75 protein-coding genes, 3 tRNA genes, 1 other RNA gene and 1 pseudogene are annotated in these 85307 nt (G+C 66.5%); 47 read left to right on the plus strand and 33 right to left on the minus strand.

Annotation, left to right across the window (positions count from 1 at the left end; translation table 11 throughout):
• Window positions 1–140 precede the first annotated feature (140 nt).
• On the plus strand, window positions 141–626 hold the full coding sequence (locus tag G5V65_RS16285) for a GNAT family N-acetyltransferase (protein ID WP_165052128.1): 486 nt from the start codon (window positions 141–143) through the stop codon (window positions 624–626).
• A 57-nt stretch (window positions 627–683) separates the two neighbouring features.
• Complete coding sequence (locus G5V65_RS16290; RefSeq protein ID WP_449301104.1) at window positions 684–1451, plus strand: EcsC family protein; 768 nt, start codon at window positions 684–686, stop codon at window positions 1449–1451.
• 153 nt (window positions 1452–1604) lie between these two features.
• On the opposite strand, the gene ptsP is transcribed toward G5V65_RS16290, so the two are convergent.
• The 5 genes from ptsP to G5V65_RS16315 all read right to left on the minus strand — a co-directional run bounded on the left by ptsP (window position 1605) and on the right by G5V65_RS16315 (window position 8133).
• A complete protein-coding gene (ptsP, locus tag G5V65_RS16295) occupies window positions 1605–3848 on the minus strand; it encodes a phosphoenolpyruvate--protein phosphotransferase (RefSeq protein WP_165052132.1) in 2244 nt (747 codons plus the stop codon).
• 65 nt (window positions 3849–3913) lie between these two features.
• On the minus strand, window positions 3914–4825 hold the full coding sequence (locus G5V65_RS16300; RefSeq protein WP_165052134.1) for a DMT family transporter: 912 nt from the start codon (window positions 4823–4825) through the stop codon (window positions 3914–3916).
• A gap of 286 nt (window positions 4826–5111) precedes the next feature.
• Complete coding sequence (locus G5V65_RS16305) at window positions 5112–6371, minus strand: aspartate kinase (protein WP_165052137.1); 1260 nt, start codon at window positions 6369–6371, stop codon at window positions 5112–5114.
• A gap of 248 nt (window positions 6372–6619) precedes the next feature.
• The gene (bmt, locus tag G5V65_RS16310; RefSeq protein ID WP_165052139.1) at window positions 6620–7636 is read right to left on the minus strand and encodes a betaine--homocysteine S-methyltransferase; all 1017 of its coding nucleotides are present in this window, start codon (window positions 7634–7636) and stop codon (window positions 6620–6622) included.
• Between the two features lie 182 nt (window positions 7637–7818).
• On the minus strand, window positions 7819–8133 hold the full coding sequence (locus G5V65_RS16315) for a DUF1476 domain-containing protein (RefSeq protein WP_165052141.1): 315 nt from the start codon (window positions 8131–8133) through the stop codon (window positions 7819–7821).
• Window positions 8134–8305: 172 nt separating this feature from the next.
• On the opposite strand from G5V65_RS16315, the gene G5V65_RS16320 reads away from it, so the two are divergent.
• From G5V65_RS16320 to G5V65_RS16335, 4 genes are all read left to right on the plus strand, one after another.
• Complete coding sequence (locus tag G5V65_RS16320) at window positions 8306–9073, plus strand: phosphoribosylaminoimidazolesuccinocarboxamide synthase (RefSeq protein WP_165052143.1); 768 nt, start codon at window positions 8306–8308, stop codon at window positions 9071–9073.
• An 80-nt stretch (window positions 9074–9153) separates the two neighbouring features.
• Entirely contained in the window at window positions 9154–9393 is a 240-nt protein-coding gene (gene purS, locus G5V65_RS16325; protein ID WP_165052145.1) for a phosphoribosylformylglycinamidine synthase subunit PurS, read from the plus strand.
• Between the two features lie 90 nt (window positions 9394–9483).
• Entirely contained in the window at window positions 9484–10521 is a 1038-nt protein-coding gene (locus tag G5V65_RS16330) for an alcohol dehydrogenase catalytic domain-containing protein (RefSeq protein WP_165052147.1), read from the plus strand.
• 81 nt (window positions 10522–10602) lie between these two features.
• Window positions 10603–10678 (plus strand) — tRNA-Thr (locus G5V65_RS16335).
• A gap of 129 nt (window positions 10679–10807) precedes the next feature.
• On the opposite strand, the gene G5V65_RS16340 is transcribed toward G5V65_RS16335, so the two are convergent.
• Together G5V65_RS16340 and G5V65_RS16345 are read right to left on the minus strand one after the other, a co-directional pair.
• Window positions 10808–12607 carry an NAD(P)/FAD-dependent oxidoreductase gene (locus G5V65_RS16340; protein WP_165052149.1) on the minus strand — a complete coding sequence of 600 codons (1800 nt, stop codon included), beginning with the start codon at window positions 12605–12607 and terminating at the stop codon, window positions 10808–10810.
• A 138-nt stretch (window positions 12608–12745) separates the two neighbouring features.
• Window positions 12746–14521: a sigma-54-dependent Fis family transcriptional regulator gene (locus tag G5V65_RS16345; RefSeq protein ID WP_165052151.1), complete on the minus strand. Its 1776-nt coding sequence runs from the start codon at window positions 14519–14521 to the stop codon at window positions 12746–12748.
• Window positions 14522–14696: 175 nt separating this feature from the next.
• Between G5V65_RS16345 and G5V65_RS16350 the strand changes: the two genes are divergently transcribed.
• Window positions 14697–15230 carry a TrmO family methyltransferase domain-containing protein gene (locus G5V65_RS16350; protein WP_206526841.1) on the plus strand — a complete coding sequence of 178 codons (534 nt, stop codon included), beginning with the start codon at window positions 14697–14699 and terminating at the stop codon, window positions 15228–15230.
• Here G5V65_RS16350 and G5V65_RS16355 read toward each other — a convergent pair.
• Genes G5V65_RS16355 through G5V65_RS16375 form a run of 5 tightly spaced genes read right to left on the minus strand, consistent with a single transcriptional unit; the run spans window position 15227 to window position 18760 of the window.
• Window positions 15227–16243: a LacI family DNA-binding transcriptional regulator gene (locus G5V65_RS16355; RefSeq protein WP_165052152.1), complete on the minus strand. Its 1017-nt coding sequence runs from the start codon at window positions 16241–16243 to the stop codon at window positions 15227–15229. The two genes, G5V65_RS16350 and G5V65_RS16355, sit on opposite strands and share 4 nt — an antisense overlap.
• Before the next feature lie 51 nt (window positions 16244–16294).
• A complete protein-coding gene (locus tag G5V65_RS16360) occupies window positions 16295–16630 on the minus strand; it encodes a hypothetical protein (protein ID WP_165052154.1) in 336 nt (111 codons plus the stop codon).
• On the minus strand, window positions 16627–17514 hold the full coding sequence (locus tag G5V65_RS16365; RefSeq protein WP_165052156.1) for an NAD(P)-dependent oxidoreductase: 888 nt from the start codon (window positions 17512–17514) through the stop codon (window positions 16627–16629). Before G5V65_RS16365 ends, G5V65_RS16360 begins: the two co-directional genes overlap by 4 nt.
• Window positions 17511–18008, minus strand: a complete 498-nt coding sequence (locus tag G5V65_RS16370) for a gluconokinase (protein ID WP_206526842.1) — start codon at window positions 18006–18008, stop codon at window positions 17511–17513. The genes G5V65_RS16365 and G5V65_RS16370 overlap by 4 nt, the downstream gene beginning before the upstream one ends.
• On the minus strand, window positions 18005–18760 hold the full coding sequence (locus G5V65_RS16375; RefSeq protein ID WP_165052158.1) for an SDR family oxidoreductase: 756 nt from the start codon (window positions 18758–18760) through the stop codon (window positions 18005–18007). The genes G5V65_RS16370 and G5V65_RS16375 overlap by 4 nt, the downstream gene beginning before the upstream one ends.
• A gap of 94 nt (window positions 18761–18854) precedes the next feature.
• On the opposite strand from G5V65_RS16375, the gene G5V65_RS16380 reads away from it, so the two are divergent.
• The gene (locus G5V65_RS16380; RefSeq protein WP_165052160.1) at window positions 18855–19802 is read left to right on the plus strand and encodes a 2-hydroxyacid dehydrogenase; all 948 of its coding nucleotides are present in this window, start codon (window positions 18855–18857) and stop codon (window positions 19800–19802) included.
• A gap of 1 nt (window position 19803) precedes the next feature.
• On the plus strand, window positions 19804–20832 hold the full coding sequence (locus G5V65_RS16385; protein ID WP_165052162.1) for an L-idonate 5-dehydrogenase: 1029 nt from the start codon (window positions 19804–19806) through the stop codon (window positions 20830–20832).
• Here G5V65_RS16385 and G5V65_RS16390 read toward each other — a convergent pair.
• A complete protein-coding gene (locus G5V65_RS16390; protein WP_165052164.1) occupies window positions 20829–21251 on the minus strand; it encodes a GlcG/HbpS family heme-binding protein in 423 nt (140 codons plus the stop codon). The two genes, G5V65_RS16385 and G5V65_RS16390, sit on opposite strands and share 4 nt — an antisense overlap.
• Window positions 21252–21318: 67 nt before the next feature.
• Here G5V65_RS16390 and G5V65_RS16395 point away from each other — a divergent pair, with 67 nt between their 5' ends.
• Together G5V65_RS16395 and G5V65_RS16400 are read left to right on the plus strand one after the other, a co-directional pair.
• The gene (locus G5V65_RS16395) at window positions 21319–22209 is read left to right on the plus strand and encodes an SMP-30/gluconolactonase/LRE family protein (protein WP_165052167.1); all 891 of its coding nucleotides are present in this window, start codon (window positions 21319–21321) and stop codon (window positions 22207–22209) included.
• A 37-nt stretch (window positions 22210–22246) separates the two neighbouring features.
• Entirely contained in the window at window positions 22247–23260 is a 1014-nt protein-coding gene (locus tag G5V65_RS16400) for a substrate-binding domain-containing protein (RefSeq protein WP_165052169.1), read from the plus strand.
• Here G5V65_RS16400 and G5V65_RS16405 read toward each other — a convergent pair.
• Window positions 23257–24252, minus strand: a complete 996-nt coding sequence (locus tag G5V65_RS16405; RefSeq protein WP_165052171.1) for a LacI family DNA-binding transcriptional regulator — start codon at window positions 24250–24252, stop codon at window positions 23257–23259. The genes G5V65_RS16400 and G5V65_RS16405 overlap by 4 nt on opposite strands.
• 159 nt (window positions 24253–24411) lie before the next feature.
• Between G5V65_RS16405 and G5V65_RS16410 the strand changes: the two genes are divergently transcribed.
• The 3 genes from G5V65_RS16410 to G5V65_RS16420 are packed head-to-tail and all read left to right on the plus strand — an operon-like array spanning window position 24412 to window position 28048.
• Complete coding sequence (locus G5V65_RS16410; protein ID WP_165052173.1) at window positions 24412–25905, plus strand: sugar ABC transporter ATP-binding protein; 1494 nt, start codon at window positions 24412–24414, stop codon at window positions 25903–25905.
• 7 nt (window positions 25906–25912) lie between these two features.
• On the plus strand, window positions 25913–26935 hold the full coding sequence (locus G5V65_RS16415) for an ABC transporter permease (RefSeq protein WP_165052175.1): 1023 nt from the start codon (window positions 25913–25915) through the stop codon (window positions 26933–26935).
• A gap of 24 nt (window positions 26936–26959) precedes the next feature.
• Window positions 26960–28048 carry a substrate-binding domain-containing protein gene (locus tag G5V65_RS16420; protein ID WP_165052178.1) on the plus strand — a complete coding sequence of 363 codons (1089 nt, stop codon included), beginning with the start codon at window positions 26960–26962 and terminating at the stop codon, window positions 28046–28048.
• 138 nt (window positions 28049–28186) lie between these two features.
• Here G5V65_RS16420 and G5V65_RS16425 read toward each other — a convergent pair.
• Window positions 28187–28261, minus strand: a tRNA-Glu gene (locus G5V65_RS16425).
• Between the two features lie 189 nt (window positions 28262–28450).
• On the opposite strand from G5V65_RS16425, the gene G5V65_RS16430 reads away from it, so the two are divergent.
• Genes G5V65_RS16430 through G5V65_RS16445 form a run of 4 tightly spaced genes read left to right on the plus strand, consistent with a single transcriptional unit; the run spans window position 28451 to window position 32156 of the window.
• Entirely contained in the window at window positions 28451–29218 is a 768-nt protein-coding gene (locus G5V65_RS16430; RefSeq protein WP_206526843.1) for a LamB/YcsF family protein, read from the plus strand.
• A gap of 3 nt (window positions 29219–29221) precedes the next feature.
• On the plus strand, window positions 29222–29902 hold the full coding sequence (gene pxpB / locus G5V65_RS16435; protein WP_343162858.1) for a 5-oxoprolinase subunit PxpB: 681 nt from the start codon (window positions 29222–29224) through the stop codon (window positions 29900–29902).
• Entirely contained in the window at window positions 29899–30861 is a 963-nt protein-coding gene (locus tag G5V65_RS16440) for a biotin-dependent carboxyltransferase family protein (protein ID WP_206526844.1), read from the plus strand. Before pxpB ends, G5V65_RS16440 begins: the two co-directional genes overlap by 4 nt.
• Window positions 30858–32156, plus strand: coding sequence for a glycerate kinase type-2 family protein (locus tag G5V65_RS16445; protein WP_165052180.1), 1299 nt, complete (start codon window positions 30858–30860; stop codon window positions 32154–32156). Before G5V65_RS16440 ends, G5V65_RS16445 begins: the two co-directional genes overlap by 4 nt.
• Here G5V65_RS16445 and G5V65_RS16450 read toward each other — a convergent pair whose 3' ends face one another.
• Window positions 32157–33737, minus strand: a complete 1581-nt coding sequence (locus G5V65_RS16450; RefSeq protein ID WP_165052181.1) for a phospholipase D family protein — start codon at window positions 33735–33737, stop codon at window positions 32157–32159.
• A complete protein-coding gene (locus tag G5V65_RS16455) occupies window positions 33737–34465 on the minus strand; it encodes an endonuclease/exonuclease/phosphatase family protein (protein WP_165052183.1) in 729 nt (242 codons plus the stop codon). The genes G5V65_RS16450 and G5V65_RS16455 overlap by 1 nt, the downstream gene beginning before the upstream one ends.
• Window positions 34466–34624: 159 nt before the next feature.
• Between G5V65_RS16455 and G5V65_RS16460 the strand changes: the two genes are divergently transcribed.
• Window positions 34625–36943, plus strand: coding sequence for a Tex family protein (locus G5V65_RS16460; protein ID WP_165052186.1), 2319 nt, complete (start codon window positions 34625–34627; stop codon window positions 36941–36943).
• Window positions 36944–37321: 378 nt separating this feature from the next.
• Here the strand turns inward: G5V65_RS16460 and tldD are convergent, their stop codons facing one another.
• A complete protein-coding gene (gene tldD / locus G5V65_RS16465; RefSeq protein WP_165052188.1) occupies window positions 37322–38743 on the minus strand; it encodes a metalloprotease TldD in 1422 nt (473 codons plus the stop codon).
• 184 nt (window positions 38744–38927) lie between these two features.
• On the opposite strand from tldD, the gene coxB reads away from it, so the two are divergent.
• The 11 genes from coxB (at window position 38928) to G5V65_RS16520 (ending at window position 48924) form a co-directional block, all read left to right on the plus strand.
• Window positions 38928–39821 carry a cytochrome c oxidase subunit II gene (gene coxB / locus G5V65_RS16470; protein WP_165052190.1) on the plus strand — a complete coding sequence of 298 codons (894 nt, stop codon included), beginning with the start codon at window positions 38928–38930 and terminating at the stop codon, window positions 39819–39821.
• A gap of 74 nt (window positions 39822–39895) precedes the next feature.
• Window positions 39896–40828 carry a heme o synthase gene (cyoE, locus tag G5V65_RS16475; RefSeq protein WP_165052192.1) on the plus strand — a complete coding sequence of 311 codons (933 nt, stop codon included), beginning with the start codon at window positions 39896–39898 and terminating at the stop codon, window positions 40826–40828.
• A complete protein-coding gene (locus tag G5V65_RS16480) occupies window positions 40828–41019 on the plus strand; it encodes a hypothetical protein (protein WP_165052194.1) in 192 nt (63 codons plus the stop codon). The genes cyoE and G5V65_RS16480 overlap by 1 nt, the downstream gene beginning before the upstream one ends.
• A complete protein-coding gene (locus G5V65_RS16485) occupies window positions 41016–41585 on the plus strand; it encodes a cytochrome c oxidase assembly protein (protein WP_165052197.1) in 570 nt (189 codons plus the stop codon). The genes G5V65_RS16480 and G5V65_RS16485 overlap by 4 nt, the downstream gene beginning before the upstream one ends.
• 22 nt (window positions 41586–41607) lie before the next feature.
• On the plus strand, window positions 41608–42408 hold the full coding sequence (locus G5V65_RS16490) for a cytochrome c oxidase subunit 3 (protein ID WP_165052199.1): 801 nt from the start codon (window positions 41608–41610) through the stop codon (window positions 42406–42408).
• Between the two features lie 106 nt (window positions 42409–42514).
• On the plus strand, window positions 42515–43186 hold the full coding sequence (locus tag G5V65_RS16495; RefSeq protein WP_165052201.1) for an SURF1 family protein: 672 nt from the start codon (window positions 42515–42517) through the stop codon (window positions 43184–43186).
• A 10-nt stretch (window positions 43187–43196) separates the two neighbouring features.
• Window positions 43197–44582 (plus strand): threonine synthase, encoded by a 1386-nt coding sequence (gene thrC, locus G5V65_RS16500; protein ID WP_165052203.1) that lies wholly within the window; start codon window positions 43197–43199, stop codon window positions 44580–44582.
• Window positions 44579–45838: a M16 family metallopeptidase gene (locus G5V65_RS16505; RefSeq protein WP_165052206.1), complete on the plus strand. Its 1260-nt coding sequence runs from the start codon at window positions 44579–44581 to the stop codon at window positions 45836–45838. Before thrC ends, G5V65_RS16505 begins: the two co-directional genes overlap by 4 nt.
• Window positions 45838–46422, plus strand: coding sequence for a GNAT family N-acetyltransferase (locus G5V65_RS16510; RefSeq protein ID WP_165052208.1), 585 nt, complete (start codon window positions 45838–45840; stop codon window positions 46420–46422). The genes G5V65_RS16505 and G5V65_RS16510 overlap by 1 nt, the downstream gene beginning before the upstream one ends.
• Before the next feature lie 234 nt (window positions 46423–46656).
• Window positions 46657–47448, plus strand: coding sequence for an MBL fold metallo-hydrolase (locus tag G5V65_RS16515; protein ID WP_165052279.1), 792 nt, complete (start codon window positions 46657–46659; stop codon window positions 47446–47448).
• Between the two features lie 54 nt (window positions 47449–47502).
• Complete coding sequence (locus tag G5V65_RS16520; RefSeq protein ID WP_165052210.1) at window positions 47503–48924, plus strand: FAD-binding oxidoreductase; 1422 nt, start codon at window positions 47503–47505, stop codon at window positions 48922–48924.
• 136 nt (window positions 48925–49060) lie between these two features.
• On the opposite strand, the gene ssrA is transcribed toward G5V65_RS16520, so the two are convergent.
• Together ssrA and G5V65_RS16530 are read right to left on the minus strand one after the other, a co-directional pair.
• Window positions 49061–49416, minus strand: a transfer-messenger RNA (tmRNA) gene (gene ssrA / locus G5V65_RS16525).
• 65 nt (window positions 49417–49481) lie between these two features.
• Window positions 49482–50534, minus strand: a complete 1053-nt coding sequence (locus tag G5V65_RS16530; RefSeq protein WP_165052211.1) for an ABC transporter substrate-binding protein — start codon at window positions 50532–50534, stop codon at window positions 49482–49484.
• 219 nt (window positions 50535–50753) lie between these two features.
• Between G5V65_RS16530 and G5V65_RS16535 the strand changes: the two genes are divergently transcribed.
• From G5V65_RS16535 to G5V65_RS16560, 6 genes are all read left to right on the plus strand, one after another.
• Window positions 50754–51743 (plus strand): MDR family oxidoreductase, encoded by a 990-nt coding sequence (locus G5V65_RS16535; RefSeq protein ID WP_165052214.1) that lies wholly within the window; start codon window positions 50754–50756, stop codon window positions 51741–51743.
• A gap of 201 nt (window positions 51744–51944) precedes the next feature.
• Complete coding sequence (locus tag G5V65_RS16540) at window positions 51945–53174, plus strand: aminotransferase class V-fold PLP-dependent enzyme (protein WP_165052216.1); 1230 nt, start codon at window positions 51945–51947, stop codon at window positions 53172–53174.
• Window positions 53175–53241: 67 nt separating this feature from the next.
• Complete coding sequence (locus tag G5V65_RS16545) at window positions 53242–54660, plus strand: cryptochrome/photolyase family protein (RefSeq protein WP_165052218.1); 1419 nt, start codon at window positions 53242–53244, stop codon at window positions 54658–54660.
• A 116-nt stretch (window positions 54661–54776) separates the two neighbouring features.
• The gene (locus G5V65_RS16550; protein ID WP_165052221.1) at window positions 54777–55991 is read left to right on the plus strand and encodes an SAM-dependent methyltransferase; all 1215 of its coding nucleotides are present in this window, start codon (window positions 54777–54779) and stop codon (window positions 55989–55991) included.
• 9 nt (window positions 55992–56000) lie between these two features.
• Complete coding sequence (locus G5V65_RS16555) at window positions 56001–56441, plus strand: TrgA family protein (protein WP_165052223.1); 441 nt, start codon at window positions 56001–56003, stop codon at window positions 56439–56441.
• Between the two features lie 32 nt (window positions 56442–56473).
• Window positions 56474–57607 carry an NUDIX domain-containing protein gene (locus G5V65_RS16560; RefSeq protein ID WP_165052225.1) on the plus strand — a complete coding sequence of 378 codons (1134 nt, stop codon included), beginning with the start codon at window positions 56474–56476 and terminating at the stop codon, window positions 57605–57607.
• 21 nt (window positions 57608–57628) lie between these two features.
• Here G5V65_RS16560 and G5V65_RS16565 read toward each other — a convergent pair whose 3' ends face one another.
• Entirely contained in the window at window positions 57629–58804 is a 1176-nt protein-coding gene (locus G5V65_RS16565) for a Gfo/Idh/MocA family protein (protein WP_165052228.1), read from the minus strand.
• A 79-nt stretch (window positions 58805–58883) separates the two neighbouring features.
• Window positions 58884–59939: a sugar phosphate isomerase/epimerase family protein gene (locus G5V65_RS16570; protein WP_165052230.1), complete on the minus strand. Its 1056-nt coding sequence runs from the start codon at window positions 59937–59939 to the stop codon at window positions 58884–58886.
• Between the two features lie 193 nt (window positions 59940–60132).
• Here G5V65_RS16570 and G5V65_RS16575 point away from each other — a divergent pair, with 193 nt between their 5' ends.
• From G5V65_RS16575 to G5V65_RS16595, 5 genes are all read left to right on the plus strand, one after another.
• Window positions 60133–60795, plus strand: coding sequence for a GntR family transcriptional regulator (locus tag G5V65_RS16575; RefSeq protein WP_165052232.1), 663 nt, complete (start codon window positions 60133–60135; stop codon window positions 60793–60795).
• A gap of 190 nt (window positions 60796–60985) precedes the next feature.
• Complete coding sequence (locus G5V65_RS16580) at window positions 60986–62386, plus strand: aspartate aminotransferase family protein (RefSeq protein ID WP_165052235.1); 1401 nt, start codon at window positions 60986–60988, stop codon at window positions 62384–62386.
• A gap of 232 nt (window positions 62387–62618) precedes the next feature.
• The gene (locus G5V65_RS16585) at window positions 62619–63110 is read left to right on the plus strand and encodes a hypothetical protein (RefSeq protein ID WP_165052237.1); all 492 of its coding nucleotides are present in this window, start codon (window positions 62619–62621) and stop codon (window positions 63108–63110) included.
• A gap of 79 nt (window positions 63111–63189) precedes the next feature.
• On the plus strand, window positions 63190–63672 hold the full coding sequence (locus G5V65_RS16590; protein ID WP_165052239.1) for a hypothetical protein: 483 nt from the start codon (window positions 63190–63192) through the stop codon (window positions 63670–63672).
• Window positions 63669–64253: a helix-turn-helix transcriptional regulator gene (locus G5V65_RS16595; protein ID WP_206526845.1), complete on the plus strand. Its 585-nt coding sequence runs from the start codon at window positions 63669–63671 to the stop codon at window positions 64251–64253. Before G5V65_RS16590 ends, G5V65_RS16595 begins: the two co-directional genes overlap by 4 nt.
• Before the next feature lie 37 nt (window positions 64254–64290).
• On the opposite strand, the gene G5V65_RS16600 is transcribed toward G5V65_RS16595, so the two are convergent.
• Window positions 64291–65778 (minus strand): nucleobase:cation symporter-2 family protein, encoded by a 1488-nt coding sequence (locus G5V65_RS16600; RefSeq protein WP_165052242.1) that lies wholly within the window; start codon window positions 65776–65778, stop codon window positions 64291–64293.
• A 293-nt stretch (window positions 65779–66071) separates the two neighbouring features.
• Here G5V65_RS16600 and G5V65_RS16605 point away from each other — a divergent pair, with 293 nt between their 5' ends.
• From G5V65_RS16605 to G5V65_RS16620, 4 genes are all read left to right on the plus strand, one after another.
• Window positions 66072–67106 carry a cysteine synthase A gene (locus tag G5V65_RS16605; protein ID WP_165052244.1) on the plus strand — a complete coding sequence of 345 codons (1035 nt, stop codon included), beginning with the start codon at window positions 66072–66074 and terminating at the stop codon, window positions 67104–67106.
• A gap of 29 nt (window positions 67107–67135) precedes the next feature.
• Window positions 67136–69724, plus strand: coding sequence for a DUF3772 domain-containing protein (locus G5V65_RS16610; protein WP_165052246.1), 2589 nt, complete (start codon window positions 67136–67138; stop codon window positions 69722–69724).
• Window positions 69721–70440, plus strand: a complete 720-nt coding sequence (locus G5V65_RS16615) for an alanyl-tRNA editing protein (protein WP_165052248.1) — start codon at window positions 69721–69723, stop codon at window positions 70438–70440. Before G5V65_RS16610 ends, G5V65_RS16615 begins: the two co-directional genes overlap by 4 nt.
• A 50-nt stretch (window positions 70441–70490) precedes the next feature.
• Window positions 70491–70580: transfer RNA gene (locus G5V65_RS16620), tRNA-Ser, on the plus strand.
• Window positions 70581–70849: 269 nt separating this feature from the next.
• Here G5V65_RS16620 and G5V65_RS16625 read toward each other — a convergent pair.
• From G5V65_RS16625 to G5V65_RS16670, 10 genes are read right to left on the minus strand one after another with little or no spacing between them, the layout of a single operon-like run.
• Window positions 70850–71809, minus strand: coding sequence for a GIY-YIG nuclease family protein (locus tag G5V65_RS16625; protein ID WP_343162859.1), 960 nt, complete (start codon window positions 71807–71809; stop codon window positions 70850–70852).
• A 6-nt stretch (window positions 71810–71815) separates the two neighbouring features.
• Complete coding sequence (locus tag G5V65_RS16630; protein ID WP_241250615.1) at window positions 71816–74821, minus strand: type I restriction endonuclease subunit R; 3006 nt, start codon at window positions 74819–74821, stop codon at window positions 71816–71818.
• 50 nt (window positions 74822–74871) lie between these two features.
• Window positions 74872–75501 (minus strand): retron system putative HNH endonuclease, encoded by a 630-nt coding sequence (locus G5V65_RS16635; protein ID WP_206526846.1) that lies wholly within the window; start codon window positions 75499–75501, stop codon window positions 74872–74874.
• A complete protein-coding gene (locus G5V65_RS16640) occupies window positions 75498–76748 on the minus strand; it encodes an AAA family ATPase (protein WP_165052253.1) in 1251 nt (416 codons plus the stop codon). The genes G5V65_RS16635 and G5V65_RS16640 overlap by 4 nt, the downstream gene beginning before the upstream one ends.
• On the minus strand, window positions 76745–77971 hold the full coding sequence (locus G5V65_RS16645; protein ID WP_165052255.1) for a restriction endonuclease subunit S: 1227 nt from the start codon (window positions 77969–77971) through the stop codon (window positions 76745–76747). Before G5V65_RS16645 ends, G5V65_RS16640 begins: the two co-directional genes overlap by 4 nt.
• Window positions 77968–79971 carry a type I restriction-modification system subunit M gene (locus G5V65_RS16650; RefSeq protein ID WP_165052257.1) on the minus strand — a complete coding sequence of 668 codons (2004 nt, stop codon included), beginning with the start codon at window positions 79969–79971 and terminating at the stop codon, window positions 77968–77970. Before G5V65_RS16650 ends, G5V65_RS16645 begins: the two co-directional genes overlap by 4 nt.
• 45 nt (window positions 79972–80016) lie before the next feature.
• The gene (locus G5V65_RS16655; protein ID WP_036732765.1) at window positions 80017–80220 is read right to left on the minus strand and encodes a type II toxin-antitoxin system Phd/YefM family antitoxin; all 204 of its coding nucleotides are present in this window, start codon (window positions 80218–80220) and stop codon (window positions 80017–80019) included.
• A 59-nt stretch (window positions 80221–80279) separates the two neighbouring features.
• A complete protein-coding gene (locus G5V65_RS16660) occupies window positions 80280–80681 on the minus strand; it encodes a hypothetical protein (protein WP_165052259.1) in 402 nt (133 codons plus the stop codon).
• Complete coding sequence (locus G5V65_RS16665; RefSeq protein WP_165052261.1) at window positions 80678–82003, minus strand: recombinase family protein; 1326 nt, start codon at window positions 82001–82003, stop codon at window positions 80678–80680. Before G5V65_RS16665 ends, G5V65_RS16660 begins: the two co-directional genes overlap by 4 nt.
• On the minus strand, window positions 82000–82455 hold the full coding sequence (locus G5V65_RS16670) for a DUF2924 domain-containing protein (RefSeq protein WP_165052263.1): 456 nt from the start codon (window positions 82453–82455) through the stop codon (window positions 82000–82002). Before G5V65_RS16670 ends, G5V65_RS16665 begins: the two co-directional genes overlap by 4 nt.
• A gap of 392 nt (window positions 82456–82847) precedes the next feature.
• On the opposite strand from G5V65_RS16670, the gene G5V65_RS16675 reads away from it, so the two are divergent.
• Both G5V65_RS16675 and G5V65_RS16680 read left to right on the plus strand, forming a co-directional pair.
• Window positions 82848–85043: a hypothetical protein gene (locus tag G5V65_RS16675; RefSeq protein ID WP_165052265.1), complete on the plus strand. Its 2196-nt coding sequence runs from the start codon at window positions 82848–82850 to the stop codon at window positions 85041–85043.
• An 82-nt stretch (window positions 85044–85125) separates the two neighbouring features.
• A pseudogene (locus G5V65_RS16680) lies at window positions 85126–85307 on the plus strand (hypothetical protein); the annotation flags it as partial.

Raw genomic sequence — 85307 nt, forward strand, 5'->3', positions numbered from 1 at the left:
CATATCGGGGAGCAGCCACCCTGCTAGTCTTGATGGGGCTTAGGAGGCCGAGGACCCGCGATTACCCCATGTCTGATCTGCGGTTTGATCCTGACCTATTCGCATGTTACGGGCCTTGCCAGAAGATTCGGAGGCCCCGCTTGTATCGCCTGGAAGAGGAAACCGAGGACGACTGGTGGGAGGTGGAGGCGCTTTACGACCTCTGCTTTGCGCCGGGTCGGACGGCGCTTTCCTCCTACCGGCTGCGCGACGGGGTGCCCACGGTGGCGGCGCTCTGCCTTGTGCTGCGGGATGATGACGGGATCCTGGCCGCCGCGATCCGCTATTGGCCGGTCGAGGTGGGGGGGCAGGATGCGCTGCTCCTTGGCCCGGTGGCGGTGCATCCGACGCGGCAGGGCGAGGGGTTGGGCGGGCTTCTGATCAATGAAAGCCTGGCCGAGGCGCGGCGGCTGGGCTGGGAGCGGGTGATGCTGGTGGGCGATGCGCCCTATTATGCGCGCTTCGGCTTTCACCGGCTGGACGGGGTGGAGATGCCGCCCCCCACGAACCCGGACCGGGTACTGGGGCTGGCGCTGAAGGCGGGGGCCTGGGACGGGGTGCGGGGCCCAGTGACGAAGGCCACGTGACGAAGGCCACATGACGAAGGCGACCTGAGCCTTGCAGTGCCGCCCGCGCTGCCCCACATTCAGCGCATGGACAACCTGCCCGCCATCGCCGCGCCTGACCGAACTGCCGAGATCCGGGCGCTGGCGCGGCGCTATCGGCGGGCCAACGGGCCGGTGATGTCGCTGGTGAACCGGCTGGGCGGGCGGGTCGAGGATCGGCTGGCGGCCCTGCCCGAGGGGCTGCGGGGGCAGATCGGGGCCGCGACGGAGCGGGCGCTGATGGCGGCGCATGGGCTGGCCGGGGCGGGCGACCGGATGCCGGATCTGGGGCGCCGGGGGCCGGTGGCGGCGGCGATGCTGACGGGGGCGGTCGGCGGGGCGGGGGGGATTGCCACCTCGGTGGCGGAACTGCCGGTGACGATCACGGTGATCCTGCATGCCATCCGCCGCGCGGCGCGGGAGGCGGGCTATGATCCCGACGACCCGGCGATCCGGGCGGAATGCCTGCGGGTGTTCTCGGCCGGCGGGCCCTTGGCGGCGGATGACGGGATCAACACATCCTTCCTGTCGGCGCGGATGACGGTGACGGGGCCCGCGCTGGCGCAGCTGGTGCGCGGCGTGGCGCCGCGCCTGGCGGCGGCGCTGGGCCAGAAGCTGGCGGCGCAGGCGGTGCCGGTGATGGGGGCGGTGGCGGGGGCCGCGCTGAACGCGGCCTTCCTGAGCTATTACCGCGAGATGGCCGAGATCCGCTTTGCCCTGCTGCGGCTGGCCGAACAGCACGGCGCCGAGCCGATCCTTGCGGCCTTTGCCGAGGCGGCGACCCCGCCCAAGGTGACCCGCCTCTGATCCCCTGGCCTGCGGCGGGGAAAAATTCTTCACTGAAGAATTTTTGCGCCCCCTTGCAGGGGGCGTTGCGACGGGTCTGTTGGCGACCAGGGGCGCTGGGCGCCCCTGCGAAAATTCTTCGGAGGAAGAATTTTCGTCCCCGGTCGGGGAGGGTTACTCTGGCTGGTTCGACAGCCAGTCCACCAGCGCCGGGCGCACGCTTTCGGCGCCTTCGGCGATGGCACGGTCGATCACGGCGCGCGCCTCGGCCAGATCGACCCGGCGCAGCAGGGCCTTGACCGGACCGATGGAGGCCGGGCGCATGGACAGGCCGCGCAGGCCGAGGGCGGCGAAGGCCAGCGCCTCGATCGGGCGGCCGGCATCTTCGCCACAGAAGGAAAGCGGCGTCGCCGTTTCATCGCAGCGCGCGATGATCTGCGACAGGAAGTTCAGGAAGGACACGTTCAGCGTATCATAGCGGCGGCGGACGCGTTCATTCTCGCGGTCGGCGGCGAAGAAGAACTGCTTCAGGTCATTGCCGCCGATGGACACGAAATCCGTCAGCTCGAAAAAGGCGCGGGGGGCGAAGGCAAGGCTTGGCGTTTCCAGCATCGCGCCGATTTCCACCCGCGTGGGCACGGGGTGGCCCAGGCTTTTCTCGCGGTGCAATTCCTTCATCACCTGCGCGCGGGCGGTCTGGAATTCCGACAGTTCGGTGATGAAGGGGAACATCACCGTGAGCGGCCGCCCCTTGGACGCGCGGATCAGCGCCTGCAACTGCATCCGAAGGACGCCGGGCTTGTCGAGCCCCACGCGGATCGCGCGCCAGCCCATCGCGGGGTTGGGTTCATCCTGCGGCTTCATGTAGGGCAGCACCTTGTCCGACCCGATATCCAGCGTGCGGAAGGCCACGCGCTTGCCATGGGCGGCATCCATGACGCGGGCATAGAGGGCGGCGAGTTCGGCGCGCTGGGGCATCTTGTTGCGGACGAGGAATTGCAGTTCGGTCCGGAAAAGGCCCACCCCTTCGGCCCCCGACCCATCGAGGCTGGGCAGGTCGGCCATGAGGCCTGCATTCATCATCAGCGTGGTGATCGTGCCGCATTTCGACTGGGCGGGCAGGCCGCGCAGCGAGGCGTAGCGTTGCTGGGCGGCGGCCTGCATCGCGATCTTGTCTCGGAAGGCACGGGCGACCGTTTCCTCTGGCCGCAGGTGGACGATGCCCTGGTCGCCATCGACAAGGATCTGGTCGCCGTTCAGCGCCTCGGTCACGATACGGTCGGCGTGGATCACCAGCGGGATGGCCAGCGCGCGGGCGACGATGGCGGCATGGGAGCCGACGGAGCCTTCTTCCAGCACCACGCCCTTCAGCTTGCGCCCGTAGTCGAGCAGTTCGGCGGGGCCGATGTTGCGCGCCACCAGCACCGGGTTTTCCGGCATTTCCGCGCCGGTATCGGTGCCCTGGCCCGTGAGGATCCGCAGGAGGCGGTTCGACAGGTCGTCCAGATCGTGCAGCCGTTCGCGCAGGTAGGCGTCGGGCACCTGTTCCAGGCGGGCGCGGGCGGCGGATTGTTCCTTTTCCACCGCGGCCTCGGCGGAGAGGCCGCGCTGGATGTCTTCCTCCATCCGGCGCAGCCAGCCGCGCGAATTGGCGAACATGCGGTAGGCTTCCAGCACCGCCTTCTGTTCCTTGTCGAGGCTTTCGGCAGAGAGGAGGTCATCGACTGAGACGCGCAGCTTGCCCACGGCTTCGCGGATGCGGTCGATCTCGGTCAGGGGGTCGTCGGCGACCGGGTTCGTCACCACGACGCGCGGTTCATGCAGCCAGACGCGGCCTTCGGCCGCCCCTTCCTGCCCGGTGCCGCCCCGGATCATCACCGATTGCTTGTGAAGCGCGCGCAGCCCGTCGCCATCGCCGTTGAAGACGCCGAGTTCCGTCATTTCGGCCAGAACCATGGCGACGACTTCGAGGGCGTAGATCTCGTCCTCGGAGAATTCGCGTTCGATGCGCGACTGCACGACCAGGACGCCAAGCTTTTCGCCGACCCGCTGGATGGGCACGCCGAGGAAGGAGGAATAGATCTCTTCCCCGGTTTCGGGCATGTAGCGAAAGCCCTTTTCGCCCGGGGCATTGGCGGTGTTGACGGGAAGGCCCGTGCGCGCCACGCGGCCCACGAGACCTTCGCCCAGTTTCATGCGCGTCTGGTGGACGGCCTCGGCCTTGAGCCCTTCGGTGGCGCAGAGTTCGAGGGTTTCGGGATCGCGGAAGAGATAGATCGAGCAGACCTCGGTTCCCATGGAATCGGCGATCAGATGGGTGATGCGATCAAGCCTGTCCTGCCCGCCCCCGGTGGTGGCGAGCGTGTCGCGCAGCCTGCGCAGGAGTTTGCGGCTTTCGCTTTCGGTCCGTTCCGGCATGGCGGTCGTTCTGTCCCTGTCGCGATCCTTAGACCACAGGATTCCGGCTTGCGGAACCCCTGTCTTCAGGGCTGCGGGCGGGGTGGGCGGACGGGGGCGGCGGCAAGGGTGACGCCGGCAAGGGTGACCGCCGTGCCGATCAGCATGAGGGGGGAGAGCGGTTCGTCAAAGGCGAGATGGGCCACGGCCATGGTCACCGGCGGGGAAAGGTAGAGGACGGCGGTGACGCGGGCCGCGGGATAGCGCGAGAGGCAGAGGTAATAGGTGCCATAGCCACCGAAGGTGGCAAGCAGGACAAGCCAGCCGATGCCCAAGGCGAATTCGGGCGTGGCGGGCGGGGCGATACCGCCGAAGGGCAGCGAGGTCAGGCCAAACAGCGCCGCCGCGGTCAGGCATTGCAGGCAGAGCGACTGATGAACCGCGACCGAGGCGGGGCGCAGGCGGCGCTGCAGCACCGCCGACAGGGCAAAGGCCATCGTCCCCGCGACCGGCAGGAGGAGCGCCCAGAGCGGGACATCCCCCAGCCGCAGCCCTTCGGACGAGACGAGCGCCACGCCCGCCACGCCCGTGCCCATGCCCAGCCACTGGCGGGGCGTGAGGCGCTGGTTCAGGATCGGCCCTGCCAGCAGGGCCACGCCCATGGGCAGCATGTCGGTGATCAGCGCGACAAGGCCCGTGGGCACGCCCTGCCCGATGGCGAGGGAGAAGCCGCCGAGATAGAGGAACATGCTGAAGGTGCCGAAGCCTGCCTGTTCCAGCACCGCGCGGGCATCGAGCCGGGGGCCGAGCGTCAGCGCGAAGGGCAGGAGGATCAGCCCCGACATCAGGCTGCGCCAGAAGAGGATGGTGAGGATGGGCGTGCTGTCTGACAGGCCGCGCACGCCAAGGAACCCCGTCGACCAGGCAAGGACGAGCAGCGCGGAAAGCAGCGGGAAGGCAAGGTCGATGCGCGGGCGCGGGGCGGTGCTGTCGGTCATGTCCCTTGGGGTTCCGGTTTCCTGTCGCGGTGACTGTGGCGGACAGGCGGGGGCCGGGGCGCGAAGGGATGCGACGCGGGCAGGGCGGAAGGCGACGCCGGGGCAAGGCGCGGGGATCGGGCCGTGCAGGCCCGCCCGTGGCGGACCCGGGTCCGGGGTTCAGGAAAAGCCCGGACCGGGCGGCCCGGGGCGCAGGGGGCTTGCCCGGGGAAATCCGCAGGGTCGCCTGCGCGCCCCCCGTCGGCCATCCGTCAGACCCCTGTCAGGCCCCCGTCAGGCCAAGGTCTCATGCCTTGTCGAGTTCGAAGACGTCGTGCAGGGCCTGGACGGCCAGTTCCATGTACTTGCGGTCGATCAGGACCGAGATCTTGATCTCGGAGGTGGAGATCACCTTGATGTTCACGTTTTCCTTGGAAAGCGCCTCGAACATGCGCGCGGCCACGCCCGTATGGGACCGCATCCCGATCCCGACGACGGAGACCTTGGCGACATCGGTGTCGATGATCAGTTCGTCATACTTGATCTTGCCCGCGGCCTTGGCATCTTCCATCGCCTTCTTCGCGCGGTCCACCTGGTTGATGGGGCAGGAGAAGGTCATGTCCGTCACGGCGCCCGGATGGGCATCGTCATAGTCTTTCTCGCTGATGTTCTGGACGATCATGTCGACATTCACGCCCGCATCGGCCAGGGGGCCGAAGATGGCCGAGGCGACGCCGGGGCGATCCTCGATCGTGAAGAGGGTGATCTTCGCTTCCTCGCGCGAGAAGGCGACGCCAGAGACGACTTTCGATTCCATGATTTCCTCCTCGTCGCACACAAGGGTGCCGGACGTTTCATCGGTATCCTCGAACGATGACAGCACGCGCAGGCGCACCTTGTAGCGCATGGCCAGTTCGACCGAGCGGGTCTGCAGGACCTTGGCGCCGAGGGAGGCGAGTTCCAGCATCTCCTCGAACGCGATCTTGTCGAGCTTGCGCGCCTTGCTGCTGACGCGCGGGTCGGTGGTGTAGACGCCATCGACATCGGTGTAGATGTCGCAGCGTTCCGCGCCGAAGGCGGCGGCGAAGGCGACGGCGGTGGTGTCGCTGCCGCCGCGGCCCAGCGTGGTGATGCGGCCCTCGGGCGAGAGGCCCTGGAAGCCCGCGACGACCGCGACCTTGAAGCCTTCGGCGAATTTCGCGTCGATATTGGCGCGGGGGATATCCACGAAGCGGGCCGAGCCGTGCTGCGCCGTGGTCTGGATCGGCACCTGCCAGCCCTGCCAGGACCGGGCGGGGATGCCCATCTCCTGCAGGCGCAGCGCCATGAGGCCCGCGGTCACATTCTCGCCCGAGGCGACGACGGCATCGTATTCGCGGGCATCGTAAAGCTTGGAGGTGCCTTCGACATAGCCCACCAGGCGGTTGGTTTCGCCCGACATGGCGCTGACGATGACGATGACGTCATAGCCGCGCTCGACCTCGCGCTGGACCTTCTTCGCGGCATTTTTGATGCGCGCGAGATCGGCCACGGACGTGCCGCCGAATTTCATCACGAGAAGCGGCATGGTTTCCCCCGCAAGGCCCGAATTCCGCGCGCTTCTTATGCGGGGCGGGGGCAGGGTGCAAGGCCTGTCAGGGGGGGGAAGGGGGGGGTGCGGGGGGGCGGATGCCCCCCCGTGTGCCGAGGATGGGGGGGGCGGGGGGGGCGGATGCCCCCCGTGTGCCGAGGATGGGGGTGCGGGGGGGCGGATGCCCCCCCGTGTGCCGAGGATGGGGGGTGCGGGGGGGCGGATGCCCCCCCGCGCGCTGCGGATCAGCCGCGACGGCCGCCGCGGCGTTCGCGGCGGGGGCCGCCGGCATCGTCGCCGGTGCCATCCGAGGCCGAGGAGAAACCGCCCAGCGTGTCGCTGATCGTCTCGAGCGTGGGGCGCGGCCCCTTGGGGCGGCTTTCCAGCGCGGCGCGCATCGCGCGCAGATGTTCGGGCATGGTGCCGCAGCAGCCGCCGATGATGCGCACGCCCGCATCGCGGGCCAGCACGGCATATTCGGCCATCAGTTCAGGCGTGCCGTCATAGTGGATATGGCCGTCGTGATACTTCGGGATGCCCGCATTGCCCTTGGCGATGATCGGCCGCTCCGTCCCGGTGGAGGCAAAGCCCAGCACCGTGCGCATCAGGTCCGACGCGCCCACGCCGCAATTGGCGCCAAAGGCGATGGGCGGGTTGGGCAGCTTTTCCACCAGATCCGCCAGCGCGGCAGAGGTCACGCCCATCATGGTGCGGCCTGCCGTGTCAAAGCTCATGGTGCCGCACCAGGGCAGGCCTGCGAGCTTCGCGGCCTCGGCCGCGGCCCTGTATTCCTCGGGGGCGGAGATGGTTTCGATCCAGAGGACATCGACACCGCCCTCCTTCATGCCTTCCATCTGTTCGTGGAAGATTTCCACCGCGTCCTTGTGCGTCAGGGTGCCCATCGGTTCGAAGATCTCGCCCGTCGGTCCCACGGATCCCGCCACCACCACCTTGCGGCCCGAGGCATCGGCGATCTCGCGCCCCAGTTCCACGCCCGCGCGGTTCAACTCGCGCACGCGGCCCTGGGCATTGTGCAGCTTCAGCCGTGCGGCATTGCCGCCGAAGGTGTTGGTGAGGAAGATGTCGGACCCCGCCTCGACCGCGCCGCGATAGAGTTTGCGGATGTTGTCGGGCTGATCCACGTTCCACAGTTCCGGCGGCTCGCCCGAGGAGAGCCCCATGTTGAACAGGTTCGTCCCCGTGGCGCCATCGGCCATCAGCCAGTCGCGGGTGGAGAGAAGCTCGGTCAGCGCGTCGGCCATGGGGCACCTTTATACGAGGGATCTTGGGATCGGTCTGCCATGCGGAAGGCAATCAGGCAATTCGATATTCCGCATGATGATCTTGAAGCGGAAGCCGGGATCGCGGCCCCGTCATGCAAAAGGCACCCCGCGGGGGTGCCTTCCGGGGTAAAAGAGGGGCAGGGCGCCCCTCTGGCATGCGATCAGAGTTCGTCCATCAGCTGCTGCTTGGCGACGGGCAGCAGTTCGGCCATCTTGGCGCGCACCTCGTCGGCGCTGGCCTTGCCCGCCAGATCGGCGGCGACCTTGCGGACCACATCCTCGATCCCGGCTTCCTCGAAATCGGCGCTGACCACGCTCATGGCATAGTCGGCGGCGGCGTCGCCGGACTTGCCCAGAAGTCCCGCGGCCCAGAGACCGACCAGCTTGTTGCGGCGGGCCTCGGCGCGGAACTGCATGTCGGCGTCATGGGCGAATTTGGCTTCGAAGGCGTTTTCGCGATCGTCGAAGGTGGTCATGTCGGGCCCCTTGATGCTGGTTTGGCTTGCCTTCCATATGCCCGCAGGGCGCGGCCACCGCAAGGGGGCGGGCCTGCAACCTTGCGGGGGCGGGCGGCTTGCCGTATAGCGCCGGGAAGCGGGCGGGGAACCATGGGGTAACCCCGCCATCGGCATTTCCGGCGGAGACTTCATGGCGCGACGCAAGAAGGTATACGAGGGCAAGGCGAAGATCCTGTATGAAGGGCCGGAGCCGGGCACTCTGATCCAGTATTTCAAGGATGATAGCGCGCCCACAGCGTCGATCCCCGCCCCGGCGGCGGTGGAGGGCAAGGGGGTGCTGAACAACCGCCTGTCCGAATTCTTCATGACCGGGCTGAATGCCATCGGGGTGCCCACGCATTTCATCCGGCGTCTGAACATGCGCGAGCAACTGGTGCGGATGGCCGAGATCATCCCGCTGGAAGTGGTGGTGCGGAACTTTGCCGCAGGGGAATTGTCCAGCCGGCTGGGCATTCCGGAAGGCACGCCGCTGCCGCGGCCGATCGTCGAGTATTATTACAAGGACGACCGGCTGGGCACGCCGATGGTGAGCGAGGAACATGTCATCGCCTTCAACTGGGCGACGCAGCAGGACCTGGATGACATCGTGGCGCTGGCGCTGCGGGTGAACGATTTCCTGTCGGGCGTGATGATGGGCGTGGGCATCCGGCTGGCCGATTTCCGCATCGAGGTGGGCCGGATCTGGGAAGGCGATTACATGCGCCTGATCGTGGCCGACGAGATCAGCCCGGATTCCTGCCGCCTGTGGGATGTGCGCACCGCCTCCGAGGCGATGGAGCGCGACGGTGTTACGCGCGAGCCGGGGCCGATGGCGGATGTCTATACCGAACTGGCGCGGCGGCTGGGGGTTCTGCCGACCAACGTCACCCATACGCCCAAGCCCAGCCTGATCAACTGACTGACACCCGCATCTGACGCCTTGCCCCCGTCCGGGCAGGGCGCTAGAGGACGACAAGCCAATCTGCCCCGGGGGACGATATGAAAGCGCGCGTGACCGTCATGCTGAAGACCGGCGTTCTGGATCCGCAGGGCGAGGCCGTGCGCCACGCGCTGGGGGGCCTTGGCTTTGCCGGCGTGAACGGGGTGCGTCAGGGCAAGGTGATCGAGCTGGATCTGGCCGAGACGGACAAGGCCCGGGCCGAGGCCGAGGTCAAGGCCATGTGCGAGAAGCTTCTGGCCAATACGGTGATCGAAAGCTATCGGGTCGAGATCCTCTGATCCGTGAAAGCCGACAGGCGGTGTCGGGTTCGGCCTAGACCTGCGGGCCGGGCTGGCCTTCCCTTGGGGTGAGCCACTGGGGGGAATGCGATGCGCGCGGCGATACTGAAAGCCTATAACAGCGATCTGGTGATCGAGACGGTGGCCGATCCCCTCTGCGAGGCCGATGGCGTGGTGCTGCGCGTGCTGGCCTGCGGCATCTGCCGGAGCGACTGGCATGGCTGGGTGGGCGAACATCCCAAGGTGAAGCCGGGCGCGATTCCGGGGCATGAATATTGCGGCGAGGTGGTGGAGGCCGGGCCGCTGGCGAAATGGCGCAAGGGCGACCGGGTGATCGCGCCCTTCATCCTGGCCTGCGGGCAATGCCCGGATTGCCAGGCGGGGCTGTCGAACATCTGCAAGAGCCAGCGCGTGCCGGGCTTCGGCGAGCCGGGGGCCTATGCCGAATATATCTCGGTGCCGCATGCCCATAACCTTGCCCGGCTGCCCGAGGCGATCAGCCCGGTTCTGGCAGCGGGCCTTGGCTGCCGGGTCACGACGGCCTGGCATGCGCTGACGGGGCGGGCCGAGTTGCGCGCGGGCGAATGGCTGGCGGTGCATGGGACGGGGGGGATCGGGCTTTCGGCGCTGATCCTGGGCCGGGCGCTGGGGGCGCGGGTTGTGGTGGTGGATGTGGTGCCGGAGAAGCTTTCCCATGCGCTGGCGCTGGGGGCAGAGGCGGCGGTGGATGCCCGGGCTGGGGATGTGGCGGCGCGGATCGTCGAGGTGACGGGGGGCGGGGCGCATGTGTCGATCGAGGCGCTGGGGATCGAGGCCACGGCCAATGCCTCCATCGACTGTCTGCGCACGCTGGGGCGGCATGTGCAGGTGGGCCTGCCCGTGGGCCACACGGCGCGGATGGAGATCAACATGAACGGCGTCTACATGAAGCAGCTGGCGCTGTTCGGGACGCGCGGGATGCCCGCTTGGAAATACCCCTCGCTGCTGGACCTGATCACGCGGGGCGTGGTGGACATGACGCCCCTGATCGCGCGGCGGGTGCCCTTGTCGGGCGCATCGGCGGAGTTGCGGGCCTTCAACGGCCCGATGCCGCCGGGGGTGGCGGTGATCGACGATTTCGCCGCGTGACGGGATTTTGCGGGCGCGTGCATTTTTCTGCCGAAGGGGGCTACACAGCGCCAAAGAGGGGTGCTAATAGCCCGCCACCAAGCCGCTGTAGCTCAGCTGGTAGAGCACGTCATTCGTAATGATGGGGTCGGGGGTTCGAGTCCCTTCAGCGGCACCACTTTCCTTCCGGACAGGTGAAGAACGACGCGGAAACCCTTGCCGGGCAAGGGTGATCGCGCAGTGACCTGTGCCGGGCGCGGTTGCCCGGGGAGGGGCACGGCGCCGAAGCGCCGTGCCGGGGGCCGGATCAGCCCAGATGGTGGGTTTCCGGGATGGCATAGACCGGCGTGGCGATCCCTTCCATCCGCGCCTTGAGTTGCAGGGCAAGGAACTGGCTGTAGTGGCGCGACTGGTGCAGGTTGCCGCCGTGGAACCAGAGCGCCTCTTGTCGGGTGGGTTTCCACATGTTGCGCTGTTCGCCGACCCAGGGCCCCGGATCCTTGGGCGTGTCCGACCCGAGGCCCCAGCATTTGCCGACCTTGTCGGCCACGTCCTTGCCGATCAGATCCGCCGCCCAGCCGTTCATGGAGCCATAGCCCGTGGCATAGACGATCACATCGGCCTCCAGTTTCGTGCCGTCTTCCAGCACGACACCATCGGGGACGATCTCCTTCACATTGCCATGGGCGAGCTTGATCTTGCCGTCGATGATCAGCTGGCTTGCGCCGATGTCGATGTAATAGCCCGAGCCGCGGCGCAGGTATTTCATGAACAGGCCCGAGCCATCGGCCCCCCAGTCCAGCCAGAAGCCCGCCTTTTCGAGGCCCGCATAGAAATCGGCATCCACCTCGCGCATCCTGTCGTAGAGTGGGATCTGGAATTCGTGCAGGATCCGGTAGGGCAGGGAGGCGAAGATCAGGTCGGCCTTTTCGGTGGTCATGCCCGATTGCACCGCCTGTTCCGAGTAAAGCGCGCCGAGGCCGATATCCATGAGCGTGTCGGAGCGCACGATATGGGTGGAGGAGCGCTGCACCATCGTCACGTCCACGTCGTTTTCCCAGAGCGCGGCGCAGATGTCATGGGCGGAGTTGTTGGAGCCGATCACCACGGCCTTCTTGCCCTTGTAGGCATCGGGGCCCGGATGGCGCGAGGAGTGGTGCTGATCGCCCTTGAAGCTGTCCATCCCCGGATAGTTGGGCATGTTGGCCTTGCCCGACATGCCGGTGGCGAGGACGAGTTGCTTGGGGCGCAGGGTGACCTCTGCCCCGTCGCGATCAACGATCACCGTCCATTCGCCAGTCTTTTCATCGTATTGCGCCGATTTGCAGGTGGTTCTGGCCCAGTAGTTCAGTTCCATCACCTTGGTATACATCTCGAGCCAGTCGCCGATCTTGTCCTTGGGGGCGAAGACGGGCCAGTTTTCGGGGAACTTGATGTAGGGCAGGTGATCGTACCAGACCGGGTCATGCAGGCAGAGCGACTTGTAGCGGTTGCGCCAGCTGTCGCCGGGGCGTTCGTTCCTTTCGACGATGATCGCGGGCACGCCCAGTTGGCGCAGGCGCGCGCCAAGGGCGATGCCGCCCTGTCCACCGCCGATGATCAGGACATAGGGCTGGCGGGTATAGCCCAGTTCGCGCGCCTCGGCCTCGCGGTCTTCTTTCCATGTCGGGCGGTGCTTGTCGGCGCCGTGGCGGGCGCCCAGCGGGCGGGCGAAGCCCTTGGGTTCCTCATGGCCCTTGAGTTCCACCATGGTGGTGAGCAGGGTCCAGATCTTGCCGCCCTTGAGGCGGATCAGCCCGTAGCCGCGCGCGACGGCGGTTTCGAATTCGATCCAGGCGGTGGTGATGCCGCCGTCTTCGGTGGCGGTCTCGCCGCGGGCGATTGTCCAGCCGGTGGGTTTCGTGGTGGCAAGCTGGGCCGAGAGCATGGCGGCGATGCCGGACTTGCCTTCGCTGGTATGGAGGTTCCAGGTGAAGGTGACGAGGTCGCGCCAATAGCAATCGTCCTGGAAATGCGCGGTGGCGGCGGCGATGTCGCCCTGTTCCAGTGCCGCGCCGAAACTGTCGAGCAGGGCCTGAACCTCGGCCTGTGTGGTGGTGTCGAGCATGTATTCCTCCCTTTCATGCCTGTGCCGGAGAAGGGTGGGCCGTGGCGGGCGCGCGGTCACCGGAAAATCGGGGGGAGGGGCGCGTGGCGGGCGATTTCCGGGCCGGGGCGTTGCAGGCGCAACGGGGCGTGCAACGGATCAGCCGTCAAGCAGCCCCTCGCGCCGGGCGCGGCGCAGGATGGTGGAGCGGTTGACGCCCATCCGTCGCGCGGCCAGCGCCATGTTGCCATCGCAGGCGGCAAGGATATCGGCGAGGGTTTCGGTCCGGTCGACGGGGGCGAGGGGGGCGGGCGGCAGATCGGGCAGGTCGATCACCGCAGCGTCGGCGAGGGCGATGGCCACTTCCAGCGTGTTGGCCAGTTCGCGCAGGTTGCCCGGCCAGTCGCGCGCCTTGAGTTCGGCGCGGGCGGCGGGCGAGATGCGCAGGGACTGCGGGCAGAGATGGCCGAACTGGCGCAGCAGCCGGTCGATCAGCCAGTCGAAATCCTGGCGCAGGCGGAGGGGCGGCAGGGAGAGGGTGACCGGGGCAAGCAGGAAGAACAGGTCGGCGCGGAAGGCCCCGGCCCGCACGAGGGAAGCGAGATCGGTGGTGCTGGCGGTGATCAGGCGGGGCCTGCGGCGGAGGGGCAGGCTGTCGAGGCCCGCCAGCACCCGATGCAGCCGCCCCTGATCGGCGGGGGAGAGTTCCCCCGGGCCATCGAGGAAGAGGGTGCCGCCGGCGGCGGCCTCAACCAGGGTTTCGGGATCGGGCAGGGGGGCGGCGCAGGACAGCGTGACGAAGGGGCGGTTGCCGGGCTGGCTGGTATGGATGGCGCGGGCGAGGCGTTCCTTGCCGGTGCCGGTTTCCCCCGACAGGAGAAGGGCGATGCCCGTGGGGGCAAGGCGGGCGGCATCGGCCTGCAGGCGGCGGATGGCGGGATCGGAACCGCCGATGGTCTGCAGCGGGCCGGTTTCGCCGGGGGAATGCGCGGGCGGGCGGCGCTCGGTCTGGGGGGCGATGGCATGGCCGAACATGCCCTGCCCGTCGCGCAGCTGGATCAGGCGATCCTCGGTCGGGCGGCCGCGCATCAGATCGGGCAGGCTGTCGATGCCGAGGTCGAAGAAGCGGTCGATCCTTTCGCCGATGGCCGCGCCGTCCATCCGGCCGTCCATCTGGCGGGCGAGGACGCGTTCGGCGCCATGGGTCATGCCGATGATGCGCCCCGATCCATCGAGCGCGACGGCGGCTTCGGGATCGACATCGAGGAATTCGGGGCTGGTGGAGAAGCGCAGCACCCAGTCGCCCCGGTTCATCGCCATGAGGTTGGCCATTTCCACCCGGCGGGCGCTGGCCTTGACGAGGTTCAGGGCAAGGCTCTGGCTGATCTTGGGCTGGGGCGAGCGCAGGAGCGAGATGTCGAGGACCGCCGTCAGGTTGCCCCGCGTGTCGAAGATGGGGGCGGCGGTGCAGGAGAGGGGGGTATGGGTCAGATCGAAGTGATCGGACTGGTGGATGGTGATCGCCTCGCGCGTGATGATGCAGGAGCCGACGCCGCAGGTGCCCGCCAGTTCCTCGGACCAGTCGGAGCCGAGGAAGAGCCCGGCCTGGCGCAGTTCCTCTTCGAATTTCGGGTCGCCGAAGTAATCGACGGTGACGCCCTTGGCATCGGCCAGAAGCAGGACGTATTTCTGCCCGGCGATCTGGCGGAAGAGCGCCTCGAGCCCGCTGCGGGCGATGGCGATCAGGCGTTCGGATTGTTCGCGATGTTCGCGCAGGCGGGCCTCGGTGACGATATGGGCCGGGCTGGGGCGGGCCGGATCCATGCCGTATTCCTCGACGCAGCGGCGCCAGGATTGTTCGACCAGCGCGTCGCGGCCCATGCCGCGACCGGACAGGACCTGATCAATCTCGCGCAGATGCGACAGGTTGGACATGGGCGGGTGCGGCCACCTCTGGGCTGGAATGGCGTTCAGTATGACGCATCATCGGCGCGGGGCAATGCGCCCTTGGTCGGATAGGCGGGCGCGGGGAGGCGATGCCCGGTTGAAGGCAGCGGGCGCGTCGTGCAGGCTGCGGGGAGTGGCGGGGCGCGAGGCGCGGGAGGCGGGAGTGGAGAGGGAAACTGGGCGGGAAGGGGAGCTGTTCCTGCCCTTTGATCCGGGACAGGCGGGGGATGCGACGCTTGCCTTCATCGGCCATCTCGAGACGCCCTGGCGCAAGGGCGACTGCCCCAGGAACCTGACCGAGGCGCGGGCGCGGGGCGGCCGCTTCGTGGTGCATCTCGATCCGGCCTATCGGGCCGGGCTGGAGGGGCTGTCGGCGGGCATGGCGGTCATCCTGATCTACTGGATGGCCGCGGCGCGGCGGGATCTGATCCGGCTGCATCCGCCGCATCGGGCAGAGGGCGCGGGCAGTTTCGCGCTGCGCGCACCGGCGCGGCCCAATCCGCTTGCCCTTGGCGTGGTGCGGGTGCTGGCGGTGGAGCCCGCGGCGAGATGGCTGGTGGTCGATGCCTGCGATGCCCATGACGGCACGCCGCTTGTGGACATCAAGCCCTGGCTGGCACAGGTGGATATCCCGCCCGACGGGCCGGGGGAGGCGGCGGCGGCGGTCGCCCGGCGGGACGATCCGGCGCGCGGCTAGCGCGAGGAGGCGCGGATCAGGAGTTCGGGGCGGATCTCGACCCGGGCGGGCGTGGTCTGCCGGCCATCGAGGACATCGAGGATGAGGCCCGCCGCGCGGCTGCCGATCTCGCGCGGGAAGGGGTTGAGGGTGGTCAGGGCGGGGACGGCGACCTCGGCGATTTCGTAATCGCCGAAGCCCGCGATCGAGATCCGGCCGGGCACGGCGACGCCGCGGCGCTGGCATTCGGTCAGCGCCCCGAAGGCGGAAAGGTCCGAGACCGCGATCACCGCTTCGGTATCGGGCAGGGTATCGAGCAGGCGGCCCATGGCCGCGGCCCCTTCGCGCATCGAGATGGGCGGGGCCCCGGCGGCGATCAGGCGCGTCGCATCGAGCCCATGCGCCCGCATCGCCGCGATGAAGCCTTCGCGGCGGTCGGTGCCGCGGGTGTCGCGGTCGGCATCGCCGCCGATGAAGGCGATGCGGGTGAGGCCCCGGGCGACGAAATGATCGACCATGCCGCGCACGGCGGCGGCGTTGGAGAAGCCCACGACATGGCCGATGGGGGCATCGGGCAGATCCCATGTCTCGATCACCGGGATGGCTGCGTTTTCCAGCAGGCGGCGGGTGCGGGCGGTGTGCCGGCCGCCGGTGACGACGATCGCCTCGGGGCGGCGGCGCAGCAGCTGTTCGACGAGGCGTTCCTCTTCGGCGATGTCATAGTCGGTATAGCCCAGCAGGATCTGCAACCCGCGATCCTTCAGCCCGTCGGACAGGCCGCGCAGGGTTTCGGCGAAGTTGGCGTTGTTGATCGAGGGGATGGTGACGGCGACGAAATCGGTCTTTTGCGAGCGAAGGTTCGAGGCGGTGCTGTCGAAGACATAGCCGATGCTGTCGGCGGCCTGAAGGATCGCCTCGCGCGTGGTTTCGCTGACGGAACTGTCGCGCTTGAAGGCGCGGCTGACCGTCATGGGCGAGACGCCCGCGAGGCGGGCGACATCGGCCATGGTGGGGGCTTTGCGCGCGGTGGACATGGCCCTTGGTATCGTTACCGGGCGGGCGAATCCAGCCCCCGGACGCGGGGATCAGGCAAGTTCGTGATCATGCGCCGTGGTGACGTGGTGATGGATGCGCCCGGTGAAGAACCGCGCGAGGACGGCATCGGTCGCGGCCTTGGCCGCCGTGCGGGCGGGGCTGGCCAGGGCGGTTTCGACGCTGGTGAGATCGGGATAGCTGATCGCCAGGATCATGGGATATTCCGGCGCGCCGTCATCGCGGCTTTCGGCAAAGCTGACACGGACGGAAAGCGCGCCGGGAAAGGCCTTCCAGCGGGGCAGCACCTCGTCCAGGACGGCGGCACGGAAGGCTTCGGACTGGCCGGGATGGATGCGGCCTTCGAAAAGCGCGTAGCGGGTGATCATGCGAACTGTTCCTTTTGCGGACCCTTGAAGAATTCCATCAGCGCGGCCTGATCTTCGCCCCCCAGACCGGCCGCGGTGAGCATCCGGTGGATTTCGGCGCAGAGCGAGGTGAGCGGCATCGCGGTTCCCGTCTGACGGGCGAGATCGGCGGCCCCGTCGAGATCCTTGACCATGTTGTCGATGCGGCCGGTGCGACGGTAGTCGCGCGCGGCGAAGCGCGGCATGTATTCCTGCAGGATGGCGCTGTCGGCGCGGCCGCCCTGCAGGGCGCGGGGGATCATGGCGGCATCGACCCCGGCGGCCTGGGCGAGGGCGGTCGCCTCGGCCACGGCGAGGAAGCCGAGGCCGCAGAGGACCTGATTGATCAGCTTGGTGGTCTGCCCGGCGCCGGGACCGCCCATCCGTGTCTGGTTGGCGGCGACGCGGGCGAGGATCCCTTGTGCTTCGGCCACGTCGGCTTCGGCCCCGCCCTGCATCAGGGTCAGTTCGCCCGTGGCGGCCTTGGGAATGCCGCCGGACAGCGGGCTGTCGACCCAGCGCAGGCCGCGTTCGGCGGCCTCGGCGGCGAGGGCGGTGGTGGCTTCGGGGCTGATCGAGGACATGTCGATGATCAGCGTGCCGGGGCGTGCGCCTTCGGCCACGCCGCCGGGGCCGAAGACGGCGGCGCGCACAATCCGGGGGGCGTTGAGGGACAGGATCACGGCCCCCGACCGCGCGGCGGCGGCGGCGGCGCTGGGCGCGGCGCTGGCCCCGAGTGCCACGAGGGCCGCGACCTTGGCGGGATCGGGATCGAAGACGGAGAGCGCGGTGCCGGTCGCGACAAGGCGCGCGCCGATGGCGCCGCCCATGGCTCCGGCGCCGAGGAGGGCGATGGACTGGGTCATGGCGTGGCTCCTTCGAGGCTGCGCAGGATGCTGTCGATCAGGGTGGGAAGCGGCTGGTCGATGTCGACGGTGAGGGCCTCGTCCGGGCCGGGCGGTTCCAGCGTGGCAAACTGGCTGTCGAGCAGGGAGAGTGGCATGTAATGGCCGGCGCGGGTGGCCATGCGGGCGGCGATGAGATCGCGTTGCCCGGACAGGTGGACAAAGCGGACAGGGCCGCCTGCGCCGCTGCGGATCCGGTCGCGATAGGCGCGGCGCAGGGCGGAACAGCCGATGATGACCGGGGCCTCGTCCTTCAGCACGGCGGCGACGCGATCGAGCCAGGGCCAGCGGTCGGCATCGCCGAGCGGTTGGCCTGCGCGCATCTTTGCGACATTGGCTGCAGGATGCAGATCGTCGCCATCGCGATAGGCAAGGCCGAGCCGGGCGGCCAGCGCCGCGCCCACCGTGGATTTGCCGCAGCCCGAGACGCCCATGATGACCAGCCGGAGGATCATAGCGAGGCCGTGATGCCGCCATCGACATAGAGGATATGGCCGTTGACGAAACTGGCCGCATCCGAGGCGAGGAAGATGCAGGCGCCCTGCAATTCCTCGACCTTGCCCCAGCGGCCGGCGGGGGTGCGCTTTTCCAGCCAGGCGGAGAAGGCAGGGTCGGCGACAAGGGCGGCGTTGAGCGGCGTGTCGAAATAGCCCGGTGCGATGGCGTTGCAGTTCAGCCCGTGGCGGGCCCAGTCGGTGGCCATGCCCTTGGTGAGGTTGCCCACCGCCCCCTTTGTGGCGGTATAGGGCGCGATGGAGGGCCGGGCGAGGGCAGTCTGGACCGAGGCGATGTTGATGATCTTGCCGCGGCCGCGCGCGATCATGTGGCGGGCGACGGCCTGACCGACATGGAAGACGCTGGCGATATTGGTCTGCAGCAGGCGTTCGAAGGCCTCGGCCGGGAAATCCTCGAGCGGGGCGCGATGCTGGATGCCTGCATTGTTCACGAGGATGTCGATGGGCCGACCGGAGGCTTCGAAACCGTCGATGGCGGCGCGGACGGCGGCATGGTCGGTGGCGTCGAAGGCCAGGGTTTCCGCCCCCGGCAGGCCGGCCGCGGCCGTGGCGAGCCGGGCCGCATCGCGGCCGTTCAGCACCACCTGCGCGCCCGCGGCGGCAAGGCCATGGGCAAGGGCAAGGCCGATCCCCTGCGACGATCCGGTGATCAGCGCGCGCCGTCCTGTCAGATCGAAGAGCCGGTAGTCCACATCGCATTCCTTCTTCAGTTCGCTCTCGACAAGCGCGGGTGACCCTGTTTATGTTATCGTTAACAATCGAAGTCAAGCCGGGAACGGAACGACCATGACAAAGCCCCATATCCTGCAAGTCGGCCCCTATCCCGAATGGGATCAGGGCCCCCTCGACGACGCCTTTCACGCCCATCGCTATTTCGAGGCGGCGGACAAGGCGGCCTTTCTGGCCGAGGTGGGGCCACAGATCCGGGGCATCGCGACCCGGGGGGAACTGGGCGCGGATGCGGCGATGATCGCGGCCTGTCCGAAGCTGGAGATCATCAGCGTCTATGGCGTGGGATTCGACGCGGTGGATCTGGGCGCGGCGCGGGCGCGGGGGATCCGGGTGACGAACACGCCCGATGTCCTGACCAATGATGTGGCGGATCTGGGGGTGGCGATGATGCTGGTGCAGTCGCGCGGCATGATCGGGGCCGAGACCTGGGTGCGCGACGGATCCTGGGCTGCGAAGGGGCTTTATCCGCTGCAGCGCCGGGTCTGGGGCAAGCGGGCGGGTGTGCTGGGCCTTGGGCGGATCGGCTTTGAGGTGGCCAAGCGGCTGGCCGGGTTCGACATGGAGATCGCCTATTCGGATGTGGCGGCCAAGGACCATGGCGCGCAATGGGAGTATATCGCCGATCCGGTTGCCCTGGCGGCGCGGTCGGATTTCCTGTTCGTGACGCTGGCGGCCTCGGCCGCGACGCGGCATATCGTGGGCGCGCAGGTGATCGAGGCGCTGGGGCCGGAGGGGATGCTGATCAATATCAGCCGGGCCTCCAATATCGACGAGGAGGCGCTGCTGGCGGCGCTGGAGACGGGGCGGCTGGGTTCGGCGGCGCTGGATGTGTTCGAGGGCGAGCCGAAGCTGAACCCACGCTTCCTGAAGCTGCCGAATGTGCTGGTCCAGCCGCATCATGCAAGCGGCACCTTCGAGACGCGCAAGGCCATGGGCCAGCTGGTCCGCGACAATCTGGCGGCGCATTTCGCGGGCCGTCCGCTGCTGACGCCGGTGCTTTAGGATGCGGGCGATCGTCATTCATGCCGCGCGGGACCTGCGCATCGAGGACCGCCCCGACGAGGTGCCCGGCCCCGGGCAGTTGCGCCTGCGCCTGGCGGTGGGCGGGGTCTGCGGATCGGACCTGCATTATTACAATCATGGCGGGTTCGGCGCGATCCGCCTGCGCGAGCCGATGATCCTGGGGCATGAGGTTTCGGCCTGGGTCGAGGATCCGGGCGACAGCGGGTTCCGCGTCGGCCAGCTTGTGGCCGTCTCGCCGAGCCGGCCCTGCGGGCAGTGCCGGTTCTGCCGGGAGGGGTTGGCGAACCAGTGCCTGAACATGCGGTTCTATGGCAGTGCCATGCCGTTTCCCCATATCCAGGGCGCGTTTCGTGAAAGCCTTGTCGCGGATGCGGCGCAATGCGTGGATGCGACCGGGCTGACCGCCGGAGAGGCGGCGATGGCCGAGCCGCTGGCGGTGACGTTGCATGCGACGGGCCGGGCCGGGGGGATGCTGGGCAAGCGCGTGCTGGTCACGGGCTGCGGGCCTATCGGCGTGCTGTCGATCCTGGCCGCGCGGCGGGCGGGGGCGGCCGAGATCGTGGCGACGGACCTGTCGGATTTCACCCTGTCGCTGGCGCGGATCGCCGGGGCGGACCGGGTGATCAATTCCGCGCGCGAGCCGGAGGCCCTTTCCGCCTATGGGGCGGAGAAGGGGCATTTCGACGTCCTTTACGAATGCACGGGTGTGGCGGCGGCGCTGGCCGGTGGCATCGCCGCGCTGCGGCCGCGCGGCGTGATCCTGCAACTGGGCCTGGGTGGCGACATGAGCCTGCCGATGATGGCGATCACGGCAAAGGAACTGGAGCTGCGCGGATCCTTCCGCTTTCACGCCGAATTCGCGCTGGGGGTGGAGTTGATGCAGAAGGGGCTGGTCGACGTGAAGCCGCTGATCACCCACACGGTCGCGCTGGACGAGGCGGAGGCGGCTTTCCGGCTGGCCAGCGACAGGTCGCAGGCGATGAAGGCGCAGATCGTCTTCGGATCCTAGGGGGCGGGGGTGGCCCCGATGGCGGCGAGGGCGGCCTCGGCCACCTCGACATCCTGGGCGCCGCTGCCCGATCCGATGCCGATGCCGCCCAGCAGCACGCCGCCCCGCCAGATGGGCAGGCCGCCGGGCAGGCCCGTCATGGCCCCCTCGGTGGCGGCGGCGATGGCGCCGCGGACCGCTTCGGGAAGCAGCGCGGAGGGGCGGCCGGTCGAGGCGGCGGTCTGCGCCTTGGCCCGCGCCGAGCGCAAGGACAGGACCCGCGCACCCGACATCCGCAGCACCGCCAGATCGACAGCCGAGGGATCGACGATCACGATGCATTGCGGCTGACCCATGGCGCGGGCCTTGTCGGCGGCGGCCTGGAGCATCGCCAGAAGGGCGGCATCGGTGAGCTGCTCGGTCGGTCGGGTGAACTGCATGGCGGGCCTTCCGGTTTGACCTGGGTCTGTGGTATCGATAACAGGACGCTAGCAGGGGGAGGCTGTCATGTCATTCTTCGAAATCGTGGATCCGGCCTTTGGCGCCTTTGTCATGGGCAATGCGCCGGTGAAGCGGCTGGCCACGGGATTTGACTGGGTGGAGGGGCCGGTCTGGTTTGGCGATCAGGGCTGCCTGCTGTTCTCGGACATTCCGAACAACCGCATCCTGCGCTGGACGGAGGAGGGTGTCACGACCTTTCGCAGCCCGTCTAACTTTGCCAATGGCCATACGCGCGACCGGCAGGGGCGGCTGATCAGTTGCGAACATGGCACGCGGCGGGTGACGCGGACGGAATGGGACGGGTCGATCACGGTGATTGCCGACGGCTATCGCGGCAAGCGGCTGAACAGCCCCAATGACGTGGTGGTGGCGCGGGATGGCGCGATCTGGTTCACGGATCCGCATTACGGGATCATGACCGACTACGAAGGCTTCCGGTCGGAACAGGAATTGCCCTGTGCCGTCTATCGGGTGGATCCCGATGGCACGATCGAGGCGGTGATCACCGATATGGCCTGTCCGAACGGGCTGGCCTTCAATGCGGATGAAAGCCTGCTTTACGTGGCCGATACGGGGCGGATGTTCAGCGACGATCCGCAGCACATCATGGTCTTCGCGATGCGGGACGGGCGGCCCGGGGAAGGGCGGCTGTTCCACCGGATCGCCACGGGCTGCGCCGATGGCATCCGGCTGGACAGCGCGGGGAACCTGTGGTCCTCGGCCGGGGACGGGGTGCATTGCATCGCGCCGGACGGGCATCTGATGGGGCGGATCCTGGTGCCGGAGACGGTGTCGAACATCTGCTTTGGCGGGCGGGCGAAGCATCGGCTGTTCATCACGGCGACGACGAGCCTTTATTCGGTGGTGCTGAACCGGGTGGGGCTGCAATGGCCCTGAGGCGGGGCAAGGGGCCGGGCTGCACGGGGAGGGGGGCGTGAAGTCGCGTCCGCGCCCGATCTCGCAGGGGGATGTCGCCGCGGCCTGCGGGCTTTCGGAGATGACGGTAAGCCGTGTCCTGCGCGGGCAGCGTGGCGTGTCGCCTGCGACCATCGCCAGCGTGCAGGCGGCGGCGCGCGACCTGGGCTATGTGCCCAACCGCATTGCCGGGGCGCTGGCCGGGGCGCGGGTGCCGCTGGTGGCGGTGATCGTGCCGGGCCTTTCCAACATGGTCTTTCCCGAGGTTCTGATGGGCCTTGCCGAGGGGCTGGAGGGAAGCGGGCTGCAACCCGTTCTGGGCCTTGGCAATTACGACAGCGCGACCGAGGAGCGGGTGCTGGCGGAGCTTTTGGCCTGGCGGCCTTCGGCGGTGGTGCTGACGGGGCTGGAACATGGCGCGCGGACGCGCGAGATGCTGGTCCGGGCGGCCGTGCCGGTGGTGGAGATCATGGACTGCGACGGCCCGGGCATCGACTGCGTCGTGGGCCTGTCGCAGCGCGCCGCGGGACAGGATATGGGCCGCGCCGTGCTGGAGGCGGGATATCGCAACGCGGTTCTGCTGCAATCGGGGCAGCAGGGCGACCGGCGGCAGGAAAGCCGCCTGGCGGGATTCGCCGAGGTGCTGGAAGGCGCCGGGGTGCCGATCCTGGGACGGCTGGCCTATGACGGGCCGAGTTCGGTGCCGAAAGGGCGGGCGCTGGCGGAAGCGGCGATCACGCGCTGGCCGGAGGCGGAGTTTCTTTACTGCACCAATGACATGATTGCCGCGGGGGCATTGTTCGCGCTTCAGGCGGCCGGACGGGCGGTGCCGGGGCAGACCGGGCTGGCCGGGTTTTCCGGGCTGGAAATCCTGGCCGGGCTGGCCCCGCGCATCGCCACGACCGACACGCGGCGGTTCGAGATCGGGCGCAAGGCCGGGGAGGTGATCCTCGCCCGGCTGGAGGGCGCGGCACCGGGCCTGCGCCACGAGATTGCGCCGCGCCTCGACCCGGGCGAGACCCTGCGCCGCTAGCCGGTTTCGCCCGGCACGAGGCGGGTTGCCACGACGGTGACATCCTGGCCCTTTTCCCCCTTGAGCCGCGCGACCAGCGCCTCGGCCGCGGCCTTGCCGATCATGGTGGTGGGGACGATCGTGGTGGTGAGGCGGCGCGGCAGGATCGAGGCCGCCTCCATCCCGCCCCAGCCCGCGATGCCAAGGTCATCCGGCACGCGGATGCCGCGCGCCTGGGCATAGGCCAGACCGCCGATGGCCATTTCATCGTTGTGAAAATAGACGACATCCAGATCGGCGCGGCGGCTGAGCAGGGTTTCCAGCCCGTAATAGCCGGCATAGAAGCCCGGCGCGTCCTGCAGGATCTCGCTGTCGATCAGGGGATGCCCGGCGCGGGCGAGGGCGGATTCGAAGCCTTCGCGGCGGGCCGCCCCCATGACATCGGCCCGGGCCAGCGCGCCCACATAGCCCGCCCGCCTGCGCCCGCGCCGCAGCAGGAACTGCCCCATCTCGACCCCGCAGTCGAAATGCGAGAAGCCCACCGACATGTCGATGGGGCTGGTCGTGAGATCCCAGATCTCGACCACCGGCAGGGCGGCGTTGCGCAGCAGATCCACGGTGCCGGGGCTGTGGTGGCGGCCCGAGAGAATCAGCCCGGCCGGACGCCAGGTGATGACCTGGCGGATCCAGCCTTCCTCTTCTTCCGGGGAATGGTTGTTGGCCCCGATCATTAGCTGGTATCCCAGCCGGCCAAGCGCGCGATCCACCCCGTCGAGGACATGGCCGAACAGGCCCGAGGTGAGCCGTGGCACGCACATGCCGACGAGCGTTCCGGCCTGGTCGGCCCCGAAGGCCGCGGCCAGGCGGTTGGGCACATAGCCCAGCCTTTCCGCCACGCCCAGCACGCGGTCGCGGGTTTCCTGCGAAAAGCCGGAACCGCCGCGCAGGACGCGGCTGACCGTCATCTTGGACACGCCGGAGGCGCGCGCGATGTCTTCCAGATTGGCCTTCATGCGCTGGGTCCGGGGGGGTGGGGCAGGGCGGAACGGGGAGGCATGTTATCGATAACTTTATTCTTGACAGAGGCGGGGTCAGATCGCAGTCTAGGCTACGTTACCGGTAAACCTGACGCAAGATCGGGGTGGTGACGCAAAAGGGGAGGATCCGTGGCCATGCAACCGTCCGCTGACGGGCTTTTCTTCGACCGTGTCGTGAAGTCCTTCGGGGGCACGCAGGCCCTGCGCGGGGTTTCGCTGAAGGTCGGGCGCGGCGAGATCGTCGCGCTGCTGGGCGAGAATGGCGCGGGCAAATCGACGCTGATCAAGACGCTTGGCGGGATTCACCGCCCCGATGAGGGCGGCGTGCTGATCGACGGGCAACCCTATCAGCACGAGGCCGGGCGCGCGGGGGGGCAGAAGGTGGCCTTCATCCATCAGGACCTGGGCCTGATCGAGTGGATGAGCGTGGCCGAGAACATCGCGCTGGCGCTGGGCTATGTGCGCAGGGGGCGGCGGATCGACTGGCCCGCGACAGAGGCGCGCGCGGACGCTGCGCTGCGACTGGTGGAGGCGGAGTTTCCGGCGACGGCGCGGGTGTCCAGCCTGACGCGCACGCAGAAATCGCTGGTGGCCATTGCGCGGGCCTTGGCGGCGGATTGCGATTTCCTGGTGCTGGACGAACCCACGGCCAGCCTGCCCGCCGACGAGGTGGAGCGGCTGTTCGCGGCGCTGCGGCCGCTGAAATCGAAGGGCGTGGGGATGATCTATGTCAGCCACCGGCTGGACGAGATCTTTCGCATCGCGGATCGCGTGGCCGTGCTGCGCGACGGGCAGATGGTGGGGCTGCGGCCCATCGAGCATACCACGCCCGAGGAACTGGTCTCGCTGATCGTCGGGCGCAAGGCGCGCGAGATCGCGCGCCCGCCCGTGCAGGAGGGGCCGGCCATCCTGAGCATCCGCGACCTGGCGACCCCGGCGGTGGGGCCGGTCAGCCTTGAGGTGCGGCGTGGCGAATTGCTGGGTCTGGCGGGGCTGCGCGGGGCCGGGCACGAGGATATCGGGCGGGCGCTGTTCGGGGTGATCCCGCATGCGGGGACGGTGATGCTGGAAGGCGCGCGGCCGGATCTGCGCTCGGCCCAGGCGGCGATGCGATCGGGGATCGGGCTGGTGGCGCGCGACCGGGTGGGCGAAAGCGTGGCACCTGGTCTGGCGATCCGCGAGAATGCCTTCCTGAACCCTTCGGCCACCGGGCGCGGGCTTTTCTCGCTGCTGTCACCGCGCCGGGAAGAGGGGATGGCTCAGGCGATGGGGCGGCGCGTCGGCCTTTCGCCGAATGATCCGACGCTGGCCATCGAGGCCCTGTCGGGGGGCAACCAGCAGAAGGTCGTCGTCGGGCGCTGGCTGGATTCGGGGCGCAGGCTTCTGATCACCGAGGATCCGACGGCGGGGGTGGATGTCGGCGCGAAGGCGGAGATCTATCACCTTCTCTATCAGGCGCTGGGATCGGGGATGGGGGTGCTGGTCGTCTCGACCGATTTAGAGGAGATCGCCAGCATCTGCCATCGCGCCATCGTCTTTTCCCGTGGCCTGCCTGTCGCCGAGCTGACGGGTGTCGAACTTTCCACCGAATCCCTGATCCAGGCCGCATCGGCCGGTGAAGCTGCCTGAGGATCCCATGCCAGGAATTGAATCGAACGCCGTCGAACCCACCAAGGACGAGTTGCAGGGGCTGAGCGCGCCGCAGAAGGCGATGCGGCTGGTGCCGACCTATGGGCTGGTGATCCTGATGTTCGGGCTGATCGCCGCCTTCTCGATCCTGTTGCCGCAGACCTTTCCGACGATGCTGAACGTGCGGGCGATCCTTTCGGACAAGGCGATCATCGCGCTTCTGTCGCTGGCGGCGATGATCCCGATGGTGGCGGGGCGGATCGACCTGACCGTCGGATACGGGATCGTGCTGTGGCATATCCTGGCGATCAGCCTGCAGACGATGTACGGCCTGCCCTGGCCGCTGGCGGTGGGGATCGTGCTGATCCTTGGCGTGGCGACGGGGGCGCTGAACGGGCTGCTGGTGGAGGTGGCGCGGATCGACAGCTTCATCGCGACGCTGGGGACGGGCACGATCCTTTATGCGCTTGCGCTGTGGCATACGGGCGGGCGGCAGATGGTGGGGGCCCTGCCGGATGCCTTTTATGCGATCAACGGAACCTTTGTCCTGGGTCTGCCGATCACGGCCTTCTATGTGCTGGCGATCACCCTGATCCTGTGGGTCGTGCTGGAATACACGCCCATCGGGCGATACCTTTACGCCATCGGCGCGAACCAGCGCGCGGCCGAGCTGAACGGCATTCCCACACGGAAATTCGTGATCGGCGCCTTTGTCACCTCGGGCGCGCTGACGGCGGTGGCGGGGGTGCTGCTGGCCTCGAAGCTGCGCATCGGGCAGGCCTCGGTGGGGCTGGAATTCCTGCTGCCGGCGCTGGTGGGGGCGTTTCTGGGATCGACCACGATCAAGCCGGGGCGGGTGAATGTCTGGGGAACCATCGTCGGGGTGATGATCCTGGCCGTGGGAATCTCGGGCATCCAGCAATTCGGCGGCAGTTTCTGGGTAGAGCCGCTGTTCAACGGCACGACGCTTCTGATCGCCATCGGCATTGCCGGTTACGCGCAGCGCCGCAAGGGCGCGAAATCCAAGTAAGACAGCATTCCAGGGAGGAAAACCATGCTGAGAAGAACCTTTGCCGCTTCGTTGCTGGCCTTGGGCGCGGCGCTGCCCGCCTTTGCCGATGCGATTTCGGATGCAATGGCGGATGTGCAGAAATATGCAGGCCAGAAGACCGTATGGGATGGCCCGACTTCGGGACCGGCCGCTGCCGCGGGCAAGCGGATCGTGGTGCTGGCGGCCGACATGAAGAATGGCGGCATCCTTGGCGTGACCAACGGGATCAACGAGGCGGCGGCGAAGATCGGCTGGGAGGTCACGGTTCTGGATGGCGCGGGTTCGGTGCAGAACCGCGCGGCGGCCTTCGGCCAGGCGCTGGCCCTGCAGCCCGACGGGATCATCATCAACGGCTTTGACGCGGTAGAGCAGCAGGCCGCGCTGAAGCAGGCCTGCGATGCGGGGATTCCGATGGTAAGCTGGCATGCCGGGCCGGTGATCGGGCCGGATCCGGCGAACTGCCTGTTTGCCAATGTCTCGACCGATGCGATGGAAGTGTCGGCTGCGGCGGCCAAATGGGCCTTTGCCGATGCGGGCGGCAAGCCGGGCGTGGTGATCTTCACGGATTCGACCTATGCCATCGCCATCGCCAAGGCCGACAAGATCAAGGAGACGATCGAATCCCTGGGCGGCACGGTGCTGGAATATGTCGACACGCCGATTGCCGACACATCGAACCGGATGCCGACGCTGACCACGGCCCTGCTGCAGAAATACGGGGAAAGCTGGACGCATGCGCTGGCCATCAACGACATCTATTTCGATTTCATGGGGCCGTCGCTGGCGGCGGCGGGGATTGCAGGCGACGGGGCGCCCAAGGCGGTTGCCGCGGGTGACGGATCCGAAAGCGCCTATCAGCGCATCCGGTCGGGCCAGTATCAGGCCGTGACCGTGGCAGAGCCGCTGAACCTGCAGGGCTGGCAGCTGATCGACGAGCTGAACCGGGCGGTGAACGGGGCGGAGTGGTCGGGCTATACCTCGCCGCTGCATGTGGTGACGGCGGAGAACATCAGTTTCGACGGGGGCGACAACAACCTGTTCGATCCGGGCAACGGCTATCGCGACGAATACGGCAAGATCTGGGGCAAGTGATCCCGGATCGGTGATGCAGGAGGGGCGGCCCCGGTGCGACAGCGCCGGGGCCGCCTTGCCCTTGGACGCGCGCGCGGGCGGAACGGCCGGATGCAGGCCGCTGGCGGATTGTGCAAGGTCTTGAAGATCTGGGGAAAGTGGCAGCCCGTAGGGGAGTCGAACCCCTCTTCCCAGGTTGAAAACCTGGTGTCCTAACCGATAGACGAACGGGCCACGATCACAAGTGGGCGCGGTCTATCGAAGGGCCTTTCGATGTGCAAGGGGAAAAGTGCATGGCGCGGGCCCGGGGCAGCGGGCGTTTTTGCGGGTTTCCGTCGGCTGCGGGGACGGGCAGGATCGGCACGGGGCCCCGGACGAGTCGCAGCAGTGCAGCGGAAGGGCGCAGGGGCGAGGAAGGGGCGGATGGTGGTCAGCATCGACCTGAATGCCGATCTGGGCGAAGGGTTCGGGCCCTGGACGATGGGCGATGACGCGGCGATGATGGATGTCGTCACCACGGCAAACATCGCCTGTGGCGGCCATGCGGGCGATCCGGAGGTGATGTTCGCAAGCCTGCGGGCGGCGGCCGCGCGCGGGATCGTGGCGGGGGCGCATCCGGGCTATGCCGACCCCGCGGGCTTCGGGCGCCGGGTGATCCCGATGAGCCCCGACGAGATCGGCCGGATGATCGTGGCGCAGGTGGGCGCGTTGCAGGGGGTGGCGGCGCTGGCCGGGGTCAGGCTGCGGCATGTCAAGGCGCATGGGGCGCTGGCCAACCTGGCGGCCGGGCGGGCCGAGATCGCCGCCGCGGTCGCGCAAGCGGTGCGGGCGCTGCCGGGGGATCTGGCGCTGCTGGCGATTTCGGGGACGGCGCTGGAGAGCGAGGGGCGCCGGGCGGGGCTTGACGTGGTGTCCGAGGTCTTTGCCGACCGGGCCTATCTGGCGAATGGGCAATTGGTGCCGCGCAGCGAGGCCGGGGCGGTGCTGCATGACCCCGAAGAGGTGGCCGCGCGCATCCTGCGCTTTGTCGAGACGGGGCGGATGCCGGTGCTGGGCGGCGGCGAGGTGGCGCTGGCGGGGCAATCGGTCTGCGTGCATGGCGACAGCCCCGGCGCGGTGGAGATGGCACGCGTGCTGCGGGCGCGGCTGGAGGCGGCGGGGGTGGAGATCCGCCCCTTTGCCGGGGGCTAGCGGGTGGTTCCGCATCTGGTTCCGGTGGCCGAGCGTGCCGTGCTGGCCGAGTTCGGCGAGGCGGCGACAGAGGCCGTGCATCAGGCCGTGCTGGCGTTGGACCGGGCCTTGCGCGACAGGCCGGTGGAGGGCCAGCTGGAAGTGGTGCCCGGCATGGTGAACCTGCTGGTGGTCTTTGATCCGCTGGTCACCGATCACGGGGCTGTGGCGGATGCGCTGCGCGCGCGGATGTCCGCACTCTCGGGCAGCCGGGGGGCGGGGCGGCTGCATGAGATTGCCGTCTGCTATGAGGGTGCCTTCGGCCGGGATCTGCAGGCGGTGGCAGAGCGGACGGGGCAGGATGCCGAGGCGGTGATCGCCGCCCATCTGGCGGGGGAATACCGGGTCTACATGTACGGATTTGCGCCGGGCTATGCCTATCTGTCGGGCGTGCCCGAGGCGCTGCACCTGCCGCGCAAGCCTGCGCCGGTGCGGGGGGTGCCCGCAGGCAGCGTGATCATCGCCGGGGCGCAATGCCTTGTGACGACGCTGACCATGCCGACGGGATGGTGGGTGATCGGGCGGTCGCCGGACCGGATCCTGACGGGCGAGGGCGCGCGGCCCTTCCTGTTCGATGTGGATGACAGGGTGCGCTTCCGGCGGATCGGGGAAGCGGAATTCCGCAGCCGGGAGGCGGGCGCGTGAGAGAGGCGGTGCTGCGGATCGTCGAGGCCGGGCCGCAATGTTCGGTGCAGGACGGGGGCAGGCCCGGGCTGATGCGGTTCGGCGTGCCGGCCTCGGGGGCGATGGACCGGGTGGCGATGATGCTGGCCAACCGGGCGCTGGGCAAGGCGCCGGGGGCGGCGGTGCTGGAAGTGTCGCTGGGGGGCCTCGTGCTGGAGGTGGAGCAGGGCGCGCTGTCGGTGGCGGTGGCGGGCGGGGGCTTCGTGATCCGCTGCGGCGGGCTGAGCGCGGGATCCTGGTCGGTGCTGACGCTGCGCGAGGGGGACAGGCTTGAGGTGCGGCGCGGGCCATGGGGGGCGTGGTGCGCGCTGGCCGTGGCGGGCGACGTGCAGGGCGAGGGATGGCTGGGCAGCCTGTCGACGCATGCCTTGTCGGGCCTGGGCGGCGGGGCGCTGGTGGCGGGGCGGCGGCTGGTGATCCGGGCGCCGCGCCTGGTGCCGGAACGCGCGATTGCCTGCCCGGTCTGGGCAAGGCCGCGGGGCGAGGTGGCGCTGGTGATCGGGCCGCAAGAGCGTTTTTTCCCCGGGGATCGGCTGGAGGCGCTGCTGGGATCGCGGTTCCGCCTGACGGATGCCTATGACCGGATGGGCGTGCGGCTGCGCGGCCCGGCCATGCCGCCCGAGGGGGCGCTGGCCATCCCGTCGGAGCCGGTCTTGCGCGGATCGGTGCAGGTGGCGGGGGACGGGGTGGCGACGGTGCTGCTGGCGGATCATCAGACGACGGGGGGATATCCGAAAATCGCCACGCTTGTCGGTTCCGAACTGGATGCCTTCGTCCAGTTGCGGCCACATGCGGCAGTGGCCTTTCGCGCCGTGACGCCGGAAGAGGCCATTGCCATGGTCCGGCTGCGGGCGGCGGCGCTGGCGCGGATCATGGATGGCGATCAGGGGCGGACCGGGGGAGGGGCGGCATGGGGATGACGGGGACCAGGCTGGAGGATGGCGGGGCGGTGGCCCTGTTGCGCGCGCTGTTCGACGAGGCGGTGGCGGTGGCCGATCCCATGCAGTCGCTGGCCCGTTTCCTGCCGCCCAGGCCTGCGGGGCGGGTGGTGGTGATTGGCGCGGGCAAGGCCAGCGCGCGGATGGCCGAGGCTGTCGAGGCGGTCTGGGGGCCCTGCGAGGGGCTGGTGATCACGCGCTATGGCTATGCCCGGCCCTGCCGGGGGATCGAGATCGTGGAGGCCGCGCATCCGGTGCCGGATGCGGCAGGGGCGGGGGCCACGGCGCGGATGCTCGATCTGCTGGGCGGGTTGGGCGAGGGGGATTTCGTGCTGGCGCTGATCTCGGGCGGGGCCTCGGCCCTGCTGGTGGCGCCGGTGGCGGGGGTGACGCTGGCCGAGAAGCAGGCGGTGAATGCGGCGCTTTTGGCCTCTGGCGCGCCGATCGACCGGATGAACACGCTGCGCAAGCATCTGAGCCGGGTGAAGGGCGGGCAACTGGCGGCGGCGGCCTGGCCTGCGCGGATGCTGGCGCTATTGATTTCCGACGTGCCGGGGGATGATCCGGCCTTCATCGGATCGGGGCCGACGGTGGGGGATGGATCGACCCCGGCCGAGGCGCGGGCGGTGCTGGCGCGCTGGCAGGTGCAGGTGCCCGACAGCGTGCGGGCGGCCCTGTCCGGCGCGACGGGGGTGATCGCCCCGGGGGATCCGCGCCTGTCGCGGGTGGAGAACGTGATCTATGCCGCGCCCGCGCAATCCTTGCAGGCGGCGGCGCGGCGGGCAGAGGCGCTGTTGCCCGGGGTGGAGGTGCGGCTTCTGGGGGATGCGCTGGAGGGCGAGGCGCGCGAGGTGGCCGCGGCCCAGGCAAGGCAGGCGCGCGAGATCGCGGCCGGTCTGCGGCCCGGCGCGCGCCCGGTGCTGATGCTGTCGGGCGGGGAGTTGACGGTGACGCGGCGCGGCGACGGCATCGGCGGGCCGAATGCGGAATTCTGCCTGGCGCTGGCGCTGGAACTGGCCGGGCATCCGGGCATCCATGCGCTGGCCTGCGATACCGACGGGGTGGACGGCGCGGCCGAGGTGGCGGGGGCGGTGGTGCGCCCCGACACGCTGGCGCGGGCGGCGGGGCTGGGCCTTGATCCGCGCGCGGCGCTGGCGGCGAATGATGCGCACAGCTTCTTTGCCGCGCTGGGCGATCAGGTGGTGACCGGGCCGACCCTGACCAATGTCAACGATTTCCGCGCGATCCTGATCGAGCCAGCGCCCGGCCCCGCGTGATCAGAACCAGCCATGCGGCAGGCGGGCGATGACGCCCGCGGCGAGCCGGCGGGGCAGCGAGGCATCGGGTTCGCGGGTGGAGATGACCTCGGCCCCGTCCTCGCGCCGGATGCGCCAGCGCATCTCGTCCCCATGCAGCGTGACGGCATAGGCCGAGCTTTGGCTGCTTTGCGCATCGAAGAGGGAGGCCAGTTCCGCGACGAGGGTCGGTTCCTGGAACAGCAGGCCCAGTTCGATGTTGATGAAGGCCGAGCGCATGTCGAAATTGTGCGAGCCGACAAGGGCGTGGCGCCCGTCGATCAGGAAGATCTTGGAATGCAGGAGGTCGCGCCGTCGGGTGAGGGCTGCGGGCAGGCCAAGGCGGCGGCGCGGGGGCGGGGCGAATTCGTGAAGTTCGGCCCCGGCATCGAGAAGCGGCCTGCGATACCAGGTATAGGCGGCGTGGACGGCGAAGAGATCGGTCGAGGCCAGCGAATTCGTCAGCACGCGCAGGCGGATCCCGGCCCTTGCCAGATCGGTCAGCAGGTTCAGCCCGGCGGTGCCCGGCACGAGATAGGGTGTGGTCAGGCAGATCTCTTGCCCTGCGCCTTTCATCAGGTCGGCGATGCTGTCCGCCAGCCATGGACCCCGACGCTGGCCCAAGGCCTTGTCCGGCGGATCGGCGAGCAGGGTTGCGCTGTCGGTCCAGCGCAGGGGGCTGGCAAGGACGGCGGCCGCGCTGCGCCCGGCGATGGCACGGTCGCGGAAGGCCCGCGCCCGTGGGTCGGCCAGATGGCGGCGCAGGCGGCGGCGGAAGCGGGCGGGACTCATCCTCAGGCCGGGCCAGAGGGCGAGAAGGGGCAGCGACAGGCCGAGATTCCAGAACCTGTCGAAGACCTCGGCCATGTCGGTGACAAGGGGGCCTGCGAGCAGCACATCGGCATCATGGGCGCGCTGGTCCGAAGAGGCGGAGCCGTCGAGATAGGTGTCGCCGATATTGCGACCGCCAAGGATGGCGAGGCGGCCATCCGCGATCCAGATCTTGCCATGCATGCGGCGGTTGAAGCGGGAGATGCCCAAGAGGAACTCGGCCGAGCGGCGCAGCCAGTGGCCCCGGCTGCGGATGGGGTTGAAGAGGCGGACCTCGATATTCGGATGCAGGCTGAGGCCGAGGAAGGTGAAGTCGAACCCCTGGACATGGATATCATCGAGCAGCAGCCGCACGCGGACGCCGCGATCGGCGGCGGCCACCAGATCGGCGAGGAGCAGCCAGCCGGATCTGTCGGTGCGCCAGATGTAATAGATCAGGTCGAGGCTGCGCCCGGCGGCGGCTGCCGAAAGGCTGCGCGCGGCGAAGGCGTCTTCGGGGCGGATCAGGTTGGCAAGGCCGTTCTGGCCGGGATGGGCGGTTTCGGGCGGGTCAAGCAGCCTGTCGAGTTCGGTTGCGGCCTTGTCCCCCTGCGGGCGGGGCAGGTGGTGGCTGTCCGGCCCGCGCGCGCGGCGCGCCCTTTCCGTGAAGCGGGCATGGGACCACAGCACCAGCGCCGGGATCGCGACGGCGGCCAGCGCGAGGCCGAAGGACCAGAGCAGCACGGTCGGCATCAAGGCGCCACCCCGGGCAGATGCAGGCGGGCGGTGAGCGGCAGGTGATCGGAGGCGCGGCGGGCGAGGGCCGTGTCATGTGCTGCGACATCGGAGAGCGCGCCGCCATGGCCCGCCATCATCCGGTCCAGCGCCAGAAGCGGCAGGCGGGTCGGGAAGCTGGGCACGGGATCGGACAGGGTGAAGTGCCGCGCCAGAAGCGCGAGGGGGGAGCCTGGGCCCCCGCGCCATTCGTTCAGGTCGCCCATCAGCAGGGTGGGCAGGGGCGAGAGGCGCGACAGCCGGTCGAGGATGGCGCGCGCCTGCGCGCGGCGCGACATGCGCAGCAGGCCGAGATGCGCCGCTACAAGGCGCAGGGGGTGGCCGTTGATTTCAAGATCGGTGATGAGCGCGCCGCGCGGTTCCAGCCCCGGAAGGGAAAGGGGATGCAGGTCGATCAGGCGGGCCTTGCGGGCGAGGATCAGGTTGCCGTGCCAGCCATGCGAGGGGCCAGCGCGTCCGGTGGGCAGCAGGGACATGCCCGTCAGATCATGCAGGTGATCGAGGTCGAGAAGGCCCGCGCGGGTGCCGAAGCGGTGATCGGCCTCTTGCAGGGCCATGAGATCGGGCGAGATTTCGGCGATGACGCGGCTGGTGCGCGCCAGATCGCGGCGGCGATCCGTGCCGATGCCCTTGTGGATGTTCCACGAGGCGACGTGAATGGCGCGCGAGGCGGTGGGGCTGGACATGGGGATAATCTAGGCATTCCCGCGCGGGAATGTCAGGGGTGATCGGGGATCGTGCGCGCCCTGGGCCAGTGGCGGCTTGCCGCCGGGGCGGGGTTGGATGGCGCGGGAGGCGCGGCTAAGGTCGCGCCCTGCGACTCGATACCTTCGGAAAGGACTTCCATGACGACCGACACCGCCCGCCGCATCCCCCAGATCATCGCGACCGAGATCGGGGCGCAGACCGGACAGGTGGCGGCGGCCATCGCCCTGCTGGACGAGGGGGCGACGGTGCCCTTCGTGGCGCGCTACCGGAAAGAGGCGACGGGCGGGCTGGACGATACGCAGTTGCGCAATCTGGCCGAGCGGCTGGGCTATCTGCGCGAGATGGAGGCGCGGCGGGCGGCGATCCTGTCGTCGATCACCGAACAGGGCAAGATGACCGAGGGCTTGCAGGCGGCGATCCTGAAGGCCGCGACCAAGGCCGAGCTTGAGGATATCTATCTGCCCTACAAGCCAAAGCGCCGGACGCGCGCGATGATCGCGCGGGAAAACGGGCTTGGCCCGCTGGCCGAGGCGATCCTGGCCGACCGGGCTGCCGATCCGGCGGGGCTGGCGTCGGGCTTTGTGACCGAGGCGGTGCCCGACGTGAAGGCCGCGCTGGAGGGCGCGCGCGACATCATCGCCGAGGGGCTGGCCGAGAATGCCGATCTTCTGGGGCGGTTGCGCGGGCATTTGAAGCAGGTGGCGAAGATCGTCTCGAAGGTCGTGGAGGGCAAGGAGGCCGAGGGGGCGAAGTTCTCGGACTATTTCGCGCATGTGGAAGCTTGGGCCGGGGCGCCTTCGCATCGGGTTCTGGCCATGCTGCGGGGGCGCAACGAGGGGGTTCTTGCGCTGGATCTGGAGGTGGATGCCGATGCGCCCAAGGGCGACAGCCCGGCCGAGCGGGCCTGTGGCGCGGTGCTTGGCCTGACGGGGCGCGGGCCCGGGGATGCCTGGCTGCGCGAGGCGGCGGCCTGGACCTGGCGGGTGAAGATCCGCACTTCGCTGACGCTGGATCTGATGGGCGAGATGCGCGAGCGGGCCGAGGAAGAGGCGATCCGCGTCTTTGCCCGCAATCTGAAGGACCTGCTGCTGGCGGCCCCGGCAGGGGGGAAGGCTACGATGGGCTTGGATCCCGGGATCCGCACGGGGGTGAAGGTCGCGGTGATCGACGCCACGGGCAAGGTGCTGGCGACGGAGACGGTCTATCCCTTCCAGCCCAAGAACGATCTGCGCGGCGCCCAGGTGGCGCTGGCGCAGTTGATCAGCAAGCATCGGGTGCAGCTGATCGCCATCGGCAATGGCACGGCCAGCCGCGAGACGGAGAAGATGGTGGCCGATCTGCTGGCCGTGCTGCCGGGGGCGGAGAAGCCGGTGAAGGTGATCGTGAGCGAGGCGGGGGCGTCGGTCTATTCGGCATCCGAATTGGCGGCGAAGGAGTTTCCCGGTCTGGACGTGTCGTTGCGGGGGGCGGTGTCGATCGCGCGCCGCCTGCAGGATCCGCTGGCGGAACTGGTGAAGATCGAGCCGAAGTCGATCGGCGTGGGTCAGTATCAGCATGACGTCGATCAGCACCGTCTGGGCCGGTCGCTGGAGGCGGTGGTGGAGGATGCGGTGAACGCGGTGGGGGTGGATCTGAACACCGCCTCGGCCCCGCTTCTGGCGCGGGTTTCGGGGGTGGGGCCGTCGCTGGCGGAGGCCATCGTCGCGCATCGCGATGCGAACGGGCCCTTTGCGACGCGCAAGGACCTGCTGAAGGTGGCGCGGCTGGGGCCGAAGGCCTTTGAGCAGGCGGCGGGGTTCCTGCGGATCGCGGGGGGGAAGGAGCCGCTGGATGCATCATCGGTCCATCCCGAAGCCTATGAGGTGGCACGGCGGATCGTGGCGGCCTGCGGGCGGGACATCCGGGCCTTGATGGGGGATGCGGCGGCGCTGAAATCGGTCGATCCGCGGGTCTTCGTGGATGAGCGCTTTGGTCTGCCCACGGTGAGGGACATTCTGGCGGAACTGGAAAAGCCCGGGCGCGACCCGCGGCCTTCGTTCCGGACGGCGACCTTCGCCGATGGGGTGAACGAGATTTCGGATCTGAAGCCCGGGATGATGCTGGAGGGCACGGTGACGAATGTCGCGGCCTTCGGGGCCTTTGTCGATATCGGGGTGCATCAGGACGGGCTGGTGCATGTGAGCCAGCTGGCGGACCGTTTCGTGAAGGATCCGCATGAGGTGGTGAAGGCGGGCGATGTGGTGAAGGTGCGCGTGGTCGAGGTGGATGCGGCGCGCAAGCGGATCGGCCTGACCATGCGGTCGGACGCGGCCCCGGCGCGGGATCAGGTGCGCGAGCGCGGCCCGGCCCCCGCCAAGGGCCAGCCGCCGCGCGGGCCGATGTCATCTGCCCCGAAGGCAAGCGGGGGCGGGGGCAATGCCTTTGCCGATGCGCTGAAGGGGAAGTTCACCCGCTAGGTCGTCCCCAAGGGCAGGGGGGCCGTCCGGCCCCCCCGGGCATGCGCCTTTGGCGCATGCTCCCCCCCCCCGGTGGCGCGGGCTGTTGCGGTGGGGCCAAGGCTTTGGCGGGGTGCCGGAGGGTGGGTTTTTCTGAGGGGTCGGGTCGAAGGGGCAGGGGGGCCGTCCGGCCCCCCCGGGCATGCGCCTTTGGCGCATGCTCCCCCCCCCCGGTGGCGCGGGCTGTTTCGGTGGGGCCAGGTCTTTGGCGGGGTGCCGGAGGGCGGGTATCTCTGAGGGGGCGCGTCGAAGGGGCCGGGGGGCCGTCCGGCCCCCCGACATGCGCCCTTGGCGCATGTTCCCCCCCCGGTGGCGCATGGCTTCTGGCGCGGGGATGCCTCAGGCTGCCGAGCCGCCCACGGTCAGCCCGCCGATCAGCAGGGTGGGTTGGCCCACGCCCACGGGAACCCATTGCCCGGCCTTGCCGCAATTGCCGATGCCGGGATCGAGGTTCAGGTCATTGCCGATGGCGCGGATGCCCTTGAGCGCCGTCGCCCCGTCGCCGATCAGCGTGGCGCCCTTGACCGGCGCCCCCACCTTGCCGTTCTGCACGCGGTAGGCCTCGGTGCAGGAGAAGACGAACTTGCCGTTGGTGATATCCACCTGGCCGCCGCCGAAGCCCACGGCATAGATCCCATCCTTCAGCCCGGCGAGGATGTCCTTCGGATCATCCTGGCCCGCCAGCATGTAGGTATTGGTCATGCGCGGCATGGGGATATGGGCGAAGCTTTCGCGCCGTCCGTTGCCGGTGGGGGCCACGCCCATCAGGCGGGCATTCTGGCGATCCTGCATGTAGCCCGTGAGGATACCATCCTCGATCAGCACGTTCCGGCCCGAGGGCGTGCCTTCATCGTCGATCGAGATGGAGCCGCGCCGGTCGGGGAGGGTGCCGTCGTCCAGCACCGTGACGCCGGGCGCGGCGATGCGCTGGCCCATGAGGCCCGAGAAGGCCGAGGTCTGCTTGCGGTTGAAATCGCCTTCGAGGCCGTGACCGATGGCTTCGTGCAGAAGGATGCCGGGCCAGCCGGGGCCGAGGACGACATCCATCACGCCCGCGGGGGCGGGGACGGCGTCGAGATTGACCAGCGCGATGCGCAGCGCCTCTTGCACCATGGGTTGCCAGCGGGCGCGGTCCATCAGGGCGGCAAGGCCGAAGCGGCCGCCGCCACCCATGCCGCCCTGTTCGCGCCGCCCGGCCTGTTCGACGATGACCGAGACATTGAGCCGGGCCATGGGCCGGATATCGGCAAGGCGAAGGCCCTCGGGGCGCAGGATTTCAACCTCTTGCAGCCCGGCGGAGAGGGTGGCGGAGACCTGCACGACGCGCGGATCGAGGGCGCGGGCATAGGCGTCGATCTCTTTCAGAAGGTCGAGCTTTCCGGCGAAGGCCGCATCCGCCATCGGATCGGCATCGCCATAGAGCCGGCGGTTCGTGCCCTGCGGCCCCTGCGCCAGCGTGCCGCCGCCATCGCCCACGGCAAGGCGTGCCGTCTGCGCCGCGCGGCGCAGCGATCTTTCGGAGATTTCGGTGGAATGGGCATAGCCCGCCACCTCGCCCCGGACGGCGCGCAGGCCGAATCCTTCGGAGGCATCATAGGCAGCGGTCTTGATGCGGCCGTCATCGAGAACGATCGCCTCGGACCGCTTGCGTTCCAGAAAAAGCTCGCCATCCTCGGCGCCCGCGGTCGCCTCGCGCAGGATGGCGAGGGCGGTTTCCTCGTCCAGCGCCGTTTCGAAGGGGCGGAATGGCGCGTCGGTCATCTGAGGGCGTCCTTGATCTGTGTCAAACGGCGCGCATTTGCCGCAATGGTTTGGCTTGCCGCGCAGCCCCTAATATGGTTTCAAGCGAAGCGGAAACAACGGGATTCTGTGTGTCGGCCGGTTGCGGGCCGCATATGGGAAAAAAGCAGCGGCGACAGGCCGCGCACTCGAACGGGAAAAGAACATGCGTCTTCTGACCACTTTCAAGGCTGTGGCCGCCATCGGCACCGGTTCGCTTCTGTCCAGCGCGGCCTTCGCGCAGGGGCTTGAGGTCGTGGGCGAGCCCTTGCCGCAGAAAATGGGCTTTCAGCCCGCGGCGACGGAGCTTGCACGCGATCTGCAGGGGCTGGATCACATGATCCTGGTGATCATCACGGTGATCACGATCTTCGTGACCGCGCTGCTGATCTGGGTGATGATCCGCTACAACGAGAAGGCCAACAAGACGCCGGCCACCTTTACCCACAATTCGCCGCTGGAAGTGGCCTGGACGGTGGTGCCGATCCTGATCCTGGTGTTCATCGGGGCGTTCTCGCTGCCGGTGCTGTTCAAGCAGCAGGAGATCCCCACGGCCGACATCACCATCAAGGTGACCGGGAACCAGTGGTTCTGGTCCTATGAATATACCGACAACGGCGTGACCGAGGCCGCGGATGCCGCGCCGATCGCCTTTGACAGCTTCATGCTGGCCAAGGAAGACCTGGCGGCCCATGGCTATGCCGAGAACCAGTATCTGCTGGCCACCGATACGGCCGTCGTGGTGCCGGTGGGCAAGACCGTGGTGATGAACGTGACGGCCGCGGACGTGATCCATTCCTGGAAGATCCCGGCCTTTGGCGTGATGCAGGACGCGGTGCCGGGCCGTCTGGCGCAGCTGTGGTTCAGCGCCGAGCGCGAGGGCATCTATTTCGGCCAATGCTCGGAACTCTGTGGCAAGGACCATGCCTATATGCCGATCACGGTGAAGGTCGTGTCCGAAGCGGCCTATGCCGCCTGGGTGGCCAAGGCCGAGGCCGGGGATGTGATGCTGTCGGATGCCGATCTGGCGCAGCCGGTGGCGCTGGCATCGAACGACTGAGTGTCGGCAGGAAATGGCAGGGGCTGCCCCGGATTTGCCTCCAGGGCCTTTCCCCCACCTTGAGGACGTAGCGCATGAGCGACATTCGCGCCTTTGAACAGCCCGGCGAGGCAGGCTTTGGCGATTACGTGCAGCTTCTGAAGCCGCGCGTGATGTCGCTTGTCGTCTTCACCGCGCTGGTGGGGCTGCTGGTCGCGCCGGTGGCCGTGCATCCGGTGATCGCCTTCGCGTCGATCCTGTTCGTGGCGCTGGGGGCCGGGGCCTCGGGCGCGCTGAACATGTGGTGGGATGCCGATATCGACGCGGTGATGCGGCGCACCAAGGGCCGCCCGGTTCCCGCCGGAAAGGTGGAGGCGGGCGAGGCGCTGGCGGTCGGGCTGGCGCTTTCGGGGCTTTCGGTGGTGATGCTGGGGCTGGCGGCAAACTGGCTGGCGGCGGGGCTGCTGGCGTTTACCATCTTCTTCTATGCGGTGGTCTATTCGATGTGGCTGAAGCGGTCGACGCCGCAGAACATCGTGATCGGCGGGGCCGCGGGGGCCTTTCCGCCCATGGTGGGCTGGGCCTGTGCGACGGGCAGCGTGTCGATCGAAAGCCTGCTGATGTTCGCGCTGATCTTCATGTGGACGCCGCCGCATTTCTGGGCGCTGGCGCTGTTCATGAAGGATGACTATTCCAAGGCCGGGGTGCCCATGCTGACGGTGACCCATGGCCGCAAGGCCACGCGCAACCATATCCTGGTCTATACGCTGCTGCTTGCCCCGGTGGCGGTTGGCGCGGCCTTCACGTCGATCGGCGGGCCGATCTATCTGACGGCGGCGGTGCTGCTGAATGCCTGGTTCATCCTCGGGGCTTGGCGGATCTGGCGGCGGGACGAGGCGGTTGCCGAGGCGGATTCCTATGCTGTCGAGAAATCGGTGTTCCGCTTTTCGCTTTACTACCTGTTCCTGCATTTCGGGGCCTTCCTCGCCGAGGCGGCGCTGCGGCCTTATGGTCTGGGGGGCTGGTGATGGCTGCCTTTCCGCCCGAACATGAATTGCACAAGCGGCGGCTGGGCCGGAATGTGGGCGTCGGCGTGACGCTGGGCCTGTTCATCGTGCTGGTCTTTGCGCTGACGGTGGTGAAGGTCACGCGGGGGGATCCGATGCAGGCCTTCGATCACTCGGTCCGCCCGGAAATGGCGACGGAGGAGGGGCAATGAAGGGACAGAACCGCACGGCGATCTATCTGGTGGGGGTCGCTGTCACGATGGCCTCGTTGTCCTTCGCGGCGGTGCCCTTCTATGACTGGTTCTGCCGGGTCACGGGCTTTGGCGGCACGACGGGCGTGGCGACGGCTGCGCCGGGCACGATCCTGGACCGGACCGTGGTGGTGAAGTTCGACGCCTCGACCGAGCGGGGGATGCCCTGGGAGTTCCGCCCGGTGCAGCGCGAGATGACGGTGCGGATCGGCGAGAATGCGCTGGCCTTCTATGAGGCCTACAACCCCACGGATCGCGTGGTGGCGGGCACGGCAAGCTATAACGTCGCGCCGGATGCGGCGGGGGGCTATTTCGACAAGATCGCCTGCTTCTGCTTTACCGAACAGGTGCTGCAACCCGGTGAGCGGGTGGAGATGCCGGTGTCCTTTTTCGTCGATCCCGCGATGGTGCAGGATCCGGAAGGCGCCTTCGTGAAAGAGATCACGCTGTCCTATACATTCTACGAAACACCCCTGCCCGAGGAACAGGCCGCGCTTGCCGTGCCTGCGGGCGAGGCGGTAAACTGACAAAAAGAACGAGGGAACCGGAATGGCACACGCCAAGAACCACGATTACCATATCCTGCCGCCGTCGATCTGGCCCTTCCTCGGGGCGGTATCGGCCTTTGTCATGCTGTTCGGCGCCGTGCTGTGGATGCATGGCAACGGGCCGTGGCTGGGGCTGATCGGCCTGGTGGGCGTGCTTTACGTGATGTTCGGCTGGTGGGCCGATGTGGTGAAGGAAAGCCAGGTCGGCGATCACACCCCGGTGGTGCGGATCGGTCTGCGCTATGGCTTCATCATGTTCATCATGTCGGAAGTGATGTTCTTCGCGGCGTGGTTCTGGTCCTTCTTCAAGCATGCGCTTTACCCGATGGGGCCGGACAGCCCGGCGATCGACGGGGTCTGGCCGCCGGCCGGGATCGAGACCTTCGATCCCTGGCACCTGCCGCTGATCAACACGCTGATCCTGCTCTGCTCGGGCGCGGCGGCCACCTGGGCGCATCATGCGCTGGTGCATGAGAACAACCGCAAGGATCTGGTGAACGGTCTGGCGCTGGCCATCGTGCTGGGCGTGCTGTTCACCTTCTTCCAGGCCTATGAATACAGCCATGCCGCCTTCGGCTTTGCCGGCAACATCTATGGCGCGAACTTCTTCATGGCGACGGGCTTTCACGGCTTTCACGTGCTGATCGGCACGATCTTCCTGATCGTCTGCCTGATCCGGGCGATGAAGGGGCATTTCACCCCCGAGAAGCATATCGGCTTCGAAGCCGCGGCCTGGTACTGGCACTTTGTCGACGTGGTCTGGCTGTTCCTGTTCGCCTCGATCTATGTCTGGGGCCGCTGAGCCCCTGGCATGAACGAGGCCCGGGGGGCGGCGCCCCGCCCCCCGACCCTTGGAAGGCGCGGACCCGGGCGGGTGCGCGCCTTTCCTTTTGACCGGAGTGAGACGGATGCTGCGCAGAATGATCTTTCCCCTGGTGATCGGCCTGGTGGGCGGCGGCATCCTGATTTCGCTGGGGATATGGCAGGTGCAGCGTCTGGCCTGGAAAGAGGCCGTGCTGGCCGAGATCGCGGCCCGGATCACGGATGCGCCGGTGGCGCTGCCGGCGGACCCTGACCCGGCGACGGATCGCTATCTGCCGGTTGTGGCAGAGGGGCGGTTCACCGGGGAACATCTCGATGTGCTGGTCAGCCGCAAGCAGATAGGGCCCGGGGTGCGCGTGGTGGAGGTCTTCGAGACCGGAGAGGGCCGCCGGGTTCTGGTGGATCGGGGTTTCGTTCCGCAGGATGCGCGCGGGGCGGCGCGGATGTCCGGGCCTGCGCGGGTAGAGGGCAACCTGCACTGGCCGGAAGAGACGGATGGATTCACCCCCCCGCCGGATGGGCAGACGGGCCTGTGGTTCGCCCGGGATGTCGCGGCCATGGCGGCGGCGCTGGATGCGGAGCCGACATTTATTGTCGCGCGCAGGCCAACCGGCGGCGGGATCGAACCGATGCCTGTCGACACTTCGGGTATTCCCAATGACCACATGAACTATGCGATCACATGGTTTTCGCTGGCGGCCGTCTGGCTGGGGATGACAGCGTATCTTCTGTGGCGTATCAGGCAGCGAAGGGCATGAAGGCGTGGCTATGAACTATATCTCGACCCGTGGTGCTGCACCGGTTCTGACATTCGGCGAAGCGATGATGACGGGGCTGGCCCGGGATGGCGGGCTTTATGTGCCGCAATCCGTGCCGACCCTGTCGAAGGAGGCCATCGCCGCGATGGCGGGGCTGCCCTATGAGGAGATCGCCTTCCGCGTGATGCGCCCCTTTCTGGGCGACACCTTTGGCGATGACGAATTCCGCGGCCTGATCGCCCGGGCCTATGCGGGGTTCGGCCATGACGCCCGCGCGCCCCTGGTGCAGCTTGGCCCGAACCATTTCCTGCTGGAGCTGTTCCACGGGCCCACGCTGGCCTTCAAGGATTTCGCCATGCAGCTCATCGGGCAGATGATGCAGGCGGCGCTGGCCAAGACAGGGGAGCGGATCACCATCGTGGGGGCCACCTCGGGCGATACGGGATCGGCCGCGATGGAGGCGTTCCGGGGATTGGCGAATGTCGACCTGTTCATCCTTTACCCGCATGGCCGGGTATCCGAGGTGCAGCGACGCCAGATGACGACGCCGGTTGAATCCAATGTCCACGCGCTGGCCATCGACGGCGATTTCGATGATGCCCAGGCGCGCGTGAAGGACATGTTCAACGATTTCGCCTTCCGCGATGGCGTGCGGCTGGCGGGGGTGAATTCGATCAACTGGGCGCGGGTTCTGGCGCAGGTCGTCTATTACTTCAGCAGCGCCGTCTCGCTGGGTGCGCCGCATCGCGCCGTCAGCTTTACCGTGCCGACGGGCAATTTCGGCGACATCTTCGCCGGATACATCGCGCGCAGGATGGGGCTGCCGATCGAGAAGCTGGTGATCGCGACGAACCAGAACGACATCCTTGATCGTGCCATGCGGACGGGCGGCTATGTGACGGATGGGGTGCGCCCCTCGATCAGCCCGTCGATGGATATCCAGGTGTCGTCGAATTTCGAACGCGCGCTGTTCGATGCCTATGGCCGCGACGGGGCGGCGGTGGCGCAACTGATGGCCGAGTTGAAGGCGGGCGGGTTCCATATCAGCCAGGGCGCGCTGGAGATGCTGCGCGCGACCTTTGCCTCGGGCCGCTGTTCCGAGGAAGAGACGGTGGCGACGATCCGGTCGGCCTTTGCCCGGACGGGCGAGGTGCTGTGCCCGCATTCCGCGGTGGGGGTGAAGGTGGCCGAGGAACATCTGGGCGCGGCCCCGATGATCACGCTGGCGACGGCCCATCCGGCCAAGTTTCCCGATGCGGTGGAAGGGGCGATGGGCACGCGCCCGGCGCTGCCGCCCCGGATGGCCGATCTGTTCGACCGCCCCGAGCGGGTGACGCGGGTGGCCAATGACCTGGCGGCGCTGCAGGGCATCATTCGTGAAAGGATCGGCGGTTGAGCCTGAAGATCACCACGCTTTCCAACGGCTTCCGCATCGTGACGGAGGATATGCCGGGCCTTCTTTCCGCATCGGCGGGGATCTGGGTCACGGCAGGCGGGCGGCATGAGCGGGCCGAGCAGAACGGCATCGCGCATTTCCTGGAACATATGGCCTTCAAGGGGACGGAGAAGCGGTCGGCCCTGCGCATCGCCGAAGAGATCGAGGATGTGGGCGGCTATATCAACGCCTATACCAGCCGCGAGATGACGGCCTATTACGCCCGCGTCCTGTCGCCCGATGTGGGGCTGGCCCTGGATGTGATTTCGGACATCGTGCTGAACCCTGTCTTCGACCCGAAGGAGATCGAGACGGAGCGCCATGTCATCCTGCAGGAAATCGGGCAGGCGCTGGATACGCCCGATGACATCATCTTTGACTGGCTGCAGGAGGTTTCCTATCCCGATCAGCCCTTCGGCCGCACCATTCTTGGCCCGGCCGAGCGGGTTTCGGCCTTTGGGCAGGGCGATCTGCGGGCCTTCGTGGGCGAACATTACGGCCCCGACCAGATGATCCTTGCCGCTGCCGGGGGCGTGGACCACGATGCCATCGTGCGGCAGGCCGAGGCGACCTTCGGTCATCTGAAGCCGGTGGGCAACGCGACCCTGCAGCCCGCGCGCTTTGCCGGGGGCGAGCGGCGCGAGATCAAGGATCTGGAGCAGGTCCATGTGGCGCTGGCCTTTGAAGGGCCGGGCTACCGCGCGCCGGATGTCTATGCAGCCCAGGTCTATGCCACGGCGATGGGGGGCGGCATGTCGAGCCGACTGTTCCAGAAGATCCGCGAGGAGCGGGGGCTTTGCTATTCGATCTTCGCCCAGTCCGGCGCCTATGAGGATACCGGGCAGATCACCGTCTATGCAGGCACCTCGGAAGAGGAGATCGGCGATCTGGTGGGCCTGACGATGGACGAGTTGAAGCGCGCCGCCGAAGACATGACCGAGGCCGAGGTGAACCGCGCCCGGGCGCAGCTGAAGGCCGGGCTTCTGATGGGGCTGGAAAGCCCGTCAAGCCGGGCAGAGCGCAATGCGCGGCTCTTGTCGATCTGGGGCCGGGTGCCCGGGGTGGAAGAAACGGTTGCCAAGATCGACGCGGTTTCCGTGGGCGATGTCAGGGCCTACGGAGAGCGTCTGGTGGGTGCGAAGGCGGCGATGGCGCTTTATGGGCCGGTCGGTGATGCGCCCGATCTGGAGGCAGTCAAGGCAAGGCTTGCCGCCTGATGCTGGGGCTGCACCGCAAGGCCAGGATCGAGACCGAGCGGATGACGCTGCGCCTGCCGCAACATGCGGACTGGAAGGCCTGGGCCGCGCTGCGGCAGGAGAGCGAGGCCTTCCTGACGCCATGGGAGCCTGTCTGGGCCGGGGATCACCTGACGCGGCGGGCCTTTACCAACCGCGTCTACTGGGCGGCGCGGGCCGAGGGGCAGGGGGCGGCGCTGCCCTTGATGATGATCCGGCGCGAGGATCAGGCGCTTCTGGGGGCGATCACGCTGGACAATATCCGGCGGGGCCCGGCGCAGGCGGGGACGCTGGGCTATTGGATTGGCGAAAGATTTTCGCGGCGCGGCTACATGCGCGAGGCGATCCTTGCCGTGGTGCATCATGCCTTTGCGGTGATGGACCTGAGCCGGATCGAGGCGGCCTGCCTGCCGGAGAATGCGGCCTCGCGCGGGGTGCTGGAGAAGTGCGGCTTCAAGTATGAGGGCGTCGCGCAGAGCTATCTGCAGATTTCCGGGCGGTGGCGGAATCATGTGCTTTATTCGGCGCTCAGGACGGATCGGCGCGGCCGCACCGATGTGGGCTGACGCCCGTTTCCCCCGAGGTTGACGAAAGCGTGAAGCGGCGCGGCTCTTGCCCCGTGGCAGGCTGGTGCATCTTGTTCCGCATCAGCCGTGAGGGAGGAAGGGACCATGCCGCATCCGGTGCAGGGGATTGTGCAGCAGATCGTGCATGGGGGCACGGCCCGAAAGGGCCGTTTCCCCCTGATCCCGGGACTGCGGCAGGGTGGGGCGGTGGTCGGCGCTGCCCTCCTGGCTGCGATGTCCGCCCTTGCCCTGCCTGCCTCGGCACAGGAGCGGATACCCTCCAACTGTTTTGCGCTGGCGCAAGGGCCGGTCTCGCCCGAGCGGGTATGGCGCGCGGCGATCGGGGCGCCGGTTGCAGCGGGGCATGTGCGCATCCGCTATCTCGACCATGCCAGCTTTGCCATCGAGGCCGAGGACGGCACCCTTGCCGTGACCGACTATACGGGCTTCATCGGCAATCCGGATGTGGTGCCGGATGTGGTGACGATGAACAACGCCCATTCCACCCACTGGACGAGCAATCCCGATCCGCGCATCCCGCATGTCCTGCAGGGCTGGCCGCAGGAGGGGCAACCCGCCTTTCACGAACTGGACCTCGGCTCCATGCTGGTGCGCAATGTCACCACGGATACGCGCGGCCCCTTTGGCGAGGGCGCGCGGGCGGATGGCAATTCGATCTTCGTCTTCGAGGCGGGGGGCCTGTGCATCGGGCATCTGGGGCATCTGCACCAGATCCCGGATGATGCACAATATGCCTCGATCGGGCGTCTGGATGTGGTGATGGTGCCGGTGGACGGGGGATATACCATGTCCACCGAAGCGATGAGCGAGGTGGTGCGCAGGCTGCGCGCCTCGGTCGTCATTCCGATGCACTGGTTTTCGGGGGCCTCGCTGGTGACCTTTCTGGAAGAGATGGAGGGCCAGTTCCAGGTGGTGGACGTAGGCGGGCCGGAGCTGGACCTTTCGCTGCAGGATCTGCCGGGGCGGCCCACGATCATGGTGCTGGAGCCGGACTTCATCCCCTAGGGTCTTTCCGGGCCTTGGGGCTTGGGATAGGAGGGCATCGAAGGAGATCTGCCGATGCTGAACCCCGCCGATGCTGCCTTTGTCGCCCGACTGGCCGCCCTGCTGCCCGAGGGCCGCCTGCGCGATGCCGAGGCGCGCTATCTGGAAGAGCCGCGCGGGCGCTGGAGGGGGCAGGGCGGGGTGCTGGCCTTGCCACGGTCCACCGCCGAGGTGCAGGTCGTGGTGCGCGCCTGCGCCGAGGCGCGGGTGGGGATCGTGCCATGGGGCGGGGGGACGGGCCTTGTCGGCGGGCAGATCCAGGAAGAGGGGCCCGCGCCGGTGATCCTGTCGCTGGAGCGGATGGCGGCGCTGCGCGGGATATGGGCCGACGAGAACGTGATGGAGGTGGAGGCGGGGATGACGCTGGCCGCCGTGCAGGAGGCGGCGGAAGGGGCGGGGCGGATGTTCCCCCTGTCGCTGGCCAGCGAGGGCACGGCGCGGATCGGCGGGGTTCTGGCCACGAATGCGGGCGGGATCGGCGTGCTGCGCCATGGCAATGCGCGTGACCTGTGCCTTGGGGTCGAGGCGGTGCTGGCGGATGGGTCGGTGCTGGGCGGGCTGAAGCGGCTGCGCAAGGACAATATGGGCTATGACCTGCGCAACCTGCTGATCGGGGCCGAAGGCAGCCTTGGCATCATCACCGCGGCGGTGCTGCGGATGGTGCCGCGCCCGGCGGTGCAGGTGACGGCGCTCCTGGTGGTGGATGATCCGGCGGCGGCGCTGCGGCTCTTGACGCTGTGCCAGACGCGGCTGCCGGGAATGGTGTCGGCCTTCGAATTGATCAAGCGGACCGGGTTCGAATTTCTGGCCGAGACCCTGCCCGAGATCGGCTGCCCCTTCCCGGTGGTGCCGGATTGGTGCGTGCTGCTGGAACTTGGCCTGCCGTCGGGATTCGAGGCCGAGGAGGCGATGGCCGGGATCTATGCCGAGGCCGATGAGGCGGGGCTGGTGCGGGACGGGGTGATCGCGGCTTCGGAAAGCCAGCGCCAGGGGATCTGGCGCATCCGCGAGACGATCCCCGAGGCGAACCGGCTGATCGGGGCGGTGTCGTCGCATGACATCTCGCTGCCGCTGAGCGAGGTGGCGGGGTTCATCGCGCAGGCGGATGCGGCGCTGGCGGCGATGGGGACCTTCCGCATCAACTGCTTTGGCCATCTGGGCGATGGCAACCTGCATTACAACGTCTTTCCGGCACCGGGCCGCAGCCGCCGCGATCACGAAGGGCAGCGCGACGCGATCAAGACCTGCATTCACGATCTGGTGGACGGGATGGGCGGGTCGGTCAGTGCCGAACATGGCATCGGGCGGCTGAAGGTGGGGGATCTGGAACGCTATGGCGATCCGGGCAAGCTGGCGGCGATGCGGGCGGTGAAGCGCGCGCTGGATCCGCTGGGCATCCTGAACCCCGGCGCGGTGCTGGGGCAGGGCGGAATTTGACGCAAATTCCGCGCCGTTTTCTGACGCAGAAAACGGGCTTCTTGCGGCGTGCCCGGTGCGGGGCCCGGAATTTGTGTCAAATTCCGGCGCGTTTTCTGTGTCAGAAAACGCCTTGCGGAACGGTTGGAAGATGGGAAGTGCAGGTTTCTGTTGCCAGGTACCTGCGAACCCCGCCTTACGCGGCTAAGCGCAAGGGCTTATGTTTGGTATTGCGAGCCGCTTACGCAGCCAGCGCCACCGGAGCACGGTTGTCATTGGCAACTGTGATCTTGGACCGATAACGGTGGTACCTCACCGAGCGAAAGCTGGCCTCTTTGAACGTTCGTCGATCCTGTTTCGGCCCCTTACCCCCGCAATGACCGGGTGTTCTGGTGGAGCCGCCGGGTACCGCCCCCGGGTCCGAGCCGTCTATTACAGGTGCGTTTATCGCCATAGTCCGGGTTGCCCCGGACAGGAGCAGATATAGGGGCCGGGCGGGCGGGCCGCAAGTCATTCCGCGGCAAATGAAAGACGCCCGGGGTTGCCCCCGGGCGCCCTGTCGGTTCGCTGCGGCCGGATCAGAAGCCCGCCTTGATGTTCTCGAACTCCTGGATCATCCTTTCGCGGAATTCGGCACTGACCGGGGTCTGCGCGAGAAGCGTCGTGGTGACCGGATCCACGAAGGCGGCCTTCAGTTCATCCTGCGAGACTTCGGCCATGGCGGCGTTGTTGGAATGGGCATAGCCCAGTTCATCGAGCAGGGTCTTGGCCGAGCCATGGGCGAGCAGCGAATTGATGAAGTCATAGGCCTTGTCTTCCGACCCGGGCGCATCCTTCATGTTCACATAGCCGCAGAACCAGGTCGAGGCGCCTTCTGCCGGGCTGCGGTTGAAGCCGACGGGGAAGCCTTCGGCCTGCAGGAGCGCCACGCCGTCGTTCCAGGACCAGGCGACGAGCACCTCGCCCGTGGCCATCAGCTGCGACAGTTCCGACGGATCGGCCCAATAGGCGCGGACATTGGGATGGACGGTGCGCAGCCAGTCGGCGGCGGCCTGGAACTGTTCGTCCGTCACGTTGTCCCAGCTGGTGACGCCGGTGGCGAGGAAGGCCAGGGCCCAGATGTCATCGGAATTGTCCGGCAGCGAGATCCGGCCCGCATATTTCGGATCGGCAAAGACCTTGAGCGAGGCCACGTCTTCGGCCGGGACTTCGGTCGAGTTGTAGGCGACGGCGGTATAGGCATAGTCGGTCGGCACGAACCAGACGCCGGCATCATCCTTGACCACGGCGGAGTTCAGGAGGACCGGGTTGATATTGGCGAATTCGGGGATGCGGCTGATATCCCAGGGTTCGATCAGCCCGGCATCCTTGTAACGCGGCAGGCTGGCCACGCAGGGATGGGTGACGTCGGACTTGAAGCCGGAGGAAACCTTCTGGAAGGCTTCGTCATCATCGGCGAAGAAGGAATAGGTGGGTTTCTCGCCATGCTTGGCGACATAGTCGGTCAGGACGCCGTCGATTTCCCAGCCGGCCCAGTCGAAGACCGTCATCTCGGCATCGGCGGCACGGGCCGCCGAGGACAGGAGCGTGACGGCCGCCGCGGTGGCGAGGAGCATACGGTTCATTTTCATCAAGTTTTCCTCACTGCTGTTTGGCCGCGCCTTTTCCATGCCTGCGGCCGATGCGTTGACGCTAGATCAGCGATGGGTCAGTCTCAACCCCCTAAAGCAGATTGGAATTCCCTGCCGCCACGGCAAGGGGAGGGTGGCGGAAAAGCTGCGGAACCATCCGCAAATGCCTGTTCGGCAGGCAGGTGTGGCCGTACCGCGGGCATGCGAGGGAGAGGCGGGATGTTCAGGGCGCTGGTGGTGGACAGGGATGCGGGCGGTGCGACGCATGCGGCGGTCAGGAGGCTGGAGGAGCGGGATCTGCCCGAGGCCGAGGTGACGGTGGCAGTCGCGCATTCGACGCTGAATTACAAGGATGCGCTGTGCATGGGATCGGGGGGCGGGATGGTGCGGGTCTGGCCGCATGTGCCGGGGATCGACCTTGCGGGCGTGGTGGAGGCATCGGGCGATCCGCGCTATCGGCCCGGCGACAGGGTGGTGCTGACGGGGTGGCGGGTCGGCGAAAACTGGTGGGGTGGCTATTCGGAGCGGGCGCGGGTGCGGGCGGACTGGCTGGTGCCGCTGCCCGAGGGGATGACGACGCGGCAGGCCATGGCGGTGGGCACGGCCGGGTTCACCGCGATGCTGGCGCTGATGGCGCTGGAGGAGCAGGGGCTGAGCCCGGATCAGGGCGAGGTTCTGGTGACCGGGGCGGCGGGGGGCGTGGGGTCGGTCGCGGTGGCGCTGCTGGCCGGGCAGGGCTATTCGGTGGCCGCCGTGACGGGGCGGCCCGGGACGGAGCCCTATCTGCGGGCGCTGGGGGCGGCGCGGATCATCCCGCGCGCGGAACTGGCCGAGACAGTGGCCAAGACGCTGGAATCCGAGATCTGGGCGGGCTGCATCGACAATGTGGGCGGGGCGATGCTGGCGCGGGTGCTGGGGCAGATGAAGGCGGGGGCTTCGATCGCGGCGGTGGGTCTTGCGGGGGGAACGGAACTGCCGGCGAAGGTGTCGCCCTTCATCCTGCGGGGGGTGAACCTGCTGGGGATCAATTCGGTGCTGGTGCCCTATGAACGTCGGGTCAGGGCATGGGCGCGGATCGCGCGGGATCTGCCGATGGACAAGCTGGAGGCCATGACGCAGGACTGTGGCCTTGGCGACCTGCCGGAGCTGGGGCAGGCCATCCTGCGGGGCGAGGTGCGGGGGCGTGTCGTGGTGGATGTGACGCGCTGACGGGGCCGCGTTCCGGTGCGGCAGGGGCTTGAGCGGCAGACGGTGCCGCGCTAGCAAGGGCGCCGAGGGGTGCCGAACCCCTCTGCCCCGGGAAGAGACAGTCGCGGGGCTGGCTGGAAGACCTGCCACGGACCGGGACTGCCCGCCCGTGCGGGGCATGTCCGGGTTCGGTTGGACCTGAACCTTGAAGGGATGCCCCTGATGACCGCGCTTGATCTTGATTTCGTCCGTTCGCAATTCCCGGCCTTCCAGTCGCCGGTGCTGTCCACCCATGCCTTTTTCGAGAATGCGGGCGGATCCTTTCCCTGCCGCGCCGTGGTGGAGCGGCTGCATCGCTTTTACACCGATCGCAAGGTGCAGCCCTATGCGCCCTATCCGGGCGCGCAGGCGGGCGGCGCGGAGATGGACGAGGCGCGGCTGCGTCTGGCCGGGATGATGGGGGTGGCGCGCGAGGAAGTGTCCTTTGGCCCCTCGACCAGCGCCAATACCTATGTGCTGGCGCAGGCGGTGCGCAAATGGCTGGCGGGCAAGGGGCTGGCCATCGTGGTGACGGATCAGGACCATGAGGCCAATTCGGGGGTCTGGCGGCGGCTGGCCGATGAGGGGATCGAGGTTCGCGAATGGAAGCTGGACCCCGAGACCGGGTCGCTGGATCCGGCGGACCTGCGGGCGCTGCTGGCCGATGGCAAGGTGCGGCTGGTCTGTTTTCCGCATTGCTCCAACGTGGTGGCCGAGTTGAACGATGTGACGGCGATCTGCGCCCTTGCGCGCGAGGCAGGGGCGCGGACGGTGGTGGACGGGGTCAGCTATGCGCCGCACGGCTTTCCGGACATTCCCGCGCTGGGCTGCGATGTCTATCTTTTCTCGGCCTACAAGACCTATGGGCCGCATCAGGGGATCATGGTGATCCGTGAAGCCTTTGGCATGGAATTGCCGGGGCAGGCGCATTTCTTCAACAATGACACGCTTTACAAGCGGTTCACCCCGGCGGGGCCGGATCATGCGCAGATCGCGGCCTGTGCGGGCATGGCCGATTACGTGGATGCGCTGGCGGCGCGGCATGGCATCGGCGGCGATGCGGCGGCGCGCAATCGCGGGGTGCATGATCTGATGCGGGCGCAGGAGGTGGCGGTGATCGCGCCGCTTCTGGACTATCTGGCGGCGCGAAACGATGTGCGGCTGATCGGGCCGCGCGATGCGGCCCGGCGCGCGCCGACGGTGGCGGTCGATCTGGGCCGCGCGGCGGAGCCGGTTTCGGAAGAGCTTGGGCGCATGGGGATTGCCTGCTGGGCGGGGGATTTCTATGCCGTGCGGCCGCTGACGGCGATGGGCGTCGATCTGGAGAAAGGCGTGCTGCGGATGAGCGCGGTGCATTACACCGGGGCCGAGGATGTGGCGCGGCTGATCGCGGCGCTGGACAGGGTGCTGTGATCGGGGGTGCTGTGATCCGACGGGGTGTCTTGCGCGTATCCATGGGTAAACGAAACAGAATGCGCGCATGACCTCCCCCCTGATCCTGTGGTTCCGCCGCGATTTGCGGCTGGACGACCTGCCGATGCTGACGGCGGCCCTGGCGACGGGGCGGCCTTTGATCCCCGTCTTCATCCTGGATCCCGAGACCGAGGCGCTGGGTGCTGCGGCGAAGTGGCGGCTGGGGCTGGGCGTGGCGCATTTCGCGGAGCGGCTGGCGGCGGCAGGATCGCGGCTGATCCTTCGGCGGGGGCCTGCGCGCGAGGTTCTGGCGGCGCTGGTGGCCGAGACGGGCGCGGCGGGGGTGATGTGGTCGCGGCTTTATGATCCGGCGGCCAAGGCGCGGGATGCGGCGGTGAAGTCCTGGCTGAAGGCGGAGGGGCGTCTGGGCGAAAGCCATCCGGGGCATCTGCTGTTCGAACCCTGGACGGTGGAGACCGGGCAGGGCGGGTTCTACCGGGTGTTCACGCCCTATTGGCGGGCCGTGCGGGGGCGCGATGTGGCGGCCCCGGTGCCGGCGCCTGCGCGGCTGCCCGCGCCTGAGGGTTGGCCCGCGTCGGACCGGATCGAGGATTGGCGCATGGGCGCCGCGATGCGGCGCGGCGCGGCAGTGGTGGCGGGCCATATCCGCGTTGGGGCCGAGGCCGCGCTGGCGCGGATGGAGGCCTTTCTGGCCGGGCCGGTGGCGCGCTATGACGCGGCGCGCGACCTGCCGGCAGAGGATGGCACCTCGCGCCTGTCCGAGAATCTGACCTATGGCGAGATCGGGATCCGGCGGGTCTGGCATGCGGGGATGGCCGCGCATCTGCGGGGATCGGCAGGGGCGGAGACCTTTCTGAAGGAACTGGCCTGGCGCGAATTCGCCTATCATCTGATGCATCACACGCCCCAGATCCTTGACCGGAACTGGAAGGCGGAATGGGACAGCTTTCCCTGGGCGGGCGAGGGGCCCCAGGTCGAGGCCTGGCGGCGCGGCATGACGGGCGAGCCCTTTGTCGATGCCGCCATGCGCGAGATGTATGTGACGGGCACGATGCACAATCGGGGGCGGATGATCGTGGCCTCATACCTGACCAAGCATCTGATGACGCATTGGAAGCTGGGGCTGGACTGGTTCGCCGATTGCCTGACGGACTGGGATCCGGCGGCCAATGCGATGGGCTGGCAATGGGCGGCGGGATCGGGGCCGGATGCGGCGCCCTATTTCCGCATCTTCAACCCGGCCACGCAGGTGGAGAAGTTCGATCCCAAGGGCCTTTATCGCCGCCGCTTCATCGCCGAGATGAGCCGCGCACCGGGGGCCGAGGCGATGGCTTTCTTCGCGGCGGTGCCGCTGTCCTGGGGCCTTGATCCGGGGCGGGGATATCCGGGGCGGATCGTCGATCTGGCCGAGGGCCGGGCGCGGGCGCTGGCCGCCTATGCGGGGCGCGGAGGCGGTGAGGGGTGACGCGACGTCAGGGGTGGTTTTCGCGGCACAGGCCGATCATCGGGCTGCATGAAACCCTTGAGTGCGCGGCGCGTATCTGTGACTGTTGAGCCAAAAAGAAGAAACGTGGGGAGTTCATGGACGTTCTGACCAGCATCAAGGGCCAATCGGGCCTGCCGCGATATTTTGCCCAGGCCTTTCAGGTGTTGCAGGGCATGGGGCGGGGGCGGCTTGATTTCGTGCTGCCCGACGGCCGCAGGTTCCGCGTCGATGCCCCCAAGGCCGGGCCGGTGGGCGAGGTGGTGGTGCATGACGCCGATACCTTCGCCCGTCTGATCCGTGAGGGGGATCTCGGTTTCTGCGACGCCTATCTGGACGGCTGGTGGTCCACCCCGGACCTGCAGGCGCTGATGGATCTGGTGCAACTGCCCGAGAACGACCCCGTGAATGACGGCTTTCCGGGGATGGGCCTCTTGCGGTTCTACGAGAGGATGCGGTTCTGGCTGCAATCGAACAGCCGCAGGCAGGCGAAGAAGAACATCAGCCATCACTATGATCTGGGCAATGATTTCTATCGCCTGTGGCTGGATGACACGATGACCTATTCCAGCGCGATCTTCCGGTCGGGGCAGGAAAGCCTGGAGGCCGCGCAGACCGAGAAATACAAGTCCATGGTCGATCAGATGGGGGCCAAGCCCGGCGATCATGTGCTGGAGATCGGCTGCGGCTGGGGCGGATTCGCGGAATATGCCGCGAAGGAGCGCGGCTTGCGCGTGACGGGGCTGACCATTTCGCAGGCACAATACGATTATGCCGTGGCGCGGATGGCCAAGGCGGGCCTGTCGGACCGGGTGGAGATCAAGCTGCAGGATTACCGCGACGAACGCGGCACCTATGACGGCATCGCCTCGATCGAGATGTTCGAGGCGGTGGGCGAGAAATACTGGCCGGTCTATTTCGACAGCCTGCGCGAAAGGCTGAAACCCGGGCGCCATGCCACGTTGCAGATCATCACCATCGCCGACAAGCGCTGGGAGGTTTACCGCAAGGGCGTTGATTTCATTCAGAAATACATCTTCCCCGGCGGCATGCTGCCATCGCCTTCGGTGCTGCGCGCCGAGGTGGAGCGGGCGGGGCTGAAGGTGAAGGGATCCATCGAATTCGGCGAAAGCTACAGCCTGACCCTGCGGCGCTGGCACGAGACGTTCAACACCCGCTGGGACGAGGTGGCGCGCATCGGCTTTGACGAAAGGTTCCGCCGGATGTGGAACTTCTATCTGACCTCTTGCGCGGGCGCGTTTCAGGGCGGAAACTGCGACGTAACACAGATTACCGTCACAAGACCGAGTTGAGGCCCCCCGATGCCCACCGCCGCAAAGCTGGTAGCCGCACTGTGTTTTGGCTTTCTGGCATGGGTGGTGTGCATCGTGCTGGAAGGCGTGATGCCTGACAGTCAGAGGGTGGGATATCTCTATCCCGTCTCCATCCTGCTGGCGGCCATCTGCGGGTGGTTCGTGTCGGGTGCCGCGGCGCGGGCGCGCTTTGCCGAAGCGGCGGCAACGGGGATGCGGACGGCGGTCACGGCGGCGCTGGTCGTGCTGGTGGCCTTTGCGGTGGGAACGATGTGGGATACTGCGATGCGGGGGCGCTATCGCGGGCCCATGGATGCGGTCCTGGACATCGTCCACCGCTTCCTTGAATTCGGGGGGATGATGATATCGGTTCCGGTGATCGCCACGCTTCTGATCGGCGGGGCGGTGGCGGGCATGGTGACGGAATCCGCCGGTCGGCGCTGGCGCTGATCCGGGCGGATCCGGGAAGTGACGAGGACGGATTGAACTATTTCTTCTATGGCACCCTGTGCCACGCTCCCTTGCTGGAGCGGGTTCTGGGGCGGCCTGCCGATGCCCGCGCGGCGATGCTCGCCGATTATCGTGTCGCCTGGGCGCAGGGCGGGGATCATCCGGTGATCCTGGCCGCGCCGGGGCAGGCGGCGCGGGGGCTTCTCCTTGAGGGACTGACCGAGGCCGAGGCGGCGCGGCTGGATTTCTATGAAGGCGGTTTTGGCTATGGCTGGCGCGAGACCGGGGTCACGGTCGCGACCGGGGCCGATGCCGGGCGGGTGGCCGTGGCGCGGGTCTATTTCCCCGAGGGTGCCGCGATTGCGCCAGGGGCGGATTGGGACCTGGCGGCATGGGAGGCGCGTTTCGCCGCGGCAGCGGTAGAGACGGCGGGGGATTGCATGGCGCTGATGGGCCGGATGCCCGCCGCTTCGGTGGCGGCGCGGCGCGGGCCGATGACGGTGCGCGCGGCAAGCCGCCTGCGGGCGCATCAGGGCGGGCAGGAGGCGGCGCTGCGACGCAGGGCCGGGCCGGAAGATGTCGCGGTTCTGTCGCGTGAGGCGCCCTATGCGAAATTCTTCGCGGTAGAGGATTGGCGCGTCGCCTGGCGGCAGTTCGACGGGCGGATGGGCGCGCCGGTGGAGCGGGCGGTCTTTGTGTCCTGCGATGCGGTGACGGTGCTGCCCTATGATCCGCAGCGCGACCGGGTGCTGCTGGTGGAACAGTTCCGCGCCGGGCCGATGGCGCGGGGCGATCAGGGGGCCTGGCAGCTTGAGGCGATCGCCGGGCGGATCGACCCGGGCGAAAGCCCCGAGGAGGCGGGCCGACGCGAGGCGATGGAAGAGGCGGGGTTGCGGCTGGGGGCCTTGCTGCCCGTGGCGGGCTATTATCCCAGCCCGGGGATCATCACCGAATATCTCTATTCCTATGTCGGGCTGGCCGACCTGCCCGATGGGGTGGCGGGTGTCTTTGGCGAAGCGGAAGAGGCCGAGGATATCCGCGGCCACCTGATCGGCTTCGACCGGATGATGGACCTGGTCGCCAGTGGCGAGATCGCCAATGCGCCGCTGATCCTGACGGCGCTGTGGTTGCAGCGCGAACGGGGCCGCCTGCGGGCGGGGGGCTGACCCCCGCCACGCAGGATCGCCTTACAGCGCGAGGGTGACCCAGGCCCCGTTGCGTTTCGAAGAGCGCACGCAGGCATCGACGAAGGCCACACCCTCCAGCCCCTCCTTCAGGCCCGGGAAGGTGACGGCGGGGTCAAGCGTGCTGCCGTCGCGGCGGGCAAGGATGGCGCGGGCGGCTTCGGCATAGATATTGGCGAAACCTTCCAGATAGCCTTCCGGGTGGCCGGGCGGCACACGGGTGACGCGGCCCGCTTCGGGGCCGGAACCGGCCCCGCCGCGCGTGATGCGGTATTTCGGCTGGTTCAGCGGGCCGACCCAGAGATAGTTCGGGTCTTCCTGCGCCCATTCAAGACCGGCTTTCGTGCCATAGACCCGCAGGCGCAACCCGTTCTCGCAACCCGCGGCCACCTGCGAACACCACAGCATGCCCCGCGCGCCACCCTTGTAGCGCAGAAGGACATGGCCGTTGTCATCGACGCGGCGACCGGGCACGAAGCTTTGCAGATCGGCGGCGAGGCTGTCGAGTTCCAGCCCCGTCACGAAGGCCGCCAGATTGAAGGCATGGGTGCCGATATCGCCGGTCGATCCGCCCGCCCCGGTGCGGGCAGGATCGGTGCGCCAGTCGGCCTGTTTCTGGCCCGAGGCCTCGATGGGATCGGCCAGCCAGTCCTGCGCGTATTCCACCTGCACCACGCGGATCTCGCCCAGATCGCCGTTGCGGACCATCGCCGCGGCCTGCCGGATCATCGGATAGCCGGTATAGTTGTGGGTCAGCGCGAAGACGACGCCCGACGCCTCGGCCGCCCTGGCCAGACGCTTTGCCTCGGGCAGGGTGGCGGTCAGGGGCTTGTCGCAGATGACATGGATGCCCCGGCGCAGGAACTGCATCGCCACGGGGGCATGCATGTGGTTGGGGGTGACGATGGCGACGGCCTCGATCCCGTCCTTGCGACGCGCCTCGCGCGCGGCCATCTCGGCGAAGCTGGCATAGGTTCGCCGCGGATCCACGCCAAGATCGGCGCCCGAAGCCGCGCTTTTCTCTGCGCTGGACGAGAAACAGCCGGCAACCAGTTCATATTGATCGTCAATCCGCGCCGCGATGCGGTGGACGGCACCGATGAAGGCATCGCGCCCGCCCCCCACCATGCCCAGCCGGATGCGCGGTGCCCGCGCGACATGTGCCCCGGTAATGGCCATTCCCTTGCTCTCCTGTCTTCATCTGTTCTTCAAATATCCCACGGGGGTCCGGGGGTGTGAAACCCCCGGTCCCGCAGTCTCAATCCAGGCCCAGCATCCGCCGGTTCGCGGCGCGGTCGGTGCCCGCATCGGCGAAATCGTCAAAGGCCTTCTCGGTCACGCGGATGATGTGGTTGCGGACGAAGTCCGCCCCTTCGCGCGCGCCGTCCTCGGGGTGTTTGAGGCAGCATTCCCATTCCACCACGGCCCAGCCGTCAAAGCCGTATTGCGTGAGCTTCGAGAAGATGCCGACGAAATCCACCTGCCCGTCGCCGGGGCTGCGGAAGCGGCCGGCGCGGTTGGCCCAGGACTGGTAACCGCCATAGACGCCCTGCCGTCCGGTCGGGTTCAGTTCCGCATCCTTGACGTGGAACATCCGGATCCGGTCATGGTAGATGTCGATATGTTCCAGATAATCAAGATGTTGCAGGACGTAATGCGAGGGATCGTAGAGCATGCAGGCGCGCGCATGGCCCTTCACGCGATCCAGGAACATCTCGTAGCTGGCCCCATCATGCAGGTCTTCGCCAGGATGGATTTCATAGCAGACATCCACCCCCATCTCTTCGGCATGGTCCAGGATGGGGCGCCAGCGGCGGGCGAGTTCGTCGAAGGCCTCTTCGATCAGGCCCGCCGGGCGCTGGGGCCAAGGATAGACATAGGGCCAGGCCAGCGCGCCGGAAAAGGTGGCATGGGCGGAAAGGCCCAGATTGCGTGACGCGGTGAGCGCCTTCTTCACCTGATCCACTGCCCATTCGGCCCGCGCCTTGGGGTTGCCGCGCACGGCGGGGGCGGCGAAGCCGTCGAAGGCCGTGTCATAGGCGGGGTGGACGGCGACGAGCTGGCCCTGCAGGTGGGTGGAAAGCTCTGTCACCGCAAGGCCCGCCTCGGCGGCGATGCCCTTCACCTCGTCGCAGTAATCGCGCGAGGCGGCGGCCTTTTCCAGATCGAAGAGGCGGCCATCCCAGGATGGCACCTGCACGCCCGCATAGCCGCAATCGGCGGCCCAGCGGGTGATGGATTTCCACGAATTGAATGGCGCTGCATCGCCCGCGAACTGGGCAAGGAACAGCGCGGGGCCCTTGATCGTCTTCATGTTGCCTCCCTCCCTGACGGGTTCCGCCGCATTGGGCGGAGAACCCATCGCATCTGACCGCGCCACCGGGATCGGGGCAAGAGAAATGATCCGGTCTGCGGGGCGGTCGGGTGTGCTTTGCAACTTGATCAAATCCGCCCCCGAAGGTTACCTGTCTGCGGATGTGACAGGGCAGGGTGGATGGGCAGGGCCGATGGACGAGGCTGCGACGCGGAAGATACCCTCGCATGAGGTGACCTATGGCCGGTTGCGGGACATGATCCTGTTCGGCCATCTGCTGCCCGGGCAGGCGGTGACGATCCAGGGGCTGATCCGTGATCTGGAGGCGGGCATGACGCCCGTACGCGAGGCGATCCGGCGGCTGACCGCCGAAGGCGCGCTGATGCCGCAGGGCAACCGGCGCGTCGCGGTGCCGGAACTGACGCCTGCGCTTCTCGATCAACTCGCCTTCGTGCGCCTGACGGTGGAGCCGAAGCTGGCGGAACTGGCGGGGCGGCATCTGACGCCCGCGCAGATCGACCGGCTGGAGGGAATCGATGAAGAGGTGGACCGCGCCATCCGCGCCGGAGCGGTGAGCGGCTATCTGGAATCCAACCACGCCTTCCATTTCGCGCTTTACGAGGCGTCGGACGCGCCGATCCTTGTGGATATCGCGCGGTCGCTCTGGCTGCGCTTCGGTCCGTCGCTGCGGGTGGTCTGCGCGCGCTATGGGGCCTCGGCCCTGCCGGACCGGCACGAAGAGGCGCTGGCCGCGATGCGGGCGGGCGATCACGCGGCGCTGGCGCGGGCGATCGAGAATGACATCCAGCAGGGGATCGACCAGATCCGCCAGGCCCAGGCGGAAGGCGGGGTCTGAGGCGGGATCGCCCGGCCCCGGCCCCCGGGGCCTTGCCCCGGACCCCAGGGTATTTGGACCAGGATGAAGGGCCGGAGGAAGGGTGAGTGGCGGAATTTGATCAAATTTCTTGAAGGCGGGCGGTTTTGATCATAAGGTGATCGGGAAGCCTGCCCTTCCGGCGGGCCGCTGATTCCGCGAGGGCCTTGCCATGAACATGATCACCAACCACATGCCGACCGCCGAATTGCAGGCGCTGGACGCGGCGCATCACATGCACCCGTTCACCGATTCGAACGGTCTGGCCGCCAAGGGGGCGCGGGTCATCACCCGGGGCAAGGGCGTCTGGCTGACAGACAGCGAAGGCAAGCAGATCCTGGACGGAATGGCAGGGCTGTGGTGCGTGAACATCGGCTATGGCCGCAAGGAGCTGGCCGAGGTCGCGGCGCGGCAGATGGAAGAGCTGGCCTATTACAACACCTTCTTCCAGACCACCCATGTGCCCGCCATCGCGCTGGCGGCCAAGATCGCCGAGATCGCGCCGGGCGATCTGAACCATGTGTTCTTCGCAGGCTCGGGGTCCGAGGCGAATGATACGAATATCCGCCTTGTGCGCCGCTATTGGCAGGTGAAGGGGCAGCCCGAGCGGCGCGTGATCATCGCGCGCAAGAATGGCTATCACGGGTCCACCATGGGGGGCGGCAGCCTTGGCGGCATGGCGCCGATCCATGCCCATGGCGGCAAGATCGACGGGATCGAGCATATCGACCAGCCCTATTGGTGGGGCGAGGGCGGCGAGATGGGCGAGGCGGAGTTCGGACTGGCCCGCGCCAAGCAGCTGGAAGAGAAGATCCTGGAACTGGGCGCGGACAAGGTCGCGGCCTTCATCGGGGAACCGATCCAGGGCGCGGGCGGCGTGATCGTGCCGCCGGCGACCTATTGGCCGGAAATCCAGCGCATCTGCGACAAATACGGGATCCTGCTGATTGCGGACGAGGTCATCACCGGCTTTGGCCGCACGGGCAACTGGTTCGGGTCGCAGACCTTTGGCATCAAGCCGCATATCATGACCATCGCGAAGGGGCTGTCCTCCGGCTATCAGCCCATCGGCGGGTCCATCGTCTGTGACGAGGTGGCGGCGGTGGTGGCCGAGGGGGGCGAATTCTTCCACGGCTATACCTATTCCGGCCATCCGGTGGCGGCGGCGGTTGCCTTGGAAAACCTGCGGATCATCCAGGAAGAGGGCATCATCGAGCATGTGCGCGATGTGGCCAACCCCTATCTGGCCGAACGCTGGGCGGCGCTGGCGGATCATCCGCTGGTGGGCGAGGCGAAGCTGGTGGGGCTGATGGGATCCATCGCGCTGACGCCGGAAAAGGCCAAGCGGGCGAAATTCGCGAGCGAGGCCGGGACGGTGGGCCTGCGGACGCGCGAGCGCTGCTTTGCCAACAACCTGATCATGCGCCATGTGGGCGACCGGATGATCATCTCGCCGCCGCTGGTGATCACGACCGACGAGATCGACACGCTGATCGAGCGCGCGACGAAATCGCTGGACGAAAGCTATGCCGGGCTGAAGGCCGACGGCCTTTTGGTCGCCAAGGCAGAGTAACCCGCGGATATTGTTGTGAAAGCCCGCTCCTGCCAGCAGCTGGGGCGGGCTTTTTCCGTGGCGGTGACCTTCTCCAACTTTCGTTGAAGCCAGTGGCTTTCAACCTCTGTCGGATGGTGCGCGCTGTATTCATTCGGCGATGGTCCCTGGCGGGAGGCCGTTCACCGACGCGGGCCCCATGGTTGTAATGTCGGCAGCAAACTGGAGTTTTCGAGTGCGCGTAGTAAACGGTATGCCGCTTCTTCTTGCGGCGCTGATGCTCACAGCTGGGGTGATCCCTGCCGCGGCACAGGATGTTGGAAGCACGGGTGAAGTGGAGGTCGTCGACCTTGTCGCCGAGGCGGGACCGGGTTCGGTCGAAGCCAGCGTGGACGAGGCCGCGGATGATGCCGTGGGCGATGACAGCGTCACCTTCGATCCGATTTCCGCCGAAGTCAGCAGTCCCGATCCGCTGGATATTGCGGCAGGCGGTGTGGAAGGGCCCGTCGAGGATTTCCTCGACGAAACATCGGATTACGAAGTTCTGGTCCTGACCGGCGACGATGCCGAACCGATGACCGAGGCGGAGATCGAAATGATGCTGGTCGCAACCGGGACCGGATCTGACGGGGTCATTCCCGGCTCCGGCGACGAAGAGGTTTCCCTCTCGGACCAGCCGGGTTCCAGCGACGGCGAAACCTGCGCCATGCTTCCCTTGGCAAAACGTCCGCAGATCTGCGACTGATCCACGGGATCATGTATCGATGTGCCTCGCCGGACGGGCTCCGGCGTGGCATATGGACCGGGTTGGTAAGGTGGTGCCCATGTTTCGATTCGATGTCCGCCGCATGTTCTGTGGCCCGTTCCTCGCGCTGGCGCTGATCGTCGGCCAGTCCCCGGCCCAGGCCCAAGGCAACAGCGCCGAGGCGCAGGCGGAAGAGGCGGTCGCCGCGCCCCGCGTCGCTGCCCTTGCCCGTGAAGGCTATCACGACATTACGGTGGACTGGACGTGGCTTGGCCGCTTGCGCATCACGGCCCGGCTGGAGGGCCATCGGCGCGAAATCATCCTCCACCCCACCACGGGCGAGGTGCTTCGCGACCTCTCCGTTCCGTCGGGCACAGTCTACGCGCAAGAGGATGAAGGCAGTCCTGACCCGGCCTTTGGCAGCCTGCCGCCACCAACCTCCAATGCCGCCGCCGATGTGACAGAGGATCCGTCCACGACGCTTACCCTCGACGTCGGAAGTGGCGAGATCTTCGATGCCGATCCCAGCATCTCTGCCGTGGGAACCGGTTTCGCGCCGTGAAGACCCGCGCGCTGCGCCGTTCCCGTCTTGGGCTTGGGCTGCTTGTCCTCGTGCAACTGGCCTGCGCCGTCGTGTTCACTTACGACATCCTGACCGCCTTCTTCCTGCTCCCTGCCCACACCCTCAACTGGCAGCTGCGCGAGGTGGTGGATGTGGCTGCGGCGCTGGGGCTTCTTGGCGGTGTAGCGTTGGGAACCTTTACGCTCTGGCGCGTCGTGCAGGAACGCAACGACGCTGAACGCGCGCGTGACGCCGCGGAAGACAGGTTGCGCCGTGCCTCTACCGCCTTTCGACACCTGCTGGACGAGCGGTTCGCGGCGTGGGAGTTCACACCTGCCGAACGGGATGTCGCGCTTTTCGCGCTGAAGGGCCTGTCTTTGGCCGATATCGCGCGTCTGCGGGATACGACCGAAGGCACGGTCAAGACCCAGACCAACGCAATCTACCGCAAGGCAGGGGTGACGGGCCGCCCGCAGTTCCTGTCGCTGTTCATCGAAGATCTGCTGATGGAGGAGGGTGGCCAGAAAGCCACGCCCGAGGCCGTCTCGTTCGCGTCTCTAGCACGCGCTGCGCGTTCTTGACGCGCGGCGGGACAGTGCCCCGCCGCGCGCGTTGCGCTCAGTGATCGGCTGCTGCCGCGGCGGCTTTCACACCGTCCATGTCCACCTTGGCCCCGTTGAAGAAAGCGTTCAGGACAACCGCCGCGACCGAGGCGAGCAGGATGCCGCTTTCGATCAGGGGGTGGATCTCATGCGGCATCCACATCTTGAAGTTGGGCGCAATCAGCGGGATCATCCCGAAGCCGAGGCTGACCGCGACGATGAAGAGGTTGTTGCGGTTCTTCGCGAAATCGACCCCCGCCAGAATGCGGATGCCGGTCGCTGCGACCATCCCGAACATCACCAGCCCTGCGCCGCCCAGCACCATGGTGGGCACGGATTCGACCAGCGCCCCCATCTTCGGCACAAGGCCGAGGACGATGAGGATGATCCCCCCCGCCACGCAGACAAAGCGCGAGCGGACGCCGGTCACGCCGACAAGCCCCACATTCTGCGAGAAGGAGGTATAGGGGAAGGTGTTGAAGATCCCGCCGATCAGGGTGCCGAGGCCATCGGTCCGCAGGCCCGCCGAGAGCATGGGCTGGGTCACCTTGCGCCCCGTCATGTCGCCAAGCGCGAGGAACATGCCGGTGGATTCGATCATCACCACGATCATCACCAGCGTCATGGTCAGGATCATGATCGGATCGAAGACGGGCATGCCGAAGTGGAAGGGGGTGACAAGGCCGAACCATGCGGCCTCGCCAACCTTGGAAAAACCCATGGCCCCGGTCGCCACGGCGATGATCGCGCCGATGATGATGCCGAGCAGCACCGAGATATTGGCGACAAAGCCCTTGCCGAAGCGCGCGATGAGCAGGATCGAGAGCAGCACCACAGCCGAGACGGCGATGTTGCCCAGCGGCGCATAGGCGGGGTTGTTCATCTTGGCCGCGAGCGCGAGGCCCGCGGGCATTTCCGGCAGGCCGGTCACGCTGCCTGCGGCCATGCCGTCGGTCACGGACTTGAGCCAGTCGGCATGGGCCGGATCGACGATCTGCGGCGCGGTGGGGCCGACGGGGTTGCCGAAGATCCAGTTGATCCCGATGCGCATCAGGCTGACGCCGATGACGAGGATGATGGTGCCGGTGACGACCGGCGGGAAGAAGCGGAGCATCCGGCTGATGAAGGGGGCGATCAGCATCGAGATGACGCCCGCCGCCATGATCGCGCCAAAGATGGCGCGGGCACCGTCGGAGCCGCCCTGGGCATTGGCCATGGCGACCATGGGGCCGACGGCGGCGAAGGTCACGCCCATCATCACGGGCAGGCGGATGCCGAACCATTGGGTCGCGCCCAGCGACTGGATCAGCGTGACGAGGCCGCAGACAAAGAGATCGGCCGAGATCAGGAAGGCCACATCGGCCGGTTCCAGTTTCAGCGCGCGACCGACGATCAGCGGCACGGCGACGGCCCCTGCATACATGACAAGCACATGCTGAAGGCCGAGGGTGAAGAGTTTCGGGGTCGGCAGAATTTCATCCACCGGATGGACCGATTGGGTCATGCGTCGTTTCCTTTCCCTGAGGGGGGATTATCTTCGCGCCGTCTCCGCCGCCCCCTCGGGCTTGCGGTCCGGTTAGGTTGCCGGTTCTGTGCCGGTTCTGGGCCGGTTTGCCGCCCGCGAGTCGCGGTTTCGGTGGGCGGGGACGATAGGCCCATGTCGGACCATCCGGCCTCTGGAATTTTTTGAAACTGTTTGGCGGCGGAAAAGGGGGTGAAGCCGCCGGTTTCGCCCGCATGGCTTGAGATTTCCCGCGCCCGCGCCTACACGTTGGGCAAAAGGTGAAGGACAGCCCCATGCGGATTTACAGCGATCTGGCCGAGACCATCGGCAACACGCCCCTGATCAAGCTGAAACATGCCAGCGAGATGACGGGTTGCACGATCCTTGGGAAATGCGAATTCCTCAATCCCGGGCAGTCGGTCAAGGATCGCGCGGCGCTCTACATCATCCGCGATGCTGTGGCGCGGGGGGCGTTGAAGCCGGGCGGCACGATCGTCGAGGGGACGGCGGGCAATACGGGCATCGGGCTGGCGCTGGTGGGGGCCTCGATGGGGTTCCGCACGGTGATCGTGATCCCGGAAACCCAGAGCCAGGAAAAGAAGGACATGCTGCGCCTGGCCGGGGCGGAACTGGTGCAGGTTCCGGCGGCACCCTATCGCAATCCCAACAACTATGTCCGCTATTCCGGGCGTCTGGCCGAAGCCCTGGCGCGGACCGAGCCGAACGGCGCGGTCTGGGCGAACCAGTTCGACAATGTGGCGAACCGGCAGGCCCATGTGGAGACGACGGGGCCCGAGATCTGGGATCAGACCGGGGGCAAGGTGGATGGGTTCATCTGCGCTGTCGGATCGGGGGGCACGCTGGCCGGGGTGGCCATGGCGCTGCAGCCCAAGGGCGTGAAGATCGGGCTGGCCGATCCCGAGGGGGCGGCGCTGCATTCCTTCTACACGACCGGCGCGCTTGATGCGCCGGGCAGTTCGATCACCGAAGGGATCGGGCAGGGGCGGATCACTGCCAATCTGGAAGGGCTGACCCCGGATTACAGCTATCGCATCCCCGATGCCGAGGCGCTGCCGCTGGTCTTTGACATGCTGCAGGACGAGGGGCTGTGCCTGGGTGGGTCGTCGGGCATCAACATCGCCGGGGCGATCCGCATGGCGCGGGACATGGGGCCGGGGCACACCATCGTCACCATCCTGTGCGACTATGGCAATCGCTATCAGTCCAAGCTCTATAATCCTGCCTTCCTGAAGGAAAAGGGCCTGCCGGTTCCGGCCTGGCTGGACCGCGCGCCGCGGGCGATCCCGACCGTCTTCGAGGACGCATGACGCCCGGGCGGCGGCCAGCGGCCGCAAGGATGCGCGGCGGGCTGGTTGCGCTGATCCTGGCGGGGCTGATCGGTCTTGCGCCGGGGGCGCGGGCGCAGGAGGCGACGGGGCAGGCCCCGGCGACCGAGGCTCCGGCCACCGGAGGCACTGCCACCGGAGGCACGGCAACGGGGGGCACGGCAACGGGGGGCACGGCAACGGGGGGCACGGCGACCGGGGCCGTCGTCACCACGACGACGACGCCTGCCAATCCGGCGGGGCGGGGGACGGCGGTCGTCGTGTCCAAGGGCGCGGGCAAGACCAATGCGCTGGACTATGACGCCTGGGAACGCGCGGCCGACCGGGCCGAGACGACGCTTGCCGATCCCGATATCGACAGCCGCATCATCGAGACCCTGCGCAACCAGCTTGTCGATTGGCGCGCGGCCTTTCTGGTGGCGCAGAACACCAATTCCAGCCGGATCGCCACGCTGCGCGACCAGATCGCCGCGCTTGGCCCGGCCCCCGCCGAGGGCGAGACCGAGGCCGAAGAGATCGCCCTGCGCCGCCAGCAACTGACGGATCAGCTTGTCCGCTTGCAGGCCCCCGGCATCGCCGCCGAAGAGGCCTATCGCCGCGCCGACGGCCTGATCGGCGAGGTGGACCGCATCCTGCGTGAACGGCAGGCGAGCCAGCTGATGCAGCTTTGGCCCTCGCCCATCAATCCGGCCAACTGGCCCGAGGCGCTGGCGGTCTTGCGGGATGTGACGCTGGCAGTCTGGACCGAAACCACCTTGCGCTGGATGCGGGCGGAGACGCGGCAGGGCTTTCTGGACAATCTGCCGCTGATCCTTGTGCTGGTTCTGGCGGGAACGGGCCTGATGGCGGTGGCGGGGCGGATCCTTGCCGCGGCCCAGACGCGCCTGCCCAAGCCGCGCACGCTGCGCGGGCGACGGGTGGTTTCGCTGATCGTGTCGATGATGCAGATCGTGCTGCCTACGATCGGGGCGGTGGCGATGGCGCATGCGCTGACCCTTTCGGGCATGTTCGGCCCTGTGGGCACCGCCGCCGTGGAGGCGCTGCCCGCGGTCATCTTTGCGGTGTTCACGGCCAACTGGCTGGGCACGCTGGTCTTTCCGGTGGAAGAGGGGCTGGACAGCGCCGGACTGCCCGTGCCGGAGCGCCGGGCCGAGGGCCGGTTCCTTGCGCGCAGCATCGGGCTTGTGCTGGGGGTCGAGGCGCTGCGGCAGGCCGTGCTGGCGGTGGTCAACCATTCCGATGCGGCCAGCGCGGTTTTGGGTTTCCCGGTGCTGGCGACGATGGCCGTGCTGATCTTCCGCATGGGGCAATTGCTGCGCCGCCATGTGCGCGGCGCGGTGGCGGGCGAAGAGGGCGCGACCTTCGGCCTGCGGGTTCTGGGCCTTTTGGCGCGCGGGGTGATGCTGACGGGGCTGGCCGGGGTTCTGCTGGGGGCGGTGGGCTATATCGCGGCGGCGACGGCGCTGGTTTATCCTTCGGTGATCTCGCTGGGGCTGGTGGCGGTGCTGTTCGTGGCGCAGCGCCTTGTCGGGGATCTCTACGGGCTGATCACCCGGTCGGATGCGGCGGATCAGGAGGGGCTGATCCCGGTGCTGATCGGCTTTGCGATGACGCTTGCCTCCTTGCCGCTGTTCGCGCTGGTCTGGGGGGCGCGGGCCGATGACATCACCGAGTTGTGGCAGCGCTTTCTGGCAGGTTTCCAGGTCGGGGCGACGCGGGTTTCGCCCACGGATTTCCTGATCTTCGCGATCATCTTCGCGGGCGGCTACATGCTGACGCGGCTGTTCCAGGGGGCGCTGAAAGGGTCGATCCTGCCGCGCACCAGCCTGGATCAGGGCGGGCAGAATGCCGTGATCTCGGGGACCGGCTATATCGGGATCTTCCTTGCCGCGCTTCTGGCGATCAACTTCGCGGGGATCGACCTGTCGGGCCTGGCCATCGTTGCCGGTGCGCTTTCGGTCGGGATCGGGTTCGGCCTGCAGAACATCGTGTCGAACTTCGTGTCGGGGATCATCCTGCTGATCGAGCGCCCGGTCAGCGAGGGCGACTGGATCGAGGTGGGCCCGGTGACGGGAACGGTGAAGTCGATCTCGGTCCGGTCGACCCGGATCCAGACCTTCGACAGGTCCGACGTGATCGTGCCGAATGCCGATCTGGTGACGCAGCAAGTGACGAACTGGACGCGGTTCAACCTTTCGGGCCGGCTGATCGTGGCGGTGACGGTGGCCTATGGAACGGATACCCGCAAGGTCGAGCGCGTGCTGCGCGAGATCGCCGAGGCGCAGCCCATGGCGGTGCTGAACCCGCCGCCCGCGGTGGCCTTCATGGGCTTTGGCGCGGATGCGATGAATTTCGAGATCCGGATGATCCTGCGGGATGTCAACTTCTCGCTTTCGGTGCGGACAGAGGTGAACCACCAGATCGTGGAGCGTTTTGCCAGCGAGGGGATCGAGATCCCCTTCGCACAGACCGAGGTCTATCTGCGCAATGTCGATGCGCTGGGCCGGGCGCTTCGCGGGCTGAACGGCGAGGCCGAGGAGGCGGCGCCCATGGCCCGCAGCGCAAAGCGCGCCGCGCGGGACAAGGGGGAGGAAGAATGACAGAGCCGCTGTTCCGGGCCGATGCCTATCTGCGCGAGGCCGAGGCCGAGGTGATCGGCCACACCGCCGAGGGCGGCATCCTGTGCGACCGCAGTCTGTTCTACCCCACGGGCGGGGGTCAGCCGGGGGATTCGGGCCATCTGGTCTGGTCGGGCGGACGGCTGGAGATCGCGACGGCGGTCAAGGCCGAGGGCGGGGCCATCGCGCTGGTTCCGGCCGAACCCAGCCCGCTGCCGCCGGTCGGATGCCGGGTGACGCAGCGGCTGGACTGGGGGCGCAGGCATAGGCACATGCGCATCCATACGGGGCTGCATCTTCTGTCGGTGGTGATCCCCCTGCCGGTGACCGGGGGGCAGATCGGGGCCGAACGCGGGCGGCTGGATTTCGACATGCCCGACCCGCCCGAGGATGTGCAGATGCTGGAGGACCGGCTGAATGCGCTGATCGGGCTGGACCTGCCGGTGACGGACAGCTGGATCACCGATGCCGAGCTTGAGGCCAATCCGGGGCTGGTGAAGACCATGTCGGTGCGCCCGCCGATGGGGCAGGGGCGGGTGCGGCTGGTCCGCATTGGCGAGGGCCTGTCGCAGGTGGACCTGCAGCCCTGCGGCGGCACCCATGTGGCCCGCACGGGCGAGGTGGGGCGGGTGGAAATCGGCAGGATCGAGAAGAAGGGCCGCCAAAACCGGCGGGTGACGATCACCCTTGCGGATTGACACGCAGCCCCCTTGCGCCCCCTGTCCCGCTCGCTTATGCAGTGCCCCACGGACAGTTGGCCGAGTGGTCGAAGGCGCACGCCTGGAAAGTGTGTAGGCGGGGAACCGTCTCGAGGGTTCGAATCCCTCACTGTCCGCCACTTGCCCCCGCGAAAGCGTTCTCCCGATCCGGCTGCGGCCGGATTTTTCCGTTGTTTTCGAGGGTTATGCGGGTGGGGCTGTGAACCGGCCCAAGTGCCAGCGGGGCCGAAGTCGGTCTCTCACGGCAGATATTCTCTGGAGCTGTCAACCAAGCCCGTATGGTTCAGTGAGGTAAACTACTGATTTTGTTAGCTTAATGCGTAATTCCCGCCGCAACTCTTATCGAATTCCATGCGCATAGCAAAGCGGACCGGGATCCAACCCCTCTTCATCCGTTCGCCCCAGGCTCACCTTGAGTCAACGTGCCCTCTGCCTCCCAGTCTGCGTAGCACCTCCCGTCGGCAAGCTTCCACAGTATGCGTCCGTTTGCGCTGGCTCCAATCACCGTTGCTGCGGCCGCCGAAGCTGATGTGAAACTGTAATCGCTGGCGAAGACCAGCATGCTGGCGTCAACGCGAAGGACGCCCGACTTCAGAAGCGTCTCCCGAAGCGCGAGAGTGCCCTTGGGGATAGTAGGCGTTGTGCGTGCGCGCGCCTTGGAACCTGCCTTTACGACGAAGTCGCCCGATTGAGAGATCATCATTTCCGCAGAAAAGCCTTCCCCCCTGAAAAAGAAAACCGGGCTCGGGTCGTCTGCCGTCGTAGTCAGTTGCTCCAGTGGCTCAGCTGCCCTGCCGCGCATCTCGCGGAAAAGATCCCAACCAAGCGCACCGACAAGTGTCTTGGTCTGGTCGACGAACTCTTCCATCGCCGCCCTGTCGGGCAGCGGGAGCTTGCCAGCATCTTCGGACGGACGTTTGCTGTTCGGGACATGCCACCGTGGATTGCCCCCAACCGCACGGATGAGGCAAGCTTCCACATATCGCGCGTGGCTCTTTGTCAGATTTTCATCTTTGCTGATGAGCACCACGGTATCGGTCCAGTATGCCTTCGGGTCACGTCCAGCGTCATTTGAATTATGGGTGTAGAGCCGCGAGCCAATACCCTCAGACTCGCCGATATAGGCGATCAGCCTGTCGGGTTCGTTTTCGTCTGAGCCAATGAGCAAGTAAACACCAGGACGCTCAATCTCCGGAAATGCCTCCCTTACTCGCCGAAGCTGATTCCTCCGAAAGGCAATTGCTTGAATGGTCGACATAGAAATCTGTGCGACCCGAATACCGTTTGGGTCGCCATCAAGTAGGAAGATGTTGATCGAACGAGGCTTCAACTCGGGAACTGCTTTCACGGACGGTTAGGCTGGGGGAGTAGCACGGTTCTCGCTGTTCTGGGCTTCAGCCGCAGTATTGAGCTTGCGATAGGCTTCCGATGACAGCCAACCAGTCACGACTTTCTGGAACGACTTGTCATTCATGAACCGAGCGAAGATCTCTTCGTTCTGATCCATGCGTTCAACGAACAGTGTTTCGAGCAGGTTCTTGAAAACGAGTTCAAACTTGTCGCCGGGATTTACGGCTGCCGCTTGCCTCAAGGCTGCATCCGAGATCGCCGCTTCCACGATCTGATCGAAGAACAGCTGGTCGGCCTGATTGAAGTCGGTGCCGAACCGGTCGTTGACGACATCGATGAGTCGCGAGAGCGGCACCGCTTCCTCGTGGAGGACACCGGTTCCGACCTCGGATGGGCCATCGAGCCGGTTGGCTTGGCCATCATTCAGGCTGATCGAGCCTTCGCTGATCTTCTGAAGGCGGTAGTATTCAAGCCGCACTTCGTCATCGAACTGGTAGGACGGCCCGGCGCCCCGCTTTGGCAGTTTAGTCGCGAGGTGGCGCAGGAAAACATAGAGGCGTTCGAGGTCGGTGTCCTGATAGGGAATGATCTGGCTGAGGAATCCGTAGAGACTACAAAAGGCCATCAACTTGCCGCGCCACAGCTCGGCCTCGTCGGGCTTCTCCTCCTGTGTCTCCTTGAAGCGGGCCACGCAAGGATCAAGCGCGGCATTCATTAACTGATGGTCGTTTGGGCTCTGGCGTTGGCGCGGCTTGAAATAGACGGCGCTGAAACGGTCCAGGTCCGCGACGACATAGATGCCCTCGGCATCCAGCTCGCTCTTTATCTCATACATCCTGGCCGGATCGACGTCCTCGCCGACCTCCGCGCCTTCGAAGTAGGTCTTGAACGCCTCGCGGATTTCATCGCGCTCGTTGACGAAATCGAGGACGAACGTGTCTTCCTTCAGGGGGTGGATTCTGTTCAGGCGAGAAAGCGTCTGCACCGCCTGGATGCCAGCAAGCCGCCGGTCCACATACATCGTGTGCAGCAAGGGTTGATCGAAGCCCGTTTGGTACTTCTCGGCGACGAGCAACACCTGGTATTCCTGCGTCGCAAAAACCTCTGGCAGTTCCTTCTCACGGACGCCGAGGTTCATGCCTTCCTCGGTGTAGTTGACGTCCTTCAGCTTGTCGTCCGTGACTACGCCTGAGAATGCCACCAGCGATTTGATGGCGTAGCCCTTCTCCTTCACGTAGCGATCGAAACTCTGCTTGTAACGAACGGCCTCGAGGCGGGAACCAGTCACCACCATGGCTTTGGCGCGGCCACCGATCTTGTGCTGCGTTGCGGCGTGGAAGTGCTCAATCATCACTTCGGTTTTCTGAGCGATGTTGTGCGGATGAAGCTTGAGGAACCGCGCGAGGGCGCGTGCTGCCTTCTTCCGCTCGACGTTCGGATCATCCTCGCTCGCCTTGAGCAGTCGGAAATAGGTGGCGTAGGTCGTGTAGTGCTTTAGGACATCGAGGATGAAGCCTTCCTCTATCGCTTGGCGCATTGTGTAGCGATGGGCGGGTTTGCCGTCGCGCCCGAATACCTTGAGCGTCTTGTGCTTCGGCGTAGCAGTAAACGCGAAGAAACTGAGGTTTGCCTGCCTGCCGCGTTTCGCCATCGACCGATATAGCTCGTCCATGTCGTCTTCGTCGTTCGCCGACATGGCTCGCGCAGCCTCTTCGCGAAGGCCCTGCCCGCCGAGAACTTCCTTCAGGTCGGTTGCCGTCTCGCCACCCTGCGAGCTGTGTGCCTCATCGATGATCACCGCACACCGGCGCATCTTCAGCACACCTCCTTCGGCGTCGCCTCGCTCTTCGGCGATCTTAGCCAATTGACGCGAGACGAATGGAAACTTCTGAAGGGTGGTGATGATGATCGGCACGGCACTTTCGAGTGCTTCCGCCAGCTGGCGGGAGTCCTCGTCGATCTTCTGGACGACGCCGTGCTTGTGTTCGAACTGGTAAATCGTGTCCTGAAGCTGCTTGTCCAGGACCACGCGGTCAGTGATGACGATCACGCTGTCGAAAACCCGCAAGTTCGCTTCGTCATGCAGGGATGCAAGCCTGTGCGTCAGCCAGCCGATGGTGTTGCTCTTTCCGCTGCCGGCCGAGTGTTCGATCAGATAGTTGTTGCCCACCCCTTCTCTCAACGCCTGGTCGACCAACGACCGGACCGCTTCAAGCTGGTGGTACCGCGGAAAGATCATCGTTTCCTTCTTGACCTTTCGACCCTGGTCGTCGCGCTTCTCCTCGACCTGGAGATGAATGAAGCGCGCCAGGAGGTCGAGCAGGCTGTCTCGTTGCAGCACCTCTTCCCACAGATATGCCGTTCGGTAGCTCCTCCCCTTGGTGTCGGGCGCATTGCCTGCACCACCGTTGTTGCCCTTGTTGAAGGGCAGGAAGTGGGTGGCCGCACCTGCAAGCCGCGTGGTCATGAACACCGTGTCCGTGTCAGCTGCAAAGTGGACCAACATGCGCCGCTTGAACTCAAAGATCGGTTCGCGCGGGTCACGATCATGCCGGTACTGGTGCAAGGCGTGCTCGACCGTCTGTCCGGTCATCGGGTTCTTGAGTTCGACCGACACAACTGGAATGCCATTCACGCTCAGTGCAACGTCCAGTGACTTTTCGGAGGTTTTTGAAAAGCGCAATTGCCGCGTGAGCCCGACCCTGTTGGCAGCGTAGCGAGCTTCCAGTTCCGGGTTGAGACCGTGCGCCGCCTTGAAGAATGCCACCCGCAGGGTCTTGCCGTAACACTTGAAGCCGTGACGCAAGGTGGCCAGAGAGCCTTCTCGGTCCATCCACTTGGTCAGATCGGCCAGGACTTGGGAGCCAGTTTTCTCCCCATGGAGCGCCTCCAGAGCCCTCCATTCCTTCGGCTGTGTGTCGCGGATGAAGGAAAGGACGGTCTCGGGAAAGATGGCGCGATCACGGTCGAATCCTGACGCAGGTTCCGGCACGGCACCATTCGCCAGCATCGTAGCTTCGATGACGGTCTCGAATGCACCTTCTGAATGTCGCGAATGGTTCATTTGGTTGTACCTGCCAACTTCTCTCTCATGAACCAGACCGCTACTGGGCTGAAGGGCTGATGCTCTAGACCATTCACTCGGCTGTTGATCTGCTGCGGAATCTTCGTCTTGGCGTTTGGGGTGGAGCGCCACCATGCCAGTACCGAATCTAGGGCGGCTTTTCGATTGCTACGAAGAAACCCAATATTCAAGCCAAGGACCTCATTCAATTGTGAGTTGAAGTCCACGTCGTTGCTTTCAATCGTACCATCAAAGAGATAACGTACTTTGGTCTCGATCATATGTGCGCTGTCTGCTGGGTTCCACTTAAGGTCAAGATTCCCTTTTCTTGTATCGCAATGTTGTTCGGCAGCTGATCGTCCATCTCCGCCCAGACAGGCGCCGAGGAGGTTAGCATACACGAGTTGCAGTTCGGCATGATCGGATTGGCATCTCCAATGCTCAATTTTCATCGAAGTCGAGTTAGCCCGGATCCGCCCAGTGCAATAGCAGCACAGGCCTTTCTGTTCGCTGACAAGCGCAGCTCGCAGTTCATCCTTTTGAGTATAGTTGTCGTAGTTGCTGTGTGCTTGCGCCCGATGTTCTGTCAAACTCCTGGGTTCTGCACCCTTTGTGATCATCCTCATTCGTCCTCCTCCAAGAAGTCGAGGAGCGTCATTGCGCGCGTGATCTCCGGATCATCATCACCAATATCTTCGGAAAGAAGCTTTATTTCAGCCTTTGCAGCTTCTGATTTACCATCTCCGATTAGCTTCGCAATTCTTGCTATTCTGGCTTCGACGCCTGCATTCCTTGACCTTGTGTCCATGACCTCTTCAAGGATGCGGCTCGAGTCGATACCGAATGAGCGCGCCGGCGGATAGACATGGCCATCCTTGATCAGCAGGATCTTGTCGTGAGCCACTTCACCAATCACCTGCGGGGAATGGGTAGAGGCTACAAACTGGCAACCACGGAACGTCTCCGTCAAAAGGGGCACAATCTGCCGCTGCCAAAGCGGGTGCATGTGCATGTCGATTTCGTCGATCAGAACAACCCCAACGCCGTCTCTGGCAGGATCTTCGAGGTTTGGATTGGCTTGCGAGAGGCGGCGAGCTAGGTCGAGTGCCAGCGCAAGAACGCCTCTCTCACCCTCAGAGAGATATCGGACGTCGAGTTCAATACCGTCCTTCGAAATCAGAAGACGCGGCTTGTCAGCGCCATTGGTCGCCCTCAGGCCCGTACAGGTCGGCAAGAAACGCGCTGCTGCAGACCTGAGAGCCTCAAGGTGGCTGCCCGCCCGCGGCAGTTCATCTGCAAGCGCCTCTTGCGCAAGCATCCAGGAAGCAAGCTCCCGTAGGTGTAGCGGCCGCACATCGGAAAGTGCATCGGCATAAGCCGAAGCGGGGCCAGACTGCGCCCGGCCGCCCCTTATCTGTTCGTCGGATGGGTGGGAACGACGCGTTCCGAAATAGACCGCGATCGGCTGAGAGCCAGGCGGATACGGTTTCGACAGCCGTAGTGGCGTGAACTCCTCCCTTTCAGGCGTCTCGATGGTCCCTTCGCGTACCGATCCTTCCTTGCCCTCGACAAATCTCTCCCGCGGCTTGTGCAATAGGAAGCGCTGCTCGGCGTCATCAGGAAAGCGAAACAAGACGTCCACGGTCAATGATGCGGCGCCCAACCGAATATCATCAGCCGAGAACGCCAAAGGCGCCGCACGGCTTGCCGTGAACTTTGGCATGACCCGGGACAGTGACACACGTAGTGCCTCAAGCACACTGCTCTTGCCGACGCCGTTGACACCCACCAGCAACGTGAACTGCGGATCGAAGTCGAAGGTCGCCTGGTCAAACCCACGAAGGCCGGCAACGCTGAGCTGTCTAATCTTCATGCGGCCTCCGGGATTTCGAGCTGGCCGGTCACGGCGGCCGCGATCAGGGCTGCGCGGCGTTCTTTCAGCAGGGCGATGGAGTTCTCGGTCGCAGTGCGCAGGCGGTCAATCTTGGCGGTCTCGGTGCTGATGTGTTCGACGATCTGTTGCTGTTCATCGAGTGGAGGCACGGGCCACCAAGTCTCGAAGAAGCCTTCGGGATAGAGCCGCAGTCGGGAGGACCAGACGCCCTTGGAGTATCGGGTCACTTCCTGCGCGAAAACGGGGATGCGGACCAGCGCGTCGACGTAATCGGGCAGCAGGCGCGGGCCCGGGGTGTAGACATTGTAGGCGGGGCTGACGATGCCATCGACGCGGGCGGTGCCCATGGCGCCCATCCAGGCCCAGAGGGTGTTGATGGCGAGGTCCCCGGCGAAGCACAGCTTGTAGCCAGCCGTGCTTTCGGCCTCGAACATGTTCACGTCCTTCTCGGACCGGGGGGTGACGCCGGTCAGGTGCGAGACCGTCAGCATTTCCTCTTCGCCGGTCTGGGATCGCTGGTCACGTTCGCTGAACAGCCAGCGCGACCGCTCGACCTCCCAATGCGCAGGGATTTCGCCCAGCCAGTCGATGCCTGACGGGCGCAGGGGCGCGGAAGGGTCGAGGCCGCGCATGACGGCCTCGGCCACGATGGCGCGCCGCTTCTCGGCCATAAGGTCGAGGAGCTTCTGCTTGGCGGCGATCAGGGCGTCTATGTCGGCGGTTTCTTTATCCAAGAACTGCGCGATTTGCGTCTGGCGTTCCTTCGGTGGCGAGTGGATGCCAATACGCAGCATGTTGTCTTGGGTAAGCTTGTCCCGCGTACTTCCTTCAATCCATAAAGAGTAGTCCGCAACATTTAGGCAAGCTGCAACATAGCGGAAATCGTAGTCGTCCCGCACCCGCAAGACATGGATGTGGTTGTTAACCCAAATCTTCCCTTCAACTGCAAATGCAACAGGTTTGAGCGGATCGAAGAACGGCGCGCCGTCTTCACCCAAAAGAACCAGTTGTTCGTCAAATATGTAGTCGTCAATATAATCTACAATCCCATTTGCCCCCCAGTAAGGATATGGGCCGCTTCGAAAAGAGCGTTCCTCCGAATTCAGAGGAATCCTCTGACCGTCGAGACATTTTGCAACGTATCTGAGGGGGACTTGGCGCCAGCCCTTGTCTTGGCCGACCGGATCAGTCGTTACCGTCATTCTGTCACCTCCCGCAAAAGCCGCAGGATATCGTCCTCCGCCTTCTTCAGGTCCGCGTCGATGTCGACCAGCCTGCGAGGCGGCGTGAACTGATAGAAGTGGCGGTTGAAATTGATCTCGTAGCCGACCTTGTCCTTGCTCCGGTCCATCCAGGCATCGGGCACATGCGGCAGAACCTCGCGCGCGAAGTAGGCGTCGATATCCTCTTTCAGGGGCACATTCTCGAAGTCGCGCAGGTCGGGGTCGGCCTCGAAGCCCTTGCCTTCCCTGACCTTTTCGGCATCCGCATCCTTCTCGGTGAAGACGTTGCGGAACAGCCTGACCTCGGGCGCTCGCCAGCGGGACTCGCGCTTTTTCAACAGCTTCTCGATGCTGGCCCAGACCTTGTTCCAGTCCAGTTCCGGCTCGCGCCCCAGCGCCTGGTCGATCGCCTGGATGTCGTCGAGCAGATGCGGTGCCGCGTCGAGGAAGCGGGCCTTGTCCTCGACGGTCATCCGGTAGCGCAGCCGGAGCGGACGCTCGACGGTGACGCGGGTGTAGCCGAAATCGGCATTGTCGAAGATCTTGGACTTGGCGTTCTGGGCGTAGCTGCCGTAGAGGCGCACGATCTCGGCGATCTGATCTGGTTCGTCCGGGCGATCATCCCCTTCGGGTGCCTTGCCCGCGCCGATCTTGCGGCGCTTGTCGCCCTGGCTGCGGCCCATCGGCATCCAGATGTCGCGCGCGTCGACTAGCTGGATGGTGCCCTTGCGATGGCCGGGCTTGTTGTTGGTGACGACCCAGATGTAGGTGCCGATCCCGGTGTTGTAGAACATCTGTTCCGGCAGGGCGACGATGGCCTCGAGCATGTCGCGTTCGATGATCCACTTGCGGATGTTGCTCTCGCCGCCGCCTGCGCCCCCGGTGAACAGGGGTGAGCCCGAGAACACGATGGCTGCACGCGAGCCGTACTTCTGCGACTTGGGATCGACGTCTTCGAACTTCGAGATCATGTGCTGCAGGAACAGCAAGGAGCCGTCGTTCACGCGCGGCAGGCCAGCGCTCCACGGGCTGTCCTGCGGGGCCTTCTCGTGGCGGCGGACGATTTCCTTCTGCTGCTTCTTCCAGTCCACGCCGAAGGGCGGGTTGGCGATGAAGTAGTCGAAAGTCTGTCCTTCGAATTTGTCGTCGGTGAAGCTGTCGCCGTACTGGACGTTCTCCCCGCCGCCGTTGTGGTCGACCTGCTTCATGAGCATGTCGGATGCGGCCGTCGCGAAGGCCCGCTTGTTGTAGTCCTGGCCGTAGACGTAGAGCTTCGCTTCCTTGTGGTGATCGCGCATGTAGCGCTGTGCCTCAGCCAGCATGCCCCCCGTGCCGCACGCCGGGTCGAGCATGCGCATGACGGTGCCTGGCTTGCTGAGCACGTCGTCGGCATCCATGAAGAGGAGATCGACCATGAGATGGATCACTTCGCGCGGCGTAAAGTGATCGCCCGCAGTTTCATTGGCCAGTTCGTTGAAACGCCGAATGAGGTTTTCGAATACGAGACCCATCTGATCGTTCTTCACCCGGTCGGGATGCAGATCGACCTTCAAGAACTCTTTCAGCACGAGGTAGAGGATGTTCGCCTCATCCATCTTCTCGATTTCGTTGGTGAACTCGAAGAAGTCGAAAATCCGCCGGACGTTAGCCGAGAAGCCGCCGATGTATGACGAGAGGTGGCGTGCCAAGTTGGGGGTATCGCCGATCATCGTCTGGAACGTCATCGGGGAACGGTTGTGGAAGCGATGCCCTGATGCCTTGTTCAGCATCCGGTCGAGAGCATCGTCTTCCAGCCTACCACCCTTGCGCCGCTCATACTCCGACAGAACCTGGTCCTTGGTGTCAGCCAGCACGCAATCGAAGCGGCGCAGAACGACAAGCGGCAGCATGACGCGTTCGTATTGCGGCGGACGATAGGGCCCGCGCAGGAGATCCGCGATCTGCCAGATCAAGTTCGCCAGGTCCGAGTGGCTTGCCATGTCGTTCAGTCTCCTGCCGGTTTGTCCGGTCTGTTGTTGTGCTGATCAGTCTTCTTGCCCCGGGCGTTTGCCCGATGCCCCGGAAGCCACCTGCTTCTTCGCCTTTGCCGTCAGTCGCTCGAATTCTTCAACGGCAAGCACCACGACGACAGACCGGCCGTACTTCTCGATGGCAACAGGCTCCGCCCTCGCCATGTCGATCAGCCGCCCAAAGGCGTTCTTGGCATCGCGCGCCGACATGCTTTGCATGGTGAGCTCCTCCCCGAGTTGGAGCTACTTTAGCCAAGATGTAAGATCATGGATAGACGCTAACTTGCTGTGTCGCATGTCAAAGACAAAGCGCGTTGCGCTTCCCATTCGGATGGGAAGTCAGCTTGCACGGCGGCCTTGAGCAACTCCGTCTTGTGCTGTCCGTCGAGCACACCCTCGACAATTTCAGGAGCCAAGAGCGTCAGGCGGAGGATGCGCGCGAGGTAGGTGGTCGAGATCCCCTCCTTGTGCGCGAGTTCTGACACAGTCGAGAACTCGCCGGTGTCAAGGAGTTGCTTCCAGCGGAACGCTCGGGCCAGCGCCTTGATGACCGTTGCGGAGGGCTGCCGCGGGGCATTCTGACCGGCGGGCACAAGCATCTCTTTCCGACCGCCGCGCTTCACGATGCGGAACGGAACGTGGAGCGTCAGCGTGTCGGGGATCGAAGCCGCGCGGGTCATGCGGCTTCACCGATGCCGCCAGCCAGCATCTCGCGCGAAAGGCCGCCAAGGCCATCCAGGCGAAGTCGGACGTCGAGCCCAGCGGTGCCGATGTCCACACGCTCGACCAGCAGCGCCACAATGCGCGCCTGCTCAGCGGGGAACAGTTCATCCCACAGCGGATCCAGTCTCGCCAGCGCCTCGCGAGCATCCGCCTCGGTGACTCCGTCGTCCTGCGTCCGCGCTGCCTTCCATGTGCCGGCCACGATCTCGGGCTGGCGGAACACAGCGCGGAGTTGGTCGACCACCGCCGCTTCAATCTCGCCTGCGGGGACGCGGCCAATCGGGCAAGATCCGGCGCCATGCTTCAGTACGGTCTGGCTGACATAGTACCGGTACAACCGCCCGCCCTTGCGGGTGTGGGTTGGTGAGAAGGCCGCGCCATCCGGTCCGAACAGTATACCCTTCAGCAGCGCGGGCGTGTCGGCGCGGGTGCGTGCGGCGCGCTTGCGCGGGCTCTCCTGAAGGATGGCATGGACGCGGTCCCATGTCTCGCTGTCGATGATGGCGTCATGCTCGCCGGGGTAGCTGTCGCCCTTGTGCACCGCCTCGCCGAGGTAGGCGCGGTTCGAAAGCATCCGGTAGAGATACTTCTTGTCGATCCGGTTGCCGCGTGGCGTGCCAAGGCCACGCGCGCTGACCTCGCGGGCCAGCAGCGTACAGGATCCGATCTCGATGAAGCGTGCGAATATCCAGCGCACATGCGGGGCGGCGGTTTCGTCCACCAGCAGCTTGCGGTTTTCTACCCGGTAGCCGAAGGGCGGCACACCGCCCATCCACATGCCCTTCTTCCGGCTGGCGGCGACCTTGTCGCGGATGCGCTCGGCCGTCACTTCACGCTCGAACTGGGCGAAGGACAGCAGGATGTTCAGCGTCAGCCGCCCCATGGAAGTGGTGGTGTTGAACGACTGTGTGACCGAGACGAAGGTCACGCCGTTGCGATCGAACACCTCGACCAGCTTGGCGAAGTCGGCGAGCGAGCGGCTGAGACGGTCGATCTTGTAGACCACGACCACGTCGACCAGCCCGTCCTCGATGTCAGCCATCAACCGCTTCAGGCCCGGGCGTTCCAGCGTGCCGCCGGAGACGCCGCCATCGTCATATTGATCGCGGACCAGCACCCAGCCTTCCGACCGCTGGCTGGCTATGTAGGCTTCGCATGCCTCGCGCTGGGCGTGGAGCGAGTTGAACTCCTGCTCCAGCCCTTCCTCGGAGGATTTCCGAGTGTAGACAGCACACCGCAGCTTGCGGACGACCTTCGATTTTTCGGGCACCTTCGTCATGTCCGCCCCCTGTGGTTCTTGAGGCCGAAGAATACCCAGCCGTTCCACCGCGTGCCGGTGATGGCGCGCGCGATGGCGGACAGCGATTTGTAGGGGCGTCCCTGCCACTCGAAACCGTCGGCGGTGACAGTCACGACGTATTCGACGCCCTGCCATTCGCGCAGAAGCCGCGTGCCCGTGATGGGGCGGTCGCGGTCGAGGCGGATGCCGCGCTTCTTCTTGTCGCCGCCGTCCAGTTCCTCGCCCAGCCGTTCCAGCCGCCGGACGGTCTCGGGTTTGAGCCCGCCATAGGCGAGTTCCTGGATGCGGTAGGCAAGGCGGGATTCAAGGTAGCGACGGTTGAACGGTGGCGGCTCGCTTTCGAACAGGTCGCGCCACTGCCTCTTCAGGTCGGCCGTCGGTGTCGTCTTCAGCGCAGCCAGGCGCGCGGGGATGGGGTCGTGAGTCGTCATGCGGTCTCCGTTGGGTTCGGGGGTGCATGACGGCATCGGTCAGCCGGATAGTGTAGGCGAATTTCTCTCGTTTCGTCAGAAGGTTCGCTCCGCTCGCATTGCACGAGCCTGACCAGCCCGAGAGCTAGCAAGGCGGACAGTTCGGTGCGGCGCTCCGCAGCGGTCATCTGGTCGGGTGGCAGGGGATTGGGGCGTTTCATGTCTCGGTGGCAATTCTCGGCGGTGTCACTACCGATCAAAAGCCACCCGGCCGACCGGGACGGGACATCCCAGAGGAACGGCGTGTGGAAAAAGCGAACAGAGAAAGAACATCGGATCTTGCTGATCATGGAATAGTCCATGATTATCAGCGGTTGAATCAATCGAGAGCACTTGTTCAATGAGGTGAGTACATGGCGCGTAGGAAGAGCGAATTCGGTCCGAACCTCAGGAGTGTCCTTCAGGGCGCCCCGGCAACGCTGGTCCGGCAGTTTCTCGCCAGCTTCAAGCGGCCCGACGAAACTCTGCTCGCCCCGCCGGAAATCACGGAGGCCATGACCGAGGATCAGTGCAAGGCAGCGCTGAGCGCATACCTGCTTTCGGAAGACAAGGAGATCATCGGGCTACTCGAGGGTATCGCCAGCGCTCTGCTCGACATGGGCCAGGACAAGGGCGCGACCTCGCTCGACACGGTTGCGGGGCAGCGGCTGCAGAATGTCGACCACGACCAGTACGAAGCCCAGCCTGACCCGCTGTGCCGAAGCATCTGGATGCGTACGGTCTTTCCGATGCATTTTCACGACGCCCAGAGTTTCTACGCCGCGCGGCGCTATCGAGAGCGGCGGACGTACTACACATGCTGCGAGGTGGACTTCGACCACGCGTCTGTCGCCGACGCAGACGGAATCCCTGAGGCGAAGCTCTGTAACGCACTTCAGGCGGCGCTGGGACTGAAAGGCAAGGTCACGGCGTCCATCCTCGAATTGCCCGAGACCGCCAACTACCCACCGTCCTTCATGGTAGCCCTTCGCCATCCCGGGCCATTGTCGAGTATCGACAATCATCGCGAGGAAGGGGGCTGGACGGTCCACTACTATAGGCCGTCGCATGAGGCAGTCCTCATCTACACGCCCCAGCTGAAGAAGATTGAGGTCGCATCTGCCAGCAGCGAGGTTCGCGAAGTAACCTCGAAAGTCTTCGCCGAGGTGGTACTTGGGCGCCCGCCATCGGCCAAGCCCCTCACCCGCCGAGAGTTCAACCTTGAACGCTTCAGATCATCTTTTGGCTTGGACCGCCCGGCGTTCGACGATGTGGAGATCACTCTGGCCTCGGTCGTCGAGGCCGAGGTGCGCCTCGGTTCGTGGGGCCGGCGGCTGAACATCAAGGTGACCATTGAGGACAAGATGGAGGACGTAATCCGGCAATACGTCTCCAATTCATCCACCCTGATCCGGAGTTTCGGCTTTACAAAGATCGTCATCGCAATCGGCTACACACGTCGATCAGACGGCAAGAAAGGAACCTTTCGGGTCTCGATCTCGGGTGGCAGCAGTTCGGACGTTCAGAGCATTCGCGATCCCTTCCTGCGGGACCTCGGGTTCCGACTGCTGGAACACTGGGAACTTACGCAGGGTCTTCGGGCCCTCACCGAAGACGAACGGGCACGTTGGTTCGGTTTTCTGTTGTCGCTATACGACCTGCCTGGCGACACAGTCGCGGGTTCGTTCTTCGCCTCCGCGGGCGTCGACCCGGCGCGTCTGATGAGTGCCAGATTGATAGCCCGAAACGGACGACAGGTGATAGGGTTGGCCGAGGATGACGGTGAGGTTGTGGAGGTTGAGCAGGAATCGGGTCCAGAGCCTGGGACGGTTCGGCAAACCGGTTCTTTTGGTGAAGAGGACGGATTGCGTCTCGACACCAATGCGATCGAATACGGGATTGATCGAGCATGGCTCGCCGAAACCATCCTCAAAGCGCTAGCTGGCTCTCTCCGCATTAGGAACATCGAAACCGTCAACGAGTTCCTCGTCGCGTTTGGGCGGATGGCACTGGGTGATCGAACACTCCCGCTCTACCTGGCGCGCCGCCTTGCCGATCCAAAGGTCCGCGACGCTGTCGAGAATGCGCTTCGTTCGCGGCACACGGCGGGTCCCGGTCTCGTGCTCGCCGTTTCCGATGAGCCGCCACAATTCCTCGGGCCGAATGTCGTTATCGCTCTGCGCGACCTCCTGCTCAAAGACGGAAGCCTCGGAGATCTGGACAGAGAGGAAATGGCCCGGCGCTTCGAGGCCAACCGAACGCTCGCGGTGTCCGCTCAGGTCGCTCAAGTCTTGCGACACAAGCCCACCTCCGGGACGCTGATCATCCCGGGTCTCGAGCCGCTGACGCTCGACGGCGCACTTCAGGTTCAGCTCTTTGAGCGACTGGTCGAAGCGGCGAAAGATGGAACTGGCCAGCGGCTGACCAAGGTCCTCATGGACGGGATGGGATCCGACAATCCAAAGCAGCTGTTCTCTTCCGGCGCATGGGCGAAGGTACATCCGAGGTACATCCGACAAGGCTCGAGCAACCGATACTGGCGTCTGGGCGAGAGGACCGACGTCGCGTGATCTAGAGTTCATCTAGGGTTTCGAGCGGGACGGTCTAACAGAGCGCTGATTAATGGAAGGGCTCCACACAGAGGAGCTTTTCATGCCGACTCCCTTCCCCTCGCGCCAGGCAGCCCAGACGAGCTGGTCCGGCGCCGCGAACACCAAGCCCACCGCCTCGAACTCGGAATGGCGCTGCACGCGCTGTGACAAGCTGCTCGGCGTCTGCCGGGACGGCCGCATGCACCTGCGCTTCGCGCGGGGGCACGAGTATCTCGTGGGCTT

Source organism: Paragemmobacter kunshanensis, assembly GCF_011059185.1.
Taxonomy (GTDB): domain Bacteria; phylum Pseudomonadota; class Alphaproteobacteria; order Rhodobacterales; family Rhodobacteraceae; genus Paragemmobacter; species Paragemmobacter kunshanensis.

What these genes read in the sequence shown, in the direction of transcription:
- ptsP (WP_165052132.1), bottom strand. Translation starts at nt 3,848, where the DNA reads ATGCCGGAACGGACCGAAAGCGAAAGCCGCAAACTCCTGCGCAGGCTG.
- G5V65_RS16300 (WP_165052134.1), bottom strand. Translation starts at nt 4,825, where the DNA reads ATGACCGACAGCACCGCCCCGCGCCCGCGCATCGACCTTGCCTTCCCG.
- G5V65_RS16305 (WP_165052137.1), bottom strand. Translation starts at nt 6,371, where the DNA reads ATGCCGCTTCTCGTGATGAAATTCGGCGGCACGTCCGTGGCCGATCTC.
- bmt (WP_165052139.1), bottom strand. Translation starts at nt 7,636, where the DNA reads ATGGCCGACGCGCTGACCGAGCTTCTCTCCACCCGCGACTGGCTGATG.
- G5V65_RS16315 (WP_165052141.1), bottom strand. Translation starts at nt 8,133, where the DNA reads ATGACCACCTTCGACGATCGCGAAAACGCCTTCGAAGCCAAATTCGCC.
- G5V65_RS16320 (WP_165052143.1), top strand. Translation starts at nt 8,306, where the DNA reads ATGGCGCGACGCAAGAAGGTATACGAGGGCAAGGCGAAGATCCTGTAT.
- purS (WP_165052145.1), top strand. Translation starts at nt 9,154, where the DNA reads ATGAAAGCGCGCGTGACCGTCATGCTGAAGACCGGCGTTCTGGATCCG.
- G5V65_RS16330 (WP_165052147.1), top strand. Translation starts at nt 9,484, where the DNA reads ATGCGCGCGGCGATACTGAAAGCCTATAACAGCGATCTGGTGATCGAG.
- G5V65_RS16340 (WP_165052149.1), bottom strand. Translation starts at nt 12,607, where the DNA reads ATGCTCGACACCACCACACAGGCCGAGGTTCAGGCCCTGCTCGACAGT.
- G5V65_RS16345 (WP_165052151.1), bottom strand. Translation starts at nt 14,521, where the DNA reads ATGTCCAACCTGTCGCATCTGCGCGAGATTGATCAGGTCCTGTCCGGT.
- G5V65_RS16355 (WP_165052152.1), bottom strand. Translation starts at nt 16,243, where the DNA reads ATGTCCACCGCGCGCAAAGCCCCCACCATGGCCGATGTCGCCCGCCTC.
- G5V65_RS16360 (WP_165052154.1), bottom strand. Translation starts at nt 16,630, where the DNA reads ATGATCACCCGCTACGCGCTTTTCGAAGGCCGCATCCATCCCGGCCAG.
- G5V65_RS16365 (WP_165052156.1), bottom strand. Translation starts at nt 17,514, where the DNA reads ATGACCCAGTCCATCGCCCTCCTCGGCGCCGGAGCCATGGGCGGCGCC.
- G5V65_RS16370 (WP_206526842.1), bottom strand. Translation starts at nt 18,008, where the DNA reads ATGATCCTCCGGCTGGTCATCATGGGCGTCTCGGGCTGCGGCAAATCC.
- G5V65_RS16380 (WP_165052160.1), top strand. Translation starts at nt 18,855, where the DNA reads ATGACAAAGCCCCATATCCTGCAAGTCGGCCCCTATCCCGAATGGGAT.
- G5V65_RS16385 (WP_165052162.1), top strand. Translation starts at nt 19,804, where the DNA reads ATGCGGGCGATCGTCATTCATGCCGCGCGGGACCTGCGCATCGAGGAC.
- G5V65_RS16390 (WP_165052164.1), bottom strand. Translation starts at nt 21,251, where the DNA reads ATGCAGTTCACCCGACCGACCGAGCAGCTCACCGATGCCGCCCTTCTG.
- G5V65_RS16395 (WP_165052167.1), top strand. Translation starts at nt 21,319, where the DNA reads ATGTCATTCTTCGAAATCGTGGATCCGGCCTTTGGCGCCTTTGTCATG.
- G5V65_RS16405 (WP_165052171.1), bottom strand. Translation starts at nt 24,252, where the DNA reads ATGAAGGCCAATCTGGAAGACATCGCGCGCGCCTCCGGCGTGTCCAAG.
- G5V65_RS16410 (WP_165052173.1), top strand. Translation starts at nt 24,412, where the DNA reads ATGCAACCGTCCGCTGACGGGCTTTTCTTCGACCGTGTCGTGAAGTCC.
- G5V65_RS16415 (WP_165052175.1), top strand. Translation starts at nt 25,913, where the DNA reads ATGCCAGGAATTGAATCGAACGCCGTCGAACCCACCAAGGACGAGTTG.
- G5V65_RS16420 (WP_165052178.1), top strand. Translation starts at nt 26,960, where the DNA reads ATGCTGAGAAGAACCTTTGCCGCTTCGTTGCTGGCCTTGGGCGCGGCG.
- G5V65_RS16430 (WP_206526843.1), top strand. Translation starts at nt 28,451, where the DNA reads ATGGTGGTCAGCATCGACCTGAATGCCGATCTGGGCGAAGGGTTCGGG.
- G5V65_RS16445 (WP_165052180.1), top strand. Translation starts at nt 30,858, where the DNA reads ATGACGGGGACCAGGCTGGAGGATGGCGGGGCGGTGGCCCTGTTGCGC.
- G5V65_RS16450 (WP_165052181.1), bottom strand. Translation starts at nt 33,737, where the DNA reads ATGCCGACCGTGCTGCTCTGGTCCTTCGGCCTCGCGCTGGCCGCCGTC.
- G5V65_RS16455 (WP_165052183.1), bottom strand. Translation starts at nt 34,465, where the DNA reads ATGTCCAGCCCCACCGCCTCGCGCGCCATTCACGTCGCCTCGTGGAAC.
- G5V65_RS16460 (WP_165052186.1), top strand. Translation starts at nt 34,625, where the DNA reads ATGACGACCGACACCGCCCGCCGCATCCCCCAGATCATCGCGACCGAG.
- tldD (WP_165052188.1), bottom strand. Translation starts at nt 38,743, where the DNA reads ATGACCGACGCGCCATTCCGCCCCTTCGAAACGGCGCTGGACGAGGAA.
- coxB (WP_165052190.1), top strand. Translation starts at nt 38,928, where the DNA reads ATGCGTCTTCTGACCACTTTCAAGGCTGTGGCCGCCATCGGCACCGGT.
- cyoE (WP_165052192.1), top strand. Translation starts at nt 39,896, where the DNA reads ATGAGCGACATTCGCGCCTTTGAACAGCCCGGCGAGGCAGGCTTTGGC.
- G5V65_RS16480 (WP_165052194.1), top strand. Translation starts at nt 40,828, where the DNA reads ATGGCTGCCTTTCCGCCCGAACATGAATTGCACAAGCGGCGGCTGGGC.
- G5V65_RS16485 (WP_165052197.1), top strand. Translation starts at nt 41,016, where the DNA reads ATGAAGGGACAGAACCGCACGGCGATCTATCTGGTGGGGGTCGCTGTC.
- G5V65_RS16490 (WP_165052199.1), top strand. Translation starts at nt 41,608, where the DNA reads ATGGCACACGCCAAGAACCACGATTACCATATCCTGCCGCCGTCGATC.
- G5V65_RS16495 (WP_165052201.1), top strand. Translation starts at nt 42,515, where the DNA reads ATGCTGCGCAGAATGATCTTTCCCCTGGTGATCGGCCTGGTGGGCGGC.
- thrC (WP_165052203.1), top strand. Translation starts at nt 43,197, where the DNA reads ATGAACTATATCTCGACCCGTGGTGCTGCACCGGTTCTGACATTCGGC.
- G5V65_RS16510 (WP_165052208.1), top strand. Translation starts at nt 45,838, where the DNA reads ATGCTGGGGCTGCACCGCAAGGCCAGGATCGAGACCGAGCGGATGACG.
- G5V65_RS16515 (WP_165052279.1), top strand. Translation starts at nt 46,657, where the DNA reads ATGTCCGCCCTTGCCCTGCCTGCCTCGGCACAGGAGCGGATACCCTCC.
- G5V65_RS16520 (WP_165052210.1), top strand. Translation starts at nt 47,503, where the DNA reads ATGCTGAACCCCGCCGATGCTGCCTTTGTCGCCCGACTGGCCGCCCTG.
- G5V65_RS16530 (WP_165052211.1), bottom strand. Translation starts at nt 50,534, where the DNA reads ATGAAAATGAACCGTATGCTCCTCGCCACCGCGGCGGCCGTCACGCTC.
- G5V65_RS16535 (WP_165052214.1), top strand. Translation starts at nt 50,754, where the DNA reads ATGTTCAGGGCGCTGGTGGTGGACAGGGATGCGGGCGGTGCGACGCAT.
- G5V65_RS16540 (WP_165052216.1), top strand. Translation starts at nt 51,945, where the DNA reads ATGACCGCGCTTGATCTTGATTTCGTCCGTTCGCAATTCCCGGCCTTC.
- G5V65_RS16545 (WP_165052218.1), top strand. Translation starts at nt 53,242, where the DNA reads ATGACCTCCCCCCTGATCCTGTGGTTCCGCCGCGATTTGCGGCTGGAC.
- G5V65_RS16550 (WP_165052221.1), top strand. Translation starts at nt 54,777, where the DNA reads ATGGACGTTCTGACCAGCATCAAGGGCCAATCGGGCCTGCCGCGATAT.
- G5V65_RS16555 (WP_165052223.1), top strand. Translation starts at nt 56,001, where the DNA reads ATGCCCACCGCCGCAAAGCTGGTAGCCGCACTGTGTTTTGGCTTTCTG.
- G5V65_RS16565 (WP_165052228.1), bottom strand. Translation starts at nt 58,804, where the DNA reads ATGGCCATTACCGGGGCACATGTCGCGCGGGCACCGCGCATCCGGCTG.
- G5V65_RS16570 (WP_165052230.1), bottom strand. Translation starts at nt 59,939, where the DNA reads ATGAAGACGATCAAGGGCCCCGCGCTGTTCCTTGCCCAGTTCGCGGGC.
- G5V65_RS16575 (WP_165052232.1), top strand. Translation starts at nt 60,133, where the DNA reads ATGGACGAGGCTGCGACGCGGAAGATACCCTCGCATGAGGTGACCTAT.
- G5V65_RS16580 (WP_165052235.1), top strand. Translation starts at nt 60,986, where the DNA reads ATGAACATGATCACCAACCACATGCCGACCGCCGAATTGCAGGCGCTG.
- G5V65_RS16585 (WP_165052237.1), top strand. Translation starts at nt 62,619, where the DNA reads ATGCCGCTTCTTCTTGCGGCGCTGATGCTCACAGCTGGGGTGATCCCT.
- G5V65_RS16590 (WP_165052239.1), top strand. Translation starts at nt 63,190, where the DNA reads ATGTTTCGATTCGATGTCCGCCGCATGTTCTGTGGCCCGTTCCTCGCG.
- G5V65_RS16600 (WP_165052242.1), bottom strand. Translation starts at nt 65,778, where the DNA reads ATGACCCAATCGGTCCATCCGGTGGATGAAATTCTGCCGACCCCGAAA.
- G5V65_RS16605 (WP_165052244.1), top strand. Translation starts at nt 66,072, where the DNA reads ATGCGGATTTACAGCGATCTGGCCGAGACCATCGGCAACACGCCCCTG.
- G5V65_RS16610 (WP_165052246.1), top strand. Translation starts at nt 67,136, where the DNA reads ATGCGCGGCGGGCTGGTTGCGCTGATCCTGGCGGGGCTGATCGGTCTT.
- G5V65_RS16615 (WP_165052248.1), top strand. Translation starts at nt 69,721, where the DNA reads ATGACAGAGCCGCTGTTCCGGGCCGATGCCTATCTGCGCGAGGCCGAG.
- G5V65_RS16630 (WP_241250615.1), bottom strand. Translation starts at nt 74,821, where the DNA reads ATGCTGGCGAATGGTGCCGTGCCGGAACCTGCGTCAGGATTCGACCGT.
- G5V65_RS16635 (WP_206526846.1), bottom strand. Translation starts at nt 75,501, where the DNA reads ATGAGGATGATCACAAAGGGTGCAGAACCCAGGAGTTTGACAGAACAT.
- G5V65_RS16640 (WP_165052253.1), bottom strand. Translation starts at nt 76,748, where the DNA reads ATGAAGATTAGACAGCTCAGCGTTGCCGGCCTTCGTGGGTTTGACCAG.
- G5V65_RS16645 (WP_165052255.1), bottom strand. Translation starts at nt 77,971, where the DNA reads ATGACGGTAACGACTGATCCGGTCGGCCAAGACAAGGGCTGGCGCCAA.
- G5V65_RS16650 (WP_165052257.1), bottom strand. Translation starts at nt 79,971, where the DNA reads ATGGCAAGCCACTCGGACCTGGCGAACTTGATCTGGCAGATCGCGGAT.
- G5V65_RS16655 (WP_036732765.1), bottom strand. Translation starts at nt 80,220, where the DNA reads ATGCAAAGCATGTCGGCGCGCGATGCCAAGAACGCCTTTGGGCGGCTG.
- G5V65_RS16660 (WP_165052259.1), bottom strand. Translation starts at nt 80,681, where the DNA reads ATGACCCGCGCGGCTTCGATCCCCGACACGCTGACGCTCCACGTTCCG.
- G5V65_RS16665 (WP_165052261.1), bottom strand. Translation starts at nt 82,003, where the DNA reads ATGACGAAGGTGCCCGAAAAATCGAAGGTCGTCCGCAAGCTGCGGTGT.
- G5V65_RS16670 (WP_165052263.1), bottom strand. Translation starts at nt 82,455, where the DNA reads ATGACGACTCACGACCCCATCCCCGCGCGCCTGGCTGCGCTGAAGACG.
- G5V65_RS16675 (WP_165052265.1), top strand. Translation starts at nt 82,848, where the DNA reads ATGGCGCGTAGGAAGAGCGAATTCGGTCCGAACCTCAGGAGTGTCCTT.